The sequence below is a fragment of the Mitsuaria sp. 7 genome, from assembly GCF_001653795.1.
Taxonomy (GTDB): domain Bacteria; phylum Pseudomonadota; class Gammaproteobacteria; order Burkholderiales; family Burkholderiaceae_C; genus Roseateles.
The window spans coordinates 4317311-4429196 of the sequence record NZ_CP011514.1; the positions used below are offsets into that span (position 1 = coordinate 4317311).

Below are 111886 nucleotides of genomic sequence, written 5' to 3' on the forward strand. Positions count from 1 at the left end.
TGTTCGAGCTGTTCTCGCAGCTGGACCGCTCGCACAGCCGCTCTCAGGGCGGACTCGGCATCGGGCTGAGCCTGTCGCAGACGCTCGCGCGACTGCATGGCGGGCAGTTGACCGCGACGAGCGACGGCCTGGGGCAAGGCAGCAGTTTCCAGCTGCGCCTGCCGGAGATCCCCGCGGTCGCCGCCGGCACGACGACGGTGTCGGACGACGACGCACCGCTGACCGCGCGGCTGCTGCTGGTGGACGACAACCGCGACGCCGCCGACACGACCGCGGAACTGCTGCGGCTGATGGGCGCGGAAGTGGCGGTCGCGTACGACGGGGCGTCGGCGCTGAAGGCCGTTCACGCGTTGCGGCCGGACGCGATCCTGCTGGACATCGGCATGCCCGACATGGACGGTCACGAGGTCGCGCGTCGACTGCGCGCGATGGGCGAGGACATCGGCCATCCGCGCCTGATCGCGCTCACCGGCTGGGGGCAGGAACAGGACCGGGAGAAGACGCGCGAGGCCGGCTTCGACGACCACATGGTCAAGCCGGTGGACCTGGACGTGCTGAAGGCGAGCCTGCTGGCCGCCCGGCGGCCGATGGCGGACCGGGCGGACCGGGCGGACGCCAAGGACGCCAAGGACGCCAAGGACTCAACGTACCGAACGGACGGGATCGACTGACCATGCTGCTGCGCATCCACCACGCCGCGATCATCTGCGCCGACTACGAGCGCTCGCGGCGCTTCTACACCGAGGTCCTGGGCCTGCGCGTGATCGCCGAGACCTACCGCGAGGCGCGGCGCTCCCACAAGCTGGACCTGGCGTTGCCGGACGGCTCGCAGATCGAGCTCTTCAGTTTTCCGGGCGCGCCACCGCGGCCCTCGTACCCGGAGGCGCAGGGACTGCGCCACCTGGCCTTCGAGGTCGACGACGTCGAGCAAGGCAAGCGGGAACTCGAGGCCAAAGGCGTCGTCGTCGAGCCGGTGCGCGTCGACGAGCTCACCGGCAAGCGCTTCACCTTCTTCGCGGATCCGGACGGACTGCCGCTGGAGCTCTACGAGCGCTGAAGGCAGCAGCACAGGCCGCAGAAACGACAAGGGCGCGCCCGGCTGGAGCGCGCCCTCTGAGACGGCGATGGGCGACGGCGAGGTGCCGCCGCGACGATCAGTTCAGGCGGTAGTTCAGACGCAGCCAGGTGATCGTGCCCTCGGGGCGGTTGCGCACCGAGAACTCCTTCATCACCTTGAAGTCGACGCCCCACTCGCCGCTCTCCGCCAGGTAGGCGATCAGCGGACCGGCCGACAGCGCCTGCACCTTGTTGGCGCCGGCATCGCCGCCGCGATCGGCGGTGAACTGCTTGAGCACGTAGCCCTGCACGCCGACCTTCCACTGGTCGTTGACGTTGTAGGTGCCGGACCAGTCCGCATGCAGGTACTGGCCGGAACGCACGCCGGTGTCGTCGTTGCGCGTGTTGATCGAGTACGTGGCGCGCAGGCCGACGGCGAAGCCGTTTTCCCACACCCGCGACGCGACCAGCAGCGGCTTGAAGGTCCAGTACTTGCCGGCACCCGGGTTCACCGGACGGCTCGCGTCGTACGAGCCCATCGGCGGATTGAACGCGACGCCGACCGCGACGCGCGACTCGTCCTGCTGCCAGTCGATGTAGGCGGCGAGTTCCGGATCGGCCATGCCGCTGCGCGTGCCCGACAGCGCGGCGCCGGCGGCGGACAGCTGCTGGTTGATCTGCGCCACGGCGGTGGACGGCAGACCGGCGGGGAGCACGGTGCTCAGCGTGAAGTCGTTGGTCTGCTTGACCAGCGGGAACGCGGCGGAGAAGCCCAGGCGGCCGTCCATCACGATCTTGTCGGTCACCCAGGTGATGCGCGGCACGAAGACGTCGGCCTTGATCGAGCCGTTGACCGTCAGCGGCAGCGCGCCGACGCCGGGGATGGTCAGCGCGCGCGAGGGCGTGTTGCCGTCGGCGTCGCGCAGCTTGTCGGCCTCGTAGTGCTGGTACCAGGTCTGAAGGTAGACCCCGGGGAACTGCGGCGTCGAGATCTCATAGGACGGCGCGCCGAGCAGCGCGCGGACCTGGCTGTTCTCGGTGGCGGACGCGGTGCCGGCGACGGCGTACAGCGTGACGAAGGCGGCGGCGAGCGCGGACGGGCGGGCGCGCAGAAGGTCGATGGACACGGGGATTCCCTCCGGGGAGTTCTGGATTTTCGAATCGGAGCGCATCGTGCCAGCGGAAGGGGCCGGGGCTTGTGCCATTCGTCACATCGGGCCTCGGATTAGAGGCACGGCCCCAGTTTGCGGGGCTGACGCGCCACACCCCGCCGCGCTTTAATCCGGTCCGCAACGCGCCACGCGATCGCCGTCACCATCGGCCCGAACTCGCGACGCCACGAGCCACGCCACTTCTTCGCCACCGCGTCCGGTCGGCTCGCGGCTCAATCCCACAACACGACGCGTCACTGCGAGGAGACTCCCCCATGCAACGTTCCCCCTTCACCCGCTCCGTCCGGAATGCCCTGTTCATCGGCCTCGCCGCGATGTCCTCGTTCGCCTTCGCGGCGGAGGTGGAAGTCGAGGGCTTCAAGTTCCAGGACACGGCGCTGCTGCACAACCAGACGCTGCAGCTGAACGGCGCCGCGACGTCGAGCATCCTGTCGACGCGCTCGACGGCGGTGGCCTTCTACCTGCCGAAGAAGCAGACGACGATGGAAGCCGCGGTCGCCGAGAAGGGCGCCAAGCGCATCACCTTCTACATGATGCGCGACGTGTCCTCGCGCGACCTGGCCAACGCGATGCTGGACCGGATCCGCCAGAACGCCGCCGAGGAATTCTCGAAGAACATCATCCAGACCTCGCAGCTGGGCGTCGTCTTCGGCAACCGCGCGAAGCTGCTCAAGGGCGACCTGGTCACGATCGACTACGACCCCGCGAAGCAGACGACGGAGTTCAGCGTCAACGGCGCGAAGGTCGGCGACACCATCCAGGGCGAGAGCTTCTTCCCGATGATGATGAAGGTGTGGATCGGCCCCAAGGTCCGCGGCAGCACGCGCGACGGGCTGCTGGGGATCGCGCCGGCGAAGTGATCGCCGTTCGCCGGCAAACGCCGGCAAACGCCGGGAAGGCGCGCCGGGTTGGCGCGCGGGCTCAGTGCTCGGCCGACGCGACGTAGAGCATCAGGCCGCGCTTGAGCAGCAGCGGCTCGACGCGCGCGAAGCCGGCCTCGACCAGCGCCACGCGCTGCTCCTCGATGCTCATGTAGAGCTGATCGTTCTTCATGCCGCCGTCGCCGGCGAAGTGGTCGCAGACGAGATAGCGACCGCCCGGCTTGAGCAGCCCCCGCACCTGCTCATGCAGCGCGCGCGTGTGGCGCTTGTGGCGCAACTCGTGGACCGCCTGGTTCGTGACCACATGGTCGAACTGGCCGAGGCCCTCAACCCAATCCGCTTCGCGGAAGCTTCTCTCGACGAAGCGCACGCGATGCGTCGCATCGCCGATGCGCTCGGCGGCAAGCTGATGCATCGCGGGTGAGAAGTCGAGCGCCACGTAGTCGATGCCGGGGAGCGCTTTCAAAAGGTGATCCGCCAGGAAACCCGGACCGGACCCCAGCTCCAGCACGCGATGCGCGTTGCCGGCATCGAGCGCGTCAGCGAACGCCGCGAAGAACTCGGTCCGCCACGGCCGTTTGACCATCGCCTCCTCGGCCCACTGGCGGGCGTCGGACATCTCGCGAAGGTCGATCGGGCTGGGGACGTCGAGCAGGGGCATGGGTGCTTTCGCAGTCGTGGGACGAAGCCACCGACTTTAGCCGCGCCCTCCCCACCTGCGCCGGGAGTCATGCCTGCGACGTCCTGGAGCCGCCGCACGCTCGCGTCAGTACTCCAGCTTCGGATACCAGCTCGTCCCGCGCCCGCCGGGGGTCAGGTCCAGCACGTTCCACAGCGGCGCGATCTCCGGCGCGCCGTGCGCGTCCTGGCCCGGGTCCTCGGTGCCGCCGCTCTCCGCGCTCCAGAAGTGGAAGACCTTGTCGCCGCGTCGCACCCACACGGTCAGCGCGGGGTACTCGAAACCCTTCTCATCGACCAGCTTGAAGGTCGTCGTGAACTGGTCGCCCACGAGCTGGAAAAAACGCAGGTTGCGCCATCCCCGTTCGCGCGCGAATGCCTGCTGCCGCGCCACCGGGGACCGTCCCAGCACCGCAACGGACACGCGCTGGTCGAGGTCACGCAGCGGAATGTCCAGCGAGCCGAGGAAGGACGTGCACATCGGGCACGGCCGCTCGCGCTGCGGGCCGTACATCCAGAAGTAGGTCACCAGCGTGTCGTGCCGGCCGAAGAGATCGGCGAGGCCGATCTCCTTGCCGTTCTCGTCCAGGAAGCGGTAGGGCTCGGCCTCACCGCCCAGCGGCAATGCGCGCCGCTGTTCCGCGACGCGCCAGAGATGACGCCGGAGTTCGATCTCCTCGGCGAGCAGCGCCTCGCGCGCGATGCGGTACTCGGGGCTCTCTCCCGGATAGGGCTTTCCGTTGGCCTTGGCCAAGACCTTCGCCTCTTTCAGCGAGGGCGTCGCGGGCGTGTCAGGCGCAGGGGCCGATGCCTGCGGGGATGTGGAGGATGGCTTCGCCATGGCGGAACTCCCATGCCGGCGGACAGCGACGGCTCAGGCGTTCAGTCTGATTCCCGCGACTTCGCGCGCGGGTAGGCGTTGACGTCGCAGCCGCGTAGGACGCGGCGAGAGTGCAAGCGCGGGCGCCTGGCGCGGCGCGGCTCGGCGCTCAGCGCCCCAGCTGCTTCAACGCCGCCTGCAGGCCGGTCACACCGCCGACGCGCTGGTCGTTGATGAAGACCTGCGGCATCTGGCGCACGGACGGGCCGCACTTCTCGTAGAAGGCCAGGCGCTCGGCCTCGTCGTCGATCAGGATCTCCTGATACTCGATCCCGCGGGCCTTGAGCAGACTCTTCGCCGTGTCGCATTGCGGGCAGGCGGACTTCGAATAGACGACGATCTTCAGTTCCATGGGGCACGAGTGTATTCGTGGCCCCCGGCGCCTGCCGACGAGGGGTCTCCCTGACTCTGGGGGATCGAGGGCCGCTTGCGCCGGCGCTTAAGCTCCGTCCCCATGGACGCCCTGATCACCGCCGCCGCCCGCTTCCTCGCCGCCGGGGATGCGTTGAGCGCGCTGCAGCGGGTGGCCCTGCGCGACGATGCGCCGGCGCTCGCGCTGCGCGGCATCGCGATGGCGCAGCTCGGCGAACACCCACGCGCCCGCGAGCTCCTGCGGCAGGCGGCCAAGGCCTTTGGTCCGAAGGAAGCCGTCGCGCGCGCACGCAGCATCGTGGCCGAGGCGGAGGTCGCGCTGGCGATGCGCGACCTCGGCGATCCGACGCGCCCGCTGCTGCAGGCCGCCGCGACGCTCGACGCCCACGACGACCGCGCGAACGCCTTGCAGGCCCGGCTGATCGCCGCGCGTCGCCTGATCCTGCTCGGTCGCCTCGATGAGGCGGCCGAGGCACTCCCCACGCAGGACGTTGACGACGCGCCGCCCATGCTCGGCGCGATGGTCGGCCTGGCTTCGGCGGAACTCGCGATGCGTGCGCTGCGAAGCGGCGATGCGCGGATCGCCATCGAGCGCGCGCTCGTCGCCGCACAACGCTCCGGCGTTGCGGCGCTGATGGCGGAAGCGAACGACCTGCGCGCCTCGCTCGATCACCCGGCGGCTCGTCGCGTCGACGGCGGACAGGTGCGTCCGCTGCGACTCGATGACGTCGAAGCCTTGCTCGCCTCGTCGCTGCTGGTGGTGGATGCGTGCCGGCGCGCGATCCGCGGCGCGGGGCTGCACGTCGACCTCGCGCGACGGCCCGTGCTGTTCGCACTCGCACGCGTGCTGGCCGAGTCCTGGCCCGGCGACGCGGACCGGGCGACGCTCATCCTCAGGGCCTTCCGGACCCGCTACGCCGATGAGACCCACCGCGCACGACTGCGCGTCGAGCTCGGCCGCCTCCGCGCGTTGATCGACCCCGTCGCGCGCATCGAGGCGACGCACAAGGGCTTCGCGCTGCGCGTCGCGGACGAGCACGCGGTCACGCTGCTCGTGCCGCCGATGGAAGGCGAGACCGCCTCGCTGCTGGCGCTGTTGGCGGACGGCGCGGCCTGGTCGACGTCGGCGCTGGCGATGGCGCTGGTCGCGAGCCAGCGCACGGTGCAGCGAGCCCTTGCGGAACTCGAAGCCGCAGGCCGGGTGCGCGCGATCGGTCAGGCGCGGGCGAAGCGCTGGCTGGCCCCGCCCATGACGGGAATCGCGACGATCTTGTTACTCCCCGCTCAGCCGCCTGCTGGATAGATTGAGGTCCATGCGGCGACGGTTTCGCCGTACAGGAGAACACGATGACGACGACGACGACGACTGCTTCCACCGATGCCGCCTGCGATCCTCATGCCGAGGCTTGCATGGCGTCCAACGCGCACCTGCCCGCGGCCCATGCGGCCGAGGTCGTCCGCGAGTTCGGCCCCTACCCTGGCGCGCCCGCCGTGCATGGCGTGAGCCACGATGGCGACCGCATCTGGGCCGCCACGGCACTGGGCCTGCTGGCGATCGATCCGGCCAGCGGCGAGGTGCAGCGCACCCTGCCCTGCGCAGCGGACGCCGGCACCGCCTTCGACGGCCGACACCTCTACCAGATCGCCGACTCGCAGATCCAGAAGATCGATCCGCAGAGCGGGCGCGTGGTCGGGACCATCCCCGCGCCGTCGGGTCAGGGCAGCGATTCGGGGCTGACCTGGGCGGAGGGGAGTCTGTGGGTCGGCCAGTACCGCGACCGCAAGATCGTGCAGATCGATCCCGAGACCGGCGCCGTGCGCCGGACCATCGAGTCCAACCGTTTCGTCACCGGCGTCACGTGGGTGGACGGCGAGCTCTGGCACGGCACCTGGGAAGGCGATGAGAGCGAGCTGCGCCGCGTCGACCCGACGGACGGTGCCGTGATCGAGCGCCTGGCGATGCCGGCGAATGTCGGCGTCAGCGGCCTGGAGTCGGACGGCGCGGGGCTCTTCTATTGCGGTGGCGGCGGCAGCGGCAAGGTGCGAGCAGTGCGGCGACCTGGGCGCGCTTGAGCGCCGCTGAAGCGCTTCAGCACTTCCACCGCCGCTGGCCCTCACCCCTTCCCTCTCCCGCAAGCGGGAGAGGGAGCAGGAAGGCAGTGGTTCTGCGAGGGGTCAGCGCGCCGATTTGCCCAGATCCATCACCCAGTACTTGCTGTAGGTGTTGGAGGCCGAAGCCGCGGGTCGGCAGGCGACGCCGACATCCACGAAGTTCGCCGACATGAGGTTGGCGCAATGGCCGGCGCTGTTGCGCCAGGAGTTCATCACCGACTCGACGGTCTGCTGTCCGGCGGCGATGTTCTCGCCGGCCGCAGCCCAGGTGTAGCCCGCGTTGGTGATGCGGGTGGAGAAGCTGCGTCCGTCCTGGCTGTCGTGGCTGAAGTAGTTCTTCGTCGCCATGTCCAGCGCGTGGCCGTCCGAGGCCGCTGTCAGCTTGTCGTTCCAGACCACCGGCGCCACGGCCGGGAAGTTCCCCGAGGTCCCGCAGCTCGCCCCCGACGCGCGCAGCGCGTTGATGCGGGTGAGCAGGTCCTGCTTGAAGTTGGGCAGGTCGCAGGTCCCGGCGACGAGAGGAGGATCCGTGGGCCCGGGGTTGGTGGGATTGGTCGGGTTGGTGGGCGTCGTGACCGGGTCGGGCGTGGACGCATCGCTGCCCCCGCCGCCGCACGCACCCAGACCCAACGCCAGAAGGGCGGCGACGATCATCGAAGTGGGGAACTGCCGGTGGGCCGGCTTGTTGGAAGGGACGTCCATCCCTCCTATCTTAGGAAACGTTTGGAAGGAATTCTGGAACCAAACGTTGCAAAGGTCAGCGGGCGAGAGCCCCACAGACCCGGGGTGTAGCCAATCTGCCTACACCGTAGCCAGATTGCCTACACCCTCTCTTCAGAGGAGCCGGGGCCGCCCACCCTCCCGGGTGGACGGCCCCACGTGCGCTCAGATCAGGTCGTAACGATCCAGGTTCATCACCCGGGTCCAGGCCTTGACGAAGTCGCCGACGAGCACCTTCTCGCCGTCCTTGGACGCGTAGACCTCGGCCAGCGCCCGCAGTTGCGAGTTCGACCCGAAGACCAGGTCCGCCGTCGTGGCGGTCCACTTCGCGGCGCCCGACGTACGGTCCCGGCCTTCGAGCACGCCCTCGTCGCTCGCCGACTTCTGCCACTTCGTCCGCATGTCCAGCAGGTTGACGAAGAAGTCGTTGCTCAGGGTCCCCGGCCGCGTCGTGAGCACGCCGTGCTTCGTGTGGCCGACGTTGGTGTCGAGCACCCGCAGGCCGCCGACCAGCGCCGTCAGTTCCGGCGCGCTCAGCGACAGCAGCTGGGCCTTGTCGATCAGCAACTCCGCCGTGTGCTTGACCAGATCCTTGCGGATGTAGTTCCGGAAGCCGTCGGCCGCGGGCTCCAGGTAGCCCATCGATTCGACGTCGGTCTGGTCCTGCGAGGCGTCGGTGCGTCCCGCCGTGAACGGCACGACGACGTCATGGCCGCCCTGCTTCGCCGCGGCCTCGATGCCGGCAGAACCGCCCAGCACGATCAGGTCGGCCAGCGAGATCTGCTTGCCGCCGGCCGCCGCGCCGTTGAACTCCTTGCGCACCGCTTCCAGCTTGCTCAGCACCTTCTCGAGCTCGCTGGGCTGGTTCACCGGCCATTCCTTCTGCGGCGCAAGGCGGATCCGCGCGCCGTTGGCGCCCCCGCGCTTGTCGCCGCTGCGGAAGGTCGAGGCCGAGGCCCAGGCCGTCGACACCAGCTGCTGCACGGTCAGACCGCTCGCCAGCAGCTTGGCCTTCAGCGCGGTGACGTCCTTGTCGTCGACCAGCGGATGATCGACCTTGGGTACCGGGTCTTGCCAGATCAGTTCTTCCTTGGGCACCAGCTTGCCGAGATAGCGCGACTGCGGCCCCATGTCGCGGTGCGTCAGCTTGTACCAGGCGCGTGCGAACGCATCGGCCAGCTCGGCCGGGTTGTCCTTGTAGCGGCGGGAGATCTTCTCGTAGGCCGGGTCCACGCGCAGCGCGAGGTCGGCCGTCGTCATCATCGGCGCGTGCTTGCGCGACTTGTCGTGCGCGTCGGGCACGGTGCCGGCGCCCGCGCCGCCCTTGGGCGTCCACTGGTGCGCGCCGGCGGGACTCTTGGTCAGCTCCCACTCGAAGCCGAACAGCGTCTCGAAGAAGCTGTTGTCCCACTTCGTCGGCGTCGGCGTCCAGGCGCCTTCGATGCCGCTGGTGATCGTGTAGACGCCCATGCCTTCGCCGAGCGCGTTCTTCCAGCCCAGGCCCTGGTCCTCGATGTCGCCGCCCTCGGGCATCGCGCCGACGTGGTGGGCTTCGCCCGCACCGTGCGCCTTGCCGAAGGTGTGACCGCCGGCGACCAGCGCGACGGTCTCCTCGTCGTTCATGGCCATGCGCTTGAAGGTCTCGCGGATGTCGCGCGCCGACGCGGCCGGATCGGGGTTGCCGTTCGGGCCTTCCGGGTTCACGTAGATGAGGCCCATCTGCACGGCGGCCAGCGGGTTCGCGAGGTCGCGATCGCCGGCGTAACGCTCGTCGCCGAGCCAGGTGGTCTCCGGTCCCCAGAAGACGTCGGTCTCGGGTTCCCAGACGTCGGCGCGGCCGCCGGCGAAGCCGAAGGTCTTGAAGCCCATCGATTCCAGCGCGACGTTGCCGGCCAGGATCATCAGGTCGGCCCAGGACAGCTTGCGGCCGTACTTCTGCTTGATCGGCCAGAGCAGGCGGCGGGCCTTGTCGAGGTTGCCGTTGTCGGGCCAGCTGTTGAGCGGCGCGAAGCGCTGCGCGCCGGTGCCGGCGCCGCCGCGGCCGTCCTGCACGCGGTAGGTGCCGGCGGAGTGCCAGGCCATGCGGATGAAGAACGGACCGTAGTGGCCGTAGTCGGCGGGCCACCAGTCCTGGGAGTCGGTCATCAGCGCGTTGAGGTCCTTGACGACGGCGTCGAGGTCGAGGGTCTGGAACTCATGCGCGTACTTGAAGTCCTCGCTCATCGGATTCGTCCGCGACGAATGCAGCGAGAGGATGGAGAGGTTGAGCTGTTCGGGCCACCAGTCCCGGTTGCCCTTGGTGCCGGCCACCGCGTGGTGGTGGGTTCCGCCCGAGAACGGGCACTTCGATTCGCCTGACATGTCTGCCTCCTGAGTTGAGCCTTGGGGGTTCAGTCCACTTGTCCGCCACAGCGGGTGAGCGCGGACGAGTCTAGAACTCGCTCAGTGGGAGCAGCAACAGTTCAGGTCAATCGGAGCGATAGTTTTTTTGACCGGGGAAGTCCGTTTGGATCAGGCCGCCATGGGGAGGGCACATTCCGGAGATCTCGCTGGCTCATCGTCCGCGCGTGCGCGGCGTCGCGCGGTTGAACGAAGTCCATCGACATGTTCCTGCAGGTTGGCGGAGACCGGTTGCCACATGGGATCGAGAATGAAGTCGATGCCCTCGCGCCGGGCCATCTTGGCGGCGGGGACAAAGTCGGCGTCGCCGGAGACGAGGACGATCTGGTCGACAAACCCGCGTAACGCCAGCGTCACGATGTCGACACCGATGTTCATGTCTACGCCCTTCTGACGAAGCTGGGGGACCACGTCGCTTTCCGTCAGATCGTCGGACTTCATCTTGCGCTTGAGCATGGCCTGGATGGCCTCCGGCTTGATCGTCCACGGACTGTCCGAAGCCAAGTGCCCCAACCGCAATGCCATCTTGCGCTTCGTCTTGAGACGCTCGTGCAGCTGCGTGCGAAACAGCGCCTCGGGACTTGTCGCGAAATTGATGCCTTTGCCCGAGATCGGGTTCTGAAGCCGCTTCATGAGCGGCGAACAGTCGTAGAAATAGATACGGAACAGATCCTTGAAGCGCTTTCCCGGCCCCCGACTCCGGTCAACGAGATGAGCGAGGGCCCACCTGAAAGCGCAGTCGGCCGCACGATCAGCGTCGAACGCGTGGTCCGGCTGCAGCGCGCGAAAACGCTTCACGAAGAAGGCGCCGTCGATGAGGATGGCCGTCGGCATGTGGATCTCCCAACTCCTGGAGAAATAACGCCCCAGGGGCACAGCCCATCCACGATCTATTAGGACAGGGGGCAGCCTGGGGCGAGGAAACGAAGTCTATCGGCGAGCGCTCGATGTGCGGACGATTTTCACGTGAACCGAAGGCCATTCAAGACAGCCTTCAGGGGTGTTGATCCGGGGTCCGGACCGGTGCCACAATCCGCGCCTTTCACCCCTTGGAGCCCTCCGTGGACAGTGCCCCCAGTCCCATCGCGACGCGAGCCGGAACGGCCGCCGCACGACTGACGCGCTGACCCGGCTCCGGCGGCGCGCCGCCGCGCCGCCCTTCTTCTCCTGTCGCATCGATCGCCTTTCCGAGGCAACCGTCGCCAAGACGCGACGACTCACCCGATCCGATCCAACGTGAACCGCGCCGTCATCACACCCCAACGGGTGTGACGGACAGTGCGCGCAGGAGTTCTTTCATGCCCTTCTTCCTGCTGGCCCTGCTGACCGGCCTGCTGCTGCCCTTCCACGCCTTCGCCGCCGGCGGACATCACGCCGTCGACGACGCCGCGATCGTCGACTCCGGTCAATGCAACCTCGAACTCTGGGCCGAGCGCGCCAACCTCGACCGGCGCCAGCTCCAGCACGCCGGTCTGGGCTGCAACCTGTCCGGCGTCGAAGTCGGCCTCAACGCCGATCGGGAGACCGCGCGGGGCGCGTCGTCGTTGCACATGCATGGCGTGCAACTCAAGTGGGCGACCGGGTTGCGCCCGCAACTGTCGATCGGCCTGGTCACGGCGCTGGGGTGGCAAGACCAGACCCCGCGCGCTCAACAATCGTTGCTGGTGCCGCTGACATGGACACCGCGCGAAGACCTGGCGATCCATCTCAACCTGGGGCGCACCTTGTTGAGACACGCCGACGATCGCACCCAGCGCGGTATCGCCGTCGAGTGGCAGATGACGCAGGACTGGCAAGGGTTGAGCGAATACTTCCACGACGGCCGGCGACCGCTGACGCGACTCGGCCTGCGCCGCACGCTGAGCGACCGGCTGACGCTGGACCTGAGCTTCGCGAAGACGACCGCCACGGCGCGCGCGCCCAAGGAAGGCTGGTGGACCATCGGTGCGAACTGGACCTTCGGCCAATGAGCCGGCGCGGGTCCGCGCGGCATTCATTCCGCGCATGAGTAAAGTCGCTGATCGAGTAAGGCCATTGGGCAGACTCTGCCCGTCGTCAATCGGGAGGACAAGAATGCCTCTTCCCTCCGCCGGACGCCCCCACCGGCAGGATTGACGACGAGAATCGCCCGGCTTGCCCGACCGCCTTCCGCGGCCGACGGCACTTTCAACCTTGGAGCCCACCATGTCTCTGCGCATCAACGACATCGCCCCGAACTTCACCGCCAAGACCACGCAGGGGGAGATCGACTTCCACCAGTGGATCGGCGACAGCTGGGCTGTCCTGTTCTCCCATCCGAAGGACTTCACGCCGGTGTGCACGACCGAACTGGGCTACATGGCCAAGATCGAGCCCGAATTCACCAAGCGCAACGCCAAGCTGATCGGCCTGTCGATCGACCCGGTCGAGAGCCACGCGAAGTGGGCCGCGGACATCGAGGAGACGCAAGGCTCGAAGGTGAACTACCCGATGATCGGCGACACCGACCTGGCCGTGGCCAAGCTCTACAACATGCTGCCGGCCGAGGAGCCGGGCACGTCGGACGGCCGCACGGCGGCGGCGAACGCGACGGTGCGTTCGGTGTTCATCGTCGGCCCGGACAAGAAGATCAAGCTGACGCTGACCTACCCGATGACCACGGGCCGCAACTTCGACGAGATCCTGCGCGTGCTGGACTCCATCCAGCTGACCGCCAAGCACCGCGTCGCGACGCCGGTGAACTGGAAGCACGGCGACGACGTGATCATCGCGGGCTCGGTGTCCGACGATGAAGCCAAGACGATCTATCCGGAAGGCTGGAAGGCTCCGAAGCCCTACCTGCGCATCGTCAGGCAGCCGAAGTGATGCCTGCGTGAGGCTGCTGGCCCTCACCCCCGCCCTCTCCCGCAAGCGGGAGAGGGAGTTCGACCGGCGCCTTTCTCACCGGTCCGACGCCAAGTCGAAATAGCCCGCGTCGTCCAGATCCTCCGCCAGCGTCGGATGTCTCGGCGCCCAGCCCAGCGCCTCGCGCGTGACGGTGCTCGTCGCCGCGAAGCTCAAGCCGGCAAACTTCGTGAACCAGCCGAAGTGCGCCGGCGCCTCCTCCTGCGACAGGCTCACGACCGGCACACCCAGCCGCTCGCCGATCGCCGTGGCGATGTCCTTGAACGGGATGTGCTCCTCCGCGATGGCGTGCCAGCGCGCACCGGCCCGCGGCGCTTCGATCGCCCGGCGGTACACCCCCGCCGCATCGCGCCGATGCACCGCGCTCCACCCGATCTGCCCGTCGCCGATGTAGGCCGACCTGCCCGTGCGCCGCGCGAGGTCGATGAGGATGGGCACGAAGCCATGGTCGCCCGCGCCGTGCACCGTCGGCGAGAGACGCACGGTCGCCGCGTTGATGCCGCGCGCGGCGAGCACCAGCGCCGTCGGCTCTGACGCGCGCGGATAGCCGTCGGACACCGGAAGGCACGGATCGCCTTCGTGACCTAGCCGGCCCGATACCGCCATCGCCAGCCCCGACGTCACCAGCAGTGGCCGCGTCGATCCGGTGAGCGCTTCGCCCAGCGCCTCGATGGCGATGCTGTCGCGGCGGCAGCTCTCGGCGAAGCGGGAGAAGTCGTGATCGAACGCAGTGTGGATGACGGCATCGGTCGACGCCGCGCCCGAGCGCAAGCTGTCCAGATCGTCGATCGTGCCGCGATGCACCTCGGCGCCGACCCGGACCAGCGCCTCTGCGGAGGCCTCCGACCGCGCCAGACCCAGCACCTGATGGCCGGCCTCGATCAATTCATCGACCACCGCCGACCCGACGAAGCCCGTGGCTCCAGTGACGAAAACGCGCATGAGAGAAACCCTCGGAAGTTGATGCCACGCATCGTCGACGCAGAATCCATCCCGGTGTAGTAGTGACCTTATCCAGGTATGGCGGCTAACAGGATGAACAACGTCTTCCCCCTTCCCTCCTTGCTTCCTCCTTCCGAGCTGTCCACCGAACGTCTCTCCGAGCCGTCCTCCGGGCGCCCCGTGGGGTCCGCGCCAATCGCGAAGGACAACCCGCTCGGCGCCTACCTGCGTGATCGCCGCGAGCGCCTCGACCCCGCGGCATTCGGCCTGCCGATGACGCGCCGGCGCACGCCCGGCCTGCGCCGCGAGGAAGTCGCGCAACGCGCCCACGTGAGCCCGACCTGGTACACGTGGCTGGAGCAGGGCCGCGGCGGTGCGCCGTCGGAGGTCGTGCTCGAACGCATCGCCACCGCGCTGCTGCTCACGGACGTCGAGCGCGAGCATCTCTTCCAGCTCGCCTTCGGGCGCGCGCCCGAGGTCCGCGCGCCGGAAGCCGTCGGCATCACGCCGCGGCTGCAGCGCGTGCTGGACGCGCTCACGCTGAGCCCGGCGATCGTGAAGACGACGCTGTGGGACGTCGTCGGGTGGAATCGCGCGGCGACCGCCGTGCTCACCGACTACAGCGCCTTGCCGCCTGAGAAGCGCAACATCGTGAAGCTGTTCTTCTCCAACCCGCGCGTGCGGGCGGCGCAGGACGACTGGGAAAGCGTCGCGCGCTTTGTCGTGGCCGCGTTCCGCGCGGACTCGGCGCGCGTCGCCGACACGGCCAAGGTCGAGGCGCTGGTGCGCGAGGTCAGCGCGCTCAGCCCCGAGTTCGAGACGTTCTGGCGCGAGCACGACGTGCAGGCCTTCGGCGAAGGCGTGAAGCGGCTGCGGCATCCGGTCGCCGGTCTGATCGCCTTCGAGTACTCGGCGTTCTCCGTCGACCAGCGGCCGGACCTGGGCATCGTGGTCTACCAACCGGCGACGCGCGACGACGAAGACAGCGTGCGCAGGTTGTTGGATCTCCAGGAGCTCGGCGCGACCTGAGGGCTCAGGTCAGGAAGAGCCCCCGCTCGTCCTCGAACACCCGCTGCAGATGATCCGCCACCGTGCGGATCGCCCGGTCCTTCCGGTCCTGACCGCGGATCAGCAGCCACATCTCGCGCGGATCGCGCACCGGCTCCAGCGCGCACGCGCGCAGCCCCGGCACCTGCCGTCCGATGTAAAGCGGCAGCACCGCGAGACCCGCGCCGGTCCTCGCCGCGATCGCTTGCGACATGTGGTTGTTGGCGCGGAACGCCACCCGCGCGCGCGGGAAGCGCTGCGCCAGCCACGACGCATCGGGCATGTCGGCGCTCTCCTCGTCGAAGCCGACGAACACCGGATCCGCACCAGCCTCGATGGCATCGCAGATCGCCGGCGTGCCGTAGAAGCCGAAGCCCATCGTGCCCAGCGGCTTCAAGATGAAGTCGCCGTCCTTCGGTCGCGTGAGGCGCACCGCGATGTCCGCCTTGTGCCGATCGAGGCTCACCGCCCGCAGGTCCGTCGCGAGGTCGACATCCAGCCCCGGATGCAGCACCGCCAGCCGCGCCATCCGATCGATCAGGAAGCCCTGCGCCAACGCGGGCGGCGCGTTCACCCGCACCAGGCCGCGCACCGCGCCGTCGCCGCCATCGCCCGCGCGCGCGAGGGACTGCGCCGCGGACTCCATGTCGCTCGCCGCCGCGAGCGCGCGCCGTCCCGCCGCCGTCAGCACATAGCCGTCGGGCCGGCGGTCGACGAGCTTCTCGCCGAGGCTGTCCTCCAAGGCCTGGATGCGCCGCGAGATCGTCGCGTGATTGACCGTCAGCGCCCGCGCCGCCGCCGACAGGCTGCCGTGCCGCCCGAGCGCGAGGAACACCCGCAGATCCTCCCAGTCGAGGCCCCCGCGGAACCCTGTGCGTTTTTGATCAGCCATTGAGACAGGATAGCGGCTACCGCCCGGGAGGGCCGGCTCCTAACCTTCTGTCCAACGCCGAACGGTCCCCGATCCGCGCGGCGCCCCGACCCACCCGGATCCTCCGGATCCCGCATGAACAGGAGCCTCTCCATGTCCACGACTTCCCACACGTCCGCCCGGAACGTCGCCATCGTCACTGGCGCTTCGCAAGGCATAGGCGCGGCGCTCGTCGCCGCGTATCGCGCACAGGGCTACGCCGTCGTCGCCAACTCGCGCCACATCCAGCAGGGCGAGGATGCCGACGTCGTCGCCGTGCCGGGCCACATCGGCGACCGCCTTGTCGCGCAACGCGTGGTGCAGACGGCGCTCGACCGATTCGGTCGCATCGACACTTTGATCAACAACGCCGGCATCTTCATCGCCAAGCCCTTCACCGAGTACACGCCGCAGGACTTCCAGGATGCGTTCGCGGTCAACGTCGCCGGCTTCTTCCACGTCACGCAGCTGGCGTTGCCGCAGATGCTGCAGCAGAAGAGCGGTCACGTCGTGACCATCACCACCACGCTGGTCGATCAGCCGATCGCCGCCGTGCCGACGGGTCTCGCCGGCCTGACCAAGGGCGGTCTGGACGCGGTGACGCGATCGCTCGCGATCGAGTACGCCAAGACCGGCGTGCGCGTGAACGCCGTGCGTCCCGGTGTGATCAAGACGCCGATGCATGCGCCGGAGACGCACGACTTCCTCGCCGCGCTGCATCCGATGGGCCGCATGGGCGAGATCGGCGACATCGTCGACGCCGTGCTGTACCTGGAACGCGCCGGCTTCGTGACCGGCGAGCTGCTCAACGTCGACGGCGGCCAGCACGCCGGCCGCTGAGCATCGTCCGTCCCGCGCAGACCAAGGAGCCACCATGCCGTACGTCAACATCAAGGTGACCCGCGAGGGCACCGCCCCCGGCGCCAGCGCCACCACGCCCGAGCAGAAGGCGGCCCTGATCCAAGGCGTCAGCGATCTGCTGTTCGAGGTGATGGGCAAGCCGCATCACATGACCTTCGTCGTCATCGACGAGGTCGAGCTGGAGAACTGGGGCGTCGGCGGCCTGCCGACGACGGAATTCCGCCGCCGACAGGCCGGGACGCCGGGCTAGGGAGGCCCTGGAGACCGGTTCCCTTCACGAGGAGGAACGTGCGGCGTCATCCGCCCTTGATCCTCACCGTGAACGTGAGCTTGTAGCTGCCGCCATCGCCGCTGTAACTCAGCGGCGAGATGGCGGTCTCGGTCGTCACCGACGGCACGACGAAGCTGTGCCAGCCGAGGTATTCGTCGTTGGATAGCGAGGCCTGCACGAAGGTCGAGAGCTTCGGCCCCACCACCGACCGCAGCTGCGCCGCGGTCAGGTTGGCCCAGCCGCTCTGGCCGTACTGGTTCCACACCGTCTGCATCATCACCTGCAGGAAACCGCCGCTGCCCAGGTCCGGATCCCAGTCCTCCTCGAGCAGCCACGCGAAGACGAAGGCGCCGCCCGCCTCGGCCTCGTCGACGATCTGCCGCGTGTTGACGACCCGGCCTTTCAGGAAGTGGTCGTCCCAATCGGGATCGCGCACGCGGATCAGCTTGCCGCCGGGCACGTTGCGATGCGCCATGAACACCAGCACGTAGGGCGAGTCGCCGCCGTCGCCTTCGCTCGTGTCGTCCACGCACTTGATCTGCGTCACCATCAGCTGGCGTGTGGGCATGGGGCACCTCCTGCGAATCTCGCATCGCGGCCACCGCCCGAGGTCGAGCCGTGAAGAAGCCGTGAGCCAGACTAGGCAGCACGCAGGGAACGGCCCATCCCTAGGACCTTGTCGTCCCCCTAGCTTCGCATCCCTAGGTTGGAGGGGTCACGGCACCCCCGTCACAGCACGGCATAGCGGCCGGGCTTGTGGTTCACCGCGATGAAGAGATTCATCACCACCGCGGCGAGCACCGAGTACGCCACCCGCTCCACGTCCACGACGGTGAGCGCGAGCAGCACGATCGCGCAGTCCATCGCCATCTGCACCTTGCCGGCGCGCCAGCCCTTGGCCTTCTGCAGGTAGAGCGACACGATGGTCGCGCCGCCGAGGCTGGCGCGATGCCGCGCCAGGAACAGGCAGCCCGAGCCCAGCAGCGCCCCGCCGAGGATCGCGGCGTAGGCCGGGTGGATGCGGTCGATGGCGAAGAGCTTGGGCGAGAACTCGGTCAGCACCGAGAGCAGCGCAATCGAGAGGAAGGTCTTGATCGTGAACTCGCGGCCCATGCGCGTCCACGCGAACCAGTAGAACGGCAGGTTGATCAGGAAGAACAGCTTGCCCAGGCTGACGCCCGTCGCGTAGTGCAGCACGAAGGCCGCGCCCGCCGTGCCCCCGGTCAGCAGCCCGACCTGCGCGAACAGGATCAGCGCCAGCGACACGAACAGCGTCCCGGTGAAGATCGCCTGCGCGTCCTCGAAGGCCGTGTGGGAGCGGATCGCCAGGTCGGCGAGCGGCGCCGTCACGTCTGGGGGAGCCGGCGGTGTGGTGTCGTCAGGTGTGGCGCTCATCCCGGGCACGAAGCAGAAAGCGTGCCCAGGAGTGTCTCACCGCAAGCCGCTCAACGGCCCTGTGCCTTCAACCGTGCATCCAGCCGTGGGAACACGCGCCGCGCGTTGCCTTCGTAGACCAGATGGCGTTCCTCGTCGTTGAGCTGAGGCGTGGCGGCGATGTAGCGCCTGGTGTCGTCGAAGTAGTGGCCGGTCTCGGGATCGATGCCGCGCACCGCGCCGATCATCTCGGACGCGAACAGCACGTTCTTCACCGGGATCACCTTGGTCAGCAGGTCGATGCCCGGCTGGTGATAGACGCAGGTGTCGAAGAAGAGGTTGTTGAGCAGATGCTCGTCGAGCAGCGGCTTCTTGAGCTCCTGCGCGAGGCCGCGGAAGCGGCCCCAGTGGTACGGCACCGCGCCGCCGCCGTGCGGGATCAGGAACTTCAGCGTCGGGAAGTCCTTGAAGAGGTCGCCGGTCAGGCATTGCATGAACGCGGTCGTGTCCGCGTTCAGGTAGTGCACGCCGGTGGTGTGGAAGCACGCGTTGCAGCTGGTGCTGACGTGGATCATCGCGGGGATGTCCAGCTCGACCATCTTCTCGTAGAGCGGGTACCAGTGGCGGTCGGTCAGCGGCGGGCTCGTCCAATGGCCGCCGGAGGGATCGGGGTTGAGGTTGATGCCGACGAAGCCGTAGTCCTTGACGCACTTCTCGAGCTCCGGGATGCAGCTCGCCGGATCGACGCCCGGGCTCTGCGGGAGCATGGCCGCGCCGACGAAGTGTTCGGGGAAGAGCTCGGCGACACGCGCGCAGAGCTCGTTGCAAATGGCGGCCCAGGTGGCCGAGGTCTGGAAGTCGCCGATGTGATGCGCCATGAAGCTGGCGCGCGGGCTGAAGATCGTGAGGTCGGAGCCGCGCTCCTTCATCTTCTTCAGCTGGTTGGTCTCGATCGACTCGCGGAGTTCGTCGTCGGAGATCTTCAGGTCGCCGGCCTTCGGGGCCTGCGACGGGTCCTTCAGACCGGCGATCTGCAGGTCGCGCCAGGCGCCGAGCGCGGCAGGAGCGGTGGTGTAGTGACCGTGGACGTCGATGATCATGGGGCTCTCTGGTTCGCTGGGAACGACCGTGGCATGGCGCTGCCCTGCCCGGGTCGACTCCGGCGGATTGTGGAGAGACGCGGCCCGTCGTCCAAGTTATGGCTTGGACTAGCTGCTATTCAGATCCGGCATGGCGCCGGACAGCGTCACTGGGCGCGACCGTGCGTGATGACGTAGGCCGCGCGGTGCAGGTGCGTCATGAAGTGCCGCACCGCCGGCTTCACGGCCGCGTCATTGCGCGCCATCGCGCCGAGCGTCAGGCGCAGCGGCGCTTCCTTCACCGGCACCACCTGCAGGAACTGCGCGGCGAAAGGATGCGCCGCGATCTGGCGCGGCAGCAGGCCGACGCAGTTGCCGCTTGCGATCACGGACAACAGGCCGAGCGTCGAATTGACGACCGCGCCTGCGGGCGGCGGCGGCAGGCCGTTCGTCTCGAACAGCGTGCGCGCCAGCCCCGTCGCTTCCGTCGCGCCGGTGTAGACCCACCGCGCCTCGGCCAGGTCGGCGAGGTTCTTCGACCGCGCCAGCGCATTGCCCTTGCGCACGACCACCACCATGTCGATCGGCATCAGCGATTCGACGGTGCACTCGCCGCGCGGCAGGTGATCGGGCAACGGCCCGAGCGCGATGTCGACCTCGCCCTTGCGCACGCGCGTCAGCTGCGCGATGTAGAGCTCCTCCACGATGCGCAGCTGGATGTCGGGGAACTCCGCGCCGAAGGTGCGCAGCGCCTCCGGCACCAGCAGCATCACTGCCAGCGGCACCGCGCCTATCGTCAACGAGCCCGTCATGCGGCCGCTCAGCTGCTGGATCTGCTCGCGGGCGTGGGAGAGCTCGCGGTCCGCCGCCAGCGCCCGTTCGTACAGGACCATGCCCTGCGCCGTCGCCAGCACGCCGGTCGTCGAGCGCAGCAGCAGCGTCGTGGCGAGCTCGCGCTCCAGCTCCCGGACCATCTTCGTCAACGCCGGCTGCGACACCCCGACGCGCCGCGCCGCCGATCGCAGGCTGCCTTCCTCCACCGCGGCGACGAGCGCCCGCAAGTTCGTGAGCTTCATGCGGGCGGATGATAACGAGCGGTTATCGCCCCCCGCGCCGTGCCATCTATCGGCGGCGCGGGGTGCTGCCTAGAGTCGCGCCGTTTTCCGGACAACACCCAAGAACGAGGAGACGATGCGATGACAAGACGAGGGATTTCCGCGACCACCACGGTCGCCATGGCCGCTGCCGGCGCGCTCTGCGCCTTGGCGCAGGCGCCGCTCCAGGCCCAGACGCAGAGCTCGACCAACGTGCAGATCTACGGACTGCTCGACGTGCCGGTCGAGTACCTGAACAACGTCGGCGCGGCCGGCGCGAGCCTGACCCGCATGCCGGGCCTGAGCGGCGGCTACGCGCCCTCGCGCCTGGGATTTCGTGGCTCGGAGGATCTGGGCGACGGACTCAAGGCCGTGTTCACGCTGGAGATGGGCATAGGCGCCGACAGCGGCACGCTCAACCAGGGCGGCCGCGCGTGGGGCCGGCAGGCCTACGTCGGACTGCAGGGCGGCTGGGGAACGATCAGCCTCGGGCGGCAGTACTCGATGCTGTTCTGGTCGCAGACCGATGCGGACATCCTCGGACCGGCGATGTTCGGTTCCGGCTCACTGGACAGCTACCTGCCGAATGCGCGCGTGGACAACGCGATCGCCTACCGCGGCCAGTTCAGCGGCTTCACCGTCGGCGCGACCTGGAGCCCCGGCCGCGACGCGGTCAACGCAGGACCGAGCCCGTCGGGAACCAACTGCGCGGGCGAGAACGCGGCCGACAAGAACGCGTGCCGGCAGTGGTCCGCGATGGTCAAGTACGACACGCCGGCGTGGGGCCTGTCCGCGGCGGTCGACGAGATCCGCGGCGGCGCCGGCGCCTTCGCGGGCCTGACCAGCAGCGCGATGAAGGACCGCCGCAGCACGGCGACGGGCTGGTTCAAGACCGGCGACTGGAAGTTCGCGGCGGGCCTGATCGCGCGCCGCAACGACGCCAGCCTCGCCACACCCAAGAGCAACCTCTGGTACGCCGGCGCGACCTGGTCGCTGAACCCGAGCTGGGGACTCGACGCGCAGGTGTTCAAGCTCGACTACAAGAACAGCGCCAACGAGGCGACCTTGTGGGCCGTGCGCGGGACCTACTTCCTGTCCAAGCGCACGTCGGTCTACGCGACGGCGGGCCGCATCGACAACGACGGCACGCTCGCACTCGGCGTCAGCAACGCGGCCGCAGCGGCGGGCAGCACGCCGGTGGCGGGCGGCTCGCAGACGGGCCTGGGCATGGGCATCCGCCACGCGTTCTGAGGAAACGTCTGCAACGCGGGCCTGGAGGGCCCGCATCGTGGCGAAGGCCCGATGCGTTAAAGTCCCGCGCCCATCGCCCGCAACGCTTCGCTCGACGCGAAGCGGGTTCAAGCGGGCCATCAAGGGTCGAAGGGAAGCAGTTGTGGATGTACAGGACACCGATGTCGTGATCATTGGCGCGGGCGCCGCGGGGCTGATGTGCGCCGCGCTCGCGGGCCAGCGCGGCCGCCGCGTGCTGCTGGTGGACCACGCCAACAAGGCCGGCAAGAAGATCCTCATGTCCGGCGGCGGCAACTGCAACTTCACCAACCTGTACACCGAGCCGGCCAACTTCCTTTCGGAGAACAAGCACTTCTGCAAGTCGGCGCTGGCGCGCTACACGCAGTGGGACTTCATCGCGTTGGTCAACAAGCATCAGATCCCGCACCACGAGAAGAAGCTCGGCCAGCTGTTCTGCGACAACAAGTCCATCGACATCCTGCGCATGCTGCTCGCCGAGTGCGCCGAGGTCGGCGTGACGCCGATGCTGGACACCACCGTCGAGACCATCGAGAAGACCGAGGTGGGCTACGTGCTCGCGACCACCGCGGGGCCGATGCGCTGCCAGTCGCTGGTAATCGCCACCGGCGGGCTGTCGATCCCGACGATGGGCGCGACGGGCTTCGGCTACCAGGTCGCGAAGCAGTTCGGCCACACGCTGCTGCCGACACGCGCCGGGCTGGTGCCGTTCACGATCACGGACCAGCTCAAGGACCTGTGCAACGAGCTGAGCGGGACCTCGGTCGACTGCGTCGTCAGCTGCAACGGCAAGAGCTTCCGCGAGAACATCCTGTTCACGCACCGCGGCCTGAGCGGACCGGCGATCCTGCAGATCTCGTCGTACTGGCTGCCCGGCCAGCCGGTGGAGATCAACCTGCTGCCCGACCTCGACGTGCCTGGCTGGCTGGCGCAGCAGCGCAACGACCGGCCCAATGCCGAGCTCAAGACGCTGCTGGCGGAGCTGTTCACGAAGAAGATGGCGACGCTGATCGGCGAGCAGTGGTTCGTGTCCAAACCGATCAAGCAGTACGCGCATGCGGAGCTGGAGCAGATCGCCGAGCGCCTGTCCGCGTGGCAGGTCGTGCCTGCCGGCACTGAGGGCTATCGGACGGCCGAGGTCACGCTGGGCGGCGTCGACACCAAGGAGGTGTCGTCCAAGACGATGGAGTCGTTGAAGTCGCCGGGGCTGTACTTCATCGGCGAGGTCCTCGACGTCACCGGCCACCTGGGGGGCTTCAACTTCCAGTGGGCGTGGGCCTCGGCGAACGCGGCGGCGCAGTTCGTCTGAGCGCTTCATTCGTCGACTGAGGCCAGAAAGACAGACGGCCCCCGAAGGGGCCGTCGCATTGCGAGGTTCTCTATCGCGGAAACCGCGAACTCCCATTCCAGCTGGGACCCGATGACTCGGGCGGCACTACCTTTCTCACCCCGCGCTCAATGTAGATCTTGAGCCTGGAACTTTAGGGGCCTGCGCGGTCTACCGCAATGACCTCCATAAGCACTGCTCTTGTAAGTCTCGCGGCCACATTCTCCAGTCACCCGCGGCGATCGATTCACACATTGAAGGTCGCGAACTCACGACGAACGCAGCAGGTTCTGCTTGACCTGCGAAACCCTTGATTACGCGCAAGATCGCAGGAGTTCTTCATCGGAAACATGACCGGCCCGTCATCACCAGGGCCGCCAAGTCATGTGCAGTTCAACGCTGGAGGGCGAGCCGCGCCCTGTTCGAGAAGATTCTCCCGTCACCGAGGTACCGATTGCCGATCACCTGGATGCAGTTCGTGCTCACCATCGGTTCAAGAATGTCGTACGAGGCGGAGAAGCATGGGATCTTTCGCACCTGGACCCATTCGCGTTCCGCATGGATCCGGGACTCGGATTCGACGTGACCGTCGTCGTCCTCTTCTCGTGTCACTGCTTCACGCGATCGATCTCCCGCGATGGACGACGTCGCCGGGAGATTCCCACCACGGAACTGTTCGACGACGGTCGCGAAGTGCGCGTGCTTTGCGAGCGCCGCTATGAGCTCTCGAAGCGGCATCTCCCGGAACTCATGCGAGAGCTACGCAAGCGGACGATCCGGATCGCTCGCGACAACCCGCAAAACTTCGTGACGACGACGTCCGTTGATGGGCCTGACGCGCACGGACAGCATTACGTCGTCTTCTTCGAGGTCACACGCGATCACAGGCAGAAGGGTCGACTGCTCTTGCAGGTCCAGTCCGCATATGCGGCTGACGTCTCTGAGCACCAGCCGTTCCATCTGCGTCGCCGAGTGGCGTTCCCCAATCTCTTGAAAGCCACCAGCCTCCGGCGGAAGATTTCCCGATAGCGGATCGAGGCACAAAGAGAGACGGCCACCAAAGGTGGCCGTCTCATACGGGGCTCTCTATCGCATTGCTGCGAACTACCAGTCCAGCTGGAACCCGATCACTCGGGTGGCTCTGCCCATCTCACCCCGCCTAGACAGAACTTGAGCTTCGCAGTTTATCGATCCCATCGCGTACCCGCAAGATTTCCGCATGACAACGATCAAGGTTCGCGTGTCGCCTTGTCACACAGCCCCGCGAAGATCTCCGGCTTTCACGCATCGAGGCACGACATGCGAACGAACGCCCTGCTGCTCGCCATCTGCGCGTTCGGCGCCACCTCCGCGAACGCGCAAGCCCCCGCCCCCGCAACACCCGGCACCTCGCTCAAGGCCGCCGCCTGCGTCGAGACCGACCGCATGATGGACTGGCGCGAGATCACCTGCACCCTCCCCGCCGGCGCGGCGCCCAAGCGCTTCAGCTTCCGCGCGATGTTCACCGGCGGGCATGACGACACCTCGGCCAGCATCGCGCCGGAACTGGACGGCCAGCCGTTCGCCTGCGGCGAGGGCAGCAAGCTCAGCCTGTTCGGCGAGGACGGCAACGTCAGCGTGTTCTGCCAGTTCGACCGGTCGGCGTTGCCCGCCGCGGGCGCCAAGCTGAAGGTGCTGATCAAGTGGAACCACGCCGAGTTCGCCGACTACGAGTTCAGCGGCGAGTAACAGCTTCCTGCTCGCCGGGGAGTGACGAATAGCCGGGTACCCTGCCTCCCGTTCCAATCGACGCATCGTCGACCAGGGAGAGCACATGACGAAGACGACCCGATCCGCCCGCGCGCTGCCCATCCGGCGCCGGACCTTGCTCGCTGCCGGCGTGGCCGGCTGGATGACCACCGCGCCGGTCCTCAATGCGGTCGCGGCGACCGCGAAGACCGGCTTCGGTGCCGCCGACTTCGACGCGTGGGCCGAGCGCACCGCCGCCGCGCGCATGAAGAGCTCCCCCGAGCATGCGACCCGCATGCAGTACTTCGAAGGCCCCGCGCAGGACCGGCTCGACGGCCAATGGGACGATCTCTCGCGGGCCTCGGCGCTCGCCGACATCGCCCGCGACCGCCAGGCGCTGACCGAGCTGGCCCGATTCCCGCGCGAGGCGCTCACGCCGACGCAGCGCACGTCCGCCGCGCTCATGGCGTGGGCGATGCAGCAGGAGGTGAGCGAGGCGCCCTTCCTCGATCACCACTACGTCTTCGAGCACATGGAGGGCGTGCACGTCGGCCCGATCACCTTCCTCGTGCAGGAACACCCGATGCGCCACGCGCGCGACGTGCGCAGCTACCTGACGCGGATGGCGGGCCTGGCCGCGCAGATGGATCAGGGCATCGTGCGCGCCCGCGCGGCACAGGCCAAGGGCGTGCTGATGCCGCGCTTCATCACCGCGACGACGATCGGGCAGATCGAACAGTTCGTGGCCGTGCCGCCTGTCGCCAATCCGCTGGTGATCTCGCTGACCGAGCGCATGGCGGGCCTGCCCGACATGAGCGATGCCGCCCGTCAGCGGGCTCGCGCGCAGGCCGCGGACATCGTCGCGAAGTCGATCGCGCCGGCGTGGAAACGCGGCCTGGCGCTGATGCGCGCGCAACTGCCGTTGACCAACGACGACGCCGGCGTCTGGCGTCTGCCCGACGGCGACAGGTTCTACGCCGCGCGCCTGCGTGCCAACACGACGACCGCGCTGACGCCGGCCGAGATCCACGCGATCGGCCTGAAGCAGGTCGCCCGCATCGAAGGCGAGATGGACGGCCTGCTGCGCCAGCTCGGCTACGCGGACGGCACGATCGAGCAGCGCTTCCGCAAGATGGACGCCGACCGCCAGCCCTCGGGCGCCGCACCGCAGGGCGAGCTGCTGGACCGCTACACCGCCTACCTGCGCGATGCCGAGGCCCGCGCCCGACTGATCTTCGACGTGATGCCGAAGGCGCCCGTCGAGGTGCGCCGCGAACCTGCGTTGACCGAGCCCACCGCCTCCGCGCACTACACGACGCCGGCGCCTGACGGCTCGCAGCCGGGGGTGTTCTGGGCGCCGCTCGCGGGGCCGACCTACGAGATCGCGGACATGCGCACGCTGGTCCACCACGAGGCGATCCCGGGTCACCACTTCCAGCTCGCGATCCAGATGGAGGCGAAGGACCTGCCCTACTTCCGCCGCCGCGCCGCGTTCATGGCGGGCTCGGCGTACGTGGAGGGCTGGGCGCTCTATTCGGAGCAGCTGGCCGTCGAGAACGGCTGGTACGACGGCGATCCGGTGGGCCACCTCGGGCAGCTGTATGGCGCGCTGTTCCGCGCGCGCCGGCTGGTCGTCGACACCGGCCTGCACGCGATGAAGTGGACCCGCCAGCAGGCGATCGACTACGGCATCACGCCGCAGGAGGTCGATCGCTACGTCACGTGGCCGGGCCAGGCCTGCGCCTACATGCTGGGCAGGCTGCGCATCGAGGCGCTGCGCGAGAAGGCTCGCCAGCAACTGGGCGAGCGCTTCGAGATCAAGCAGTTCCACAACGTCGTGCTGCTGACGGGGGACGTGCCGTTGACGGTGCTGGAGGAAGTGGTCGACGCGTGGGTCGACAGCCGCCGCGGCGCGGGCTCGGGATCGGCCACCGCCGCGTCCTGAGCGATCAGGTCCGCCCCGTCGCCATCGGGGCGTGGCGGGCCATCAGTTCCTCGATCCAGTCCATGAACACACGCAGCTTCGCGCTGACGTGGCGGTTGGGTGGATAGGCGAGGTACATCGGCATCGGATCCATCGCCCAGTCCGTGAGCAACGGGACGAGTTCGCCGCGCGCCGCGTGCGGATCGGCCATGTAGCGCGGCAGCCAGAGCACGCCCATCCCGGCCAGCCCCGCCGCGAGATAGGCGTTGCCGTCGTCGGCGGCCACGACGTAGCGGCCGCGCACCTCGACGGCCTCGTCGCCGCGCCGCATCTCGATCGACATCACCGTGCCCTTGCTGGCGCGCAGGAAGCCGACGATGCGGTGATGAGCGTCCTCGATCTCGCGCGGATGCGCGGGCGTTCCCGCGACCGCCAGATAGCCCGGCGACGCGAAGACGCCCAGCTGCAGATCCCCGACCCGCCGCGCGATCAGCGACGGGACCGTGACCTCGCCGCCGCGCAGCACGGCATCGACGTTGTCGCCGATCACGTCGACGATGCGGTCGCTGACGCCCATGTCGAGCTGGATCTCCGGATGTCGCGCGTGGAAGTCCGGCAGCGCCGGCATCAGCACCATGCGCGCGAACGGGCTCGGCACGTCGACGCGCAGCCGACCGCGCGGCGTGCTGGTCGCGTCCGACAGCGCGGTGTCCGCGTCATCGAGCTCGGCGAGCACGCGCACGACGCGCTCGTAGTACGCGGCGCCGTCGGGCGTCACGCGGACCTGTCGCGTCGTCCGATGCAGCAGCTTCACGCGCAGCCGCGCCTCCAGCTGCTGCACCAGCTGCGTCACCGTGGTCTTGCTCATGTGCAGCGTCTGGGCCGCCTTGGTGAAGCTGCCCGCCTCCACCACGCGGGCGAAGGCTTGCAGCGCGTCGAATCGGTCCATGTCGCCGGATGGGTTGGAATTGCCGGACAGTCATTGTGCGGCTTGCCGGAAGCGGGCCGATAGCGGGCCAGCATCCGGCTGGAGGGGGTGGCACTCGCCTTGCTCCCTTCGAAGGACACCATCAGCCGCCGGCTGACCCGCCCTCGAAAGGAGACTGCCATGACCACCCATTCCGCCCGCGTGATCTCCGAGACGATCGACGTCGATGCCGACGCGGTCTACGACTTCGCCTGTGCGCCTGAGCGGCTGCCGCTGTGGGCCTCGGGGCTCGCCACCGGCATCACGCAGGAGGCCGACGGCTGGTTCGCCGAGTCGCCGATGGGCCGCATCCGCGTGGACCTGGCGCCGCGCAACGCGTTCCGCGTGCTCGACCACGACGTCACGCTGCCCGACGGCCAGCGCTTCCACAACGCGATGCGCGTCACGCCGTCGGGCACCGGCTGCGTGGTGGCCTTCGTGCTCCTGCGCATGCCGGACGTGACCGACGAAGCGTTCGAGAACGACGCCGCGCATGTGGCGAGAGATCTGGGGACGCTCAAGGCGTTGGTGGAAAAGCAGAAGACTTGACGCGAGACCTGTTCGTCGACGTCGGTGCGTCCAGCACACCCTCCAGATATCGGCCGTAGTTCGTCTGGAGGTGCTCCAGCGAGGCGCCCTTGTCGACCTGATACGCGAGCTTCTCCTGGAAGAACTGAAGCCGCGCCCTGTTCTCGTCGATCATCTGCGCCCACGTCTTCAGGAACACAGAGACGTTGTCGTTCCTCATGATCTCGCCGTCGTCCCTGGCAAGACGGAACTTCGCGAAGGTGCCCAGCTCATCGCCGATCGCCCAGAACTGCCACTGCACGTCCACATTCCGGAAGCGTTCATCGGCCATCACGGAGGCGGCATAACGCTCGATCTGGGAGACCTCGTCGGCATCGATCTTCACGCGAGGCGCCTTCAGTTCGACGACCAGATGCGACAGGCTGTTGGCCCGATGCCGGCGGGACGCCTTCGACAGCATGAGGTCCACGATGCCCCGTTCCTGCGACACGTGCCTGACGGGCGTGTCGATCACGATGTCCTCGTCGAGCAGCTTCTTGTGCTTGCGCAGCACCTCCGTCAAGGATTGGTCATCGACCGACAAGGTGAACTGATCGCCGAACAGCCAAGTGTTCTGCGCCACCAAGCGATGGAGTTGGCTGCGTTCCTTCAGGCGCTTGCGCGGTTCGGGATCGAACAGAATTGCCTCCAGTCCTTTGAGAAACAGCAGCCGATCCGCGACGACGCGCGCGGAGTTGATGATCGCGGACAGGGACACGTCACGTAGAAGTTCGGCCAACTCGTCCTGCGTGTGTTTCGGCAGCCCGATCACTTCGGAGAGGATCCGCTGCAATTCATCCGGGCTCTTCTCGACGGCGTGCCGCAGCATGCGTAGCTGGAAGGCCTTGCTGGGCGACTTGGCGTCGTCGAAGTCCGGCAGATAACGTGCGACGTTGGCCGCGACGATATCGAACACCTGGCGCTCGACGACTTCCACTGGATTGCGCGGATCATCCTTGAATGGATAGACGTGCGCGGCCTTCCATCCATCGACATAGCTCCGCGCGTTCTCCGCCGCGCGTCGGCGGGACTTGTGTCCGGAGAATTTACTCTGGAAGTCGGACGAGAGTCCGATGGGGTACTGCTGTTTCGCCAAGGTCATCACCTCGCAAGGCCGCTGGATTGACGAACAGTCTAGGAGCGTCCAAGTCCCCTCGATTTCAGGGGAGATCGAGGGGGTTGCGGGATTGCCACGGCAACTTCTTGCGTAACCGTTGAGCCCTATTGAATTCTGTTGCCGATGTCCGGGCGATGCACTTTCGCGCGGGACGCGAAGAATCCATCCGCTTGGCGTCAACGGGACGCCGGCGGTAGATTCGTGCATCGAGTGCCCGGAGATCCGCCATGCGTCCCACCTTCGCCGCCGTCAAAGGGCTGATCCTTCTGTCGGTGTCTCCGCTCCTCCCCTTCGCCTCATTGCCGGTGCATGCCGAGGACGCCCAGCTTGAACGCCTGGGCTGGCTCGCCGGCTGCTGGGCTTCGGAGAAGGGCGAGCCCGGCTCCGTCGAACACTGGCTGCCGCTGGCCGGCGGCACGATGCTCGGCATCGGCCGCACGGTGAAGAACGGCCGCACCGTCGAGCACGAGTTCCTGCAGATCCGCCTGAACGCCGAAGGCCAGGTCGTCTACGTCGCGTTGCCGTCGCGGCAGAAGGAAGCCACTTTCGTCGCGACCTCGATCGGGGATCGCGCGGTCACCTTCGAGAACCCGGAACACGACTTCCCGCAACGCATCCTCTACAAGGCCGTCGGCGAGACCGGACTCGCCGCGCGCATCGAAGGACAACGCAACGGCACCACGCGAGGCATCGACTACCCGATGAAGCGCGTGGCGTGCGAGCCGGTCAGGACGCCATGAGTCGCCAGGAGGAGCCCCTCATGGACCGCTTCACCGGCGGCTGTCTCTGCGGCGATGTCCGCCTCGTCGCGACCGGCCGGCCCTACCGCGTCGGCCTCTGCCATTGCCTCGACTGCCGCAAGCATCACGGCGCGCTCTTTCACGCCTCCGCGATCTTTGCGCAGGACGCCGTCACCCTCTGGGGTGAGACCCACGAGTTCCGCGGCCGGCACTTCTGTCCCCGCTGCGGATCGTCCGTGTTCTCCCGGACCGGCGACGAGGTCGAGGTGCACCTCGGCGCGCTCGACGCGCCGGACCAGCTGATGCCGACCTATGAGCTCTGGACCGTCCGGCGCGAGGCCTGGCTGCCGCCCTTCCCGCTCAGCCGGCACTACGACCGCGACCGCGAGTCGGAAGGTCGATCGGACGAGCCCTGACCGGGACTCATGCGACGGCGTCGGGCACCACGCGACCGCCGAGTAAGCACCCCAGCACATCGCCGTCCGGCGCGCGATGGAATCGCACCCGGATCTCGGAGCCCTGCCCCATGGCGCGACCTTGAAGGATGAGGACCTCCGCATCGTCCACCGGCACGAGGCCGAGTGCCTTGAGCCCGAACAGCAACGCCGCCGCGGCGATGCCGGTGGCCGCGTCCTCCGGATAGCCCGAAGACTTCGGGAACTGCCGCGCATGGAAGCGGCGATCCGCCAGCGACTCGACGGCAAACGGGTAGAGCCCCGTCGAGCCGATCTCCTCGCACAGGGCCTCCATGCGGGAGAAGTCCGGCTGCAAGCCATCCAGAGCGGCCACTGAGCGCAGCGCCACGAGCGTCTTCACGCGACTGGTCGCCGCGTTCAGCACCGGATGCGGCAGCAGGTCGTCCGCGGAGACACGCAGCACGTCGGCGATCCGGCGCAACACGGCGGGATCGGTGATGGCTTCGACGCGTCCCACGGGCTGCGTGATCTCGATCCTCTCAGACGGCGATCCCATGTCGCGCACGAAGCCTTCCACCACGCCGCTGAGCGTCAGGATCCGCACGTGCGATGCGTTCCAGAGCCTCGCCTCCCGCAGGCACCACAGCGCCCCGACGGTCGCGTGGCCGCACATCTCCATCTCGTGGCGAGGCACGAAGAAGCGGAACCGGAAGTCGGCATTGGCGTCCGACTCCGCCGGCAACACGAAGCCGCTCTCGTGACCGGCCTCGGCGGCGACGGCGCGCATCTGTGCATCGCTCATGCCCTCGGCATCGAGCACGATAGGTGCCGGGTTGCCGCCGCTGCCATCCGCGGCGGCGAAGACCCGCACCCGGCGCGCCATGCCGCGCGCCACGCCTTCCGTCAACGACGGAAAATCCCTGCGCGCGCTCATTCCATCACCACGCCGGAGCTCTTCACGACGTTCGCCCAGTACGGCACCTGCTGGTTCAGCGTGGCGGCGAACTGTGCGGGCGTTCCCTCGGCGGGCGCCACGCCGCTGCTCAGGAGCGCGGCCACGGTGGCGCGGTTGGCGAGCACCTTGCGCAAGGCCTCGGAGAGCTTCTGCACCACCGCCGTCTGCGTGCCTGCCGGCGCCACGAGTCCGTACCAGAGCTGCGACTCGAAGCCGGCGAGGCCGGCCTCCTTGAAGGTCGGCACCTCCGGCAGCAGCGCGCTGCGCTGCGTCTGCGCGAGCGCCTTGATCCTTCCGCCGCGGATCTGCTGCACCAGCGTGGCCGGGTTGTCGAAGAGCAGATCGACCTGCCCGCCCATGAGCTCGGTCTGCGCGGGCGAGGCGCCCTTGTAGGGGATGTGGATGAGGTCGGTCCGCGTGGCCTGCTTGAACTGCTCGCCGATGAGATGGGAGAGCGAGCCCTGCCCGACCGAGGCGAAGGTCAGCTTGCCCGGTGCGCCCTTGGCATCGCGGATCAGTTCCGCGAGCGTTTTCGCGGGCAAGGTCGGACGCGCCACCAGCACGTACGGCGAGAAGCCGATCAGGCCGATGGGCGCGAAGCTGCGCAAGGGGTCGTAGCGCGCGCCCTTCACCACGGCGAGGGCGACCGCATGCGTGCTCGTCGTGGCCACGCCCAGCGTGTAGCCGTCGGGCGCGGCATGCGCGACGGCGGCGGAGCCGATCGTGCCGGCGGCGCCGGCCTTGTTGTCGATCAGCACCGTCTGGTGCAGCTCCTGCGACAGCGCCGGTGCGAGGCTGCGAATGAGGGCGTCCGTGCCGCCGCCGGCCGGGAACGGCACGACGATGGTGATCGGGCGGCTGGGGTAGGCCTCGGCGAGCGCCGAGGCCACCGGGGCGCACACGGCGGCCACGCCAAGCAGGAGGAAGAGGGAGCGCTTCATGACCAGTCCTTGAACGAGAGCGACAGGCATGAAGCATCGCGATCCCGCCACGGATGCGCGCCTCCGTTCGGGCCAAACGACTAGAACGATCGGGCCATCGCGATCGTCATGCTTCGTGCCGGCGGAACGTTCCGGGGCTCAGCGCCTCTTCGACTCAACGCCGGGACGGCGGACGACCGAACTTCGCCCGATACAGGCGGGCGAAGTAGGACGGCGTCTCGAACCCGACCAGCAGCGCCGCGTCCATCACGCTGGTCCGCGGGTCCTGCAGCAGCAGCTGTGCGCGTTCCAGGCGCTTGCCGTTGAGGAACTCGATCATGCTGTGACCGGTGCGCTCGCGGAACAGCCGCGTGAAGTGCCGGCGCGAGAGCAGGAACTGCGCGGCCACATCGTCCACCGTGAGCTGCTCCGCCATGTGCGCCTCGAGGTAGGCGACGATCTCGTAGATCAGCAACGCGTCCCGCCCGCGGTGCGCCGGCAGCGCGTTGGCCGTCGTCAAGGCGGTCGTGATGCACTCTGCCGCGATGAGCCGCTCGGTCGCCTGCATCCGGGGCGAATCGCGATGCGCGCCGTCGACGCCGGCCAGCTCCTCGCGCAGCCGCAGCATCTGCACGAGCGAGGGGCTCATGCGCCAGACACCGCACGCGGGCGGTGCGGGAGGCGCCGTGGTGGTGCCCTCGGGCTCGCCGACGCCGGCGACGCCATCGACGCCGACAAGGCCGACAAGGCGCTTGGCGCAGTCCTCGACGAACGCCCGATCGACGTACAGCGCCAGGTGTTGCTGCTGCGGCCGGGTCGCCGCCGTCGCGTGCTCCACGCCCGGCGCCACCAGCGCCATGCAGGCGGCGTTGATGCGGAAGGCGCTCTGCTCCTCGCGCACACGCACCACCATGCCGCCTGATCGCGGCATCAGCACCATGTACTCGTCGTGCGCATGGAACTCGGTCTCGTAGGACGGCGTGCGGCTGTCGACGATCCGGGCGGTGACCTTGGGCGCCAGGTGCCGGCGATGGGTGTGGAACATGGCCCGGCATTCTGTCCTTCGCACGGCCCCCTGCCCAGGCGGGCATCGCCAACAGGCATCACGAACAGGCATCGCCAACAGGTATCGCAAACATTCATGAAGCCGGACGGGGATCCGTGCTTCAATCAAGGACTGCCACTCGCGCTCCCGGCCCCCGAATGCTCATCGACCTGCCGCTCGAACCTGAGAGCGGAACGCTCGCAGAACAGTTTCTCCGCAGCACTTCCGTGCAAGGCCGCGCCTCCATCGATTACCAGCTCTACGTCCCCCCGGACGCCAGCGACGAACCGCGTCCGCTGCTGCTGATGCTGCACGGTTGCGGACAGGACCCCGACGACTTTGCCGTCGGCACCCGCATGAACGAGATGGCGCGTCGCGACGGCTGGCTGGTGCTCTACCCGGCGCAGTCGACGCAGGCCAATCCGCAGGGTTGCTGGAACTGGTTCAAGACCAACCACCAGGAACGCGGGCGCGGCGAGCCCGCGCTGATCGCCGCGCTGACGCGCGAGGTCATGGCCAGCCACAACGTCGACGCGAACCGCGTGTACGTCGCGGGTCTCTCGGCCGGCGGCGCGATGGCGGCCATCCTCGGGCGCGCCTATCCGGAGCTCTTCGCCGCGGTGGGCGTGCACTCGGGACTGCCGCACGGCGCCGTCGAGGACGCGAACGGTGCGATGGCGATGATGCGCGGCGGCCAGGACACGCGTCCGCCCGCCGAGGCCGCGCCCTCCGGCAAACCTCACCCCACGCCGACCATCGTCTTCCACGGCACCCGCGACATGACCGTGCACCCGCTCAACGGCGAGCACGTCTACGCGGACGCGACCCTCGGCGTCGAAGGCGCCCATCGCATCGAGAACGGCCGTGAGGGCACGCGGGCCTACACCCGCAAGCGGCATGTCACGCCGCAGGGTCGCGTGCAAGCCGAGCTCTGGCTGATCGAGGGCGGCGGACACGGCTGGTCCGGCGGCGACCGCAACGGCTCCTGCACCGACTGGCTGGGCCCCGATGCCAGCGAGCAGATGCTCTGTTTCTTCATGGCACACCCGCTGGGCGACAATCGTGCATGACCCGCACCGATCCCACCGGCGCCGCTGCCGCGGCACCTGCTGCCTCGCAGCCGCCGGCGGCGCCTAGCGCCACCTCCTTCGACACCCTGCCCCTGCCGCCCGCGATGCGGGCGAATCTGCAGCAGCTGGGCTACCTCTCGATGACGCCCATCCAGGCCGCCAGCCTGCCGCTCGCGCTGGCCGGCAAGGACCTGATCGCGCAGGCGAAGACGGGCAGCGGCAAGACCGCCGCGTTCTCGCTGCCGCTGCTGACCAACCTGAATCCGCGCCGCTTCGCCGTGCAGGCGCTGGTGCTCTGCCCGACGCGCGAGCTCGCCGAACAGGTGACGCAGGAGATCCGCCGCCTGGCGCGCGCCGAGGACAACATCAAGATCCTGACGCTGTGCGGCGGCGCGCCGATCCGCAACCAGCTCGCGAGCCTGTCCCACGGCGCGCACATCGTCGTCGGCACGCCGGGCCGGATCCTGGATCACCTGCAGCGCGAGACGCTGACGCTCGAAGCGCTGAACACGCTGGTGCTCGATGAAGCCGATCGCATGCTGGACATGGGCTTCGCCGACGACATCGCGCAGGTGATCGCGAACTGCCCGAAGACGCGCCAGACGCTGCTGTTCTCCGCCACCTATCCGGACGGCGTGAAGTCCATCGCGACGCGTTTCATGCGCGATCCCCAGGAGGTGACGCTCAAGGAGAAGCACGCCGCCGGCAAGATCCGCCAGCGCTTCTACGAGGTCAAGGAGAGCGAGCGCCTGCATGCCGTGGGCCTGCTGCTCAACCACTTCCGACCGGCCAGCACGCTGGCCTTCTGCAACACCAAGCAGCAGTGCCGCGACCTCGTCGCCGTGCTGCAGGCCGAAGGCATCGTCGCGCTGGAACTGCATGGCGACCTCGACCAGCGCGACCGCGACCAGGTGCTGGTGCAGTTCTCCAACCGCAGCTGCAGCGTGCTGGTGGCGACCGACGTCGCGGCGCGCGGTCTCGACATCGCACAGCTGGAAGCCGTCATCAACGTCGACATCACGCCGGACCCCGAGGTGCACGTGCATCGCGTCGGCCGTACCGGCCGCGCGGACGAAGAGGGCTGGGCGTTCAGCCTCGCCAGCCTCGATGAAATGGGGCGTGTCGGCCGCATCGACCAGATGCAGGGCAGCGTCACGCCGTGGCATCCGCTGACCGAGCTCACCACCGAACCCGGCTCCGAGCCGCTGCATCCACCGATGGTCACGCTGCAGATCCTCGGCGGCCGCAAGGAGAAGATCCGTCCGGGCGACGTGCTGGGCGCGCTGACCAAGGACCTCGGCTTCGAGAGCGCGCAGATCGGCAAGATCAACGTCAACGAGTTCTCGACCTACGTCGCCGTCGAGCGCGGCATCGCCGACCAGGCGCTGCGCAAGCTCAACGCCGGCAAGGTCAAGGGCAAGTCGGTCAAGGTGCGCCTGCTGTGAGCGCGCCTGACAGCTTCGCCGCGCTGGGCCTGTCGTCGCGCCTCGTGCGCGCCGCCGATGAACTCGGCTTCGAGATCCCCACGCCGATCCAGGCGGCCGCGATGCCGCCCATCATCGCGGGTCGCGACCTGCTGGGTTCCGCGGCGACGGGCTCCGGCAAGACGGCGGCCTTCGTCTTCCCGATGCTGCATGGCATCGATGCCCGCGTGCGGCCCGCGCTGCGTCGCACGCAGGCGCTGGTGCTGGTGCCCACGCGCGAGCTCGCCGCGCAGGTCGGCGAGACGGTGATCCAGGTCGGACGTTTCCTCGACGAGCCCTTGAAGGTCTCGGTGCTGTACGGCGGCGTGTCGATCAATCCGCAGATGATGGCGCTGCGCGGCGGCGCGGACATCGTCGTCGCGACGCCGGGCCGGCTGCTGGACATCGTCGAGAAGAACGCGCTGAAGCTCTCCGACGTCGAGTGCCTGGTGCTGGACGAGGCCGATCGCCTGCTCGACGCCGGCTTCGCCGACGAACTGGCGCGGGTGCTGGCGCTGCTGCCGAAGCGTCGGCAGAACCTGCTGTTCTCCGCCACCTTCCCGGCGGCGGTGCAGGCCCTCGCGGACCAGTTGCTGAACGACCCGGTGCGGATCGAGATCACCGGCGAGCCCGCCACGGAAGGCCAGATCGAGGAACACGCGGTCGAGGTCGACGTCGCGAAGCGGACGCCGCTGCTGCGCCACATGATCGAACAGGGCCAGTGGACGCGCGTGCTGGTCTTCGTCGCGACGCGCTACGCCTGCGACCACGTCGCGGACAAGCTGCGCCGCGGCGGCCTCGAAGCCGCGGCCTTCCACGGCGATGAGAGCCAGGGCGCACGCACGCGCACGCTGGCGGACTTCAAGGCGGGACGGATCCAGGTGCTTGTCGCGACCGACCTGGGAGCGCGCGGCATCGACATCGCGCGGCTGCCGGTGGTGGTGAACTACGACCTGCCGCGCGCCGCGGACGACTACACGCACCGCATCGGCCGCACGGCGCGCGCCGGCGCGAGCGGCCTCGCGGTGAGCTTCATCAGCGCGGCCACGGAGTCGCACTTCCGCCTGATCGAGAAGCGTCAGGGACGTCGCGTCGAACGCGAAAGGATCGCCGGCTTCGAGCCGACCGAAGTGGCTTCACCTGAAGCCGCGACCGGCGGCATCAAGGGCAGGCGCCCGAGCAAGAAGGACAAGCTGCGCGCGGCTGCCGCAGCGGGAAAGTGACGCTCAGGCGTAGGTGTTGACGTTGCGCCCGAGGCTGCCCTCGGTGGCCAGGGCGGGCGCCTGCGGCAGGGACGCGAGCAACGCGGCCGCGCCGGATTCCTGCACGTCCATGGCCTTGCGCAGCACCAGCATGCTGGCGGCATTGCCGACCGTGCCCGGCGTGCTGTTGGAGGCGCTGCTGACGGCGGCGGCGACGCTGGAGGAGTTGGCGATGTTCATGACTTCAATATCGGCGATCCCCGCGCAAGGTTGAGCACGGATCTCGTGAAACCACGGGGCTGATGGGGTGAGGCAAGTCCGCCGCCTCGCCGATTTGTGACGAGGCCCGTCCAGGGCCCCGCTTCCAGGCGCCTGACCACACGCCTTGTCACCAGGATCCGGGTTTACCCGCTGCGCCAGTTCGTTCGGATTTCGGAAAGTGGTATCCAAGCGGTGGCATCAAAGCGGGATTTTTCAAATACCAGTGCAGATCCACCGTCGACGCAATCCGTCGGCTGACCCCGGAGCTCCGGGGTCTCCGGCGGCTTTGGTGCGGGTTCGGGACCCGCTTCGGTCTCAACCTTGGATCCACTGCCATGACCGTCTCCGTCCGACGCCCTTCCTCCGGCACGTCCGCCCCGCTGCGACTGATCGTCGCACTCGGCGCCGCCGCCCTCACCTTCCAGGCGGTCGCGCAGACCGCCGCAGCCTGGAAGCCCGACGTCTACTACACGGCCGGCACGGTCGTGAGCTACAACGGCCAGCTCTACCGGGCCACGGTCAACCAGACCGACTACGCCAGCACCGGCTGGAACCCGACCAACGCCTCGCTGTGGACGCTGGTCGGTCCCGCGAGCGGCCCGGCGCCCTCGCCCGCCCCGTCGCCGGCTCCCACGCCGAGCCCGGCACCGAGTCCCGCACCAGCGCCCACACCCGCGCCGGCGCCAGCCCCTGCCCCGCAAGGCGCATGGAACGCAGCCACCGCCTACTCGGGCGGTGCGATCGTCAGCTACCAGGGCGTGATCTACCGCGCCAACTGGTGGACGCAAGGTGACAACCCCGCCGCGCAAAGCGGCCCCGTCGGTTCCGGCAAGCCGTGGACGGTCTATGGCGGCTCGACGCCACCCGCCCCGTCGCCGGCGCCCACGCCGTCGCCCGCTCCTTCGCCCGGACCGGCTCCCGCACCGGGCCCCGCGCCCACGCCCGCCCCGTCGCCCGGCCCGGCGCCGGCGCCCGGCAAGCACCAGTTGATCGGCTACTGGCACAACTTCACCAACCCGGCCGGCCCGACCTTCCCGATCAGCGAGGTCTCCGCCGACTACGACGTGATCGTCGTCGCCTTCGCGGACGACGCGGGCAACGGCAGCATCGCCTTCAACCTCGACCCGAGCGCCGGCGGCGAGGCCCGCTTCATCGCGGACGTCGCGGCCGCGCGGTCCAAGGGCAAGAAGGTCGTGCTGTCCTTCGGCGGCCAGAACGGCACCGTGACGCTCAACAACGCGACGCAGGTGACCAACTTCGTCAACAGCGTCGAGGCCATCATGAAGCGCTTCGGCTTCGACGGCATCGACATCGATCTGGAGAGCGGCGCCGGCGTCACCTCGGGCGCCCCGGTGCAGACCAACCTGGTCACCGCCGTGAAGCAGCTCAAGCAGCGCATCGGCAGCGGCTTCTATCTGTCGATGGCGCCGGAGCATCCGTACGTGCAGGGCGGCTTCGTCGCCTACAGCGGCATCTGGGGCGCCTACCTGCCGATCATCGACGGCCTGCGCGACGAGCTGAACGTGCTCCACGTCCAGTACTACAACAACGGCGCCGTCTACACGCCGTACGCGACGCAGGGCCTGGCCGAGGGCAGCGTCGACATGCTGGTCGCCACCAGCCGCATGCTGATCGAGGGCTTCACGACCAACAACAACACCGGGCCGTTCGTGTTCCGCGGACTGCGTCCGGACCAGGTCGCGTTCGGCTTGCCGTCGGGCCCGTCATCGGCCAACAGCGGCCAGGCGAGCGTCGCGACGATCACGGCGGCGCTCAACTGCCTGACGAAGCTGTCGCAATGCGGCGCGATCAAGCCGCCGCAGGCCTATCCGACGTTCCGCGGCGTGATGACGTGGTCGATCAACTGGGATCGCCACGATGGGAAGAGCTTCTCGACCGGCGTGAGGTCGTCGCTCAACACGCTGCCTTGAGCGACGTCGGGCGGGAGGCGTAGCCATTCGGCTGCAACGGCGGACTCGGCGGACACGACCACGTGCGCCGCCGATTCAAGTGCGGAGAGACGGGGCTGCGCCCCGTCCTCTTTCAACGCGCGTGCGGCAGTGGCAGCACGACGCCCGCCCGCTCCCGCTCCTCCGGCGTCGACGCATAGGGATGTGGCGCGGCACCGAGGTCGGCGAGCGCCCGTCGGATCAAGTCCTCGCTCATCGACGGGTCGAAGGGCGCGGTCGGGTCGACACACTCGCGCGGCACCAGCGGCTCGACGCTTTGCCAGTCGTAGGCGAAGTCGTCCTCCGCTTCCGGGCTCGCCGGGAACCAGCGCTCAAGCCGGTTCAGCACGGCATCGCGCCAGGCGACGTACGGCGCGTCCGGCGGAACCACCAATTGAGCGAGCGTCGAGAGCCAGGCGGCGTTCTCCGACGGCGAGGCGCCTTCGAAATGCAGCGCGTCGTTGATCAACGCCATCGTCAGGTGCAGAGGGCCTCGCACCGGACCGCTCCACTCGCGGTCGACGAACTCCACGTAAGGGCAGCAGGCGAAATGGACCGTGCCCAGCCAGGCGGCTTCGAGGTACTGCTTCGGCCGGGGGTCGGGATCGAGCGCCTCCAGTGTGAAGACGATCCATTCCCCGATCGCCACACCCATCGCGAGCTGCGCCCGCCGCGTCAGCGGCTGCAGACGGGCGGCAAGCGCCGCGTCGCCCGGTTCGTAGGCCTGCTTGACGTTCCAGTCGTCCCAGGGCCAGGGCAGGCGGGATCCCGTGGCGATCGGGTGGATGTAGTGGGGCCGGAGCAGCGCCATCGCGGGACCCCGGTCCTCAGGAGATCCGGTAAGGCGTGCCGCTGAACCCTTCCGACAGCATGTCCTCGGGACTGCGCAGGTAGGGGTTGTCCGCCGGCGCGAGTCCGGCGAGCAGGTCGGCGAAGCGCTGCGGCGCGCTGTCCTTCTGGAACTCGACGTCCGGATCGAGGGCCTCGCGCGGGACCGGCTCGCCCAGCTGCCCTTCCTCCTCCGGATAGAGGGCCGTCAGGCGCTTGACCACCGCCTTCAGCCAGGCGTCGAACGGGCCCTTCTCCGGCAGCACGTGACGCGCCAGGAAGTACAGGTACACGGCACGCGAGGTCACGGTGGGACCGGACTCGCCCTTGTAGCCGCGCAGGACGTTCGCGAGGATGTCCTTCGACGCGCGCAGCACGCCGTTGACCGGGCCCTTGCGGTCCTCGTGCTCGGACTGCGTCGGCGTGCGTCCGTAGCGGACATCCAGGTTGGACGCCCAGGCCGCCTCGATCATCCGCAGCGGCGCGTCGAAGTCGGTCTCCGGCCGCAGTCGCCAGAAGATCCATTCGGCGATGGCCGTCGCCACGGCGAGCCGCGCGCGCACGCTCATCGCATTGAGCTGCCCGGCCAGCTTGTCGTTCTCGCGCGTGAAGTCCGCGGCGCCGCGCCAGGCGTAGCCGACCGGCTTGTGCTGCACGTCGGCGCGCTGGACATGGGAAGGGATGGAAAGTGTCGACATGGAATTCCCGTCAGTTCAATAGCTTCCGCTGAGGTCGTTGTCGCACGGAGGCTGCTCCACCTTCGTGCACAGGACGATGTTCAATCCGCAGGCCGCCGCCGCGCACAGCACCCGGTGGCAATGGCCGCAAGGCACGTCCTGGACGCCCGCCTGCGAGTTCCAGTTGATCGACAGCGTCAAGGTGCCGCCGTTGACGCTGCCGGCCTGCAGCAGGCTCTCGACGATCCGCGGTTCGGTATGGCTGGTGTGGGGGTTGCGGATGTTGATGTCGTTGACGTACTCGAACTGGCGGTCGATCACCGCCTCGTCGCACAGGTTCGTCTCGGCCGCCTGCTTGGCCTTGCGCGGCTGGCCCTTCTGGTTGGTGATCGTGGTGTCGCGATCATAGGGAAGGCCGGGGCAGTAGCTCGGATCGTTGATGCCGGACAGCTTGCGGCTGCAGGACCAGACCGTGCGGGCATTGCCGGTGGGCGGCTGGTAGTTGCCGTGCGTGATCGTCGAGGCCTCCGACGAATGGCCGAGCGAGCTGCGCTTGGCGTCGTTCTTGCTCTGAAGGTCCTTGCACTCGTCGGTGGTCGGCGCCATCACCGAGATCGTGCCGGCCTTCACCGTCATCGATCCGGAGTTCTGCGGATCCGAGGCATGGTTGTGGGTCGTCAGGTCGAGGTGGCGCGTGAGGTTCTGGTTCTCGGCCTTCACGTCGAAGGACCACGCCGCGTGCTTGGTCGCGCCCTGGATCGTGTGGGTCACCACCCCCATGCCCTGCGCCTTCGTCGCGGCCTCGTCGCCGGTGCTCTTCTTGAAGGTCGACTTGTTCTTCTGGCCGACCTGCTTGCCGCCGATGTAGACGCCGCGCGTGCCCTCGTCCGTGTCGGCGTCGCTCGAGAAGTTGGGATACGGGATCGGGATCGGCCCCGCGGGCGGCGGAGGCGGCGTCAGGCAGACGTCCGGCATCGCGGCGTTGGACATGTTGCCGTCGGCCTTGCCGGAGACTTCCCGCCCGTTGGCGAAGACGTTGCTGCCCATTCACGCACCTCCTTCGTAGCGCGCCACGTAGGCGCCGCGTTCGCCGCTGTCCGTGCCCGCATGGCCCAGGCACTGGGGGCCGGGCGCCGCATCGCGGGCGCTGGCCCACCACTGGTGACCCAGCATGCAGGGCACGATCGCCGCGCCCACCTCGCCGATCCATTCGCCGGGATGCCAGACGTCGAAGAGCTCGCTGTGCCGGCGACGCATCACCCGACCGATGGCCAGCGCGGCTTCCTTGAACTTGTAATGCTCGCCGTTGAGGTCGGTGGTGCGGTACTGCGTGGCGTAGATGTCCGTCCCCGCACGCGCCAGCGCGCCTTCGATCGCCTTCTGAAGGCCGCGGCCGGTCAGCGGCTCGTCCGATTCGATGGTCCCGGACTCGCGGTCCGTGGCCCATCCGGTGATGCGCAGGTGCGGCCCGCGCGGCGCCTCGCGCGACAGCAGCACGGCCCCCGCGGCTTCCCCGGGGATGAAGCCGTTGGCGTTGGAGGGCGTGAGCACGCGACGATGCCCCATGAAGGCCTCGACGACCTCCTGGTGCAGGAAGCTGTCGACGCCCGCGACGATGCAGCGGCTGGCGAGCCCCCGCTCGAGGATCGCATCGGCCAGGTCGAAGGCGGCGATGCCCGAGACCTGCCCGAGGGGTACCAGGCGCGACTGGGGATGTCGGGCGAAGGCCAGTTCCTCGTGCACGTGGTCCAGCAACGCATCGTCCAGAGGCGCCAGCGGGCAGCGGCGGGAGGGCTCGGCGCATCCCAGCAGGATCGGGATCGTCGATCCGTCCTCGATGCCGCCCCGGTCCAGGCAGTCCTGGATGGCCGCCGCCGCGAGCGTCGCGAGCTTGCCCACGCCATGCCACCACTGCCGCAACGGCACGCGGCAGCAGGCGATGAACTCGCCGGATTCGGCGTCCCACAGCATGCCCTGGGCCGCGCCCGAGAGGCCTGCCAGCATCGCGGCGCCGGACGCCCCGGCGTTGAAGCCCAGCGCGGTGCACATGCCGTGCGCGGTCATCACGAGCGGCTTCATCGGATCTTCTTTCCGCCCGCGCGGGAACGCACCAGGTCGGCCAGCGACCGGTAGTGCGGCTTGCCGTTGCGCTGCGGCCGGGAGCGGATCGCGCTCGTGGTGTCCAGCACCAGGCCCTTCAGGTCGAAGACGCTGCGCGTCATCGGGATGCCGATCCGGCACGCCATCGTCAGGCGCCCGTGATCCGGCTCGATCAACACCGTGTCGACCGGCATCTCGAGGATGCGCTCCCGCCTGGCATGGAAGGTCGCCAGCACCGACAGCGACAGCGCCGGCAGAGGGAAACCGGCCAGGCCGCCCGGTGTCAGGTTCTTGAGCAGGACCGGCTCGCCGCCCCGCGGATAGGGCATCTGCTGGTCGGCGGCGGCCGCCTGGAAGTAGTCGTAGCTGAAGTCTTCCGGCCAGAACGGCGCGCGGGTCGACTGCCACTGGTCGTCGTAGGTCCCCGCGAAAGCGGCGCGCGGCGCGAAACTCCGTCCCACCGCGCCGAACGACATCGGCGCATAGCGGCCGTCCGGCGAAGCGATGGAGCGGTCCATCTCCTCGGTGTTCGGGAACGGCGTGCCGTCGACCAGCGCGGCGGCGGTGCGTCGGTGATAGCCGCGTCCCACGGGGTTGGCGGGATAGCAGGTGACGGGTGCGTCATCGTCGAAATCGTCCACGCCGCCGAAGGCGCAGTCGTAGGAGATCGGCATCACGGAGAACGGCTCGGCCGCGCTCGGCCCCTGCGTGAGCAGTCCCGCCTTCCAGACGCGGTCGCCGCAGACCTTGAAGGCCTTGGCGACCGGTCCCACCCGCAGCCCGACCGGCAGGCTGCGCACCTGCGTTCCGGCCGGCGCGTGGGCGCTGCCGTTGAGCAGCACGTCGCACCGGGGCTTGAAGGTCGCGAAGTCGGTCTCGCGCAGGACGGCGCTCAAGCCGGGCGCCCCGGTGAACTCGTCCGCCTTCACGAGCGGCTGCTGGTCGGCATGCACCTCGACCTGCCCAGTCGACGCGTCGAAGGCGTAGGTCGCCTTCGCCACCACCATCACCACCTCCCGTCCATCGCGGGCGAAGGCCAGCGTCCAGGAAGCCGGAAAACGGGTCTGGTTGATCAGTTGCATGACGGCAGCGCCCGTTGTTGCGACAGGCCGAAGGCGCGGACGTCGAAGAGCGGCGCGTCCTTCGCGTGAAGCGCCCATTCGAATGCCGCGGCGCGACGCTGCCGCTGATAGCCGACCCGCAGCGTCCGCGCGATCGACGCCGGCGCGATCGGCTCGCCGCACAGGTGACGGACGCCGTTGGCCATCGACGACGCCCGATCGCTCCACCAGGTCGCGACCCGCGCCGGATCGGGCATGGCGAGATGGCGGTCGGCGGGGTGGGGAGGGTTGCCCTCCGCCTCTTCCTCCTCGTCAGGCGCTTCGCGCGGCGCTGCGTCGAGGTCGAGGTCCAGGTATTCCAGGTCCGCGCCCGTGATCAGCGAGAAGGCCTCGCCCGCCAGCCGGCCGAGCACGGGATCCGCCATGCGGGCGATGAGCCACGGCACAGCCACCGGATCGCCCAGGATCCCTGCGCCCTGGATCACCAGCCGTTCGGTGCCGGGGTGGGCGCTCAGGCTGGAGAGGAAGTGGCGCCCCTTCGCCAGCTGCACGGCACGCAGCAGCACGGCCATGGCGAGCTCCGCGTCGGGGCCCGCCGCTTCCACGGTGGCCGCCAGGAGCGGCAGGGCGTCCTGCTCGCCCATGAGCGCCAGGCTCCAGGCGATCGGGAAGCGGGCCCGGACCGGCGCGCTCTCGAGGCGCGTCCTCAGCAGCGGCACCGCCTGCCGCAGTCGGCACTCGCCCAGGCCCCGTGCTCCCGCGCTCACGATCTCCGGATCGTCACTGGCCAGGGCGGCCATGAGGGCGCCTTCCGGATCACGACGATGGCAGGTGATCGCGCGCAACGCGACGCGGCGCAGGCGCGGGTTGTCCGCGTCCAGCAGACGCGCCAGGACGGGCGCGAGCGGTTCGGGGGGCAGCCAGGCCAATGCGGCGATCAAGGCGCGTTCGCCGTCTTTGACCGTGAGACCGGCTTCGCAGGCCTGCCGCATCCGATCCGCGCGGCGCGTCGCGAAGGCCAGCAGCGCCGCGGCGAAGACTTCCCCGGCATCGCCGGCGTCCAGGGCCTGTCGACAGGCGGCCCATCCCTCCTCGCCCGCCAACGCCAACCCCTCGCGATTGGCATCGACGCGACCATCCAAGGGCAGCAGATGGTCCAGCCGGTATCGGGGAGAGTCGACGGCCTGGTCGCGCAGCGTCCAGAGGAAGGCGCAGTCGACGGCATGCCGGTCCACCGTGGTCCGGTTGACGAGACGACAGACCTGCCCCGGCGCTTGCGCGGGCAGATGGCGGAGAAGAGCCATGGGAAGAAGGGCGCGGCGAGCTGATCAGTTCAAGTCGATCGAGCCGCCGAGGATGCGGTTGCGTCCTGAGGCCCGGCTCACCAGATCCACGCCGCGGATCTCGACCGTGCCGTCCTCGTGCAAGGTGATGCTCGACTTGCCGCAACGCAGGACCAGCTGGCGACGCGCCTCGACGACGACGCGGTCGCCGTCCACTTCCAGCTCGACCGGAGCCGGCGTCATCGTGGCGAGGCCACGAGGCGTGGCCTCCGCCAGCGCGCCGGGCTCGCCCGTCTCGGGCGCGAACGGCGCCACGGCCAATGCGTCCAGGTGATCTCTGCCACTCATGGTCCACCCCCTTTTGCAGGTTGCTTTTGCTCGAGGCGGGGGAACGGGGCGGCCGAGGCGCGACCCGTCCTGGCGTCGAGAAGACTCGGCACGGTAGGGGAGGCCCGCCGGTCCCAGCCAGTGAACAAAGTCACGAACGGGCATGTCCCGGTGACAAGACGTTCCAGGCCGATGGAGGCGTCATGCTCAGCCGGTCGTTCAGTCGGTCGATCCGTCCGCCGGCCGCGACCGTTGCGCCAGCAGACGCTTGCGCACCGCATAGATGTTGTTGCGCAGCGCGTAAAGCTCTTCGGCATAGGACAGCGGCACCGCGATGCGGTGGGTGACGCGGTCCAGTTCGTCCAGCTCATCGAGCAACGCCGCGCGCTCGCCTGTGCCGGTCTCGAGCCTGGCTTCCACCTCGCGCAGCCGCGCATACCAGCGGAACACGCGCGAGCGCACGCGGAAGGTGTAGAGCGGCGGCACCACGCGCGACAGCGGCAGCATCAGCACCAGCAGGCCGCCGACCACCAGCCACATGCGTTCCAGCAGATTGCCGGCCCAGAAAGGCAGGTAGCGCGCCCAGGCCGGCGGCGTGCCGTTGATCGCGCGGTCGCCCTCGGCGCTGACCGGCAGCTCGCTGGTGCGGGTGTTGGGGAAATCGCGCGCGCCGTTGAACCAGCCGGCCCCGCTGTGCTGGCCCAGCGCCGCCTGTGCGAACAGCTGGCGCAGCGCCGGGTGCGTCTGCTCGCGCGCCAGCAGCGCGGTGGTGGTGGCCAGCAGCGGCACGTCGTGCGGCGGCAGATCGGCCGCCAGGTCCACGACGCCGCGCGGCAGCGTCACGGTGGACAGGAAAGGCAGGTGGCGCGAATAGGCCTCGTTCTGTTCGAAGGCCATGAGCGCGATGGCCGGATCGCGCAGCAGCGCGCGGATCAGGCGGGACTGCGGCGCCGAGATCAGCACCGCGGCGTCCAGCCGACCCTCGCGCAGCGCCGCGCCGGCGTCGTCGGGCGCCAGATTGGACAGCTGCAGATCGGCCGGCTTCAGGTGGTTCAGCGCCAGCAGCTTCTCGACGATCTGCGGGACGCCGCTGCCGTCCTGGTCCACGTTGACCCGCAGGCCGCGCAACTGGGCCAGGCGCTGCAATTCACCGCCGGGCTGGCGGCGCGCGATGCCGAGATCGCGGCGGTGGAAGATCCAGATCGGCTCGTAGAACAGGCTGCCCAGCGAGACGATGCCGGCCTCGGTATCGGCCACCGGATCGGCCATGCCGCCGCGCACGAAACCCACATCGGCCGTGCCCGCACGCAGATGGGCCAGATCGTCCTGCGCGCCTTCGCTGGCGATCAGCGACACCTGGATGCGCTCGCGCGCCAGCACCTTCGCGTAGCCCTCGCCGAAGTTGGCATAGGCACTGCCGGCCGGACCGGTGGCCAGGCGCACCTGACGCGGCGGCTGAGGATCCAGCCACCAGTAGGCCGCGACCAGCAGACCGCCGCCCAGCAGCAGCAGCGGCCCCATCGAGACCAGCATGTCGCGCACGGTCTGCACCAGCAGGCGCAGGCTGCGGGTGGCATGCCATTGCTGGATCGGGGTCATGGCTTGCCGTCCTGGGAAGGCGAGGTCCGGGCCGCCGGCTCGGGGAACGTCACGGCAACACCTTCACCCTGATGTTCCTGAAGTGCGCCTCGCTCTCCGGATCGTGGCCCTGCAGCGCGAAGGTACCGCTGGCGATGTAGCGCTTCTCCAGGCCCTTCTTGCGGACGATGGGCGACTCTTCGGTGTAGTCGGCCGTCTTCTCGCTGTTGACGAAGGTGGTGACGTGTTTGCCTTCGACGCGCACGGTCAGCGTGAACCACTGGTGGTCCGGCGACACGACCTTCATGTAGTCCTGCACCCCCCACAGTCCGCCGGTGCGGCTCGGGTCGCTGTGCGAGTTGTTGACCTGCACCTCGTAGCCCAGCTCGGGCCAGCCGACCTCTTGCCACTTGGTATGGAAGTAGACGCCGGAGTTGGCCTTGGGGAAGGTCATCACCTCGACCTTCAGCTCGAAGTTCTTGAAGTCGTGCTGCTGCACCGGCCCCGTGTAGAACAGGTGCGAGCGCGGGCCGCGCACGACGATGGCGCCGTCCTTCACGCTGAAGGAGCCCGGCTGGTCGCTGGCGCGCCAGTGCTCCAGGCTCTTGCCGTCGAACAGCAGTTGCCAGCCGGCGGCGGTCTCTTCGGCGGTGAGCGTGTTGGGCATGTCGGCGGCGTGGGCAGTGGCGGACAGGGCAAGCGCGGCAGCAGCCGCAATCGAGGCAATCGAGGTGGGGGCAAGGCGCATCAGGCGACTCCAACGATCTGCAGGACCTTGAGGGGCGGGCCGTCGAAGGTGACGGAGGGAATGTTGCCGACGAAGCCGACGTCCTTCATGCCGTCGGGCGTGGTGTAGAAGCCGCCGGCGGTCAGGTCGCGGAAGCGCTTGAAGAAGCGCGCGGCGGTGGCGAACTCCGGCTTGGCGCGCTCGGTCCAGCAGATGTCGTCGGCGATCTGCGACTGCTGCGGGACGTCGAGCTGGTCGAAGCGCTTGCCGCCGAAACGCTTCGCGCTTTCGGCCTCCAGCCAGTCCAGGCCGCTCACGATGACGGGCTTGTCCTTCGTCTGGTTCGGATACGGCGCGCTGACCCATTCGTCGATGAAGCGGTGCACCTGCAGTTGCGCGGCGCTGGGCGACTGGTCGTCGGCCGGGATGATCAAGCCGCACAAGGCCTGCGCGGTGCGGTTCTGCGCGGCGTTGAAGGTCAGCGGCCACAGCTCGCCGCTCTTGTAGCTCTTCGTCAGCGTCGGGTCCGTGCCGTAGCCCTTGGGCTTGCCGCCCTTGCCGTTCTTCCTCGTGGCGGGCGTGGCACCGGCCGAGACGTCGACGCTGAGCGCCGCCGCGGCGGCCAGCATCCATTGCAGGGTCGTTCTGCGGTCCATGCTCAGAGCTCCTTCTTGCGGAAACGGTCGACGATGTGGTCGGCCTGGCGCCAGGCCAGCGCCATGATGGTCAGCGTGGGGTTCTTGTCGGCGTTGGAGGCAAAGGGCGCGCCGTCGGACAGGAACAGGTTGGGCACGTCCCAGGTCTGGCCCCAGCGGTTGGTGACCGAGGTCCTGGCGTCCGCGCCCATGATGGCGCCGCCCACCTCGTGGATGATGTAGCCGCCGGGCGCGATGGCCTTGCGGCCATCCAGCTCGGGCCCGCCGTCGAGCACCTTGCCGCCCATAGCCTCGACGATCGCGGCGAAGGTCTTCTGCATGTGCGCGGCCTGGCGGGTCTCGTGCTCGGACCACTGCCAGTGGAAGCGCAGCACGGGGATGCCGAAGCGGTCCTTCGTCGCCGGGTCGATCTCGCAGAACGACTGCTCGTTGGGGATCATCTCGCCGCGGCCGGCGAAGTAGACGAACGAGCCGAAGCTGCGTCGCACGTCCTGCTTGAACTTCGCGCCGTAGCTGCCCTGGGTCATCCACTCCAGGTTGGCGCCGGTGCTGGCGCCGGGCATGCGGCGGCCGGTGCCCAGCTCGATGTGATAACCGCGGGCGAAGCCCAGGCCCTGCTCGGCCCAGCGCGCGCCCTGCTTCCCGTACAGCCACCAGGGCGCGTACATGTGCGAGCCGCCGGCGCCGTCCTCGTTGTGCGGCGGCAGGTTCTCCAGCAACGGCACCTGGCCGGACAGATCGCTGCCGACGGTGTCCATCACGTACTTGCCGACCTTGCCGCTGCTGTTGGCCAGGCCTTGCGGATACGCGCTGGTCTTGCTGTTCAGCAGGATGCGCGCCGACTCGCAGGCGCTGGCCGACAGCACGATCGCCCGCGCCCTGGCCTCGACGTGCTTGCCGGTCTTGCGGTCGACGAAGCGCACGCCGCTGGCCTTGCCGTCCTTGGTCGTCACCTCGTAGACCATGGCATCGCACAGCACGTCGAGGTTGCCGCTGGCGAGCGCCGGCGGCAGATGGACCGCGGGGCTCTGGTAGGTCGCGCCGATGGAGCAGCCGCGCGAGCACGGCGTGGCCCAGAAGCAGGCGGCACGCTCGCGCATGGACTGCGCGACCAGCGCCTGCGCGCGCGGGTTGCCGGGATGCAGCAGCGCGGGGATGCGGGTGTCGTCGAGCTTGGCGGTCAGCACCGCGCGGTGGATGGGCACCACCGGGATGCCCAGCTTGCCGGCGCGCTGGGCGACCAGGCGTTCCCCCACCCGCGCGGCGGGGGCGGGCAGCAGGCAGCCCTCGGGCGAGTCGGGCGTGTTCTCCAGGCCCTCGTTGGTGCCGTAGATGCCCACGAGCATCTCGACCTTGTCGTAGTACGGCGCCAGATCTTGATAGTCGATGGGCCAGTCGAAACCAAGGCCGTCGCGGCTGTACGGCTTGAAGTCGTAGGGGCCGTTGCGCAGCGAGATGCGGCCCCAGTGGTTGGTCCGGCCGCCCAGCATGCGGGCGCGCCACCACTCGAAGCGCTGCTCCTCGTTGTCCGAGGCCTGCGTGTACGGCTCGCCCGGCACCTGCCAGCCGCCGTCCACCGTCGCGTCGTAGAAGCCGAAGGGCTTGTCCGGCGTGCCCGCGCCGCGCAGCGGGGCGTCGTGCGAGGCCTGGAACATCGGCGTCTCGGTGCGGAAGTCGTAGTACCGGCCGGCTTCCAGCATCAGCACCTTCACGCCTTCCAGCGCCAGCGTGTAGGCCGTCTGGCCGCCGCCGGCGCCCGAGCCGACGACGATGACGTCGTAGTCGCGCGCCAAGTCGCGCGTCGTCACAAAACCCATGCGCCCTCCTGAAAAGGTGGCGGGAGTTTGCCACCGCGGCGGGCGGCCTGTCCCCCAAACGATCGACGTGGCGCCCACGCCGTCATGTCCCGTTCACGCCCCGGATCTCGTTCAACAAGGAGGAACCAGGAGAACCCGCCATGCGCATCCCGACCTCGATCGTCCTTGCCGCCGCCGCTGCCCTCGCAGGCGTCGGCACCCCGGCGTCCGCCGCGCCCGTCGACCTGTCCTCCGGCACCGGTGGATTCATCGGCAAACCCGGCGCGGGCGGTTTTTCAGAGTCTTACACCTTCACCCTGGTCTCGCCGACCACGGTCAACATCCTGCTGGCGTCGGTGGTGAACGGCGACCATCACATCGACTTCTCGAGCATCGTGCTGAACGGCCCCTCCGGGCCGATCCGCGCCACCGAGTTCACACCTGACCCCTTCACCGGCCACGTCATCAGCAACGCGCTGCTGGCGCCGGGCAGCTACACGCTCACGGCCAGCGGCACGAACAGCGCGGCCCTGGCGACCTTCGTCGGCACCATCGCGCTCTCGGGCAGCGCCAGCGCCACGCCGTCCGGCAGCGGAGGGCCGCTGGACCTCAGCACGGGCAGCGCCGGCTTCTTCAGCACGCCCAACGCCGGCGCGTTCTCCAACACCTTCAACTTCTCCATCGGTACGCCGCAGGCGGTGAAGCTGATGCTGGCCACGGCCGTCGGCGGCGACCAGAACATCGACTTCACCAGCGTCCTGCTGCGGGGCCCGTTCGGCGACCTCATGGCGGCGGCGTTCACCCGCGATCCCTTTGAGACCTGGACGCTCGCCACCCCGCTGCTCACGCCCGGCAACTATTCCATCATCGCGTCCGGCATCAACAGCGACGCCATCGCCACCTATGCGGGCACCCTCGCCTTGTCGGCGATCGATCCGAACCCGCCTGCCAACGACGTGCCCGAGCCCGGCACCAGTGCCCTGGCCATGGCCGGTCTGGCTGCCGCGCTCGTGATGAGGCGGGAGGGTCCGCATCGCACGGGGACGGCCCGGCCCGGCGGCTTCCTCACCCGGCGGCGGCGTTTTTGATCGCGTCGTCCTGCTTCGTCAGCTGGGCGCGGATGAGCTGATCGCTCATCACATGGCGCGTCAGCGGATCGGCCAGGCCGCCGGAGAAGAAGTGCTCCGTCCCGACGACGGTCGCGCCCACGCCGCGCATCAGATGGCCGAGGTTGGGCACCACGTCCAGCTTCACGGAATAGACGTTGATGTGCTGCTCCGCATCGGCCACGTCGATGCCGAGCTTGGCGTAGTCGCGGAGCTGGGACTTGTTGAGCGGCGCCGACGACAGGCCGGTGACCGTCACCGGCGCGGCAAGCGAGTAGTTGGCGATGCCGGAGGAGGCGGCTTCCCCGCCGCCCTTCGAATGGCCCATCGTCGACACCGAGTAGTGGGCCAGGTGGCTGAACTCCGGCGTCTGCTGCAGCTCCTTGATGGCGCCGACGACGCGCTGCGCCTGATCGTGGCTCTTGGTCGGCAGGCCCAGCGCGGTCCGCGCGTTGGCGGTCCATTGGGGGATCGCCATCTCCGCATTGCCCAGCGCCAGCCGCAGCGGCGGTCCCGCCACCCGGCCCGCGGTCGTCCCGCCGAAGACGGCGGCGATGTCCTCGGTCTTGTGATTCACCAGCAGCGAGGCCACGTGGCCGCTGCTGTTGTCGACGAGGGTGCCGGCCGGGCGCTCGATCTGGCTCGACGGGAGGAGGCCCTTCTGGCCGGGGCGGCTGACCCGCTCCTCGGCGCTCCAGACCTTGTCGGCGACCGCGGACGCCAGGGCGTCGCTGGGCTGGTAGTTGCCCTTGGCGATGCGCTGGTACGGGAACATGCCGGCGTCCAGCTTCTCGCGCAGGTCCTCGTTGGCTTTGAGCCGCTGCTCGGGCTGGCTCGCGGTCTTGGACTCGAAGGTCGGCAGATCCGCGCCGCGCCGCAGGGGAAGTGCAACGTCCTTGGGCGAGGTCTCCGGGATCGCGGGCCGGATGCTCGGAAGCACGGCGCCCCGCGGGGCGACCGCGGACCGCGACCCTGCCGACGCCGGCGGACGCCGTTCGCGCAGGCCGCCGGCGGCGTTGTCCGCCGTCGTCGTCGAAGGGCGTAGCGAGCCGGACGACGAAGACTTGTCGACGGCCGACGACCAGCCATCGGCCCCGGGCGCGCCCGATCCGGAATTGGGGGAGTTGACTCTCATCGCCGCAAACTAACGAGCCGCGCGCGCCGGACGTCAGCGGATGCGAAGCGGCGTCTGCAAAGCAGAAGTCCGGGCGGGACTTCGTGGCGAGACCGATGCCGGATGGGGCTTGCATCAGGCGCCTGGAAGATGGCGGAGTTGCCCGGCGGCTTCCGGCGGGTCGACATGCCAGAATCAGAAAAAGATGCTTCTTTCATCGGCCCGGGGAGGGGACCATGAGCCGCGAATGCAACGACGAGGCCTACGCCGCATGGGAACTCGGCCACCTTCAAGAGGCTGCCGAACTGTTCATGGAGGCGGCGCGGATCGAGACGGCCGCCGCAGCCCTTCGCAGCCCGTATGCCACGCCCGACCGGACGATCACCAGTGAGGCGCGGGCAGCGTTCTGCTACTGGGATGCCGGCGACCTCGAGCAGGCGAGACCGCTGCTCCGCAAGGTCATCCAGACCGACTGGAAGAAGGCGCGCCTGTGGTCGGATCGGCATGACACGGAGAAGGCGTTCATGCGGCTCATCCTCGAAGCCGCCAGCCAAGGCAACGGCGCGCAGTTCGATGCGCTCTGGCTGGAAGCCTCGCAGCGCGGGCAGGACCTGGACTATCCCTTTCCCACCATCCTTCCGAACCAGAAGAAGCTGCTGCAGGCCGCGCTCCTCCTGGAAAGGTTTGACGCCGTCCGACAGGTTCTCCTACGCATCAATCCGGAGCACCTTCAGAACGACCATGAGCTTCAGCTGTTGAAGGCGATGGCCGAGCAGCGGGTGGAGGCGCGCGTCTCTGCCAGCGCCGCGCCGCGACGTCCGTCGCTGATCCGGCGACTGATCCGGCCCTTCGTTTCCGATCGGACATAGCGGCTGGGCCGCCTAATCTGGCCGCGCCATGAAGAACTTCTCCCCCAGCTCGAAGTAGTCGCCCGGGCCACCGCCTCGCAGGATGATCTTCGCCGCAGCGGTGTCGAAGATCCCGTCCTTCAACAGCGCCGGCGAGATGTGCATGAGCACGACCTGACCCAGGATCATCCAGGTGTCGACGGGCTCGTCGTCCATCGAGCTCAGCTGGATGAGCTGGGACACCTTGCACTCGAAAGCCACCGGGCTCTCTCCGACGCGCGGCGGCCCCACCTTGACCGAAGCAACCTCGGTCAGCTTCCCGAGCTCGAATTCATTGACGCCGTGAGGCACCCGCGCGCACGTGGCATTCATGGCCTCCGCCAGATCGCGCGTGGCGAGATTCCAGACGAACTCGCCGGTCTCCTCGATGTTCCGCAGCGAGTCCTTCCGACCGATGCTGGAGAAGCCGATGATGGGCGGCGTGTAGTTCAACGCGGTGAAGAAGCTGTACGGCGCCAGGTTCACGACGCCGGCCTTGCTCTTCGTGGACATCCAACCGATGGGTCGAGGTCCGACGATCGAGTTGAACGGGTTGTGGGGAAGGTTGGGCGCGGTGGGGTCGTAGGTGTGCATGCGGCAGGTCGATCGCGTTGGAATCGGCGTCGGACGTGGTTTGCCGATCAACCGGGACGCCGCAGTGCCAGAAGGCAACGGCACTGGGTCATCGCGTGCATCCCCATCGTCGAGACGTTCCGGCTCATGGCCAGTCCCTGGACGCCTCGAGTGGCGACGCGCCAGGAGCTTCGGGCCGCGTCAGGGGCTCGGGCGACGACGGTATGCCAGGCGAGCTTCAGATAGCCGCTCATCGTCAACAGGATGAGGCCGGCGCCGACGGCATCCGCCAGCATGATCAGCGCGCGCAGCTCAGGATTGGTCACGACCAGCAGCAACCCCAGCGCCGCGAGCGCGGCTCGGTGACTCTTGAACAGCTTCAGCAGTTTTTCCATGGCTCATTCTGGCAAGGGCGGCGTCACGAGTCCGTGAACACCGGGCGACATGCAATCAACGAGTCGGGAGTTCTGATTCGCAAGCGCCTACGTACCGCTCCGGCGCGACCGGAAAGCCCGCAGGCTGGTGCTCACGCGTTGCATCCGCGGGTGAAACCCCGTTGCGAATGAGCAGGATCAAGCGGTCTCGATTCACGGCCGCATTGATCGGCGCCTGCGGTTGCGCGCGAAAGTCGTCCATCGCTTTGGGCACTGGCGCCTGATACACGGCGGCACAGCCCGCGCCCTTGACCATGAACGCGCCGGTCCCCCACCGGACGACCGCACTGCCGCCGTCCGGAATCTCGCGACATTGGCTCGGTAGCCCGTCGCCACCACAAACGGTCAGCGCCACGCCGCTTGTGTTGTGAACGCGAATCTCCAGATATCGAGAACACGCGACCAGTCCGACGCAGGCGATGAACACAGGCAAGGCGAATCGTTGAACGGTGACGAGGCGTTTCCACACCTGTGGGGACATGACGCGCAACATGTCACAAGGCCGGCAACCGGATCTCCGTCAGCACCCACGACGCGAATCCGCGCCGCTGGAAGACCAGCCCGGTCCGGCGGTCCTCGGCCTGACCGGCGCGGCGGGCGTAGAGGATGAAGGTGTCGACGCCCTGACGTTCCGTCGTCCAGATGGGCTCGCGCTTCGATGGCGTCGCGCTGCCGTCGGTCTCGCCGCCCTCGTCGGAGGGCGCTTCATTCGGCGCCTTCGAGCGGGAATCGCGCCGCGGCATCAGCTTGCCCTCCTGCATGATCCGCATGACCGACTCGGGACGCACGAACGCGTCCACCAGGCGGTCGACCATCGCCGTCGCGAACAGCGAGCCCAGCGCCGCACCGGCCTTGGCGATGTCGCTGCCGGACTCGGAACGATCGTTCGTCCGGGCGCCGATGGCGCCGGACAACTGGCCCTTCAGGCTCTCGCGCAGCAGCGGATAGTCGACGCGTTCGTTGAACGCCGTCGCGTCGCCGGCCTTCGCGGCGTTCCGCATCTGATGGATCGCCAACCACGGCGACCAGTACCAGTAGGCGGCGAGCGCCAGGACCGCCGCGACGAGCGCGACCTTCGAGAACTTCCGGGCGGTGGGGGTCATTCCTTGCCTTGCATTGGATGCATCGACAGGGAGTGTAGAAAACTATCGGGTGGCGAGTAGCTGAACCAGATGATCGGCCACGACTTCCGGCTGCTCCTCCGGCAGATAGTGACCGCAATCGCGCAGCACGCCGCCCTGCAGCCGCTCTGCGCGTCCGCGCATCGCGTCGAACAGATCGGGCGCGCTGCCGAGATCGCCCCCGAGCGCAAGCACGGGCATCCGCAGCGGCGTGTCGGCCAGCGCGCGATTGGCCGCGGCATCCGCGATCGCGGCCCGGTAGTAGCCCAGCATGCCGCGCAGCCCGCCGGGCTGGCGATAGACACGCTCGTACTCGTCGACGTCGGCGCGCTCGAAGACCGCCGGCGCGTTGGCGGTCTTGCGGGCGAAGAACCACTCGATCAGCACGCGCTCCCGGTCCTTCAGCAAAGCCTCCGGGAGATCGGGCACCGTGTTGAACAGGAAGTGCCAGCGCTTCCAGTTGTCGGGGCCGAGCTCGAACCGCTCCGCCAGCGTGACGCCGGGAATGTTGGCGTCGAGCAGCGCCAGATGCGTCACCGCCTCGGGGTGGCGCGCCGCGTACGGATAGGCCATCCACGCGCCGATGTCGTGTCCCACGAGCGCGATGCGGTCCAGGCCCAGCGCCTCGAACAACGCGACCAGCCGATTGCCCGTCGTGACGGCGTCGTAGCCGCTGTCAGGCTTGTCGGAATCGCCCTGCCCCGGCAGGTCCACGGCGATCGCCCGATGCCCCGCAGCCGCCAGCAGCGGCATCACGCGTCGCCACGCGTAGCAGCTCTGGGGAAACCCGGCCAGGAGCACGATAGTCGGCGCGTCGCCTGCCTTGCCTGTTTCGACCAGATGCCAACGCAATCCCGCCGCGGAGACGAAGCGATGCCGCAATGCCATCTCAATGCTCACTGCCGAAGCCGAGCTTCACGTCCTGCGTCGTGATCAGCGTCGTCGCGATCATGACGCGGACGGCCTCGATCAGCGTCTCGCGCGCCATGCTCGGCGCGTTGCGATGGCGGACCGCCTGTTCCGGCAGGAAGGGCACGTGGATGAAGCCGCCGCGCAGACCAGGCCGGCGCGTCGCGATGTGATGCGACAGCGCGTAGAAGATCGCGTTGCAGTTGTAGGTCCCTGCGGACTCGGAGACGGAGGCGGGAATCCCCGCCGCATGGAGCGCGGCCACCAGCGCCTTGATCGGCAGGGTCGAGAAGTACGCGGCGGGGCCGCCGGCCACGACGGGCTCATCCACTGGTTGCAAGCCGGCGTTGTCGGGAATGCGCGCGTCCACGATGTTGATGGCGACGCGCTCGATCGTGACGTCGGCCCGCCCGCCGGCCTGCCCGAGGCACAGCACCACGTCGGGTCTGATCTCCTCGATCGCGGCGACCAGCGCGCCGCCGACCTCGCCGATCACGCAGGGCAGTTGCCGTGCGACGAGTCGCGCCGATCCGAGGGTCTCGCCGTCGAGCGCCCTCACCGCCTCCCAGGAAGGATTGATGGTCTCGCCGTTGAAGGGATCGATGCCGGTCAGCAGGATGGTGGTCACGGTCGTCGCTCGTGAAGTGGTCGTGGCGACGATGCTAGGCAGCGCGACCCGATTCTCCGAATGGATTCACGGTATTCGTTATATTGGTTTGATGAATCTGGCCAGCGTCGATCTCAACCTGCTCGTGGCCTTCGAGGCCCTCTACGACACGCGCAGCGTCAGCCTCGCCGGGCAGCGGCTCCACCGCGCGCAGCCGTCGGTCAGCAATGCGTTGTCGCGGCTGCGGCACCTGTTCGGCGATGCGCTGTTCGTGCGCAGCGCGCAGGGCATGCTGCCCACCGCGCGCGCCGATGCGCTGCGGCCGATCGTCGGCGCGGCGCTGGCGCAGATCCGCGCGGCGCTGACCTCCGCGGGGGACTTCGATCCGGCGCAGGCCAGTGATCGCCGCTTCACGATCGCCGCGAGCGACTACGTGGACATCGTCCTGCTGCCCAGCCTGATGGCGCTCCTGCGATCACAGGCGCCTGGCCTGAGCCTGCGCTTCACGGCGCTGGACCGCGCCTCGATCTACGCGCAGCTGGACCAGGGCGAGGTCGACCTCGCGATCGGCGGGCATCTCGCGCCGCCCAAGCGCATGACGAGCGAGCATCTGTACGACGAGGACTTCGTCTGCGTCACCGACCGCTCGCGCGCGCCCAAGCGGCGGCGGACGATGTCGCTCGATGTCTACGTGGATCTGCCGCATGCGCTGTTCGTGCCGAGCGACGACGGCTCCACGCGCGGCGTGATCGATGCGGCGCTCAACCGGCTGGGACGCCGCCGGCGCGTCGTCGCCACCTTCGCCCACGTGGCCGCCCTGCCCCGCGTGGTGCAGGGAACGGACCTTGTCGCGACGCTGGCACGGCGGGTGGCGGAGCGGCTGGCACCGCCCGGCGTCGCCCTGCAGGAGTTGCCCGCCGAACTCGACGCCACCGCGTTCCCCATCCATCTGGTGTCGGGCTCCCGCACCCAGACCGACCCGGCAGGCCTCTGGCTCTGCGGGCTGGTCAAGGAGGCGGTGACGACGATGCTCGCCGATCAGTAATCGATCCCCACCCGGATCCCGAAGGTCCGCGGATCGTTCCAGTACCCGCGCACGAAGCCGCCGCCGTCCTGCGCGGAGTTCTTCGTCATCTTGTTGGTCGCGTTCAGCACGTAGATCTCCGCGTGCCAGTCCTTGGGCGCCTGCAGCCGCAGGCTCGCATCGACCTTCGCGAAGGCCTTCTGCCCGTCGGAGATGTGCGCGTTGTCCAGGTTGCGCAGCGTGAAGTACATCTTGTCCTGCCACTTCACGTTGACCCACGGCGTCAGCTCCCAGCCCTCGCCGAAGCGGAAGCTCTGCGAGAAGTTGACGCCGAAGCTGTACTTGGGCGACAGCGGCAGGTGGTTGCCGGTGATGTCGTAGATCTGGCGGCCGGCGTTCTCGCGGATCGGACCGGTGTAGGGGTCAGGACATGCCGGCGCGCCCATCTCGGCGCGCACGCCGCAGTTCCAGCTGTCGCTGAAGGACGGGTAGTCCTTCATCCGGCTGTTGATGTAGCTGAAGAAGGCCCCCAGCCGCGCACCCGCCCAGGGCTTGTAGTCGACCTCCAGCTCCAGGCCGGGGATGTCGACGACGCCGACGTTCACCGTCTGCCACTTGGTGACGATGTCGCAGGTCGGGTTCTCGTCCGGGCACGGACCCACCTGCTTGACCTTGGAGGCGAAGAAGTCGCCCGTGACCTGCATGTCCTTGTAGCGGCTGTAGAAGAAGGTCGCCGACAGGCTCAGGCGCTTGTCCAGCATCAGGCCCTTGTAGCCGAGCTCGAAGTTGGTGACCGTCTCCGGCTTGTACGGGAAGAAGGTGTACTGCGGACCCGCCGGGCCGTCGACGCATTCCTTGCCGCCGCAGCGGTCGTCCTTGTCGCCGAAGCCGCCGGCCTTGTAGCCGGTCGACAGCGAGGTGTAGACCATGTCCGCCGGCGTCAGCTGCTTGCGCAGGCCGAGGCGGTAGGTGAATTTCTTCCAGCTCTCGCCGTGGTCGTTGCCCGCGGGCTCGCCCCACAGGCCGTAGGCGCCGGGACCGGCGAAGGGGCCCATCTGCTCGGTCAGGTCGCGGCCGTTGTGCGGGCGGAAGCCCGGCGTGCCAGGCGTGCCCGGGTCGTAGAGGCCGTTGTAGTACGCCGGCGTCGAGCCGTCGAAGCTGCCGTAGACGCGGCCGCCCTTGTCGGTCTTCTTGTCGAAGCTGACGCGGCCGCCCACCGTCGCGGTCCAGGTCGGCAGGAAGGTCCAGTCGGCCTGCGCAAAGATGGCCTTGGCGTCGATCTGCCGATCGGGCTGAGCGTAGTACTGGCTGGTCGGGAAGCCGAAGGGCGCGGTGACCAGCTGCTCCTGCGCGTAGTCGATCGCGTTCTTCTCGTGCATCCAGAACAGGCCGGTGACCAGCTGCACGGTGTCGGTATGGTGCTTGAACTGCAGCTCGTGCACCTGCGACTTGTAGGTCGAGCCCAGCGTCAGCGAGGTCTCGTCGCGGATCGGCCAGGTGCCCCAGTCACCGTCCGGTCCGACCGGCACGGTCGCCGTGACCTGGCGCGACAGCGGGTAGTAGCCGCCGTCGTCGTCCGACTGCTGCGAGCGCTTCTGCGTCGCGTAGGCGAAACCGTACTCGATCGTGGAGCGATCGTTGAGCTTCCAGTTCAGGTTGGAGCGCACCGTGTCGATCGACATGTCCGTCTTGCCCGGCACGTTGACCTTCACGTCCCACTTGCCGCCGGGGCAGGCGAAGTCGGTGCCGGCGGCCATGTCGCAGTCCTTCATCGCGATCTCGCCGGCGCCCTTGTTCTGGAACTTCTCGTAGGCCACCAGCCATTCGAGGTCGCTCGACAGCTTCACGCGACCGGCGATGCGCGCGGCCCACTCGTCGCGGTTGTAGTAGTACTTGCTGCGCGGCACCTTGGCGTTGCGGCGCTGGTCCACGTCGGGGATGCCGTCGGCGACGAAGCCGTGCTCGGGCATGTTCACGTCGGTGAAGTCCTGCTGCTGGTTGATCCAGCCGTCGCGCTTGATCGTGCTGACCGTGGCGCGCAGCGCGATCGTGTCGTTGACCGCGATGTTCTGGATCACGTTCAGCTGGCGCTTGCGGTAGTTGCCGAGGTCCAGTTCCGCCGAGCCGTAGGTCGAGCCGAACTCGGGCTTGGCCGGGATGATGTTGATGCTGCCGCCGGTGGAGTTCCGGCCGAACAGCGTGCCCTGCGGGCCGCGCAGCACCTCGACCTGCTCGAGGTCGAACATCAGCGCCAACGCGCCTTGTGGCCGCGGCGAGTACAGGCCGCCCACGTGCAGGCCGACGGCCGGGTCGCCGACCTCGGTGAAGTTGGTCGAGCCCACGCCGCGGATGTTGATCTGCACGCCCGAATCCGCGCCCTGCGATATCTGCAGGTTCGGCACCTTGCCGGAGAGGCCGCGCACGTCGTGGATGCCTTCGCGGGTCAGCGCCTCCTGCGAGAGCGCCGTCACCGCCACCGGCGTCTGCAGCAGGCCGGAGCTCACGCGCGTCGCGTTGACGGTGATCACGGGGAGCTCGTTCTTCTCCTTGTCCGTGATCTCGCGCGCCTTGGCATCAGGCTTGGTGTCAGGTTTTGCCTCGGCCTTCGCCTCGGGCTGCGACACCGGCGCGGTCTGCGATTGCGCGAAGGCGGCGGTGGCCAGCAGGCTCACGGCGGCAGCCGTGGCGGTGCGAGCGAAAGCGGCTCGGAACACGGGACGGAAAGCGGCTCGATCGGGTCTCATCACTGGGATCTCCATGGGTCTGGCAGGCAGCCGCCGTCCCGGCGACGGGGCCGTGAACGTGGGCTGGAGGGGGAGGCGGTACGGAGCGCGGGTCAGGCCCCGGGACTGGGCTTGAACCGGGACAGCAGGCGGGACAGCGGAACGGTGTCGTTGGTCACGAGCGGCCGCGCCCAAGCACTCACGCTCAGGATGTAGAGGAGCGTGAGGAAGACAGTGGACATCGCGGCGCGCAGGCCGATGGCGTCCCCGAGCAGGCCGACCAGCAGCGGCACGACCGCGCCGCCGAGGATGCCGGTGCAGAGCACGCCGGAGAACGCGCCGTGGTGGTGGGGCACCGAGTTCAGGCCCAACGAGAACACCACCGAGAACATCACGGACAGGAAGAAGCCCGAGGCCGGGAAGGCGATCTGCGCGAGCGGCGCGGGGCCGAAGAGCGCGAGCGCCACGCTGCCGATGGCCAGCACGGTGAAGCCGGCGAGCACGACGCGCGAGTCGAGCAGCTTCAGCAGCCCGAGCCCGAGCAGGCAGCCCAGCGACATCAACCCCCAGAAGCCCGCGACCGCATCGGCGCCGTCGGTGGTGGCGGAGATGCCGTGGTAGGTCGAGAGGAACTGCGACATCCAGTTGGCCAGCGTCTGCTCGGTGCCGACGTAGGCCATGATGCCGAGGAAGAAGAGGCGGACATCGCGGCGCGCGAGCAGCTCGCGATAGGCGGCCCAACCCCCGGCGCGTTCATCGTCCTTGAGCTGGACCTCGGGCAGCGGCAGCGTCTGGTTGGCGAGGATCAGCGCGATGAAGCCCACGACGAAGATCCAGTAGAACGGCACCCATGCGAGACCCTGGCTGGCTTCGGGGCGCTCCATCAGCAGCTGGAAGGCCATCGGGCTGAGGAACGAGGCCAGGCCGAAGACCAGTTGCCCCATCACCGAGAAGAAGGCGAAGTGCGGCTCGCCGCCGGCGGTGCGCATCAGCGGGTTGATCACGACCTGCAGCAGGGCCATGCCCAGCCCGATCACGAACAGCCCGCCGACGGCCGTCAGGTAGCTCGGCCACAGCGCGATGGCGAGCGAGCCCGCCCCGTTCAGCACGAAGGCCGTGAGGATGGTGAAGCGCGAGCCCTTGCGTTCCACCAGCATGCCGCCGGGGATGGACACCAGCCCGTAGGCGAGGAAGAACGAGAACGGCAGGAAACCCGCCAGGCCCAGGCTCAGGTGGAAGTCCTGGATGATGATCGGCATCAGCGGCCCGATCAGGTTGGTGACGAAGGAGATCACGAACCAGATGACCAGGATGTAGCCGACGATCAGCGCGCGGTGCTTCATGGCGACTCCTCAGGCGGGAACCGTGGACGGAAGGCAGCCGGCGAACTCGCCGGCGCGGATGGTCTTGCGCGGGAAGCGCGACAGGATGGCCCCGGCGGTGCGGCAGCCCGCGGCCAGGCCCTCGACGAGGTCGCCGCCGCGGAGGCGCGCGGCGAGGTAGCCGGCGTTGAATGCGTCACCGGCGCCGATGGTGTCGAAGATGTCGGCGGGCTCGGTGATGCGCTCGACGCGACGTCCTGCTTCGATGCCGAGCGCGCCGCGGGCGCCGACTTTCACGATCAGGCTCGCGTCGGGCTTCAGCGCGCGGCCGATCAGCACCAGCGCGTCGTCGAGGTTCCCGGTGCCGGCGATGCTCTGCGCCTCGAGCTCATTGATGAGCAGGTGGTCGCAGTGCGGCAGCCAGCTCATCACCTCCTCCCGGTCCCAGCCTTCCGGCGGCCAGCCGGTGTCCAGCGCGACGCGGTAGCCGCGGCGCCCGGCCTCGGCCATCAGCGCCGCGTAGCGCGGACGCAGCTCGGTGAGCAGGAAGGGCGCGGTGAACAGCGCGATGGCCGGCGCGTCCGTCGGCAGCAGATGAGCGAGCACGTGATCGGCCGACACCCGCTGCAGGTGCCCGTGCGTGGTGAAGAAGTTGCGCTCGCCGCAGGTGTGCATCAGGCCGACCGAGACGGTGGTCTCGATGTCGCAGATCTCCAGGCTCGTGGCGATGCCGGCGAACTGCGCCGCCAGCCATTGACCGAAGTGGTCGTTGCCTACGGCGGAGATCAGGTGCGCGCGTTGTCCGATGTGGCGCGCGGCCAGCGCGGCGTTGGCGCCGGAGCCGCCGGGGCGCAGCTCGCTGCGCGGCATCAGGAGTTCGGTGCCGAGTTGCGGCCACTCGGTCAGGCTGCCCAGCACGAGGTCGACGCCGACGTCGCCGACGATGCTGAGCGGGGGATGTGAAAGAGGTCGTGCCGTGTCCATGGGCGCCGACTGTAGGAGCACTCAGAACACAGCGTCAATAATTAAATCCATTGGATTTAAGTAATCAAGGGATTCCCCCAGCCGGCTTTACCCTCACCTCGTCTTGCACGCCCCACGGTCCGATCGCTCTACCCCCGCTTAGGTATGGACGCGCGATGGCCCAGCAGTTCGGCCACGTCGGCCTCGCCGCGACGGTCCTGCTGCAGCGTCTCCAATCGAGGCGACAGCATCTCGTAGATCGGCAGTACGGCGGCGCCGAGGATGGAACTGTCGTCCTGCCGATCGGACAGCAGCAGGCGCGTCTCCGGCGTCGCGACGCCGCCGCGTACCGAGCGGTGCCACGGCTGCGCGAGGGCGACCAGATGCTCCACCAGCACCTTGGGCGCGGAGCCGCCGATGACGATCGAATGCGGGTCCAGCATGTTCTCGATCATGCAGACCGCGTCGCGCAGCCGGTCCGCGGCCTGGCGGCACCACTGGTGCAGCGCCTTGTCCTTCGGATCCTTCAGCCGCTTGGCGAGGTCCAGCGTCCAGACGTCGTGGTCGGACACCTTCAGCGCCTCCGCCAGCGAGTGCATGGACACGTAGCGCTCCAGGCAGCCGCGGTTGCCGCAGTAGCACGGCGTGCCGCCGGGCACGATGGGCACGTGGCCGATCTCGGTGGCGTTGCCGTTGGATCCGGGATAGGCCGCGCGGCCGATCACCAGCGCGCCTCCGAGGCCCAGCCCGAGGTGCAGATAGAAGAAGTTGTCCAGGTTGCGGGCGACGCCGAAGAGCGTTTCGCCCAGCGCGCCGGCAACGCTGTCGATGCGGTAGAAAACGGAGAGCCCCGTGACTTCGCCGAGCTCGTCCAGCACCGACAGGTCGTTCCATCCTTCGAGCGCCGTCGGGCCGACGAAGCTGATGTCGGTGTGCCCCAGCGGTCCCGGCAGCGCGACGCCGATGCCCCACAGCGGCTCGGTCGATTCACGGCGCAGCTGCGCGACGAGCTGCAGCATCGCGGCCAGCATCTGGCGGCGGTCGCTGGTGTCCATGTCGACCTCGCAGCGGCTGCGGATCTCGCCGACCAGGTTCACCAGCGCGGCCGACGCGCGGCCCGGCTCCAGGCTGATCCCGATGGCGTTGCCCGCCTGCGGGTTGAGCTCGAAGGCGATCGGCGGCTGGCCGCGCGACTTGTCCACCTTCTGCCGCCTCGACACGATCAGGCCGATGGCCTCCAGGTCGTTGGTGATGTTGGCCACCGTCTGGGGGCTCAGCGACACCATGTCCGCGATGTCCTTGCGGGAGGCCGCGCCGTGCTGGCGGATGAAGTCCAGCACCACGCGGCGGTTGTAGGGCGCGCTGGACTGTTGGGTGGCCCCTCGACTGGTCGTTCTCATGCTGGCGGATGGTCCTTCGGGTATCCCCCATTCTGACGCAGCTTCACGACGGCATCACGCGCCCGTCCGACAAATCAATTTACACATCCAATGGTTTTATTTATTGCGTAGTCGAAATGTTCCGCCTACATTCGCCGCCCATGGGCTGCAACGACCCACGCCCCCGAGCGCAGGACCGGCTTGGCGAGAGTGGTGGGCAGCGGCTCTCGGGAACCCATTCCCGTGGCGCAGGCCACGCCCCCCACCCCCGTGTTTTCCGGAGGCAACCCCCATGCAATCCCATTCCCCCAGCGTCCGCCGCATCGGCGTGCAAGCGGCGCTCACCGTCCTGGCGCTCGTCTGCGGTGCGTCCGTGGCCGTCGCGGCCGGCAAGCCCAAGGCCGGTGCGCAAGCCAGCGGCCAACCCAGCGTCTACGTCCAGGACGGCTGGGTCTACACCAACACCTTCACGGCGACCGGCCAGCCGCTGGTCACGGCGACCAAGGCCGCTGCGGCGGCCGGCGTCATCCCCGTCGGCGACTCGCGCGTCTACGGCAACGTCTTCGACAAGGGCCGCAAGCTGACCGTCAACCAGTGGCAGGCCGTGCTCAGCATGGACGCCTATCCGGAGAACGGCACCACCAACTATCAAGACCCGGAACCCTGGCGTTATTGCGAGGTCGACTACGAGGCCTCGGAAGGCATCTCCGACTACCGCGGCAACACCTTCGGCCCGGTCGGCGTGACGACGGTCGGCGACTTCCCGGACTACTTCAAGAACGCCTACGCGCCCTACGTGCTGGGCAAGACCGGTGCGACCAACACCGACATGAAGAACTGGGGCGTCCAGGTCACCGGCATCGCGGCGGCGGACATGAAGGCGGACGACTCGCGCCTGGACCCGTATCCGAACCTGTCCCGGTCCAACTCGAAGAAGCGGGCGGCGCTGACCAAGATCTGCCAGGCGCTGCAGTCGGACTTCGACAACCGCCAGGCGCAGTACGTGATGAGCCATTACGCGCACATCGACAGCGACAAGCTGCTGCCGGTGCTGGACGCGTTGAAGAAGATCGGCTTCACCAGCTTCAGCCAGTACAACCTGGTCGGCCTGGCCTTCCAGGTGCAGGTGAACACGGGCTCCATCGGCAGCGTCTCGGCGTTCAGCTCGGTGAAGTCGGCGGGCAACTGCGGCAGCATGTCCAACGAGACCTGCTTCGCCACCTACCTGACGGACCAGTACATCCGCTGGCTGAAGTCCTCCAGCCTGGGCGACGATGCGGGCAACTGCTGGCGCGCGAGCATGGCGCTGGACATCTACAAGCAGGACCCGACGATGGGCAACGTCGGCACGGTGACCAGCATCATCAACAGCAAGTACCCGAACAACTCGGGCAAGTGCCCGACCTCGGGCGTGAAGTGGTCCAAGAACATGGCCTGGAACTGATCGCATGAAGACCGACGCCACCGCACGCACGGTGCATTCCCCCCGACGCTCCGCGCTCGCGGTGGCCGCGGTCTTCGCGGTCACCGCGGTCCTCGCGACCGCACCGATGGCCTCGCGCGCGGCAGCGGACGAACGCAAGACGACGGTCTCCGTCACCTTGCCGACCGATCCGCTGCTCGTGCAACTGAATCAGGTCGCGCTGGAGCGGTCCGGGCCCAAGCGCGCGGTCGTCGAATCGACCGGCGCGGCACAGGCGGGTCGCTACCGCGTGCTCTCGGGCGACAGGACCGTCGCCGAGGGCGAGCTCAAGCCGCTGCCGGACTTCTCCGCCTGGGGCGCGGGCAAGCGCTACTTCGAGGCGGACTTCTCTTCAGTACAGACGGCGGGTGTCTACCGCGTCGAGGCGACGCTGGACGGCCGGCGCGTGCTGTCCGCGCCGGTGCGCGTGCGCGACCAGGCGCTGTTCGCGACCACCGCCGACAAGCTGCTCGACTACTTCCGCCGCAGCCGCCACACCGGCAAGGGCGACCGCCGCATCCGCATCTTCGAGACCGATCGCTTCGTCGATGTCCACGGCGGATGGAAGGACGCCGGCGGCGACACGGGCAAGTACCTGTCGCACCTCGGCTACGCGAATTTCTTCAACCCGCAGCAGACGTCGATGGCGGCCTGGGTGCTGGCCTACACGGCGGATGCGTCGGCGGACCTGTACCGTCGCGCGGGGCTGCTCAAGCGCGCCCAGGACGAAGCGTTCTGGGGCGCGGATTACCTGCATCGCATCCTCGATGCGGAGGGCTACTTCTACACGACGGTCTTCGACAAGTGGGGCGCGGAAGGCGCCGAGCGCATGGTCGTCGGCTACGAAGGCGACGACGGGCGCTACACCAAGCTGTACCGCTCTGCCTACCGTGCGGGCGGCGGCATGGCGATCGCCGCGCTGGCGCGGGCCTCGCTGCTGGCGAAGCAGTCGGGACGGCATGGCAGCGTCGACGGGAAGACCTACCTCGCCGATGCGATCAAGGGCTTCGACCATCTGCAGCAGTTCAACGCGCAGTACACCGCCAACGGTGTCGAGAACATCATCGACGACTACACCGCGCTGATGGCCGCGGTGGAGCTGTTCAACGCGACGAAGGAGTCGCGCTTCCTCGACGCGGCACGCACGCGGGCGGACAGCCTGATGCGGCGTCAGGCGGCTGATGGCAGATTCATCAGCGACGGCGGGACGCGTCCCTACTATCACGCGGTCGAAGCCGGCCTGCCGGCGCTGAGCCTGGGCCACTACCTCGACATCGAGACGGACGACGCCCGGCGCGGCCACGCGACCACGGTGATCAAGGCGGCGCTCCAGCACGAGGTCGACATCACGCGGCGTGTGTCCAACCCCTTCGGTTATGCGCGGCAGTCGTTCCAGCTCGCGAAGGACGGCAAGGCGGACGGCCCGGTGCTGGAAGGCTTCTTCATTCCGCACAAGAACGAAACCGGCTACTGGTGGCAGGGCGAGAGCGCCCGGCTGCTGTCGCTGAGCACCGCGATGGCGGTGGCGGGCCGCAAGGTCTCCCCTGCCCTGCCCGCCGACTGGGCCGCGTTCGCACAGGACCAGGTCGACTGGACCCTGGGCAAGAACCCGTACGGCATCTCGATGCTCTACGGTTTCGGCAAGCGCAACCCGCCCACGGTGGCGTCGAGCGCGGGCGACATGTTTGCCGGCGGCATCTCCAACGGCATCACCGGCGCGGTCGGCAGCGACGCGGGCGAAGGCATCGCCTTCGGTCCAGGTCCGGACGACGAGCAATGGCGATGGGTGGAGCAGTGGATCCCGCATTCGACATGGATGCTGCTGGCGGCGACGTCGATGGCAAGGTCCCGATAGACGCCTGACCACCGGCACGGCGCGGCACCGGGTCCTATCATGGACGCCCTTTGCCTACAGACGCCGCACGAGTGACAACGCCCCTCTCTGCGAAAGACAGCGACGCTCGCGGCGGTCATGGCGACCGCCCCGCATTGATGCTCGACGAGATGGTCGCCTTCTGGCACGTCGTCGAGCACGGCGGCTTCTCTCAGGCCGCACGGGCGCTGGGAGTGGAACCATCGTCGATGAGCCGCAGCGTGGCGCGGCTGGAGCGCGCGCTGGAAGCCAAGCTGCTCATCCGCAGCCCGCGCTCGATGGCGCTCACCGAGCTCGGCGAGCAGGTGCTGCGCGAATGCGCGCTGATCCGCGATGCCGCCTCCAACGTGCATGCGCTGGCCGCGCGCTACGGCTCGCGCCCGTCCGGCGTGCTGCGCGTGTCGGCGCCGGTGGTGCTGGGACAGCTCTGGCTGGCTCCGAGGCTCGCGTCGTTCGCGGCGGCGTTTCCGGACGTCGACCTGCAGCTCTCGCTGAACGATCGCCCCATCGACATCGTCACCGAGCGCGTCGACGTCGCGCTGCGCATCACGGCGCAACCGCCGCAGGACCTCGTCGCCCGCAAGCTGTTCGACACGCCCTACGTGCTGGTGGCCTCGCCCGCGTATCTGGCGGCGCATGGCGCACCGGAGCGGCCGGAGATGCTGACGAGGCACCGTTGCATCCACCTGGGCTTCGGCGCTTTCGACGCGAACTGGCCGTTGAAGCGCGGCGAGGAACGGATGGTCGTCGCCATCGCGCCCCGGCATGCGATCGGGAACAGCCTGGCGCTCGCCGCCGCGGCGGAGCACGGCGCGGGGATCGCGCTGCTGCCCTTGTTCTCCGCGCAGCCGGGGCTGGCCGCGGGCCGGCTGGTGCGCGTGCTCGAGGCGTGGACGCCCACGGGCACCTATGAGCGCGCCGCTTATCTGCTCTACGCCGCCGGTGCGCGCGTGCCGCCGAAGGTGCGGGCCTTCGTCGAGCACATGACGGCGGCGCGCTGAGCGTCCCGGCCGAAGGCCTTCTTCGCATCGTCGGACATCGCTTCGCATACGCACATCGGCCTGCGCGAGGCGATACAGACCTTACGCGTCGTCATCGCGCAGATTCGAACTGGGCACGCAGGATCGGACAGTGCTTGCACAGCGCTTGCGCGGCAGACTCGCCCCACGTCGAGGAGCGGCATCGACGACCGCATCGATGCCGCGCCCGCCGCCGCATCCCTCTCACCCACCTACGGAGATTCCCATGACGACAGTCTTTTCCGGATCTTCCAGATCGTTCTGGAAGCATGCCGCCTGGACGATGCTGGCTTCAAGCCTGGCCCTGCTGCCCGGCCTGTCATGGAGCGGCGGCGGCGGACCGGGTCGCTCGGGCGCGTTGACGCTCGGTGCGGAGAACGTGAACGACTCGCCGCTCAAGGCGTCGAACTATCGTCAGCTGATGCGGTTCGTGCCCCGCTCGGACCTGCAGATCGATCGGGTCTATTTCGGCTTCAAGCTCAAGGGCGCCCGGTGCTGGGACACCGGCGACGAGTATGGCGCCGGAGACGGCGGCACGATGCTCGTCCGGCTGGTCGACATCAACGCGTCCACCGGCCTGCCCGCGGCGGAGATCGCCTCGGAAACCGTCAACGGCTGCACCCGGCACAACCAGGCCAAGGCGGAGGTCCGCAACGAGACGCCGGTCCTCGCCTGGGCCGCGCTGCGCGCCTCGCTGAAGGCCGGGAAGATGTACGGCCTGATCATCAGCAACGTCCATCCGGACCCGGCGCGCAACTTCTTCTCCTTCAACGCCCCCATCGGCGACGCGACGCTGGCCGGCCCGCACGGTCGCAACGAGCTCGACAAGGATGCGACCGACGCCCTCTTGTCGCTCGATCCGCGCGAGCACGTGGCGTGGTCAGAGGACAGCGGCAAGACCTGGCGCTACGGCAAAGCCAACGGCCAGTACCCGTCCTACATGAACGACCACGATCAGGCGCATCCGGCGACGCGTCTGCCGCAGTACGGCTTCCGGTTGACCAACGGCAGCAACGTGCCCGCGCAGCCGTACTACGCCTACTCGCTCGATTGCACGAATTGCACCGTCGCCTACGGCAACCTGCGCGTGACGCGCAGTCTCACCGAGGCCGGCGGCTTCACGGCCGGCACCGCCGGCATCGGCACGCTGACCGTGAAGAACCTCAGCACGGGACAGGAGTCCAGCTGCACGCCCTACCAGGGCTACGGCTTCAACCAGTGCAGCCTGGCGCGCGCCGTCCCCGTGCAGCCGGGCCAGATCTACAGCATCACCGCGACGGGATCCGTCGAGCTGATGAAGATGGATTACTCCATGCGCCTGCTGTTCCCGCAGGTCGGGCATGAGAGCGCGGACTTCCCCGGCTATCAGCCCTCTCCCCGGGCGGGGACCAATCGCGAGGACGTGCCCAGCCTGTGGGCCGGTCCGCTGTCACCGCTGGTCGCGTCCGACGCGCCGCCCCCCGCGTGGTCGCGGCAGATCGAGGCGGAGAGCTTCACCGCCCAGCAGGGCGTGCAGACGGAGTCCTGCTCCGAAGGCGGCCTCGACGTCGGCCGCATCGACACCGGTGACTGGATGGCCTACGCGAAGGTCGCCTTCCCCACCAGCGGGACCTACCGCGTGGAGTACCGCGTGGCCAGCACCGGCGGCGGAACGCTGTCGCTGGACCTCAACGCCGGGACCCTCGTCCTGGGCTCGCTGGCCGTTCCCGCGACCGGCGGCGCGCAGACCTGGCGCACGGTGTCGCACACCGTGACCATCAACGCCGGCACCTACGACGTCGGTGTCTACGCCTCGAAGGGCGGGTGGAATCTGAACTGGCTGCGCTTCACGAAGCTCTAGCAGCAGGTTCGGGCTGCGCCTGCAGGGAACAGACAGTGCCAGCGCCGTTCTTGCGAGTGAGACTCGGTCTGCCGGAGGCGGAGCACCGTCCGCCGACCCTGCATTCCTTTTCCTCTGCAAAAACGAGAGCACGACATGAAAGTTCTTCTTGCGCTGGCCGTTTCCTGCTTGGCGCTCCAGATGGCCCCCCCGGCCAAAGCGGCCAACGTGGCCGACGGCCCCAAGAGCGACGACCCGCAGGTCAAGGCCAACCTCAAGCGCTTCGACCAGCTGGACTTCGACGCCTACAGCGAGCGCAAGGACATGGACCTGTTCCGCAAGCTGCACTGCCATGACGTGAAGGTCGTCTATCCGGATGGACGAACCACCCATGGGATCGACGCCCATGTGCATGACATCCACACCATCTTCTTCAACGGCACGCCGGACTCCAGGGTCACCGCCCACCCGGTCGCCATCGGCCAGGGCCACTGGACGGCCGTCACCGGGGTCATCGAGGCGACCTTCTCCGAACCGATGAAGATCCCCGGCGACAAGGACATCCCGCCGACGGGGAAGAAGGCCAAGGTGGCCATGGTGACGATGGCCAGGTGGCGGGACGGATGCATCGCCGAAGAACAGATCTTCTTCGACAACGCCACCTACATGAAGCAGTTGGGCCTCAGTCAATGAGGCCGTTCAGCCTCAGCCGACGAGGCGGCCTTCGGTGATGACTGCGCGGTAGGTGGCACCGCGGAACCGATGCTGCGCGGCAGCCTGATACGCGGGGCTGAAGTACCACGCGCGTGCCGCTTCGAGCGACGGGAACTGGAGCAGGACCACGCCCTCCATCGGCGCGCCTTCCACGACTTCATGCGCGTCGTAGGCGGCCAACACCTGGGCGTCATGTCCTTCGAAGGTCGCCCCGACGGCGGCGCCGTACTTCGACATCTCCTCGGCGTCCAGGGTCGCCTCCTTGATGAAGACGATGTAGGCGGGCTTGGTCGCGGCGGTGCTCATGCGGCCACCTCGAAACCGAGTCCGCGCAGGGCGACGACGGCGGCGTCGTGGTCCTGCTGCGCCGTTCCGCCCGAGATGCCGATGCCGCCGACGACCTTCCCGCCCGCGACGATGGGGACCCCGCCCCCCACCGCCATCACGCGGGGATGGTTCGCCAGGGGCGCGGTGGCGGGTTGGGCGACCACGTGGTTCCAGACGTCGGTGCTGAGACCGAAGGACGTGGCCGTGTAGGCCTTGTCGATGGCCACGCCGACGGTGAGGAAGGGCGCCGCGTCGGCGCGCTCGAACGCGCTCAGGTGTCCGCCGCCGTCGGTGATGGCGATGGCGGCCTGGAAGCCGATGTCATCGGCGGCCTTGCGCGCGGCGAGCAGGAGATCCTGGGCCTTGTCGCGGGAGATCGACGCCGTGGCGTGGGTGTGGGACGTGTGCTGGGACATGGATCGGCTTTCGAGAAAATGGGGAGAAGCAGGGTCAATGTAGGTCTGGCTCCCACCCTTGAAAAGACGTAGTCGGACCGGTTCTCTTTCAAACGCAGATTGAAGATGCCGGAGCCCCGGAGCCCTCGCCGGGGGCGGCGGCGCTACCATTCGCCCATGGGCACGCAACAGCACTACATCGACGCGATCGGCCGGATGGCCGTGGTGCCGACCATCCTGGACGCCACCGCGCGCCTGACCGGGATGCGGTTCACCGCCGTCGCCCGCGTGACCGACACCTCCTGGACGGCCTGCGCCGTGCGAGACGAGATCGCCTTCGGGCTCAAGCCCGGCGACGAACTGGAACTCGTCACGACGATCTGCGACGAGATCCGCCAGCACGGACGCCCCATCATCTTCGGCAGCGCCAGCGCCGACGAGTACTTCCGCAACCACCCGACGCCCCGGCAGTACGGCTTCGAGAGCTACGTCTCGATCCCGATCTTCCGCGCCGACGGCTCGTTCTTCGGCACCCTGTGTGCGATAGACCCTCTGCCCGCCAAGCTGGACGACCCCCTGCTGCTGCAGACGCTGGAGCTGTTCGCCAAGCTCATCGGCACGCAGCTCGATGCCCAGGACCTGGATGCCCAGCGACTGGCCGCGCTCGCGGCGGCCGCCGATGCGCGCGAACTGCTCGAATGGGAGAACCAGCGCATCACCGCGCTGCTCAATGAGCGCGAACAGGTGGAGCGCGTCATCACGCGCGAACTCAACGACACGCGGCGCCTGCGCGACGTGGCCGCCCGTCTCATCGGCACCGACGGCGGCTCGACGCTGTTCGGCGAGATCCTCGAAGCGGCCATCGAGATCCTGGGCGGCAACGCCGGCACGATCCAGCTGCTGGACGAGCAGACGCACTGCCTGACCTTCCTCGCCTCCCGCGGCTTCAGCCCGGAGGTCACGGCGCACTTCGCCGTCGTCGACGCGGCCTCGGGCTCCCCGTGCGGCCGGGCGCTGGCCGCCGGTCAGCGGACTTTCATGCGCTTCGACGACCCCGACGATCCCGACCTGGACGGCTCCAACCGCCTGCATCTGGACGACGGCGTGCGCTTCGCCCAATCCACACCGCTGATCAGCCGGTCCGGCCGCCCGATCGGGATGTTCTCCGTCCATTGGGCCGAGCCGCCCGAGCTCAGCGAACGCGAGCTCCGCTTCCTCGACCTGCTGGGTCGCCAGGCCGCCGACCTGATCGAGCGCAACCAGGTGCAGGACACGCTGCTGGCGCGCGAGCGCGAACTGGAGGAGGAAGCCCGACGCAAGGATGAGTTCATCGCCGTGCTGGCCCATGAGCTGCGCAATCCGCTGGCTCCGATCCGCAGCGGCATCGAGGTGCTCAAGCGCGCCAACGGCGACATCAAGCTGATCGAGCGCGTCCGGCCGATGATGGAGCGGCAGATCGGCCAGGTCGTCCACCTCATCGACGACCTGCTGGACGTCTCGCGGATCCGGTCCGGCAAGGTGGAACTGAAACGCGAATGGGTGAGCCTGCAATCGCTCGTCGAGAGCGCGCTGGAGGCGCACCGCGGCCAGGTCGCGACCGGGGGCATCGAGCTCGTGGTCGCACTCGACGACCCGGAACGGCAGCTCGACGTCGATCCGACGCGGCTGTCGCAGGTCATCTCCAACGTGCTCCACAACGCGGTGAAGTTCACCCCGATGGGCGGCCGCATCACGATCCGCTCCACCGTCGAGCCCGCCGCTTCAGGAGAAGGCGCGGAGCAGGTGCTGCGCATCACCGACTCCGGCGTCGGCATCGCCGCGGAGATGCTGCCCAACATCTTCGACCTGTTCACGCAGGCGCGGTCCGACAGCTCGCGACATGGCGGGATGGGGATCGGGCTGGCGCTGTCGCGCAGCCTCATGGCGCTGCACGGCGGCTCGATCGCAGCGACCAGCATAGGCGCGGGCCACGGCAGCGAATTCGTCATCCGGCTGCCCGTGGGCGTGCCCGCGGCGGCGCCCACCGCGCCTGATCGCGCGGAAGGGGACGCCGATCTGGCCGGACTCCGCGTGCTGGTGGTCGACGACAACCAGGACGCCGCCGACGGCGTCGCGATGCTGCTGACGATGTGCGGCGGCGAAGTCCGCGTGGCCTACGACGCCACGCGCATCGTGGACGACGTGCGCACGTTCGAGCCCGGCCTGGTGCTGCTGGACATCGGCCTGCCCGGCATCGACGGCTACCAGGCCTGCCGCAACGTGCGCGAGGAGATCGGCGCCGACGTGCACATCGTGGCCCTGACCGGATGGGGGCAGGAAGAAGACCAGCGCCGCGCGACGGCCGCGGGCTTCAACGCGCATCTCACGAAGCCCGTGGATCTGGCGAGCCTGGCGCGGATCGCGTCGACAGCGGCGCTCAAGACGGATCGATCGATGGGCAGCGCCACCTGACCGACGAGAGGACGGACTGGAAAACGGACTGGAAGACGGGCTAGAAGTCGGCGCCCGTCTTCGCATTGCGCGCGCGGATCGCCTCTTCCGTCCGCGGCACCAGCGTCTCCAGGCCCGTCCGCACGGCCTGGGCCTGCACCTCGTCGATGAACGGCCGGAGCGCCTCGTCATAACGACGGAACGCCTCGACGTGATCGCCGCCGGCAGTCCGCATCGCCTCGCCCAGCGCCGCCGCGCCATCGATGGCCAGCGACCCGCCCATGCCGGCCGCCGGTGACGCGCAGTACGCGGCGTCCCCCACCAGCACGACCCGACCCCGCGACCACGCCGGCATGCGGATCTGGCACAGCTTGTCGAAGTAGAAGCTCGCCGAGGCCTCGATCTCCTTGAGCATCTCCGGCGTCCGCCAACCCACGCCGGCGAACTGCTCGGCGATGATCTCGCGCTGACGCGCCTCATCGCGATGGTCGACGGCGAGCTCGGTCTCGCTGACGAAACCGAGGATGACGTCGGTCTTGTCCTTGTAGGCGTTCAGCATGACCGCCTTGCCCGGCACGTTGAACAGCTGCGCGGTGTCGCGCCCGATGAGCAGCTTGTCCAGGATCGTGATCGAGAAATACTGTTCGAGGAAATGCGCGTACTGCGACTCCTCGCCGAACCAGAGCCTGCGCACGCCCGAGTGCATGCCGTCGCATCCGAGCACGAGATCGAACACGCGCGGCGCGCCGTGCCTGAATGCGACCTCGACGCCGCCGGCCGTCTCGGTCAGCCCGACGATGCTGTCCCCGAACACGAAGCGCGCGCGGCCCTGGGCGGCGTTGAACAGGATGTCGAGCAGCACGTTGCGCTCGATCTCGAACTCGTCCTCCGGCGGCGGCTCGTCCTCCTCGCGGACGACGATCGCCCGCTCGGTGCCGTCGTCGGCGTTCTTGAACTCCCATCGCCGCAGGTGCAGGCGATTCGCGCGGATCGCGTCCAGCACTCCCATGCGCCGGACGATGTCGACGGTGTTCCCGCGGATGTCGACCGCGGTGCCGCCCGTGCGCAGGCCCGGTCCGATCTCGACGACCGTCACGTCGTAGCCCAGCTCGCTCATCCAGTACGCGGACGACAGTCCCGCGAAACTCGCGCCCGAAATGAGCACCTTCTTTCCGTTCATCGACGTCATCCGTTGATCCCATCGCGCGGCAACACGGCGCGATCGACGGAAAGTTTGTACTCGGTATAACTTTTTCGCAAGTAATTTTTTACTCGATACAACTTTCTTCGTCACTGCGGGAGCGGAACGACCTGGCGACGCCCTGCCGACGATCGCGACGTGGTCGCATCGGCTAAGCTGCGCGCCCATGGGCGAGCTACGCGAGAGCAAGAAACGCGAGACCCGGCAACGGATCTCGGATGTGGCGACAGGACTGTTCTTCGAGCGCGGTTTCGACGCCGTGACGATCGACGAGATCGCACTGGGGGCGAACGTGTCGAAGATGACCGTCTTCAACTACTTTCCGCGCAAGGAAGACCTGCTGCTCGACCGCGAGGACGATCTGAAGCTGGCGCCCTTCCGGGAGGCGGTGCGCAACCGGCCGGACGGGCAATCGCCGGTCGACGCGATCCGGGCGCTGCTGCGCACGATGAGCAGCGAGAAGCACCCGCTCTGCTACATCGGCCCGCCGGCGCTGGACTGGTGGCGCGTCCTGGCGTCGAGCGCATCGCTGCAGGCGCGGCTGCGCGAGCTGTCGGACGAGGGCGCCGAGGCGCTCGCGATCGAGCTCGGCGGCGCCAAGCCCGACGGCCGGTCGCGACTGATGGCCGGGTTGATCGCGCTCACGCTGCGCACCGCACGCGAGGAGACGGTCCGGATGATGGCACGCGGTGTTTCGGCGAAGAAGGCGAACGCCGCCTTCCTGGTCCTGATGGAACAGGGGCTGACGGCCGTCGAGACGCTCGAGACACTTCCGCTCCAAGCCGATTGCTGATGATGCGCCCCACCGGATCCGCTGCCTCTTCTCCCCGCCTGATCTGCTTCAACAAGCCCTACGGCGTGCTCAGCCAGTTCACGCCTGAAGGTCGGTGGCGGGGACTGAAGGACTTCCTCCAGATGCCCGGTGTCCACGCTGCCGGGCGGTTGGACGGCGACAGCGAGGGCCTGTTGCTCCTCACCGATGACGGACAGCTCCAGGCCCGCATCGCCAGTCCGCGCTTCAAGATGGACAAGACCTATTGGGTGCAGGTGGAGGGGCTGCCCGACGAGCGCGCCCTGTCCGCGCTGCGCGACGGCGTCGAGCTCAACGACGGGAAGACGCTGCCCGCGCAGGCACGCTTGCTGACCGAGGCGCCGGCGCTCTGGGAGCGGGATCCGCCGATCCGCGTGCGCCAGTCCATCCCGACCTGCTGGATCGAGCTGGTGATCCGGGAAGGCCGCAACCGGCAGGTGCGGCGAATGACGGCGGCGGTCGGGCATCCCACCTTGCGGCTGGTGCGCGCCGCCGTCGGTCCCTACCGGCTGGACGGTCTCCTGCCGGGGGAGTGGCGGGAGTCACCGCTCAGCGCGGCGCTCACCGAAGCGCTCCAGCTCGCGGCAGCGCAGACGCTCAAGGCTTCGTCAACAGCTGCTGCACGCTCGAGAAGTCCAGGCCGCCGCGGCCCGCCCGGCCGTTGAGCGCATAGAGGTTGCGCGCGAGCTCGCCGAGCGGCACGGCCGCGCCGACCTGCAGCGCGGCTTCGACCGCCAGGCCGAGGTCCTTGAGCATCAGGTCGCTGCCGAAGCCGCCGGTGTAGCCGCGCGACGCGGGCGCTTCCGGCTTCACGCCGGGCCAGGGATTGCAGACCTCGGTGGCCCAGCTGCGGCCGGTGCTGACGGCCATCATCGCGGAAAGCGCCTGAGGATCCAGGCCGTGGGACACACCGAGCGCCAGCGCTTCGCCGGTCACCGCCATGATCACGCCGAGCGCCATGTTGTTGCACAGCTTGGCGACCTGGCCGGCGCCGGATGCACCCATGTGGAAGATGTTCCTGCCCATCGCGGACAGCACGGGGCGGGCGCGTTCCAGCGCCGCCGCCTCGCCGCCGACGATGAAGGTCAGCGTGCCCGCTGCGGCGCCTGCCGTGCCGCCGGACACCGGCGCATCGATCATCGCGAGCCCGCGTGCTTGCGCGGCCTCGGCCACGCGCTGCGCGCTCGCCGGGGCGATGGTGCTGCAGTCGATGACAAGCGCGCCCGCGGCGATGCGGGCGATGAGCCCGTCGTCGCCAAGGAACAGCGACTCGACGTGCTTGCTGGCCGGCAGCATCGAGATCACCACCGATGCGCCTTCCACGGCCGCTGCGGCCGAGGGCGCCACGGTGACGCCCACCGCGCGCGCCGCCGTCAGCGCGGCCTCGCTCAAGTCGAAGGCCGCGACCGCGTAGCCGCCCTTCACCAGATTGGCCGCCATCGGCCCACCCATGTGGCCGAGGCCGATGAAGGCGATGCGTTCAGCGGTCGTCGCTTGGCCGGTTGCGTTGCCCATGGTCCTGTCTCCTTGTCTTGACGGCATGCGCGGTGGGCGATGCCGTGTCGTCATGCAATGTGCTCGATGCGCCCTGCTGCGTTCAACTCAACGCAGATCCGCCAGCGGATGCTCGCCCGTGAAGCGCGGCGCGAGCAGCGCATCCAGATGCGCATCGCCGCCATCGTCCTGCGCGGCACCTTGCCAGCGCGGCGTCTTGTCCTTGTCGATCAACAGCGCCCGCACGCCTTCGGCGAAGTCCGGGAACACGCAGCAGCCGACCGAGGCCTGGTACTCCATCCGGAAGACCTCCGCCAGCGACGCATGCCGCAGGCGGCGCTGCAAGGCGATGGCGAGGACTGCCGACGTCGGCGAGCCTTTCTGGAAGGTCGCCCCCGCGGCCGCCAGCCACGAATCGTCCTCGCAGGCCAGCGAGCGCAGACGTGGCGCGATCGTGGCCAGCGTGTCGTGTGGTCCGATCAGCGCGTCGATGCGATCGCGATGCGGCGCGAGTTGGCCGGGCGCCAGTTCGGCGGAAGGCAGCGCACGCAGCAGGTCGTCGAGCCTTTCGGCATCCGCCGAGCGTTCGCCGTCCCATCGCGCATGCGCGATGGATTCGAGCAACGCGCCCTGGTCCTCGGCGCGCGCGGCGCGATCGGCCAGACCGGCCCAGAGCGCATCCGCCGCATTGAGCGGCGCGCCCGTGAGCGCGAGGAACAGCCCCGTGCGTCCCGGCAGCCGCGAGAGGAACCAGCTCCCGCCCACATCCGGATAGAGGCCCAGCGTGATCTCCGGCATCGCCAGCTTGCTGCGCGGCGTCACCACGCGGTGCGACGCCCCCGCCATCAGGCCGATGCCGCCGCCCATCACGATGCCGTGGCCCCAGACGAGCAGCGGCTTCGGGAAGCGATGGAGGGTGTGGTCGAGGCGGTACTCGCGTTCGAAGAAATCGGCGGCGTCGCGCGGCACCTTGCCGGCTCCGGCCGCGCGCATCGAGCGGTAGAGACCGACCACGTCACCGCCGGCGCAGAAGGCCTTCTCGCTGTTGCCGTCGAGGATCACGCCCGCCACCTGCGGATCGTCGGCCCACGCGTTGAACTGCGCCTGCAGCAGATCGACCATCGGCAGGGTCAGCGCGTTGAGGCTGGCCGGCGCGTTCAGCGTGGCATGGCCGAAGCGATGGCCCGACGCGGTCACGACGGTGCGGAACAGCACCGGTGCGTCGGCGTGTTCGCCTTGGCTCGTGTTCTGGGAAACGGTCATCGTGCCTCCTCAGGCGTTGCGCCACTGCGGGCTGCGCTTGCCCAGGAAGGCTTGCACGCCTTCGCGCTGGTCCTCGGTCTCGAAGAGTCCGATGAAGGCCTCGCGCTCTGCGGCCAACTGCGATTGCGGCGGCGCGGTGCGCGCGCCCTGGATCAATCGCTTGCAAGCGGTGACGCTGGTGGGGCTCTGCGCCTGCACGCGCTCGGCCCATTGCAGCGCCTTCGCCAGCGCGCCACCCTTGGGCACCAGTTCATCAGCGAGCCCGATGCGCAGAGCCGTCTCGGCATCGACGCGCTCGCCCAGCAGCACCATGCGCTTGGCCCAGCTTTCGCCGACGGTCCAACTCAGCCACTGCGTCCCGCCGGCACACGGCAGCAGGCCGACGGTCGCCTCGGGCAACGCCACCACCGCATGCGACTCCGCGATGCGCAGGTCGCAGGCCAGCGCGCACTCCAGGCCTCCGCCCATCGCATAGCCATTGATCGCTGCGACGCTGACGCCGCGGAAACCGGCGAGCGCTTCGAAGGCTTCGCCGAAGCGGCGGGCCATCGTCGCGGCGACGCCCTTGTCGCCATCGGCGAAGAGCTTCAGATCGGCGCCGGCGCTGAAGAACTTCTCGCCGTCGCCGGTGATGACCAGCGCGTAGATCTCGCGGTCGCGGTTGAGATCGCCGACCAGCCGCGTCAGCGCGGCCAGGCTGTCCGCCGTCCACGTGTGTGCGGGTGGATTCGTCAGCGTGACGATCGCAGTGTGGCCGCGGCGTTCCAGCCGCAGACCGGCGTAAACCGCCGTGGTGTCGTGGGTGTCAGTCATGAGGTCACAGATGTGAAGTTGTGGATGAGGTCGAGAGGTTGAAGGTCATCTGACTTCGACAGGCCGCTGGCCCTCACCCCTGCCCTCTCCCGCAAGCGGGAGAGGGAGCAAGAGGAGCCAGTGCTACGGGCAGAGCCGGTCGGACTCCCTCTCCCGCTTGCGGGAGAGGGTGGGGGTGAGGGCCAGCGGCCGCACGAAGTACTCATCACCGGATCGCCTCCGGCGCCTCGTCCAGCAACATCCGTCGCGCGACGATGACGCGCATGATTTCGTTGGTGCCTTCGAGGATCTGATGCACGCGCGCGTCGCGCAGATAGCGCTCCAGCGGGTACTCGCGGATGTAGCCGTAGCCGCCGTGGATCTGCAGCGCCTCGTTGCAGACGCTGAAGCCGATGTCCGTGGCCAAGCGCTTGGCCATCGCGCAATACACCTGCGCGTCGGGCGACTTCGCATCCAGCTTGGACGCGGCGAGCCGCACCATCTGCCGCGCCGACACCAGCTCGGTCGCCATGTCGGCGAGCTTGAACTGCAGCACCTGCATGTCGGCCAGCGCGCGGCCAAACTGGTGGCGCTCATGCATGTAGCGCTGGGCCGCGGCCAGCGCGCCCTGCGCGGCGCCGACCGAGCAGGTCGCGATGTTGATGCGTCCGCCGTCCAGCCCCTGCATCGCGATGCGGAAGCCCTGCCCTTCCTCGCCGAGCAGATGCGACGCCGGCACGCGCACGCCGTCGAAGGCGATGGCGCGCGTGGGCTGGCTGTTCCAGCCCATCTTCTCTTCCTTGCGGCCGTACTGGACGCCGGGCGAGTCGCCTTCAACGAGGAACGCGGAGATCCCATCCGCCCCCGCCCCGCCGGTGCGCGCCATCACGACCAGCACGTCCGTCGCACCGGCGCCGGAGATGAAGGCCTTGTTGCCATCGATCACGTACTCGTCGCCGTCGCGACGCGCGGTCGTGCGCAGCGAGGCGGCGTCCGACCCCGAGCCGGGCTCGGTCAGGCAGTACGACGCCAGCTTCGTTCCACTGCACAAGGCCGGACCGAATCGCCGGGCGATCTCCTCCGTCGCATACGTGCTCACCATCCACGCGGCCATGTTGTGGATGCTGAGGAACGCGGTGGTCGACGGGCAGGCCGTGGCAAGTTCCTCCAGCACGATGGTCGCGTCCAGCCGCGGCAGCCCGAGCCCGCCGCGCTCCGCCGGCGCATACAACCCGCAGAAGCCGAGCTCCCCCGCATGGCGCAGCGTGTCGCGCGGGAAGATCGACTGCGCGTCCCACTCCGCCGCGTGCGGCGCCATCTCGTCGCGGGCGAAGTCGCGCGCCGCCTGCTGGAAGGCGCGTTGCTGCTCGTCGAGCTCGAAGTCCATCAGGTCCTCACCGGTTCAGGAGTCGCGGCTCACTTGAGGCTGATCGTCGTGTTGACGCCGCCGGTGGAGGCGTCGTCGAACCAGCGCGCGGTGACGGTCTTCGTCTGCGTGTAGAAGAGGACGACCTGCTTGCCGTAGGGTCCGAGGTCGCCGAGCTTCGACGCGCGCGATCCGGTGAACGAGAACATCGGCACCGGCACCGGGATGGGCACGTTGATGCCGACCTGGCCGATGTCGATCTCGTCCTCGAATCGACGCGCGGCCGCGCCGGACTGCGTGAACAGCGCGGTGCCGTTGCCGTTCGGATTGGCGTTGATCATCGCGATCGCGTCGTCGAGCGTCGCAGCCTCAGCGACGCACAGGACCGGGCCGAAGACCTCCTGGTCGTAGATCGTCATGCCGGGCTTCACGCCGCTGAAGACCGTCGGGCCGACGAAGTTGCCTTCCTTCAACTGACCGCTGAGCGGCGGCAGCCGCCCGTCGAGGGCCAGCGTCGCGCCATCCTCGATGCCCAGAGCGATCAGGCGTTCCACGCGATCGCGCGCCGCGCAGGAGATCAGCGGACCGACGTCCGTCGTCGCCGAATCGCCGGCGCCCACGCTCAGTCCCTTGGCCTTGGCGATCAGGTCCGGCAGCCACTCGCGCGCGGCGCCGACAAGCACCGCGACCGACACCGCCATGCAACGCTGCCCCGCCGCACCGAAAGCGGCGCCGGCGAGCGCGTTGAGCGTCTGTTCCTTGTGCGCGTCCGGCAGCACGACGGCGTGGTTCTTCGCGCCCATCATGCATTGCACGCGCTTGCCGGACTTGACCGCGCGGTCGTGCACGAGCGTGCCCACGCGCGTCGAGCCGACGAAGGAGATGGCGCGGATGTCGGCGTGGTCGCACAGCGCGTTGACGACGTCCTCGCCGCCGTGCACGACGTTGAGCACGCCCTTCGGGATGCCGGCCTCCAGCGCCAGTTCCACGAGCCGCATCGTCACCATCGGATCCTGCTCCGACGGTTTGAGCACGAAGGTGTTGCCGCAGGCGATGGCCATCGGGAACATCCACAGCGGGATCATCGCTGGGAAGTTGAACGGCGTGATGCCGGCGCAGACGCCCAGCGGCTGCAGCAGGGTGTAGGTGTCGACGCCGCCGGCGACGTTGTGGGCGCGCTCGCCCATCTGCAGCGAGCCGATGTTGGCCGCGTGCTCCACGACCTCGAGCCCGCGGAACACGTCGCCTTCGGCATCGGCGAGGGTCTTGCCCTGCTCGGCGGTGAGCGTCGCGGCCAGCGACTTGATGTTGTCGCGGATCAGTTGCTGGTACTTCAGGAAGATGCGCGCGCGCTGCCCGATGGGCACCTTGCGCCAGGTCTTGAAGGCGTCCTGCGCGGCGGCGATGGCGGCCTCGACTTCATCGGGCGTGGCCATCGGCACGCGGGCCAGGCGTTGCTGCGTCGCGGGGTTGATCACGTCGCGCCACTCGGTGCTGCGCGACTGGACGAACTCGCCGTTGATCAACAACGGAATACGGGGCAACTCTTCGCGGCTCATGCACGGTCTCCAGCAGATCGATGCCATCGTGGCGACCGGTTTCGCGAACCATTCGCGACCCTTTTGGCGGCGCACTCGACGGTGGGTTGAATTTCACAGAGAATCTATCCACACACTTTGCAAGACGCCAGCGCCTCCTCTTGTGAAGCGGTGCCGCGGCAAAACACTCCACAAGAATTCTGTGAAATCAGCGAATCCTGTGAAACGCATGGCCTCTCCCACCGGCACCCCGGCCAGCTCGTCGCGCAAGCTGTTCATCGGACCGCGGATCCGTCGCCTGCGCGAGCAGCTGCAGTGGAACCAGGCCGAGCTGGCGAGCCGTCTCGGCCTGTCGCTGAGCTACGTGTCGCAGATCGAGACCAACCAGCGGCCGGTCACGGCGAGCGTGCTGATCAAGCTCGCCGAGGTCTTCGGCGGCGGCATCGGGCAGTTTTCGGAGGAGCAGGACCAGCAGCTGCTCGCCGATCTCGATGCGGCGCTGCGCGACCGCTCGCTGACGACGACGGTGATGGCTCCGGCGCAGGTCGCGCGGCTGGTGGAGCAGGCGCCGGAACTGGCGGAGTCCTACGTCGCGCTGCATCAGCGCTACCTGCGCCTGCAGGACGAGCACTCGCAGATGATCGACCGCTTCTACGGCGAGCAGGGCCGCGAGGCGGCGGGCGCGACGCCCTCGTTCCGCGGCGAGCCGCTGCCGCACGAGGCGGTGCGTGATCACCTGAACCGCCGCAACAACCACCTCGATGACCTGGACCTGCGCGGCGAGCAGTTGGCGGAGTCGCTCGGTCTGGTGCCGGGTCATCGCGCGCAGCCGCTGCGCGATCTGCTGCTGCAGCGCTACGGCATCAGGACCGAAGTGGGCGACGAGGCCGAGACGCGGGAAGAGACGTCCGACGCCTTCCTGCGGCACTACGACGCGCGCCGGCGGCTGCTGCGCATGCCGCGGTTCCTGAGCGACGCGCAGCAGGCGTTCCAGCTCGCGACGCAGTACGCGCTGATCGCCGAGGCCGATGCCATCGAGGCGGAACTCGGTGCCGGTGCCTTCGTCGATGAAGCGACGCGCGCGCTGGCCCGCCAAGGCTTCGCGCACTACTTCGCCGGCGCGACGCTGCTGCCGTATGGCGAGTTCCTGACGACGGCCCGCAACGCGCGCTACGACATCGAGCTGCTGCAGCAGCGCTTCCAGGTGAGCGTCGAGACGGTCTGCCATCGGCTCTCGACGCTGCAGCGCAACGGCAACCGCGGCGTGCCGTTCTACTTCGTCCGCGTGGACCAGGCGGGCAACATCTCCAAGCGGCAGAGCGCGACGAGTTTCCACTTCGCGCGACACGGCGGCGCATGCCCGCTGTGGCACGTGCACGAGGCCTTCGCGCAGCCGGGTCGCTTCCTCACGCAGATCGCGGAGATGCCCGACGGCAGCCGCTTCTTCGGCATCGCCCGCACGATCGAGCGGCACGGCGGTGGCGGCTACCTCGCGCGTCGCAAGCTCTTCGCGATCGGCTTGGGCTGCGACATCTCGCATGCGCGGGAGCTGGTGTACGCGGAAGGCCTGAGCTTCGACGAGAGCACCGTGTCCAAGCAGGCGATCCCCATCGGCCCCGGCTGCCGCGTGTGCCCGCGCGAGCACTGCGTCCAGCGCGCGTTCCCGCCCGCGGGCAAGGCGCTGGTGGCGGACAGCGACAGCGAGTCGCTGGTGTCGTATCGGTTCACGGGCTGAGAGCGATTCGACCGGCCACTTCACGCTGAGCACACCATCGGCCCCTACGCTGCGCCGATGTCTTGTCAAGCGCCGCCAATGATTCCTGTCGACGCCGCACGCAGGCGCCGTTCGTTCGTCCCTGTGGCGATCTTTGCCGTCGGCGTTTTCGCTCTGTCGTTCTACGAATTGGAGATCGATCCGCTCATCGGCTTCCTGCTCAAGCTGACGGTCTTCACCTGCGGGATCATGGCGCCTCGCCGCACTGCCATTGGTGCGTGGCGAGGCGAGGATCGATGGCGCTGCCGCGTCGCATGCACGGTCACGTTCCTGATATGGGCAGCCTGGATTTCCGGCGGCGTGAACGTCGTCGCCAGGCAGGCCTGGTTCTGGAAAGAACGGGCCTTCTTCGACCGGGCCGTCCGCGAAGCCGCAGACGGACGGGTGCCGTCATGCGTGGCGACGAAACGGTGCATCCATGAACCCGGGCGCGGCGCGGATCTCGCCTTCCCCATGGGCGGAATTCTGGACAACTGGTACGGCGTGGTCCACGCGCCTGCCTGGCAGGATCCTTCGTTCGATCGCGATCGGTCAAGCTTCGACGGTGATCTGGTGGGATGCGATCACCTGAACGGGCCGTACTTCATCTGCAGTTTCACGTAGCGTCGAAGATGCCAAGCGACTAGGCATGGCAACATCCCCGCATGCCCGCCTACGCTTGGTCCTGCCTGTCCTGCGGCCGCTCGAACGCGGCCGCCTGCGAGCGTTGCAGCGAATGCGCCTGCCCCGCTGCGCCACGCTCAAGCCAGATCGAAGACGCCCGGCGCCGGTACACGCAGCGCGGCGGTACGCTCGAGAACGATGCCAGGATGGCTGCGACCTGGGACCCTGACCCCTTCGGTCTGTTGATCAGGCTGTTTTTCGCCCTCCTGCTGGGCTGCTGGCCTCGGCGAAGAGGCGAAGGCTGACATCGCTCCTTGAACAGGCCGGGAAAGCGGGGATCCCTTCATCACTCAACGGGAAACTTTCCGATCGCCGGCGCCGGGACCCGTCTTCGCTGAGAGCGCCTAATGGGGTTCACAAGCAATGCTGGAGTGGACGATGAAGCGCAGTACCAAGCCCCACCCTGACAAGAGACAACGACCCGGCGACGACCGTGCGCTGTCCACCGCGGAGCGATCGGAGCTTCAACGACAAGGCGCGAAGGCCGCGGTGCGTGGCGACGGATCCTCCGGCAATCCGATGGACGAGGCGTCCAACCTGCCGACGAACACGGGCGAGTGCTCCGATTTGTGGAAGGAGCGCAAGGACGCGTGGCAAAGCGGCCACGAGGCCCAGACGAGGACGGACGACAAGGCAGCCGCACGCAGCGACACCGACCGCCCGAAGGACGAGCACTAGATCGCCAGCCACCTGACCCGGCAAGGCCGCTCCACGTTTGCTCGATATCGGCCCGGATTACCGGGCGACTTCCTGCGGTCACTCCTCGCTCATTGCCGCGAAGCGATGCCGCCGGCGAACGACGCCAAGCACGCCTGTCCTTTCGTCAGGCCCAATGAGTCAGGGCCTCGGACTTGCCTGCCTCCGTTGAGCCGGCTTCCCGGCACAACGAAAGCCCCTCATGAACAGCAGCACCTCGCCTGTCGGCACGCTCGTCAATGGTCCGGCCAAGCCCGAGAACGAAGACGACGATCCGGTCGGGGACAACAAGCCCGTGGAAGGAGCGCCGGGGGAAAAGATCCCGGAGGAAGAAATTCCCGAGGGCAGCGACGTGCGACCGCGCGATCCCCTCAACGGCCATCACTCGGATGAAGACGCACGGAGCCAGCCGGCCCGCCAGCCGTCGTCCGACAGCAAGCTGCCGCAATCCAGCCGGGGCTGACGCCGTCCAGGCGCCACCGGTCGAGACCTGACCCCTTGAATGAGGGGCCGCCCTGGGCGCGGCCCGGGAATCGCACGCGCGCACGTCAGAATCGCGCGCCGACGGTGACGCAGTTCACCCGGTTCCGAGTTCCAGGGAGAAGTTTTCATGAAGCGGTTGCGGTCGGGCCTGGCGGTCCTGAATCTGGTCGTGCTCACGGCGTGCGGCGGTGATGGCGGCGGCGGCGGCAGCCCGGCGGCAGCGCCGTCCGGCGGACAGCCCGCATCGACGCCGGTCAGCACCGTCCCCGACGCGCCGGCCCCCGGCGCCTCCACGCCAGCCGTTCCGGACCAGCCCGCGTCCACGCCCGTCAGCACCGATCCGACGGCACCGTCCCAGCCGGATCCGACCACGCCGCCGGTCACGCAGCCGCCCGTGACGCAACCTCCGGTGACGCAACCGCCCGTCACGCAGCCTCCGGTCACTCAACCGCCTGTCACGCAGCCCCCGGTGACCCAGCCGCCGGTCACGCAGCCGCCAGTGACTCAACCCCCGGTCACCCAGCCTCCGGTCACCACCTACGCGGTCGGCGGCACCGTCACCGGCCTCATCGGGCCCGGGCTGGTGCTGCGGCTCAACAACGCCGCCGACCTCGCGGTGGAAACGGATCGCGCCTTCTCGTTCTCCGCCGGATTGCCCTCGGGAACGGCCTACACCGTGACCGTGCAGCGCCAGCCGCCCAGGCAGAACTGCACCGTGCAGGCCGCGGGCAGCGGCACGCTCGCATCGGACGTCGCCTCGGTGCGCATCGCCTGCGCCCTGATCTCCCACCCGCCGATGCAACTCAACGTCAGCGGCACGGTGAACGGCCTGAAGGGCAGCGGACTCGTGCTGGCCCTGGGCAGCCAGCAGATCGCCGTGCCCGCCGGCGCCACCTCGTTCGCTTTCCCCACGCCCTGGAACACCGGTCAGACCCCCCGGGTGTCCGTGGTGAGTCACCCCACCTCGGCAGGGCAGCGCTGCCTCGCCACCTCCCCCGGCGCCAACAGCGGACCGGAAACCGCCAACATCACTTACATCGACTGCGTCGACACCGCCCCGCTGTCGACCACGCCGGGGCTGACCGTCGACCGCGCCAGCGTCGACTTCGTGGCCGAGGAGGGCGAGACTCCCGCGCCCCAGACCGTGCGCGGCACCGTGCAGGGCACCACGCCCGCGACCGTGACCGTCCAGGTCACCAACAGCGGCATGGCCTACGGCTACTACACCACGCTGTCGCCCCAGGCCGGCATGCTCGTGCTGTCACCGAAGTCGAGCCTGGATCTGGCGCCGGGCGTGTACCGCGACACGGTGACCGTGAAAGCCTGCGAGGACGCGGGCTGCACCCGCCAGATCACCGGCAGCCCCAGGACGGTCGACGTCACCTACACGATCAAGCCGAGGCAGACGCCGCGCGCGCTGCTTCCCGCCTTGCGCGGGGTCGCGTTCGCCGTCACGCCGAGCGGCTCCAGCACCACGCGCAGCATCGTCGTCCGGGAGAGCAGCGGCACGTCGGTCCCCTGGCAGGCGGTCAGCGATGCCGCCTGGCTGCTGGCCACGCCTTCGGGCGCGAGCAACGGGTCGCTGATCCTGACGGCGAACGCCGCGGGACTGACCGACGGGTTCCATGAAGCGACCGTCTCCCTGACGTCGACGACCCCGGGCGTGCGCGCGAGCGCGATCCGGGTCGGCCTCTACAAGAGCGGACAGGCGTCGGCCACCACGGTGTCGAATCAGCTGCCCAACGTCAACGACTACTCGCGCCCCGGCGTGCGCGTCGTCGACCCTGTCAGGCCCCTGATCTATTCCGCGGTGGGCGACACGATCGCCGCGCACCATCTGTACGGCGGCCAGCGCGCGGCGACCTTGACGCTGACGGGGATCGCCATCGCGGACCTGGCGGTCAGCGGCGACGGACGCCGGCTGTATGTGCTGGACGACAACAACACCGGCATCACCGTCATCGACGCGGCCACGCTCACCGTCGTGCGGCAGAACGCGCTGCAGGCCAACTACCGCCAAGGCAAGCGGATCGCCGCCGCGCACATCGCGGGCGAGGACCTTCTGGTGCTCACGGAAGCCGAGATGCCCATCGGGGAGACGATCCGGATGGCCGCACCGGTGCTCCGCGCGGAAACCGGCCTGATCCTGGGTGAGGTCCGCGAGATGTGGCGCGTCACGCCGGCCATGCTCCAGATGAGCGGCGACGGCCGGGTGCTGTACGCGGGCACGATCGGGACCAGCGGCTATCTGGCGGCGCGTCGCTTCGACCTGCGGGCCAACGGCAAGGGCATGTTCTTCGGCGTGACGACCGGCATCAGCCCGGAGCTGAACGTGTCGAGCCTGCAAGACCTGGCCGTGAACCAGGACGGCTCCCGCGTGGTGGTGAGCTATTCCACCCAGCCCGTGCCGTTCGTCTACCGGTTCGACGGCAGCGCCCTGGTGCAGGAGGCGGCGATCACGCCCTTCTCCAACAACAGCATGCCGAACTACCACACGGGCAGCGTCAAGTTCGACATCGCGGACCGCCTGTTCATGAACAACGCCAACCAGGATGTCCGCGTCTACCGCGCCGACGGCACGCTGCAGAACCAGTGGCTCAACGTGCCCTACGCGAGCGTCTGGACCACGCCCGCCGGCACGTTGCGCCTGTCTTCCGACGGACTCCGGATGATCGGCGGCAACGCACTCGCCGACGCGCCGTGAGGACGGACGCCGGCGGGCGGAGCGCGCATGCACAATCTCCCGCCAAATGCGTGGATTGCCCAGCCTCTTCCTTAGACGCGTCCAACGACTCCTGATCGCGGGGGCGCTGGCCCCGCTGCTGGCGCTCGCCGCGCCTGGCCCTGAGCTGGCGCCTCCCGCCGCTTCGGGGATTGCCGCGATCGCGCCCGTCGCGGCGCCCGACATCCTGACGCGCGCCGACGAGGACCTGCAGCGCGTCGATCGCGCGAAGCGCCTGCTCCAGGCGCCTGAGCCGTCCGAGCGACTGGCCCGGGACCTCGACGACATCGCGCGCCCCGTCAACGCCAAGCTCAACGCCGCCGCCGGCGGCGCGCTGCGCGCGCTGACGGTCATGCGCCTGGAGAGCCTGGCTCGGCATTGGGATTTCGACGAACGTCGCTTCGCCCGATGGGAGGAGCGGTCCGGCCGCGCGCTGTCACCGTATGCGGACACGGCGCTCCAACTGGCTCAACGCCGCGCGGCGTGGTCGGCGACGCGCGCGGCCGGGCTTCTCGACGGACTCCCTCCCGCGCTTTCGGCGCGCGTGGACACGATGCTCGCGCAGTTCGACGCCTCCGAGGAGGCGCTCGGTCTCGTGCTGGCGAAGCAGTTCGACCTGACGCAGCGCGCGAGCGAACTGAAGGCGCGCATCCAGTCCGGTCGCGACGAGGTCGATGCGGCCATCGACGAGATCGACCGCCAGCTGCTGCGCACCGACGTGCCGCCGCTGTGGAAGGACTTCAGACCTGGCACCGGCACGGCCGAGGCCGTTGCCGCGATGGAGCGCGGCTTCGAGATCGAGCGCCAGTTCGCGATCGACTACCACGCGGCGGACGGCGGCAACCAGCAGGCGCTGCGCCTGTTCCAGATCCTGCTGCTGCCGCTCATCCTGTGGCTGGCCGTGCGCAGCCGTCGCACGCCGGAAGAGGGCGCGCCCGGTCACGTGGCGCGCGCGCTGCGTCGCCCCGTCTCCTCGTGGCTGCTGCTGGCGATGCTGGGCGTGCTGGTGCTGGAGCCCGACGCGCCGCTGCTCGTCCAGGAGATCGCGCTGGTGCTGGCGCTCATCCCCGTGCTTCGGCTGCTGCCGTCGGGCACGGTCCGGGCGCTGGGCGTCTGGCCCTACGTCGCGGTGGCGCTCTACTTCGTCGACCGCCTGGGCGTGGCGATCCCCGTCGACATCGGGCTGTACCGGCTCTACGCGCTGGGCGTGAGCGCGCTGGCCATCGGACTCACCGTGTGGCTGCTGCGCAGCGCGCCGGGCGATCGGGCGAGCGGTGAGAGCCGCCTCCGGCAGACGGTGCGCCGGATCAGCTGGGTCGTGATCGCCGTGCTCGCGGTGTCGATCGTGTCCAACATCGGCGGGAACATCTCGCTGGCGGAGACCTTGACCAGCGCCGTGATCGACAGCGGCTACATGGCCGTGCTGCTCTACGCGGGCGTGGCGGCCGTGCGCGGCATCCTGCACGCGCTCGGACGACAGCCCGAGCTGGTGGAGCGCAAGCTGGTCCGCCAGCACGGGCCCACCTTGGAAGTGATGGTCACCCGGCTGCTGGTGCTCGCCGCATGGCTGGGGTGGCTCGTCTACAGCATGGACCGTTTCCGCGTGCTGCGGCCCTTGCGCGCCATCGGCACCGAGGTGCTGAATCTCGGCGTCGACGTGGGCGAGGTCTCGATCCACCTGGGCGACGTGCTGGTGTTCCTGCTGTCCACCTGGCTGGCCCTGTGGGTCGCCCGCGCGGTCCGTCGACTGCTGCGCGACGAGCTGCCCCACCACGCGGCCTTGCCGCGCGGCGTCGGCAACAGCATCGCCTCGTTGAGCTACTACGGCGTCCTGCTGCTCGGCCTGCTGGTGGCCTTGTCCGCGGCGGGCTTCAAGGTGAGCCAGCTCGCGCTGGTGTTCGGCGCGTTGAGCGTGGGCATCGGCTTCGGCCTGCAGGGCGTCGTCAACAACTTCGTCTCCGGCCTGGTGCTGATGTTCGAGCGTCCGATCCAGCCGGGCGACATGGTCGACGCCGCGGGCACCTCGGGCACCGTGCGCGAGATCGGCCTGCGCGCCACCATCCTGCGCACCTTCGACGGTGCCGACGTGGTCGTGCCCAACGGCCTGCTGCTGAGCGGGAACCTCACGAACTGGACGATGTTCGATCGCAGCCGTCGCATCGAGATCCCGGTGAACGTCGCGTACGGATCCGATCCGGCGCAGGTGTTGTCGGTGCTGGGCGCGGCGGCGCGCGAGACGCCCGGCGTGGCCGTGAGTCCGCCGCCCGTGGTGCTGATGAGCAGCTACGCGGACAGCGCGCTGAACTTCGTGGTGCGCGTGTGGACGCAGGACGTCGGCGGATGGACGGCCCTGCGCGGCGAACTGCTCGCCCGCATGCTCGCGGCGCTCGATCAGGCCGGCATCAGCATCCCGTATCCGCAGATGGACGTGCATCTGCGGAGCACGACGGAAAGCGTTGGCACCGCGGGCAAGATCACCGGTGCTGCAGAGACGGGCTGACGTCTCCCATCCGGGCGAAGCCCCCCTGCCCCGCCGGTGGTATGTTCCGCGCTCCGCACCTCCGGCCCCTGACATGCAAGCACCCGGTCCTCGTCTGCTTCGATCCATCGTCCGTGCCGGACTCGCGTTGCTGCTGCCGCTCTTCGGCGCAGGATCCGCGATCGCCGCGGAGGCGCCGACGCCCGACCGCCTCACGCTCACCGAGCTGCTGAAGCACCCGCCGCTGGACCAGCTCCACCACACCTCATGGGGCGCGCGGGAAGGCCTGTTCGGCCCGGTCTACAGCCTGGCGCAGACCACCGACGGCTACCTCTGGCTGGGCACCGACCGCGGCCTGCTGCGCTTCGACGGCGTCCGCTTCGAGACCTTTGAATCACTCGCCGGCGAGACGCTGCCCGAACGGTCCGTGCTCTCGCTCCACGCCACCCCGGACAACGGCTTGTGGATCGGCTTCATGCGAGGCGGCCTCGCCCAGGTCCGCAACGGTCACGTCCTGCTGCGGGAACCCGCGCGCCCCGGCGGTTTCGAAGGCGCCACACGCGGCTTCGCGCAGGAGAAGGACGGCACCGTGTGGGTGGCCAGCACGCGGGGACTGTTCAAGCGGACCGGCGACCGCTGGCAGCGCATGGGCAAGGCGGAGGGCTATCCCGAGCCCGCCCCGGATCTCCTCACCTGGAACGTGCATCTGGACGGCGACGCCAACCTCTGGGTCAACAACACCCAGGGCCTGCTGGTGAAGGCCGCCGGGACCGCCCGCTTCTCGCGCGTCGAGACACCGGGAAAGAACCCGAACTTCCTGTCGGTGGATCCACAGGGGCGCGTCTGGCTCGTGGCCCAGATGGAGCACAACCAGATGCGCTACTTCAGGGCACCGCGGCCGCAAGTGCCCGGGGAGTCCTTCGGCAACGGACACCCCGTCCACGCCAGCACCTACATGCCGATCTTCGACAGCGACGGCAACTTCTGGTCCGGCGCGCTCGACGGCGTGACGCGCGAGCGCTTCCCCGGCCTCGAGCCCGCAGCCGGCCTCAGTCTCCCCGCCGAAAACATCGCACCACCGCCCATTCCGCTGGTGCCCTTCGTTCCCGCAGCGGGCGCCTCGGCGCCCGGCGTGACGCAGACCTACGACTTCCATCTGCCAGCCCTTCAGCGGCTGACACCAAACCAGCGACTGAGCGGCGACCAGGTCCTGCGCCTCCTGCAGGACCGCGAGGGTTCGGTCTGGATCGCCACGAACGGCGGACTCGACCGCCTGCGACCGACGCGGGTTTCGCTCGTCCAGTTCCCGGCGGCCATGTCCGCGCTCGCGATGGCCGCCGGCCCGCAAGGCGATCTCTGGTTCACCTCGCGCAACGCCACCTTCCATCTGCAGGCGTCCGGCAGCGGCCCGGACCTGTCGCGCTACGCCATGCCCTATGGCTCCGTGAGCCGGGTGTTCGTCGACCATGCCGGCACGGTGTGGACCGGCGACAAGAACGGACTGTGGCGCCTGGGCCCGGACGGTCGCTTCGTCGACGAACGCCGCGAGGCGTTCCCCGACTGGAAGGGCATGCTGAAGGACATCGCCGAAGACCGCGCCGGAACGATCTGGGTCGCCACGCAGTTCATGGGCCTGCTGCGCCGCTTCAGCGACGGACGCTGGGAGCGGCTGTCCGGTACCAAGGGCTTCCCGCCGGGCTCCCTCGCGTCCAGCATCTCCGTCGACCAGCAAGGACGCGTCTGGATCGGCTACGTCGACGGCCAGGTCCTGCGCGTCGACGAAGGCGATCGGGTCACGCGCTTCGCCGACAAGGAGGGGCTGCGCGTCGGCGGCGTGCTGGCGATCACCGCGGGCCAGGGGCACGTGTGGATAGGCGGCGACCGGGGCGCGCAGCGACTGGACGACGAGGGCCACTTCCTCGAGCTGAAGGGCCGCTCGCCGGATGCGCTCAACGGCGTGAGCGGCATCGTCGAAACTCCCGAGGGCGAGCTCTGGCTGAACGGCGCCGCCGGCATCACGCGCGTCGCGGCCACCGACCTGCAAAGAGCCATCACGGAGCCGGGCTTCCAGGTGCCGCTGACGCAGCTGGACACCCAGGACGGCTTGACCGGCCGGGCGGAGACCAACTGGCCGCTGCGCACCGCGCTGCAGACGCCGGACGGCCGGCTCTGGTTCGCGATGACCAACGGCGTGGTGACCGTGGACCCCGCCAGGCTGAAGCGCGCCGCCGCGCCCGCTGTGCTCGACGTCCAGCGGGTGCTGGTGAACGGTGCGCCGCTGACGCCGCAATCCGGTGGCCTGGTGCGGGCGGTCGCGGGGACGAAGGACCTGCAGGTCGACTACACCTCGCTCTCGCTGGCGATGCCCGAACGCGCGAACTTCAAGTACCGTCTTCGCGGTCTGGAGACGACCTGGCACGAGGCCGGCGCCCGCCGCCAGGCGTTCTATACGAACCTCGGTCCGGGCAACTACACCTTCGAAGTCCAAGGCACCAACGAGGACGGCGTCTGGAGCGCCGCGCCGGCCTCGTTCGCCATCGAGATCCCGCCCACCTTCCTGCAGTCGACCGGCTTCCGCGTGCTGTGCGCGCTGGCGGTGCTGATGGCCATCGCGCTCCTCGTGCGCATGCGCCTGCGGCAGATCGAAGCGCGGGCGCGCGAGCGCTACCGCGCGCGCCTCGACGAACGCACCCGCATCGCGCAGGACCTGCACGACACGCTGCTGCAGGGCTTCCAGGGATTGCTGCTGCGCTTCCAGCGCGTGGCGTGGGGCATCCCCGATGAATCCCCGGCGCGCGCGGAGATGGAGCGCGCGCTGGACCAGGCCGATGCGGTCGTCATCGAGGGTCGCAACCGCGTCACCGACCTGCGACTGCCGCCGCCGGACGTGGGCACGCTGGAGCAGACGCTCGAAGCGCTGGGCAAGGACCTCTCCGGCTTCCATGACGCGGCGTTCCGCTTCAGCGTCGACGGCACGCCGCGGCTGCTGGACGCGTGCGTGCATGCGGAGCTGGCGCTCGTGGGCCGCGAGGGGCTCTTCAACGCGTTCCAGCATGCGAAGGCGACGGGCATCGCGCTCACCATCGCGTACACCGATGCCACCTTCACGATGAAGATCGCCGACGACGGCGTCGGCGTGCCGACCGCGACGCAGGTCGACGGCCACAGCCCGGGTCACTGGGGGCTGAGCGGCATGCGCGAGCGCGTGACCCGCGTGGGCGGCAGTTTCGAACTGCGCAGCGCGCCGGGCGCCGGGACCGAGGTGCTGCTGGGCATCCCTGCCGCGCAGGCCTATCGTCGGCGCGACAAGCCGCAGCGCCTCCCGGCGCTTCAGCGATGGCTGCGCGACCTGCTGGGCCGCGCGCTGCCCACGCGAGCGCCGGGCTGACTCACTTCAGGAATTCGACGAGCGCGCCCATCGTGACGTCCGGGGACTCTTCCATGATCCAGTGGCCGGCGCCCTTCACGATGCGTCCGTCGACCGACTCCGCGACCAGACGTCCCTGCGCGATCAGGAACTCGCCCGAGGCCTTCTCGCCGGTGAGCACGAGCATCGGCATCTTCAGCTTCGTCTTCGACATCGCCTCGAAGTCCTTGGCGTCCTGCTCGAAGGCCTTGAAGTAGCCGAAGCCCGCGTGCATGCCGCCCGGCTGCCCGTACGCCGCGGCGTAGAACTTCCGATCGGCCTCGGGGATGGACCTGGTCTTGTCCGCGGCGAAGTCGTTCCAGAAGTGCTCGAAGTAGATGCGCTCGCGGCCCGCGACCAGCTTCTCCGGGACCTCGCCGTAGAAGTGGAAGTGCCACAGGTCGCGCAGCAGCCAGACCTTGGTCCAGTCGCCGACGCCCGGCAGGAAGGCGTCCAGCAGCGCGATCTTCTCGACCTCGTCCGGGTACTGCGCCGCGTACGCGTAGGCGACCATCAGGCCGATGTCGTGGCCGACGATCTTCACCTTCTTGTAGCCCAGCTGCTGCGTCAGCGCGTGGATGTCCTGGGCCAGCAGCTTCTTCTCGCCCGGGCGCTCGATCTTGCCGGAGCCGCCCGCGCCGCGCAGGTCGACGGCGATCACCGGTCCGTCCGTGGCCAGGCGCGGCATCAGCGGGCGCCACATCCGGCTGGTCTGCGCGTAGCCGTGCAGCAGCACGATGGGGGTGGCGTCGCCGGAGCCGGCCGTCAGGTAGTGCAGCTTCACGCCGTTCACGGTGGCGTCGCGTTCGACGATGGGGGCAGGTCTTGCCGTCGACGGCGCGGTCGACTGGGCCATGGCCGGCGAGGCCGCCATGAGAGCGCCGACGGCGCCGATCGCGGCGCCTCCCGCGAGGAGCAGCGCCGCGACGGTGCGGCGGGTGGGGGTCGTTGTCATGAGGAATTCCTTCAGGGCAAGGGGTTGCCGGGTGGCGTGGGACCTGCGCCCATTCGGCGAGGTGCCGGTGGATGTTCGCCAGCGTCGGCGTGCGCCGCCATGCCGGATAGGAGGCCCGCCGCCTGCCTCTTTCGTACAGGGTAGGCGGCCGGCGACGGGGCTTCCACGCGCTGTCACCTGGGCGCGGCAGCATCTCCCGAAGGAGAGATCCCGCCCCTCCCACGAACGGGCAGAGTCGTCGCGCGGAGGACCCGCAGAGAGGATCCGCGAAGAGGACACGCCATGACGACGACACCGCTGAAGAACGACCGGGCGATCCGCGTGATGACGGTGGACGACCACCCGATGCTGCGCGAGGGTCTGGCCGGCGCCATCGAACTGCAGCACGACATGCGCCTGGTGGCGGAGGCGCAGGACGGCGCGGAGGCCCTGGACGCCTTCCGGCGCTACCTGCCGGACGTGACGCTGATGGATGTGCGGATGCGAACGATGGACGGCCTCGCGGCGCTGAAGGCGATCCGCGCCGAGTTCCCCGCGGCGCGTGTCGTGATGCTCAGCAGCTTCGGCGCGCCTGCTCAACTGCTGGAGGCGGCGCAGGCCGGCGCGGCGGGGTATCTGCTGAAGGAGACGCTGCGCAAGGACCTGCTGGACACGATCCGGGCGGTGCACGCCGGCGGCCGGCGCTTTCCTTCCGAGCTCGCCATGCAGCTCGCCGAGCATGTGGCCGATCAGCACCTGACCGGTCGCGAGACGACCGTGCTGAAGCTGGTGGCCGAGGGCCGCTCGAACAAGCGCATCGGCGGCCAGCTGGACATCGCCGAGGGCACGGTGAAGGCGCACATGAAGAGCATCCTCGGCAAGCTCGCCGCGAGCGACCGCACGCATGCGGTCACGATCGCGGTGAGGCGCGGGATCATCGATCTGTGACCGGTCGCTCGACGTCGTCACTGGAGGACGCCGAGGACATATGACCTTCCGCGCGACAGCGTGGCGCAGAAGAAGATGCCCCGGATGAACTCACTCACCTCGACATCGACATCGACGGGTGTGCCCGGAACCGGCGCGCTCGATCCCTCGTCCGCTGCCAGGGCCTGGGCATTCGGCTGGGCGATTTCCCGCAGCACGCCGGCGCCGGTCGAACGTCCCGGCTGCTTCCAGATCCATGTCGGCAAGCCGGATCAGGTCACGCGCTATGTATTCCCGCACTTCGACGCCGAGGTGCTTCGAACACTCGTCGCCGCCGAGGCCGGCCCCGGCATCTGGCTGAAGGTCTGCGCGCCGTCGCAGGACGTGTCGCCCCTGCTCTCCAGCGACTGGACCGTTCATGACCCTGAGTTCCTGATGAGCGTCGAGCTCACAGGAAGCGCCGGCCCGGTCGTCGCCGGCTACCGCGTTGAGACCGGACGGGCGGGCGCCGTCGCGTGGGTCAGGATCCTCGATGAGTCTGGAGCGCTCGCGGCGAGCGGCCAGGCTGCCGTCGACGGCCGCTTCGCGACCTTCGACCAGATCGCCACCTCGGAGGCCCACCGAAGGAAGGGCCTGGGTCGACTCGTCATGACCGCGCTGTCCCGTGCCGCCCTCGATCTCGGCGCCACGCACGGTGTGCTGGTGGCCACCGAGGCCGGCGCCGCGCTGTATCAGGCGCTCGGCTGGGCGATGGTCTCGCCGGTCACGGCCGCGTCGTGTTCCGCCGCCGCTCCCGTAGCATGAACAGGTAGAGCCCTTCGACCTTCTCCCGCGCCCACGGCGTCTTGCGCAGGAACTTCAGGCTGGACTTGACGCTGGGCTCGAAGGCGAAGCAGCGCAGCGGGATGCGCTCGTCGAGGCCGTCCCAGCCGTACTCGGCGGCCAGCTCGGTCACGATGGTTTCCAGCGTCAGGCCGTGCAACGGGTTGCGGGGTTGCTCTTGCGGCGGCGGGGCGGACTCGGTCATGACTGGATTGTCGCCGGTCGCGAAGGCCGCCCGGCGTCGTCGAGGCGCGTGCGCCCGCGTGGTACCTTCATCGGCATGAGCACGAATTCCCCCGACGAAGAACGCCCCATCATCCAGGAGCCGCGCACGTGGCAGGACGAGCGCTGGACCGCGCAGGTCATCAAGAACGAAGACGACGAAGGCTGGGCGGTCGCCATGACCCTGATCGGCGAGTCCGAGCCCGCCCTGGTCGGCCCCTGGACCATGGGCCGCGACAAGAAGAACCCGAAGCCGCTGGACGCAGCCGCGTTCCACACGCTGGTGAAGACGGCCTCCGAGGTGCTGCGCCGGCACGAGCAGCAGTTGCACGCCCGGCTGCACAAGAGCGTCAAGCTGGACACGGACAACGGTCGCATCCAGGTGCTGCTCGACATCGTTCCCGATGAAGACAACCCGTACGCGACGCTGACCGCGCTGAACGACGATGGGGAGCAGCTCGCGCAGGTGCGCGTGGCGGCGGGCTTCAAGTTCAACGAGACCAGCGCCGCGGCCTGGGTGGAGAACGACTTCCTGAAGCCCTGATCAGGACGTCTCAGTCGAACTTGACCAGGTCCTTGAAGATCAGCTGACCCCACGTCTTCCCGCGCGCCTGCACGAGCAGGCCTCCTTCCGACAGCCCGCCGAGCTGGATCGGCGCGAAGCCGAGGGCCTGCGCCAACGCACCGATCTCCGTGGCGGCGGCGTCATCGTCGCTCGACAGGAACACGACTCTGCGGCCCCCCTTCACGGCCGGGTCCTGCTCGAGGACGGCGGCGACCAGATGGTTGAAGCCCTTGACCAGGCTCGCGCCCGTGAAGGCCTGTGCGACAGCCTGGGCCGATGGCAGTCCTCCGAGTGACTCCGGCGGCACGCCGTAGGCATTGGTCACATCGACGATGGTCTTCCCCTGCCAGGTCGGCAGGGCCTTCGCGACCTCAGGGTGCGACTCGAATCGCACGGCCAGGAAGATGACATCCGCCTTCACGGCGTCGGCCAGGGTCGTGGGAACGATGCCCGGTCCGATCGCCGCCGCGTCGGACGCGAAGCGTTCCGGATCGCGCGTGGTGGCAACGGACACTTCAATGCCGCTGCGGGCAAACGCCTTGGCCAGCGCCTGGCCGATGTGGCCGAAGCCGATGATTGCGTAGCTCATGGGTGCTCCTTCGTGGGGTCAGAGTTGTGCCAGGCCGCCGTCGACGGCGACTTCGCTGGCGGTCATGAAGCTGCTGTCCGACGACGCCAGGAAGGCAGCCGCCGCGGCGATCTCCGCGGGATCGGCCATGCGCTGGAGCGGCGTCATCGCGGCGAAGACCTTCTGCCCTTCTTCACCCAGGGCTTCCTTCGCCAGCTCGGTCGCGGTCGCTCCGGGCGAGAGCACGTTGACCCGGATGCCGGTGCCCTTGAGGTCCTCCGCCCAGGTCCGCGCGAGGTTGCGCACCGCCGCCTTGCTCGCGCTGTAGGCGCTCATGGCGGGCGCGCCCGTGGTGCCCGCGCTCGATCCGGTCAGGATGATGGACCCGCCCTCGCCCATCAACGGCAGCGCCTGCTGGACCGTGAAGATCGTGCCCTTCACGTTGGTGTCGAAGGTCTCGTCCAGGTGCTCGGCGGTGATCGTGCCGAGCGGGGCCATGCTGCCCGCCCCGGCATTGGCGAAGACGATGTCGAGGCTGCCGCGTTCGGCCTTCACCGCCGCGTAGAGCCGGTCGAGGTCGGCCTTATCGGAGACCGAGCCCTTCACCGCGCGGGCCTGTGGTCCGAGCTCGGCCACGGCGGCGTCGAGCGCCTCCTGCCGACGGCCGAAGAGGAAGACGACCGCGCCTTCCTCGATGAAACGCTTGGCCGCGGCGCGGCCGATGCCAGTGGCGCCGCCGGTGATCACGGCGGTCTTGCCAGTCAGTCGGGTCATGTCAGGGATCCTCAATGGAAGTTGCAAGGAAGCAGGGAACTGCTTGAAGACAACTATGAAGTCCTGATAACCTGAGGACAAGTATGCACCTTTTGGTAAGTACCAAAAAAATGACCACCCCTGATCACCCCCTCTGCGGCACCGGCGGTTTTTCCTGCGGGCTCGACGCCACGCTGCGCATCATCTCGGGCAAGTGGAAACCGCTGGTCCTGTTCTTCCTGCGGGACGGCCCCCGGCGCTACGGCGAGCTCAAGCGCCTGGTCGAGGGCGTCAGCGACAAGGTGCTGATCCAGCACCTGAAAGAACTGGAAGCGGACCAGGTGCTGGCCCGCACCGACTACAAGGAAGTGCCGCCGCGCGTGGACTACGCGCTGACCCCGCTGGGTCGCAGCCTGGCGGAGGCGATCGTCCCGCTGTGCACCTGGGGCACGCAGCACATGGCGGAAGTCGCGGACATCTTTGCCAAGCGGGAAGCCTAGCCTGGGGAAGAGGACGCCGCCTTTCGCCTCGTCTCGCCTCGTCTCCTCCGCGAGACCTCGCCCGGTGACGACGCTCAGATCGCCTGCCTCGAAGGACCCAAGCGTCGGCGCTCCAACTCATGACGTAAAATTGCGTTAATTCATTCATCCATGAAGGTTGTTCATCGATGCTGGAACGCAGTCATCTCACGATCGTTCAGGAAGTGGAGCGTCTGGGCTCGCTCACCGCAGCCGCCGGCGCGCTGCACCTGACGCAGTCGGCGCTGAGCCACACGATGCGCAAGCTGGAGCAGCAGCTCGGCACGGACGTGTGGCTGCGCGAGGGCCGCAGCCTGCGGCTGACGCAGGCGGGGCAGTACCTGCTGGCGGTCGCGAACCGCGTGCTGCCGCAGCTCGATCTGGCGGAGCAGCGCCTGCAGCAGTTCGCGCAGGGCGAGCGGGGCTCGCTGCGCATCGGCATGGAGTGCCATCCCTGCTACCAGTGGCTGCTGAAGGTCGTGTCGCCCTACCTGAGCGACTGGCCGGACGTGGACGTCGACGTGAAGCAGCGCTTCCAGTTCGGCGGCATCGGCGCGCTCTTCGGCTACGAGATCGACCTGCTGGTGACGCCCGATCCGCTGTTCAAGCCGGGGCTGCATTTCGAGCCGGTGTTCGACTACGAGCAGGTGCTCGTCGTGACGCAAGGCCACGCGCTGGCGGGCGCGAAGTTCATCGAGCCCAAACATCTGATCGAGGAGGTGCTGATCACCTACCCCGTGGCGATCGAGCGGCTGGACATCTACAACCAGTTCCTGCAGCCGGCGGGGATCTCGCCGAGGCGCCACAAGACCATCGAGACCACGGACATCATGATGCAGATGGTCGCGAGCGGACGCGGCGTGGCCGCGCTGCCGCGGTGGCTGGCCGAGGAATACGCGGCCCGCATGCCGCTGGTCGCCGTGCGCCTGGGCAAGCAGGGGATCGCGAAGCAGATCTACCTCGGCGCGCGCACGGCCGATATCGACATCGACTATCTGCAGGCGTTCGTGAAGCTGGCCAGGGAGTCGGGGGGGGCACTGCCCGCGACTAAGCTACCGAGGACTTCGTCAAACAGCGCGTCGCGCAAAAGCGCCAAGAAAATTGCGGGCTGATTTCTGGAGAGTTGAATGAACCAGTTGGCCTGCTGCTACGCCCTCGTTCGATTCATGCCGCACTCCGACGCGGAGGAGTTCGTGAACGTCGGCGTTGTCGTGGCGTGTCCGCAGACCGGCTTCTTCGACTTCCGGCTGAAAACTCAGAACACCAAACGTGTCACCGACTTCTTCGGGCTGTCCCCGAAGATCTATGTCGCCGCCGTACTCGTGATGAACGGCGAGCTGCATCGCGTCAAGGAGCAGCTTGAACATCAACCCGGCGGAGACGTCGCCACGCGGACACGCGCGCTGTTCGAAGGCGTCACGCATCCGCGAGAAGCACAGGTGAAGTTCAGCAAGGCGCGAGTAGCCTTGGCTGATTCGCCGGAGGCAGAGTTGGATCGCCTCTACAAGCACTACGTCGACCGGACTTTCGCCTCGGCAACGTGAGAACCGGCGGGCAACGCGCGCAGCATCTTGCGGGGCGCTGCCATGCCAGCCCCCTTCGCTCCTCCGGGCAGGAGCGCTAAGCGCTCCTGATCATCTCCGCCGCCCTCTCCCCCACCATGATGGCGGGCGCATTGAGGTTGCCCGAGGTGATCTGAGGGAAGACGGATGCATCCGCCACGCGCAGGTTGGCCACGCCGCGGACCCGCAGCGAGGGATCGACGACCGCGTTGCCGTCCGACCCCATGCGGCAGGTGCCGCAGCTGTGGTGGCAGGTCGCCACGGCCGAGCGCGCGAATGCCGCCAGGCTGTCGCGGTCGGACAGGGCGACGCCTTCCTTGGGTCGCAGGCGGCCCGTGAGGTCATCCGCGAACGGCGGCCGCCTCACGATGCCGTCCACCATGCCGATGGCATCGACGATCAGCGCCAGATCGCGTTCGTCGCCGAGCAGGTTGGGCTGGATCCGCGGCGCCACCGACGCCGAACGGTCGGAGAGCCACACGCGCCCCCGCGAGTACGGACGGCAGATCGACGGCGTCACGCTGTAGACCCATTGCTTGCCGGTGAAGGCGCCATCGACGATCTGCCCGAACGGGCCGGTGAAGAACAGCAGGTCCGGATCATCCAGACGCCCGTGGGAACTGCCGTAGGCGAAGACATGCGTGCCCGGAGATGTGGCCGGCCCGCCCCGCCGCAGCAGGAACTGCAAGCCGCTGCTCGGCAATCGGTACCACTTCCCCGCGTCGGAATACGTCGGGCGCGACACGGCGTATTCGACGTACAGGTCCGGATGGTCCTGCATGTTCATGCCGACCTCCGGCGAGTCCACCACCGGCACGATGCCGATTGAACGGAGCGCGTCCGCCGGGCCGATGCCCGAGCGCATCAGCAAGGCCGGGCTCTCGATGGCACCGGCGCAGACGATCACCTCGCGATTCGCCGCGACGCGCAGTTCGCTGCCGTCGTCGCGGCGCAGCTCCGCACCCACCGCGCGCCCGTCGACGAGGGTCAGGCGTTGCGCGCGTGTCCGCTCGAGGATGCGCAGTCCCGGCAACGGGCGGCGCAGGTAGGCGGTCTCCGTGCTCTGCCGCAGTCCGCCGCGCTGGTTGGTCTGCGTGATGGCAGCCGCCGCGCCCTGCGCCCGGTTGATGTCGGGGACGACGGGAAAGCCCGCCTTCCCGAAGGATTCGAGCAAGGCCAGCGACAACGGATGCGGCGAGCGGAATTCCTCCACCCACATGGGACCGCGCTGACCACGCTCGCTCGCGTCGAAGCCCAAGGCCTGCTCCGCCTTCATGAAGGCGGGACGAACGTCATCCCACGCCCATCCGGTGGCACCGAGCGCCGCCCAGCTGTCGAAATCCCGCGGCAGCCCGCGCGCCCAGATGAGCCCGTTGATGCTGCTGCTGCCGCCCAGCGAGCGTCCGCGCTTCCAGGTGTCGACGCGGCCGTACCGCGATGGATCGGGCTCGGTCGAATACAGCCACGCGTGGCGCGACCAGTCCTTGATGAAGGTCATCGCGCCGGGGAGCATCAGCAGCGGATGCCGGCCGCTGCCGCCGGCCTCGACAAGCAGGACGCTGACGTCGCGGTCCTCGGCCAGCCGCGACGCGACCACCGCGCCGGCCGAGCCGCCGCCGATGACGACGTAGTCCGCCGTCATCGCGGGAGTCGATTCGACCCGCGTCATGGCCGCCCCAGATCGACCGGGGTGATCACGAGGTCCCAGTGGCTGAGCAGCAGCTCGAAGCGATGCTGCTCCTCGCGCCGGAACGTCGCTTCGTCCGGGAACAGCCGCCGGACCAGCGCCGCGCCGTCGTAGTCATCGTGGGCGACCACGGCATTGCGCCTGGTGATGGTCACCCGCAGGTCCCAGCGTCCGTCCTCGGTGGCGTGATGGAACGGACTCTCCGCCTTGAGGCTCAGGATGCGCCCCTCGGCCATCTGCTGCCGGAGGATGGGCAGGTGGTTCTTCTTGAAGAGACGGATGAACTCACCGGCGCTTCCCCATCGGACCTTGTAGTAGGCCTCGACCACGAACGGCTGCACGTCGACGGCGATCGTCTGCCCTGCCGGCGCGAGGGTCGCCGTCGACACCCCGGACGAGGACAGCGAGGGCGGCGCGGACTGCGCGTATGCGGCCAGCCAGCTCGCGCCGAGCAGCATCGCCGCCGCGCCCTGGATCAGACGACGGCGCGCATCCGGCGCCCGTGTCATGCGGTGCGACTCAGTAGTCATAACGCAGCGTCACACCGACGGTCCGGGGGCGGATCGGATAGAACTCCGTGTACGTGGTGAAGTAGTCGACGCCGGCCGACAAGCCCCTCGAGTTGCCCGCGTTGTTGACGAACACGCCGAGCTCCACCGAGTTCCAGCTGAGGCTCGCCCGCAGGTCCACCGTCGTGTAGCTGGGCAGCACCATGTTGGAATCGATCTGCGCATTGCGCTTGCCGGTGTAGGCCACCAGCGCGGACACGCGGCCGTTGCTGTCGAACGGTCCGTCGAAGTAGGTCGTGGCGTCCAGCGATCCCTGCCACTTCGCGGTACCCGGCAGCCGCGTGCCGCTCGCGATCGGCGAGCCGCCGATGCTGATGCCGCCGGAGGTCGCCGCATCCGTGTACGCGACCGTGCCCTTGAGCGACAGCTTCGAGAACGGCCGCCAGGCCGCCGCCGCCTCCACGCCTTGCGACTTGGCCTTGCCGACGTTGCCGGTGACCAGGAAGCTGCGGTTGGTGGCGGGATCGACGTAGAGCTCGGACAGTTGCACGTCCTTCCAGTCGATGCGGAACACGCTGAGGTCGATGGACGCGGACTTGGTCGGGCTCCAACGCCAGCCGGCCTCGTAGTTCCACAGCGAGTCCGACTTGTACGGCAGGCCCTGCGCGCTGCTGCCCAGGTTGGAGATCCCGCCGAAGCGGTAGCCGCGCGACGCCAGCGCGTAGACCGACATCGATTCATCGATCACGTAGCGCAGCGAGGCCTTGGGCGTGGTCCCGCTCTCCGACGACGAGTACGGCGTGCTGGCCGTGTCCGCCGCGGTGGTGCCGGTGATGCGGTCGTAGGACAGCTTGGTCTTGTAGCGCCGCGCGCCGATGTCGGCGATGAGGCGGTCGGTGATCTTGATCTCGGCATCGGCGAACACCGCCCCTTCCGTCGCCTTGCCGTTGCGGCGGAAGCGCAGGTCGGCGACCTCACCGCGCGGCTCCTCGTAGACCTGCTGGTCGCGCTGGATGTCCGCATCCATCCAGAACGCGCCGACCAGCCAGTTCACCCGACCCGGCGTCAGCGGCGTCACGCGCAACTCCTGCGAGGTCGACTTCGAGTGGTAGTCCGTGTCGGAGGTCCACTTGTCGTTCAGCAGCGCCGGATCGAAGAAGTCGCGCGTGAAGTCCTCTCGCGCGCTGCGGGACTTGGTCTGTCGTCCTGTGAGCGAGGTAAGGCGGAAGTCGCCCAGATTCAGGTTGGCCTGCAGGGTCCCGAGATCGAAGGTCGAGGTGTAGGCCATCGGGAACGCGGTCTTGACGTCGAGGCTCTCATAGTTCTTGACGTAGCCGGCGCCCGTCGAATAGTCGAAGGGCGAGATGCCCGGACCGTCGGCCTGCTTGCTGCGCTGGCGCAGGTACATCGCCGTGATGTCGAAGTCCGGCGTGAGGGCGTAGGTGAACAGCACCCGCCCGCCGCTCACCCGGATCGTGTTGGCGTCCTTGCGGCCGGTGCCCAGGTTGTCGATGAAGCCGGGATCCTCGCGGGAGTTCACGACCACGCGCAGGCCGGCCTTGCCGTCGGCCAGCGGCAGGTTCGCCATGGCCGAGGTCGACCAGCCGGTGCCGCCGCTGGCCGTCGAGGAGAAGCCGGCGAGCACCGAGCCCTCCACCACGCGCTTGTTGGGCTTGGCCATGATGTAGCGGATCGCGCCGCCCAGCGACGACGAGCCATACAGCGCGCCCTGCGGACCGCGCAGGACCTCGACCCGCTCCAGGTCGAAGGGCGACAGGTCCGGCGTCGACACGAAGGCGAACGGGTCGGTGAAGGGCACGTCCTCGATGTAGATGCCGGTGGGCGACTGCGTGAAACCCTGCGCGGCGCCGTTGGAGTTGGTGCCGACGCCGCGGATCGAGATCAGCGAGCCGTCCGCGGTGCCCTTGTTGAACTGGACCCCGGGCGTGAGCTTCAGCAGGTCCTCGAGGTCGGCGCTGCCGTGCTTCTCGATGTCGGCGCCGCTGATCGCGGACACCGTGCCCGCCACGTCGCTCAGGGTCTGGCGGCGCTTGCTCGACGTGACCTCGACGCGGTCCAGCGTCTGCTTGTCCTTCTCCTTCTCCGCGGTCTCGGGCGCCGACTGCGCGCGCGCCGACGGCCCGGCCATCAGGCCTGCGATGACCATGGCGGCCGCGGCCGTTGGCAGAAGACCGAACCGGAAGGAACCGTGCTTGGCGAAAAGGCGAGAGCGGGTCATCTTGATCGACTCCAAAGGGAGAAGGGAGGAGGTGGCAGGCCCGTCAGGGCCCGGGGGATCGGAAACGAAACGGGACCGGGGTCAGGTCGTGCCTGGATCACGACGCGCCCGGGGTCATCACAGGCCTGGATTCATCACGTGTGTGGGTTCATGACGCGCCAGGCTCGAGGCGTGTCGCGTGATAGCGGGCTATCCGCCAGACGTCGCCGTCCCGTCGGAAGACCGCCGTCTCGAGGAAACGGAACGGCGTGTGCGTGCCATCCACGGCCATCCACAGCTCGTCGTTGAACACCGTGGTCCAGGCGACGTCCTGCTGGACCGCCGTGCGGAAGCCGTGGAGCGACGCGCGCTGGCGTCCGCTCGTCGCGCTGCGTTGGACGAAGGCCAGCAGCGCCGCCTTGTCCATGAGCCGGTCGTGCTCGACCATCAGGAAGTCCGGCGTCAGCCCCGCGTCGACGGCGGGCCAGTCGTGGGCTTCCAGCGCCTGGTGCCAGTCGACTAGCGCCGCTTCGACGGCCTGGATCGCGGACGCGGGAGGGGTGGGGGAATGCATGGACATCTCGGGGTGGCCTTGGCGTGGCTCAAGCCAGGCCCGGATCAGGGACGACGCGTCCCAGCCTGGCGTTGCGTTGCTGGATGACGGCGTGGCGCCGCGCGGTGATCGGGTAGGCCCAGATGATCAGCGCCGCCAGCATGAAGCAGGCGAAGGGCAGCGCGAAGGCGGAGATCTTCAAGCCCAGGATCGCGGTCGAGGCATAGACCGCCTGCTTGGCCTCGAAGCCGAACTGCGACACGACGAACAGCGAGAGCGACGTCCCGATGCCGAAGGTGGCCTTGCGGACGAAGGTCAGCACGGACACGTACTGCGCGGTGCGCGCGACGCCCGACTTCATCAGGTCGAAGTCGGCCAGGTCGCCCACCATCGCCTGCGGCAGCATGTCGATGACGATGTAGAACATCGTGTGGGCGAAGGAGCAGACCAGGTAGAGGAAGAGCAGATGCGGGATGCCGGGCTGCAGCGGCGCGAAGGCGAGGTAGCAGAGCGCGCAGCCGATCGCGGACCAAGCGAAGACGCGATGCTTCTCGAAGCGCTTGAGGAAGAACTCCGCGACGCCCACGCCGATCGTGGCGGCCACGCCCCACTGCAGCAGCACCATGCCGATGGCCGCGCCCAGCCCCAGGTAGGAGTCGAGCACCAGGAAGCCGACCGCCGCGCCCGTGGCATCGCCGAGCCCGGCCAGCGCGGACGCGATCAGGAAGCGGATGAACGCGCGGTTGGTCCGGATCGCCTTGAACGACGCGATCAGGCTGTGCCGCGTGGCATGCGCCGCCGTCACGCCGCGCGGCACGTAGATCACGCAGAGGAGGCTGATGAGCGGCAGCGTCGCCGCGACCATCCACGCCAGCACGCGCAGCGCGTCGAAGTTCATCTCCGTGGTGGGCAGGAACCACAGCAGCGGGATCAGCCCCAGCAGCGCACCGCTGGCCACGTTGAAGTACTGGCGGGCGACGGTGATGCGGGAGCGCTCGCGGTAGTCGGTCGTCAGGTCCACCGACCACGCGCCGTACGGGATCTCGTTGACGGTCCAGGCGAAGTAGGCGATGAAGAACCAGGTCGCGAAGTACATCGCGTCGGCATGGACCGGCGGCACGTAGAGCTGGAAGATGCACGCGACCGTCAGCATCGAGCCGACCAGGAACCAGGACTTGCGCCCGCCCCAGCGGTCCTGCGTGGCGTCGATGGCCCAGCCCACGCCGACGTCCAGCACGCCGTCGAAGACACGCACCAGCAGCAGGATCAGGGACATGGTCCCCAGCGAGATCGCGAAGTGCTCGGCGTACAGCGCCGGCAGGATGCTGAAGGCCGGCCCGCGCAGCAGGTACATCGGCAAGGTCGGCATGGCGAACAGCACCAGCAACGGCCAGGACAGTCTTTTCGGAGCGGAGGACAAGGTCATGGGAGCGGCGGGTTGAGGGCTGGCTGAAGCGTCGGGCTGGGGTTCGGCATCACGTGTCAGGACAAGGTCACCGAGGTGCGGATCCTGCCGGCGCGTTCCGCCTCGGCGGTCATCGCAATGGTCGTGCCATGCGGCGCGCGTATCGTCCACTCGACGACGGCGCGATCCGCCATGGGCTCGGGATCGGGCGACAGCGCCAGCAGCGACTTCCTCGGCGCGTGCCCTCGGAGCTGCGGACCTTCTATGCGCGGCTTGCCGACGAGGAGCGCGATGTCGGCATCGGCCCCGGTATCGATATCGGGCAGATGGATCTCGAACATCACGCCGCGGACGATCTTGTGGTCGAGCGCCAGCTGGGTCACCGACGTGGGGAGCCACCCGGTGTTGACCACCGCGAGGCGGATCTTCCAGACGTCGTGCGCCAGCGCCAGCGCCTGCGCTTCCGCGCGCAGCAGCTCCAGCCGCGGCAGACTCAGCGCGATGCGATCCATCCACGCGGGAAAGCGTTCGACCTCGGCCTCGCGCAACTCGGGCGGCGGATTGCGCCAGTAGTTGATCTGGTCCCAGCCGCCGATCTCGACCGCGCCCAGCTGCGGATGCTGGAACGGCTGCCAGTCGACATACGCCCGCCCGCCGCAGTGTTCATCGCTCCAGCGCAGCAGCTTCAGATCGTCCTCGACCGGATGCTCGCGGAACCAGTCGATCCACGGGTAGCCGGTGATGCCGGCCTGGCGATTCGGACTCCACAGCTCGACCGTCCAGTACAGGGCGCCGAGCTGCTCGTACAACCAGTCCTGCGTGCCGCCCACGACTTCCTTCGGGTGGTACTTGAAGTCGTGCCACACGCTCAGCGTCGGGTAGCCCGTGTGCTCAGTGCCGTGCGCGCTGAAGTGCTGGAAGCACCACAGGTCCTCGGGGATCATGTCCTGGTCGCTCATCATGCCCATGGGCCGCAGGATCACGCCGCTGAAGGTGTGATAACTGATGGCGGCGCCGATGTTGGGATGCGCGAGGACGAAGTCCACCATCGCCTTCACCTCCGGCTCGCTGGTCGGATAGTCGCCGGCGCCTTTCTGCGCGTGCTCCTGCCGCCAGAAGGACGGGAAGTTGCGGTTCAGGTCGAGCGCCTGCGCCGACGGCTTGATCTTGAGCGAGACGCCGTCGAAGCCGGCCACGGAGCCCTCGGGGAGGATGCGGAAATACTCGCCGCCGAATTCGCCCGACTCGCGCGGCACCATCAGGCGCGGCTCGTCCGCATGCTGCTTCCACGAGCCGTTCGGGTCGGGGATGCGCATGGACAGCACGCGGCCGTCGCCGTCGATGTCCTCGATCGTGAGGCCGTCCTGCGTCGCCTCCGCTCGCGGGTAGCCGCGGGTGCTGGAGCGCACGTGGCGCGGTCTGTCGGCCAAGGCCAGCTCGGCGCCATCGGGACTCAGGCGAGGACAGAGATAGATCGCGCGAGTGTCGAGCAGATGTGTCACCTTCGGATCGGCGCCGTGGCCGCTCACGAGGTGGTGCAGGTAGAACAGGACCGCCGTGCAAGAGGTCAACTCGATCGAATGGATGTTGCCGTCGGCCCAGAACGCGGGCTTGTCCCGCGCGTCGCCGGTGAGCGTGTTGGTGACGGTGACGACCCAGATGTCGCGGCCTTCGTGGCTCTTGCCGATGGACTCGAGGCTCACGAGATCCGGCGCCGCCTCGGCGTACGCGCGCAGCCACTGCGTCAGCTCATCGTGGCGAGGGAAGACGTCGAAGCGAGGCTGCGGCAATCCTCGTCGGGTGGAGGTGGCTGGCGTCGAGCGCGAGGCTGCCGATGCCGATGCCGATGCCGATGTGGGTGTCGAAGTCATCGCCTCACCCGAGCCGGTAGTGGACGCTCTTGGCCCGCGTGTAGGCCATCAGCCCGGCGGTGCCGCCTTCCGCGCCGAAGCCGGAGGCGCCCGCCGGCTCGACCGACGATCCGCTCACATGGCCGGGCCCGGGCGAGGCGACGGCGTTGACCGTGACCGGTCCTCCGCGCACGCGGCGGACGAGTCCGTGCGCGAGGGCGACGTCGCGCGTCCACAGCGTCGCGGACAAGCCGTAGCGGCTGTCGTTCGCGAGCTGCAGCGCCTGTTCGACGCCGTCGAAAGGAAGGATGCCGGCGACAGGTCCGAAGATCTCTTCCTGCATGAACACGTGCGCATGCGGCAGGTCGGCGATCAGGGTCGGGCGATAGTGGCAGCCCCCTGCGGCGGTGTCTCGCGCGCCACCGGCGACGATCGTGGCGCCGTCGCGTCGCGCCGCATCGACCATCGCGCCGACGCGCTCCAGCTGCACCCGGTTGGCCAAGGGTCCGAGGACCGTCGAGGGCTGCAGCGGATCGCCGCCGCGCTGGGATTCGACCAGCGCAGACAGGCGTTGCAGCAGCGGCGCATACAGCGCGCGCGTCACGAGGATCCGCGTCCCGGCCACGCACACCTGGCCGCAGTTCCAAACGAAGCCCTGGACCAGCGATTCGGCGACCGCGTCGAGATCGCCCAGATCGTCGAAGACCAGCTGCGGCGACTTGCCGCCGCACTCCAGCAGCAGGGCCTTGAGGTTGGACTGCCCGGCGTACTGCATCAGCACACGCCCGGTCGTCGTCGAGCCGGTGAAGCTCAGGCAGTCGACGTCGTTGTGCAGCGCGAGCAGGCGGCCGGTCTCGCGTCCCAGTCCGGGCAGCACGTTCAAGGCGCCGGCGGGCAGACCGGCGGCCATCGCCAGATCGCCCAGGCGCAGGCACGACAGGGACGCGATCTCCGAGGGCTTGAGCACCACCGAGTTGCCCATGCCCAGCGCCGGCACGATCTTGCCCAGCGCGACGTACAGCGGGAAGTTCCACGGCGTGATCGCCGCCACGACGCCGTGCGGCACGCGCAGGTTCAGCGCCAGCGTGTGGGCGGCGCTCGGCAGCACCTGCTCGCTGAGCTTGTCCAGCCGCTCGGCCGTGCTGCGCACGATCCGCGCGGCCAGCGCGACGTCGGGCAGCGCCGACGAGATGGGCATGCCCATCTCCAGCGAATCGAG

The 111886-nt window shown here is 68.7% G+C and carries 106 protein-coding genes (2 of these 106 cut by a window edge); 46 read left to right on the plus strand and 60 right to left on the minus strand.

Going from position 1 to position 111886, the window contains the following annotated elements; all coding sequences use genetic code 11:
* Together ABE85_RS18860 and ABE85_RS18865 are read left to right on the plus strand one after the other, a co-directional pair.
* Positions 1 to 671, plus strand: the 3' end of a protein-coding gene (locus ABE85_RS18860) for an ATP-binding protein (RefSeq protein ID WP_067278086.1). Its footprint begins 1948 nt before the window's first position; 671 of the gene's 2619 nt are visible here — the last part of the coding sequence; its start codon lies beyond the left edge, outside the window; it ends in the stop codon at positions 669 to 671.
* Between the two features lie 2 nt (positions 672 to 673).
* A complete protein-coding gene (locus ABE85_RS18865; protein WP_067278089.1) occupies positions 674 to 1057 on the plus strand; it encodes a VOC family protein in 384 nt (127 codons plus the stop codon).
* A gap of 97 nt (positions 1058 to 1154) precedes the next feature.
* On the opposite strand, the gene ABE85_RS18870 is transcribed toward ABE85_RS18865, so the two are convergent.
* Positions 1155 to 2183 carry a transporter gene (locus ABE85_RS18870; RefSeq protein WP_067278092.1) on the minus strand — a complete coding sequence of 343 codons (1029 nt, stop codon included), beginning with the start codon at positions 2181 to 2183 and terminating at the stop codon, positions 1155 to 1157.
* Positions 2184 to 2482: 299 nt separating this feature from the next.
* Between ABE85_RS18870 and ABE85_RS18875 the strand changes: the two genes are divergently transcribed.
* Positions 2483 to 3088: a chalcone isomerase family protein gene (locus tag ABE85_RS18875; RefSeq protein WP_067278096.1), complete on the plus strand. Its 606-nt coding sequence runs from the start codon at positions 2483 to 2485 to the stop codon at positions 3086 to 3088.
* Positions 3089 to 3149: 61 nt separating this feature from the next.
* Here the strand turns inward: ABE85_RS18875 and ABE85_RS18880 are convergent, their stop codons facing one another.
* The 3 genes from ABE85_RS18880 to ABE85_RS18890 all read right to left on the minus strand — a co-directional run bounded on the left by ABE85_RS18880 (position 3150) and on the right by ABE85_RS18890 (position 5019).
* Entirely contained in the window at positions 3150 to 3770 is a 621-nt protein-coding gene (locus ABE85_RS18880) for a class I SAM-dependent methyltransferase (RefSeq protein ID WP_067278100.1), read from the minus strand.
* A gap of 105 nt (positions 3771 to 3875) precedes the next feature.
* A complete protein-coding gene (locus ABE85_RS18885; RefSeq protein WP_082938746.1) occupies positions 3876 to 4628 on the minus strand; it encodes a DUF899 family protein in 753 nt (250 codons plus the stop codon).
* A 148-nt stretch (positions 4629 to 4776) separates the two neighbouring features.
* The gene (locus tag ABE85_RS18890; RefSeq protein ID WP_067278103.1) at positions 4777 to 5019 is read right to left on the minus strand and encodes a glutaredoxin; all 243 of its coding nucleotides are present in this window, start codon (positions 5017 to 5019) and stop codon (positions 4777 to 4779) included.
* Between the two features lie 102 nt (positions 5020 to 5121).
* Between ABE85_RS18890 and ABE85_RS18895 the strand changes: the two genes are divergently transcribed.
* The gene (locus tag ABE85_RS18895; RefSeq protein ID WP_067278106.1) at positions 5122 to 6342 is read left to right on the plus strand and encodes a DNA-binding protein; all 1221 of its coding nucleotides are present in this window, start codon (positions 5122 to 5124) and stop codon (positions 6340 to 6342) included.
* A 107-nt stretch (positions 6343 to 6449) separates the two neighbouring features.
* On the plus strand, positions 6450 to 7112 hold the full coding sequence (locus ABE85_RS18900; RefSeq protein WP_067283127.1) for a DUF5074 domain-containing protein: 663 nt from the start codon (positions 6450 to 6452) through the stop codon (positions 7110 to 7112).
* Between the two features lie 102 nt (positions 7113 to 7214).
* On the opposite strand, the gene ABE85_RS18905 is transcribed toward ABE85_RS18900, so the two are convergent.
* From ABE85_RS18905 to ABE85_RS18915, 3 genes are all read right to left on the minus strand, one after another.
* Positions 7215 to 7853, minus strand: a complete 639-nt coding sequence (locus ABE85_RS18905; protein WP_231993131.1) for a CAP domain-containing protein — start codon at positions 7851 to 7853, stop codon at positions 7215 to 7217.
* Between the two features lie 183 nt (positions 7854 to 8036).
* Positions 8037 to 10232, minus strand: a complete 2196-nt coding sequence (gene katG, locus ABE85_RS18910) for a catalase/peroxidase HPI (RefSeq protein ID WP_067278110.1) — start codon at positions 10230 to 10232, stop codon at positions 8037 to 8039.
* A gap of 150 nt (positions 10233 to 10382) precedes the next feature.
* Positions 10383 to 11105, minus strand: a complete 723-nt coding sequence (locus ABE85_RS18915; protein ID WP_067283132.1) for an NYN domain-containing protein — start codon at positions 11103 to 11105, stop codon at positions 10383 to 10385.
* Positions 11106 to 11569: 464 nt separating this feature from the next.
* Between ABE85_RS18915 and ABE85_RS18920 the strand changes: the two genes are divergently transcribed.
* Together ABE85_RS18920 and ABE85_RS18925 are read left to right on the plus strand one after the other, a co-directional pair.
* On the plus strand, positions 11570 to 12241 hold the full coding sequence (locus ABE85_RS18920) for a hypothetical protein (RefSeq protein ID WP_067278114.1): 672 nt from the start codon (positions 11570 to 11572) through the stop codon (positions 12239 to 12241).
* Between the two features lie 214 nt (positions 12242 to 12455).
* Complete coding sequence (locus ABE85_RS18925) at positions 12456 to 13115, plus strand: peroxiredoxin (RefSeq protein WP_067278117.1); 660 nt, start codon at positions 12456 to 12458, stop codon at positions 13113 to 13115.
* Between the two features lie 75 nt (positions 13116 to 13190).
* On the opposite strand, the gene ABE85_RS18930 is transcribed toward ABE85_RS18925, so the two are convergent.
* A complete protein-coding gene (locus ABE85_RS18930; protein WP_067278121.1) occupies positions 13191 to 14096 on the minus strand; it encodes an SDR family oxidoreductase in 906 nt (301 codons plus the stop codon).
* A gap of 180 nt (positions 14097 to 14276) precedes the next feature.
* On the opposite strand from ABE85_RS18930, the gene ABE85_RS18935 reads away from it, so the two are divergent.
* The gene (locus ABE85_RS18935) at positions 14277 to 15125 is read left to right on the plus strand and encodes a helix-turn-helix transcriptional regulator (RefSeq protein ID WP_067278124.1); all 849 of its coding nucleotides are present in this window, start codon (positions 14277 to 14279) and stop codon (positions 15123 to 15125) included.
* 4 nt (positions 15126 to 15129) lie between these two features.
* Here ABE85_RS18935 and ABE85_RS18940 read toward each other — a convergent pair whose 3' ends face one another.
* A complete protein-coding gene (locus ABE85_RS18940) occupies positions 15130 to 16035 on the minus strand; it encodes a LysR family transcriptional regulator (protein WP_067278127.1) in 906 nt (301 codons plus the stop codon).
* A gap of 132 nt (positions 16036 to 16167) precedes the next feature.
* Between ABE85_RS18940 and ABE85_RS18945 the strand changes: the two genes are divergently transcribed.
* Complete coding sequence (locus tag ABE85_RS18945; protein WP_067278129.1) at positions 16168 to 16893, plus strand: SDR family NAD(P)-dependent oxidoreductase; 726 nt, start codon at positions 16168 to 16170, stop codon at positions 16891 to 16893.
* 34 nt (positions 16894 to 16927) lie between these two features.
* Positions 16928 to 17164, plus strand: coding sequence for a 4-oxalocrotonate tautomerase family protein (locus ABE85_RS18950; protein ID WP_067278132.1), 237 nt, complete (start codon positions 16928 to 16930; stop codon positions 17162 to 17164).
* A gap of 46 nt (positions 17165 to 17210) precedes the next feature.
* Here the strand turns inward: ABE85_RS18950 and ABE85_RS18955 are convergent, their stop codons facing one another.
* From ABE85_RS18955 to ABE85_RS18970, 4 genes are all read right to left on the minus strand, one after another.
* Positions 17211 to 17753 (minus strand): hypothetical protein, encoded by a 543-nt coding sequence (locus ABE85_RS18955; protein WP_067278136.1) that lies wholly within the window; start codon positions 17751 to 17753, stop codon positions 17211 to 17213.
* Between the two features lie 161 nt (positions 17754 to 17914).
* On the minus strand, positions 17915 to 18580 hold the full coding sequence (locus ABE85_RS18960; protein WP_067278139.1) for a YitT family protein: 666 nt from the start codon (positions 18578 to 18580) through the stop codon (positions 17915 to 17917).
* A gap of 50 nt (positions 18581 to 18630) precedes the next feature.
* A complete protein-coding gene (locus ABE85_RS18965) occupies positions 18631 to 19659 on the minus strand; it encodes an amidohydrolase family protein (protein ID WP_067278142.1) in 1029 nt (342 codons plus the stop codon).
* Between the two features lie 146 nt (positions 19660 to 19805).
* Positions 19806 to 20714, minus strand: coding sequence for a LysR family transcriptional regulator (locus ABE85_RS18970; RefSeq protein WP_067278144.1), 909 nt, complete (start codon positions 20712 to 20714; stop codon positions 19806 to 19808).
* Between the two features lie 120 nt (positions 20715 to 20834).
* Between ABE85_RS18970 and ABE85_RS18975 the strand changes: the two genes are divergently transcribed.
* The 5 genes from ABE85_RS18975 (at position 20835) to ABE85_RS18995 (ending at position 27001) form a co-directional block, all read left to right on the plus strand.
* Positions 20835 to 21983, plus strand: a complete 1149-nt coding sequence (locus ABE85_RS18975; protein ID WP_409072553.1) for a porin — start codon at positions 20835 to 20837, stop codon at positions 21981 to 21983.
* 166 nt (positions 21984 to 22149) lie between these two features.
* Positions 22150 to 23310, plus strand: coding sequence for an NAD(P)/FAD-dependent oxidoreductase (locus ABE85_RS18980; RefSeq protein WP_231993132.1), 1161 nt, complete (start codon positions 22150 to 22152; stop codon positions 23308 to 23310).
* Between the two features lie 600 nt (positions 23311 to 23910).
* Entirely contained in the window at positions 23911 to 24357 is a 447-nt protein-coding gene (locus ABE85_RS27705) for a hypothetical protein (protein ID WP_157522626.1), read from the plus strand.
* A 270-nt stretch (positions 24358 to 24627) separates the two neighbouring features.
* The gene (locus ABE85_RS18990; RefSeq protein ID WP_067278151.1) at positions 24628 to 25056 is read left to right on the plus strand and encodes a hypothetical protein; all 429 of its coding nucleotides are present in this window, start codon (positions 24628 to 24630) and stop codon (positions 25054 to 25056) included.
* 85 nt (positions 25057 to 25141) lie between these two features.
* Positions 25142 to 27001 carry a DUF885 family protein gene (locus ABE85_RS18995; RefSeq protein ID WP_157522629.1) on the plus strand — a complete coding sequence of 620 codons (1860 nt, stop codon included), beginning with the start codon at positions 25142 to 25144 and terminating at the stop codon, positions 26999 to 27001.
* A 4-nt stretch (positions 27002 to 27005) separates the two neighbouring features.
* Here the strand turns inward: ABE85_RS18995 and ABE85_RS19000 are convergent, their stop codons facing one another.
* Positions 27006 to 27929, minus strand: coding sequence for a LysR family transcriptional regulator (locus ABE85_RS19000; RefSeq protein WP_067278154.1), 924 nt, complete (start codon positions 27927 to 27929; stop codon positions 27006 to 27008).
* Positions 27930 to 28088: 159 nt separating this feature from the next.
* Between ABE85_RS19000 and ABE85_RS19005 the strand changes: the two genes are divergently transcribed.
* Positions 28089 to 28496 (plus strand): polyketide cyclase, encoded by a 408-nt coding sequence (locus tag ABE85_RS19005; RefSeq protein ID WP_067278158.1) that lies wholly within the window; start codon positions 28089 to 28091, stop codon positions 28494 to 28496.
* On the opposite strand, the gene ABE85_RS19010 is transcribed toward ABE85_RS19005, so the two are convergent.
* A complete protein-coding gene (locus ABE85_RS19010) occupies positions 28465 to 29838 on the minus strand; it encodes a type I restriction enzyme HsdR N-terminal domain-containing protein (RefSeq protein WP_082938750.1) in 1374 nt (457 codons plus the stop codon). The two genes, ABE85_RS19005 and ABE85_RS19010, sit on opposite strands and share 32 nt — an antisense overlap.
* Before the next feature lie 20 nt (positions 29839 to 29858).
* Here ABE85_RS19010 and ABE85_RS19015 point away from each other — a divergent pair, with 20 nt between their 5' ends.
* On the plus strand, positions 29859 to 30371 hold the full coding sequence (locus ABE85_RS19015; RefSeq protein ID WP_082938751.1) for a DUF6265 family protein: 513 nt from the start codon (positions 29859 to 29861) through the stop codon (positions 30369 to 30371).
* Positions 30372 to 30391: 20 nt separating this feature from the next.
* On the plus strand, positions 30392 to 30787 hold the full coding sequence (locus tag ABE85_RS19020) for a GFA family protein (protein WP_067278165.1): 396 nt from the start codon (positions 30392 to 30394) through the stop codon (positions 30785 to 30787).
* Positions 30788 to 30794: 7 nt separating this feature from the next.
* Here the strand turns inward: ABE85_RS19020 and ABE85_RS19025 are convergent, their stop codons facing one another.
* From ABE85_RS19025 to ABE85_RS19035, 3 genes are all read right to left on the minus strand, one after another.
* Positions 30795 to 31721 (minus strand): PhzF family phenazine biosynthesis protein, encoded by a 927-nt coding sequence (locus ABE85_RS19025; RefSeq protein WP_231993133.1) that lies wholly within the window; start codon positions 31719 to 31721, stop codon positions 30795 to 30797.
* Positions 31718 to 32683, minus strand: a complete 966-nt coding sequence (locus ABE85_RS19030) for a tripartite tricarboxylate transporter substrate binding protein (protein ID WP_067278169.1) — start codon at positions 32681 to 32683, stop codon at positions 31718 to 31720. Before ABE85_RS19030 ends, ABE85_RS19025 begins: the two co-directional genes overlap by 4 nt.
* A gap of 154 nt (positions 32684 to 32837) precedes the next feature.
* Positions 32838 to 33707 carry an AraC family transcriptional regulator gene (locus ABE85_RS19035; RefSeq protein ID WP_067278173.1) on the minus strand — a complete coding sequence of 290 codons (870 nt, stop codon included), beginning with the start codon at positions 33705 to 33707 and terminating at the stop codon, positions 32838 to 32840.
* Positions 33708 to 33934: 227 nt separating this feature from the next.
* Here ABE85_RS19035 and ABE85_RS19040 point away from each other — a divergent pair, with 227 nt between their 5' ends.
* The 3 genes from ABE85_RS19040 to ABE85_RS19050 all read left to right on the plus strand — a co-directional run bounded on the left by ABE85_RS19040 (position 33935) and on the right by ABE85_RS19050 (position 37463).
* Positions 33935 to 34777, plus strand: coding sequence for a PHB depolymerase family esterase (locus ABE85_RS19040; protein ID WP_231993134.1), 843 nt, complete (start codon positions 33935 to 33937; stop codon positions 34775 to 34777).
* 104 nt (positions 34778 to 34881) lie between these two features.
* Positions 34882 to 36222, plus strand: a complete 1341-nt coding sequence (dbpA, locus tag ABE85_RS19045; RefSeq protein WP_067283145.1) for an ATP-dependent RNA helicase DbpA — start codon at positions 34882 to 34884, stop codon at positions 36220 to 36222.
* Positions 36219 to 37463, plus strand: coding sequence for a DEAD/DEAH box helicase (locus ABE85_RS19050; protein WP_067278180.1), 1245 nt, complete (start codon positions 36219 to 36221; stop codon positions 37461 to 37463). Before dbpA ends, ABE85_RS19050 begins: the two co-directional genes overlap by 4 nt.
* 3 nt (positions 37464 to 37466) lie before the next feature.
* Here ABE85_RS19050 and ABE85_RS19055 read toward each other — a convergent pair whose 3' ends face one another.
* A complete protein-coding gene (locus tag ABE85_RS19055) occupies positions 37467 to 37682 on the minus strand; it encodes a YjfB family protein (RefSeq protein WP_067278183.1) in 216 nt (71 codons plus the stop codon).
* 356 nt (positions 37683 to 38038) lie between these two features.
* Between ABE85_RS19055 and ABE85_RS28805 the strand changes: the two genes are divergently transcribed.
* On the plus strand, positions 38039 to 39634 hold the full coding sequence (locus ABE85_RS28805; RefSeq protein WP_082938754.1) for a carbohydrate-binding protein: 1596 nt from the start codon (positions 38039 to 38041) through the stop codon (positions 39632 to 39634).
* A gap of 112 nt (positions 39635 to 39746) precedes the next feature.
* Here the strand turns inward: ABE85_RS28805 and ABE85_RS19065 are convergent, their stop codons facing one another.
* The 11 genes from ABE85_RS19065 to ABE85_RS19115 form a co-directional block, all read right to left on the minus strand.
* Complete coding sequence (locus ABE85_RS19065; RefSeq protein ID WP_067278187.1) at positions 39747 to 40463, minus strand: hypothetical protein; 717 nt, start codon at positions 40461 to 40463, stop codon at positions 39747 to 39749.
* A 16-nt stretch (positions 40464 to 40479) separates the two neighbouring features.
* Entirely contained in the window at positions 40480 to 41178 is a 699-nt protein-coding gene (locus ABE85_RS19070) for a hypothetical protein (RefSeq protein ID WP_067278192.1), read from the minus strand.
* Between the two features lie 15 nt (positions 41179 to 41193).
* Positions 41194 to 42204 carry a PAAR-like domain-containing protein gene (locus tag ABE85_RS19075; RefSeq protein ID WP_067278194.1) on the minus strand — a complete coding sequence of 337 codons (1011 nt, stop codon included), beginning with the start codon at positions 42202 to 42204 and terminating at the stop codon, positions 41194 to 41196.
* On the minus strand, positions 42205 to 43236 hold the full coding sequence (locus tag ABE85_RS19080) for a beta-ketoacyl synthase N-terminal-like domain-containing protein (protein ID WP_067278198.1): 1032 nt from the start codon (positions 43234 to 43236) through the stop codon (positions 42205 to 42207).
* Positions 43233 to 44339, minus strand: coding sequence for a DUF2169 domain-containing protein (locus tag ABE85_RS19085; protein ID WP_067278201.1), 1107 nt, complete (start codon positions 44337 to 44339; stop codon positions 43233 to 43235). Before ABE85_RS19085 ends, ABE85_RS19080 begins: the two co-directional genes overlap by 4 nt.
* Entirely contained in the window at positions 44330 to 45622 is a 1293-nt protein-coding gene (locus ABE85_RS19090) for a TIGR02270 family protein (protein ID WP_082938756.1), read from the minus strand. Before ABE85_RS19090 ends, ABE85_RS19085 begins: the two co-directional genes overlap by 10 nt.
* Positions 45623 to 45646: 24 nt before the next feature.
* On the minus strand, positions 45647 to 45949 hold the full coding sequence (locus tag ABE85_RS19095; RefSeq protein ID WP_157522632.1) for a hypothetical protein: 303 nt from the start codon (positions 45947 to 45949) through the stop codon (positions 45647 to 45649).
* 198 nt (positions 45950 to 46147) lie between these two features.
* Positions 46148 to 47527 (minus strand): TAXI family TRAP transporter solute-binding subunit, encoded by a 1380-nt coding sequence (locus tag ABE85_RS19100; protein ID WP_067278212.1) that lies wholly within the window; start codon positions 47525 to 47527, stop codon positions 46148 to 46150.
* A gap of 49 nt (positions 47528 to 47576) precedes the next feature.
* Positions 47577 to 48254, minus strand: a complete 678-nt coding sequence (locus ABE85_RS19105) for a DUF1080 domain-containing protein (protein WP_082938757.1) — start codon at positions 48252 to 48254, stop codon at positions 47577 to 47579.
* Entirely contained in the window at positions 48254 to 48889 is a 636-nt protein-coding gene (locus ABE85_RS19110) for a gluconate 2-dehydrogenase subunit 3 family protein (RefSeq protein WP_067278216.1), read from the minus strand. The genes ABE85_RS19105 and ABE85_RS19110 overlap by 1 nt, the downstream gene beginning before the upstream one ends.
* Positions 48890 to 48891: 2 nt before the next feature.
* Positions 48892 to 50706, minus strand: coding sequence for a GMC family oxidoreductase (locus tag ABE85_RS19115; protein WP_067278219.1), 1815 nt, complete (start codon positions 50704 to 50706; stop codon positions 48892 to 48894).
* A 140-nt stretch (positions 50707 to 50846) separates the two neighbouring features.
* On the opposite strand from ABE85_RS19115, the gene ABE85_RS19120 reads away from it, so the two are divergent.
* Entirely contained in the window at positions 50847 to 51773 is a 927-nt protein-coding gene (locus ABE85_RS19120; protein ID WP_067278223.1) for an FxDxF family PEP-CTERM protein, read from the plus strand.
* Here ABE85_RS19120 and ABE85_RS19125 read toward each other — a convergent pair.
* Entirely contained in the window at positions 51751 to 52926 is a 1176-nt protein-coding gene (locus tag ABE85_RS19125; RefSeq protein ID WP_067278227.1) for a hypothetical protein, read from the minus strand. The two genes, ABE85_RS19120 and ABE85_RS19125, sit on opposite strands and share 23 nt — an antisense overlap.
* A 95-nt stretch (positions 52927 to 53021) precedes the next feature.
* Here ABE85_RS19125 and ABE85_RS19130 point away from each other — a divergent pair, with 95 nt between their 5' ends.
* Positions 53022 to 53774, plus strand: a complete 753-nt coding sequence (locus ABE85_RS19130; protein WP_157522634.1) for a hypothetical protein — start codon at positions 53022 to 53024, stop codon at positions 53772 to 53774.
* Positions 53775 to 53786: 12 nt separating this feature from the next.
* Here the strand turns inward: ABE85_RS19130 and ABE85_RS19135 are convergent, their stop codons facing one another.
* The 6 genes from ABE85_RS19135 to pcp are packed head-to-tail and all read right to left on the minus strand — an operon-like array spanning position 53787 to position 57457.
* Positions 53787 to 54386: a flavin reductase family protein gene (locus tag ABE85_RS19135; RefSeq protein WP_067278231.1), complete on the minus strand. Its 600-nt coding sequence runs from the start codon at positions 54384 to 54386 to the stop codon at positions 53787 to 53789.
* Between the two features lie 47 nt (positions 54387 to 54433).
* Complete coding sequence (locus tag ABE85_RS19140; protein ID WP_067278235.1) at positions 54434 to 54760, minus strand: hypothetical protein; 327 nt, start codon at positions 54758 to 54760, stop codon at positions 54434 to 54436.
* Positions 54761 to 54815: 55 nt separating this feature from the next.
* The gene (locus ABE85_RS19145) at positions 54816 to 55292 is read right to left on the minus strand and encodes a hypothetical protein (RefSeq protein WP_067278239.1); all 477 of its coding nucleotides are present in this window, start codon (positions 55290 to 55292) and stop codon (positions 54816 to 54818) included.
* 1 nt (position 55293) lies between these two features.
* Positions 55294 to 55902, minus strand: coding sequence for a DUF2939 domain-containing protein (locus tag ABE85_RS19150; RefSeq protein WP_067278242.1), 609 nt, complete (start codon positions 55900 to 55902; stop codon positions 55294 to 55296).
* Between the two features lie 42 nt (positions 55903 to 55944).
* Positions 55945 to 56808, minus strand: a complete 864-nt coding sequence (locus ABE85_RS19155) for an alpha/beta fold hydrolase (RefSeq protein WP_067278245.1) — start codon at positions 56806 to 56808, stop codon at positions 55945 to 55947.
* 1 nt (position 56809) lies between these two features.
* Positions 56810 to 57457 carry a pyroglutamyl-peptidase I gene (gene pcp / locus ABE85_RS19160; RefSeq protein WP_067278247.1) on the minus strand — a complete coding sequence of 216 codons (648 nt, stop codon included), beginning with the start codon at positions 57455 to 57457 and terminating at the stop codon, positions 56810 to 56812.
* Between the two features lie 91 nt (positions 57458 to 57548).
* Here pcp and ABE85_RS19165 point away from each other — a divergent pair, with 91 nt between their 5' ends.
* Positions 57549 to 58481 carry a LysR family transcriptional regulator gene (locus ABE85_RS19165; protein WP_067278249.1) on the plus strand — a complete coding sequence of 311 codons (933 nt, stop codon included), beginning with the start codon at positions 57549 to 57551 and terminating at the stop codon, positions 58479 to 58481.
* Here ABE85_RS19165 and ABE85_RS19170 read toward each other — a convergent pair.
* The 4 genes from ABE85_RS19170 to ABE85_RS19185 all read right to left on the minus strand — a co-directional run bounded on the left by ABE85_RS19170 (position 58475) and on the right by ABE85_RS19185 (position 64868).
* Positions 58475 to 61204 (minus strand): TonB-dependent receptor, encoded by a 2730-nt coding sequence (locus ABE85_RS19170; protein WP_067278251.1) that lies wholly within the window; start codon positions 61202 to 61204, stop codon positions 58475 to 58477. The genes ABE85_RS19165 and ABE85_RS19170 overlap by 7 nt on opposite strands.
* Positions 61205 to 61296: 92 nt before the next feature.
* The gene (locus tag ABE85_RS19175) at positions 61297 to 62526 is read right to left on the minus strand and encodes an MFS transporter (protein ID WP_067278253.1); all 1230 of its coding nucleotides are present in this window, start codon (positions 62524 to 62526) and stop codon (positions 61297 to 61299) included.
* A 9-nt stretch (positions 62527 to 62535) separates the two neighbouring features.
* Positions 62536 to 63489 (minus strand): carbohydrate kinase family protein, encoded by a 954-nt coding sequence (locus tag ABE85_RS19180; protein ID WP_067278256.1) that lies wholly within the window; start codon positions 63487 to 63489, stop codon positions 62536 to 62538.
* Positions 63490 to 63617: 128 nt separating this feature from the next.
* Complete coding sequence (locus tag ABE85_RS19185) at positions 63618 to 64868, minus strand: ROK family transcriptional regulator (protein WP_067278260.1); 1251 nt, start codon at positions 64866 to 64868, stop codon at positions 63618 to 63620.
* Positions 64869 to 65139: 271 nt separating this feature from the next.
* Here ABE85_RS19185 and ABE85_RS19190 point away from each other — a divergent pair, with 271 nt between their 5' ends.
* From ABE85_RS19190 to ABE85_RS19210, 5 genes are all read left to right on the plus strand, one after another.
* On the plus strand, positions 65140 to 66291 hold the full coding sequence (locus ABE85_RS19190) for a hypothetical protein (protein ID WP_067278263.1): 1152 nt from the start codon (positions 65140 to 65142) through the stop codon (positions 66289 to 66291).
* Positions 66292 to 66295: 4 nt separating this feature from the next.
* The gene (locus tag ABE85_RS19195) at positions 66296 to 68164 is read left to right on the plus strand and encodes a glycoside hydrolase family 9 protein (RefSeq protein WP_082938759.1); all 1869 of its coding nucleotides are present in this window, start codon (positions 66296 to 66298) and stop codon (positions 68162 to 68164) included.
* A gap of 71 nt (positions 68165 to 68235) precedes the next feature.
* A complete protein-coding gene (locus tag ABE85_RS19200) occupies positions 68236 to 69183 on the plus strand; it encodes a LysR family transcriptional regulator (RefSeq protein WP_231993135.1) in 948 nt (315 codons plus the stop codon).
* Positions 69184 to 69427: 244 nt separating this feature from the next.
* Complete coding sequence (locus ABE85_RS28810) at positions 69428 to 71041, plus strand: carbohydrate-binding protein (RefSeq protein ID WP_067278270.1); 1614 nt, start codon at positions 69428 to 69430, stop codon at positions 71039 to 71041.
* A gap of 135 nt (positions 71042 to 71176) precedes the next feature.
* Positions 71177 to 71713: an ester cyclase gene (locus ABE85_RS19210; RefSeq protein ID WP_082938760.1), complete on the plus strand. Its 537-nt coding sequence runs from the start codon at positions 71177 to 71179 to the stop codon at positions 71711 to 71713.
* A gap of 12 nt (positions 71714 to 71725) precedes the next feature.
* Here the strand turns inward: ABE85_RS19210 and ABE85_RS19215 are convergent, their stop codons facing one another.
* Together ABE85_RS19215 and ABE85_RS19220 are read right to left on the minus strand one after the other, a co-directional pair.
* Positions 71726 to 72040, minus strand: coding sequence for a DUF1330 domain-containing protein (locus tag ABE85_RS19215; RefSeq protein ID WP_067278277.1), 315 nt, complete (start codon positions 72038 to 72040; stop codon positions 71726 to 71728).
* Entirely contained in the window at positions 72037 to 72477 is a 441-nt protein-coding gene (locus ABE85_RS19220) for a heme-binding protein (RefSeq protein ID WP_067278282.1), read from the minus strand. Before ABE85_RS19220 ends, ABE85_RS19215 begins: the two co-directional genes overlap by 4 nt.
* A 156-nt stretch (positions 72478 to 72633) precedes the next feature.
* Here ABE85_RS19220 and ABE85_RS19225 point away from each other — a divergent pair, with 156 nt between their 5' ends.
* Positions 72634 to 74907 carry a GAF domain-containing protein gene (locus tag ABE85_RS19225; RefSeq protein WP_067278286.1) on the plus strand — a complete coding sequence of 758 codons (2274 nt, stop codon included), beginning with the start codon at positions 72634 to 72636 and terminating at the stop codon, positions 74905 to 74907.
* Positions 74908 to 74947: 40 nt separating this feature from the next.
* Here the strand turns inward: ABE85_RS19225 and ABE85_RS19230 are convergent, their stop codons facing one another.
* Positions 74948 to 76066, minus strand: a complete 1119-nt coding sequence (locus ABE85_RS19230) for an FAD-dependent monooxygenase (protein WP_157522643.1) — start codon at positions 76064 to 76066, stop codon at positions 74948 to 74950.
* 187 nt (positions 76067 to 76253) lie between these two features.
* Here ABE85_RS19230 and ABE85_RS19235 point away from each other — a divergent pair, with 187 nt between their 5' ends.
* Together ABE85_RS19235 and ABE85_RS19240 are read left to right on the plus strand one after the other, a co-directional pair.
* Positions 76254 to 76880: a TetR/AcrR family transcriptional regulator gene (locus ABE85_RS19235; protein ID WP_067278292.1), complete on the plus strand. Its 627-nt coding sequence runs from the start codon at positions 76254 to 76256 to the stop codon at positions 76878 to 76880.
* Positions 76880 to 77563, plus strand: coding sequence for a pseudouridine synthase (locus ABE85_RS19240; RefSeq protein WP_082938762.1), 684 nt, complete (start codon positions 76880 to 76882; stop codon positions 77561 to 77563). Before ABE85_RS19235 ends, ABE85_RS19240 begins: the two co-directional genes overlap by 1 nt.
* Here ABE85_RS19240 and mmsB read toward each other — a convergent pair.
* From mmsB to ABE85_RS19265, 5 genes are all read right to left on the minus strand, one after another.
* The gene (gene mmsB, locus ABE85_RS19245; RefSeq protein WP_067278295.1) at positions 77496 to 78413 is read right to left on the minus strand and encodes a 3-hydroxyisobutyrate dehydrogenase; all 918 of its coding nucleotides are present in this window, start codon (positions 78411 to 78413) and stop codon (positions 77496 to 77498) included. The genes ABE85_RS19240 and mmsB overlap by 68 nt on opposite strands.
* Positions 78414 to 78500: 87 nt before the next feature.
* Entirely contained in the window at positions 78501 to 79655 is a 1155-nt protein-coding gene (locus tag ABE85_RS19250; RefSeq protein WP_067278298.1) for an enoyl-CoA hydratase/isomerase family protein, read from the minus strand.
* A 9-nt stretch (positions 79656 to 79664) separates the two neighbouring features.
* Positions 79665 to 80468: an enoyl-CoA hydratase gene (locus tag ABE85_RS19255; RefSeq protein ID WP_067278301.1), complete on the minus strand. Its 804-nt coding sequence runs from the start codon at positions 80466 to 80468 to the stop codon at positions 79665 to 79667.
* A gap of 205 nt (positions 80469 to 80673) precedes the next feature.
* Positions 80674 to 81834: an acyl-CoA dehydrogenase family protein gene (locus ABE85_RS19260; protein ID WP_067278305.1), complete on the minus strand. Its 1161-nt coding sequence runs from the start codon at positions 81832 to 81834 to the stop codon at positions 80674 to 80676.
* 29 nt (positions 81835 to 81863) lie between these two features.
* Positions 81864 to 83372, minus strand: a complete 1509-nt coding sequence (locus ABE85_RS19265; RefSeq protein WP_067278308.1) for a CoA-acylating methylmalonate-semialdehyde dehydrogenase — start codon at positions 83370 to 83372, stop codon at positions 81864 to 81866.
* 208 nt (positions 83373 to 83580) lie between these two features.
* Here ABE85_RS19265 and ABE85_RS19270 point away from each other — a divergent pair, with 208 nt between their 5' ends.
* From ABE85_RS19270 to ABE85_RS19300, 7 genes are all read left to right on the plus strand, one after another.
* The gene (locus ABE85_RS19270; protein ID WP_067278311.1) at positions 83581 to 85086 is read left to right on the plus strand and encodes a short-chain fatty acyl-CoA regulator family protein; all 1506 of its coding nucleotides are present in this window, start codon (positions 83581 to 83583) and stop codon (positions 85084 to 85086) included.
* 78 nt (positions 85087 to 85164) lie between these two features.
* A complete protein-coding gene (locus tag ABE85_RS19275) occupies positions 85165 to 85728 on the plus strand; it encodes a hypothetical protein (protein WP_067278314.1) in 564 nt (187 codons plus the stop codon).
* 438 nt (positions 85729 to 86166) lie between these two features.
* Positions 86167 to 86466 (plus strand): CrpP-related protein, encoded by a 300-nt coding sequence (locus ABE85_RS19280; protein WP_157522646.1) that lies wholly within the window; start codon positions 86167 to 86169, stop codon positions 86464 to 86466.
* A gap of 220 nt (positions 86467 to 86686) precedes the next feature.
* A complete protein-coding gene (locus ABE85_RS19285) occupies positions 86687 to 86947 on the plus strand; it encodes a hypothetical protein (protein WP_067278322.1) in 261 nt (86 codons plus the stop codon).
* Between the two features lie 147 nt (positions 86948 to 87094).
* On the plus strand, positions 87095 to 89671 hold the full coding sequence (locus ABE85_RS27710) for a YncE family protein (RefSeq protein WP_067278325.1): 2577 nt from the start codon (positions 87095 to 87097) through the stop codon (positions 89669 to 89671).
* A 46-nt stretch (positions 89672 to 89717) separates the two neighbouring features.
* Positions 89718 to 92189, plus strand: coding sequence for a mechanosensitive ion channel family protein (locus tag ABE85_RS19295; protein WP_067278327.1), 2472 nt, complete (start codon positions 89718 to 89720; stop codon positions 92187 to 92189).
* A gap of 73 nt (positions 92190 to 92262) precedes the next feature.
* Entirely contained in the window at positions 92263 to 95556 is a 3294-nt protein-coding gene (locus ABE85_RS19300) for a sensor histidine kinase (protein WP_082938764.1), read from the plus strand.
* 1 nt (position 95557) lies between these two features.
* Here the strand turns inward: ABE85_RS19300 and ABE85_RS19305 are convergent, their stop codons facing one another.
* A complete protein-coding gene (locus tag ABE85_RS19305; protein WP_067278330.1) occupies positions 95558 to 96529 on the minus strand; it encodes an alpha/beta fold hydrolase in 972 nt (323 codons plus the stop codon).
* Positions 96530 to 96811: 282 nt separating this feature from the next.
* On the opposite strand from ABE85_RS19305, the gene ABE85_RS19310 reads away from it, so the two are divergent.
* Both ABE85_RS19310 and ABE85_RS19315 read left to right on the plus strand, forming a co-directional pair.
* A complete protein-coding gene (locus tag ABE85_RS19310; protein WP_067278332.1) occupies positions 96812 to 97456 on the plus strand; it encodes a response regulator transcription factor in 645 nt (214 codons plus the stop codon).
* A gap of 84 nt (positions 97457 to 97540) precedes the next feature.
* Positions 97541 to 98239 (plus strand): GNAT family N-acetyltransferase, encoded by a 699-nt coding sequence (locus tag ABE85_RS19315; protein ID WP_197507071.1) that lies wholly within the window; start codon positions 97541 to 97543, stop codon positions 98237 to 98239.
* On the opposite strand, the gene ABE85_RS19320 is transcribed toward ABE85_RS19315, so the two are convergent.
* Entirely contained in the window at positions 98199 to 98462 is a 264-nt protein-coding gene (locus tag ABE85_RS19320; RefSeq protein WP_067278335.1) for a VF530 family DNA-binding protein, read from the minus strand. The two genes, ABE85_RS19315 and ABE85_RS19320, sit on opposite strands and share 41 nt — an antisense overlap.
* Before the next feature lie 75 nt (positions 98463 to 98537).
* Between ABE85_RS19320 and ABE85_RS19325 the strand changes: the two genes are divergently transcribed.
* Positions 98538 to 99023 carry a hypothetical protein gene (locus ABE85_RS19325; protein ID WP_067278337.1) on the plus strand — a complete coding sequence of 162 codons (486 nt, stop codon included), beginning with the start codon at positions 98538 to 98540 and terminating at the stop codon, positions 99021 to 99023.
* 10 nt (positions 99024 to 99033) lie between these two features.
* Here the strand turns inward: ABE85_RS19325 and ABE85_RS19330 are convergent, their stop codons facing one another.
* Positions 99034 to 99633: an NADPH-dependent F420 reductase gene (locus tag ABE85_RS19330; protein WP_067278340.1), complete on the minus strand. Its 600-nt coding sequence runs from the start codon at positions 99631 to 99633 to the stop codon at positions 99034 to 99036.
* Between the two features lie 18 nt (positions 99634 to 99651).
* On the minus strand, positions 99652 to 100386 hold the full coding sequence (locus tag ABE85_RS19335; RefSeq protein WP_067278346.1) for an SDR family NAD(P)-dependent oxidoreductase: 735 nt from the start codon (positions 100384 to 100386) through the stop codon (positions 99652 to 99654).
* Between the two features lie 110 nt (positions 100387 to 100496).
* Here ABE85_RS19335 and ABE85_RS19340 point away from each other — a divergent pair, with 110 nt between their 5' ends.
* The 3 genes from ABE85_RS19340 to ABE85_RS19350 all read left to right on the plus strand — a co-directional run bounded on the left by ABE85_RS19340 (position 100497) and on the right by ABE85_RS19350 (position 102427).
* On the plus strand, positions 100497 to 100865 hold the full coding sequence (locus ABE85_RS19340) for a helix-turn-helix domain-containing protein (RefSeq protein WP_067278349.1): 369 nt from the start codon (positions 100497 to 100499) through the stop codon (positions 100863 to 100865).
* 167 nt (positions 100866 to 101032) lie between these two features.
* On the plus strand, positions 101033 to 101995 hold the full coding sequence (locus tag ABE85_RS19345; RefSeq protein WP_067278353.1) for a LysR substrate-binding domain-containing protein: 963 nt from the start codon (positions 101033 to 101035) through the stop codon (positions 101993 to 101995).
* Between the two features lie 15 nt (positions 101996 to 102010).
* Positions 102011 to 102427 carry a DUF3037 domain-containing protein gene (locus ABE85_RS19350; protein WP_067278357.1) on the plus strand — a complete coding sequence of 139 codons (417 nt, stop codon included), beginning with the start codon at positions 102011 to 102013 and terminating at the stop codon, positions 102425 to 102427.
* 76 nt (positions 102428 to 102503) lie between these two features.
* On the opposite strand, the gene ABE85_RS19355 is transcribed toward ABE85_RS19350, so the two are convergent.
* From ABE85_RS19355 to ABE85_RS19385, 7 genes are all read right to left on the minus strand, one after another.
* Positions 102504 to 104114: a GMC family oxidoreductase gene (locus tag ABE85_RS19355; RefSeq protein WP_082938766.1), complete on the minus strand. Its 1611-nt coding sequence runs from the start codon at positions 104112 to 104114 to the stop codon at positions 102504 to 102506.
* Positions 104111 to 104641, minus strand: a complete 531-nt coding sequence (locus tag ABE85_RS19360; protein WP_197507073.1) for a hypothetical protein — start codon at positions 104639 to 104641, stop codon at positions 104111 to 104113. The genes ABE85_RS19355 and ABE85_RS19360 overlap by 4 nt, the downstream gene beginning before the upstream one ends.
* Positions 104642 to 104651: 10 nt before the next feature.
* Entirely contained in the window at positions 104652 to 106880 is a 2229-nt protein-coding gene (locus ABE85_RS19365) for a TonB-dependent receptor (RefSeq protein ID WP_067278360.1), read from the minus strand.
* Between the two features lie 148 nt (positions 106881 to 107028).
* On the minus strand, positions 107029 to 107433 hold the full coding sequence (locus tag ABE85_RS19370; RefSeq protein ID WP_067278364.1) for a nuclear transport factor 2 family protein: 405 nt from the start codon (positions 107431 to 107433) through the stop codon (positions 107029 to 107031).
* A gap of 28 nt (positions 107434 to 107461) precedes the next feature.
* Positions 107462 to 108838, minus strand: a complete 1377-nt coding sequence (locus ABE85_RS19375; RefSeq protein WP_082938768.1) for an MFS transporter — start codon at positions 108836 to 108838, stop codon at positions 107462 to 107464.
* A 56-nt stretch (positions 108839 to 108894) separates the two neighbouring features.
* Positions 108895 to 110607 carry a M14 family metallopeptidase gene (locus tag ABE85_RS19380; RefSeq protein WP_067278370.1) on the minus strand — a complete coding sequence of 571 codons (1713 nt, stop codon included), beginning with the start codon at positions 110605 to 110607 and terminating at the stop codon, positions 108895 to 108897.
* Between the two features lie 85 nt (positions 110608 to 110692).
* Positions 110693 to 111886, minus strand: partial view of an aldehyde dehydrogenase family protein gene (locus ABE85_RS19385; RefSeq protein WP_067278373.1) — the 3' portion only. Its footprint extends 354 nt past the window's final position; only the last 1194 of its 1548 coding nucleotides appear in the window; the start codon falls outside the window, past its right edge; its stop codon occupies positions 110693 to 110695.

What these genes read in the sequence shown, in the direction of transcription:
- ABE85_RS18865 (WP_067278089.1), top strand. Translation starts at nt 674, where the DNA reads ATGCTGCTGCGCATCCACCACGCCGCGATCATCTGCGCCGACTACGAG.
- ABE85_RS18875 (WP_067278096.1), top strand. Translation starts at nt 2,483, where the DNA reads ATGCAACGTTCCCCCTTCACCCGCTCCGTCCGGAATGCCCTGTTCATC.
- ABE85_RS18880 (WP_067278100.1), bottom strand. Translation starts at nt 3,770, where the DNA reads ATGCCCCTGCTCGACGTCCCCAGCCCGATCGACCTTCGCGAGATGTCC.
- ABE85_RS18885 (WP_082938746.1), bottom strand. Translation starts at nt 4,628, where the DNA reads ATGGCGAAGCCATCCTCCACATCCCCGCAGGCATCGGCCCCTGCGCCT.
- ABE85_RS18890 (WP_067278103.1), bottom strand. Translation starts at nt 5,019, where the DNA reads ATGGAACTGAAGATCGTCGTCTATTCGAAGTCCGCCTGCCCGCAATGC.
- ABE85_RS18895 (WP_067278106.1), top strand. Translation starts at nt 5,122, where the DNA reads ATGGACGCCCTGATCACCGCCGCCGCCCGCTTCCTCGCCGCCGGGGAT.
- ABE85_RS18900 (WP_067283127.1), top strand. Translation starts at nt 6,450, where the DNA reads ATGGCGTCCAACGCGCACCTGCCCGCGGCCCATGCGGCCGAGGTCGTC.
- ABE85_RS18905 (WP_231993131.1), bottom strand. Translation starts at nt 7,853, where the DNA reads ATGGACGTCCCTTCCAACAAGCCGGCCCACCGGCAGTTCCCCACTTCG.
- katG (WP_067278110.1), bottom strand. Translation starts at nt 10,232, where the DNA reads ATGTCAGGCGAATCGAAGTGCCCGTTCTCGGGCGGAACCCACCACCAC.
- ABE85_RS18915 (WP_067283132.1), bottom strand. Translation starts at nt 11,105, where the DNA reads ATGCCGACGGCCATCCTCATCGACGGCGCCTTCTTCGTGAAGCGTTTT.
- ABE85_RS18920 (WP_067278114.1), top strand. Translation starts at nt 11,570, where the DNA reads ATGCCCTTCTTCCTGCTGGCCCTGCTGACCGGCCTGCTGCTGCCCTTC.
- ABE85_RS18925 (WP_067278117.1), top strand. Translation starts at nt 12,456, where the DNA reads ATGTCTCTGCGCATCAACGACATCGCCCCGAACTTCACCGCCAAGACC.
- ABE85_RS18930 (WP_067278121.1), bottom strand. Translation starts at nt 14,096, where the DNA reads ATGCGCGTTTTCGTCACTGGAGCCACGGGCTTCGTCGGGTCGGCGGTG.
- ABE85_RS18940 (WP_067278127.1), bottom strand. Translation starts at nt 16,035, where the DNA reads ATGGCTGATCAAAAACGCACAGGGTTCCGCGGGGGCCTCGACTGGGAG.
- ABE85_RS18945 (WP_067278129.1), top strand. Translation starts at nt 16,168, where the DNA reads ATGTCCACGACTTCCCACACGTCCGCCCGGAACGTCGCCATCGTCACT.
- ABE85_RS18950 (WP_067278132.1), top strand. Translation starts at nt 16,928, where the DNA reads ATGCCGTACGTCAACATCAAGGTGACCCGCGAGGGCACCGCCCCCGGC.
- ABE85_RS18955 (WP_067278136.1), bottom strand. Translation starts at nt 17,753, where the DNA reads ATGCCCACACGCCAGCTGATGGTGACGCAGATCAAGTGCGTGGACGAC.
- ABE85_RS18960 (WP_067278139.1), bottom strand. Translation starts at nt 18,580, where the DNA reads ATGAGCGCCACACCTGACGACACCACACCGCCGGCTCCCCCAGACGTG.
- ABE85_RS18965 (WP_067278142.1), bottom strand. Translation starts at nt 19,659, where the DNA reads ATGATCATCGACGTCCACGGTCACTACACCACCGCTCCTGCCGCGCTC.
- ABE85_RS18970 (WP_067278144.1), bottom strand. Translation starts at nt 20,714, where the DNA reads ATGAAGCTCACGAACTTGCGGGCGCTCGTCGCCGCGGTGGAGGAAGGC.
- ABE85_RS18975 (WP_409072553.1), top strand. Translation starts at nt 20,835, where the DNA reads ATGACAAGACGAGGGATTTCCGCGACCACCACGGTCGCCATGGCCGCT.
- ABE85_RS18990 (WP_067278151.1), top strand. Translation starts at nt 24,628, where the DNA reads ATGCGAACGAACGCCCTGCTGCTCGCCATCTGCGCGTTCGGCGCCACC.
- ABE85_RS18995 (WP_157522629.1), top strand. Translation starts at nt 25,142, where the DNA reads ATGACGAAGACGACCCGATCCGCCCGCGCGCTGCCCATCCGGCGCCGG.
- ABE85_RS19000 (WP_067278154.1), bottom strand. Translation starts at nt 27,929, where the DNA reads ATGGACCGATTCGACGCGCTGCAAGCCTTCGCCCGCGTGGTGGAGGCG.
- ABE85_RS19005 (WP_067278158.1), top strand. Translation starts at nt 28,089, where the DNA reads ATGACCACCCATTCCGCCCGCGTGATCTCCGAGACGATCGACGTCGAT.
- ABE85_RS19010 (WP_082938750.1), bottom strand. Translation starts at nt 29,838, where the DNA reads ATGCACGAATCTACCGCCGGCGTCCCGTTGACGCCAAGCGGATGGATT.
- ABE85_RS19015 (WP_082938751.1), top strand. Translation starts at nt 29,859, where the DNA reads ATGCGTCCCACCTTCGCCGCCGTCAAAGGGCTGATCCTTCTGTCGGTG.
- ABE85_RS19020 (WP_067278165.1), top strand. Translation starts at nt 30,392, where the DNA reads ATGGACCGCTTCACCGGCGGCTGTCTCTGCGGCGATGTCCGCCTCGTC.
- ABE85_RS19025 (WP_231993133.1), bottom strand. Translation starts at nt 31,721, where the DNA reads ATGAGCGCGCGCAGGGATTTTCCGTCGTTGACGGAAGGCGTGGCGCGC.
- ABE85_RS19030 (WP_067278169.1), bottom strand. Translation starts at nt 32,683, where the DNA reads ATGAAGCGCTCCCTCTTCCTCCTGCTTGGCGTGGCCGCCGTGTGCGCC.
- ABE85_RS19035 (WP_067278173.1), bottom strand. Translation starts at nt 33,707, where the DNA reads ATGTTCCACACCCATCGCCGGCACCTGGCGCCCAAGGTCACCGCCCGG.
- dbpA (WP_067283145.1), top strand. Translation starts at nt 34,882, where the DNA reads ATGCGGGCGAATCTGCAGCAGCTGGGCTACCTCTCGATGACGCCCATC.
- ABE85_RS19055 (WP_067278183.1), bottom strand. Translation starts at nt 37,682, where the DNA reads ATGAACATCGCCAACTCCTCCAGCGTCGCCGCCGCCGTCAGCAGCGCC.
- ABE85_RS28805 (WP_082938754.1), top strand. Translation starts at nt 38,039, where the DNA reads ATGACCGTCTCCGTCCGACGCCCTTCCTCCGGCACGTCCGCCCCGCTG.
- ABE85_RS19065 (WP_067278187.1), bottom strand. Translation starts at nt 40,463, where the DNA reads ATGGCGCTGCTCCGGCCCCACTACATCCACCCGATCGCCACGGGATCC.
- ABE85_RS19070 (WP_067278192.1), bottom strand. Translation starts at nt 41,178, where the DNA reads ATGTCGACACTTTCCATCCCTTCCCATGTCCAGCGCGCCGACGTGCAG.
- ABE85_RS19075 (WP_067278194.1), bottom strand. Translation starts at nt 42,204, where the DNA reads ATGGGCAGCAACGTCTTCGCCAACGGGCGGGAAGTCTCCGGCAAGGCC.
- ABE85_RS19080 (WP_067278198.1), bottom strand. Translation starts at nt 43,236, where the DNA reads ATGAAGCCGCTCGTGATGACCGCGCACGGCATGTGCACCGCGCTGGGC.
- ABE85_RS19085 (WP_067278201.1), bottom strand. Translation starts at nt 44,339, where the DNA reads ATGCAACTGATCAACCAGACCCGTTTTCCGGCTTCCTGGACGCTGGCC.
- ABE85_RS19090 (WP_082938756.1), bottom strand. Translation starts at nt 45,622, where the DNA reads ATGGCTCTTCTCCGCCATCTGCCCGCGCAAGCGCCGGGGCAGGTCTGT.
- ABE85_RS19095 (WP_157522632.1), bottom strand. Translation starts at nt 45,949, where the DNA reads ATGAGTGGCAGAGATCACCTGGACGCATTGGCCGTGGCGCCGTTCGCG.
- ABE85_RS19100 (WP_067278212.1), bottom strand. Translation starts at nt 47,527, where the DNA reads ATGACCCCGATCCAGCAATGGCATGCCACCCGCAGCCTGCGCCTGCTG.
- ABE85_RS19105 (WP_082938757.1), bottom strand. Translation starts at nt 48,254, where the DNA reads ATGCGCCTTGCCCCCACCTCGATTGCCTCGATTGCGGCTGCTGCCGCG.
- ABE85_RS19110 (WP_067278216.1), bottom strand. Translation starts at nt 48,889, where the DNA reads ATGGACCGCAGAACGACCCTGCAATGGATGCTGGCCGCCGCGGCGGCG.
- ABE85_RS19115 (WP_067278219.1), bottom strand. Translation starts at nt 50,706, where the DNA reads ATGGGTTTTGTGACGACGCGCGACTTGGCGCGCGACTACGACGTCATC.
- ABE85_RS19120 (WP_067278223.1), top strand. Translation starts at nt 50,847, where the DNA reads ATGCGCATCCCGACCTCGATCGTCCTTGCCGCCGCCGCTGCCCTCGCA.
- ABE85_RS19125 (WP_067278227.1), bottom strand. Translation starts at nt 52,926, where the DNA reads ATGAGAGTCAACTCCCCCAATTCCGGATCGGGCGCGCCCGGGGCCGAT.
- ABE85_RS19130 (WP_157522634.1), top strand. Translation starts at nt 53,022, where the DNA reads ATGCCGGATGGGGCTTGCATCAGGCGCCTGGAAGATGGCGGAGTTGCC.
- ABE85_RS19135 (WP_067278231.1), bottom strand. Translation starts at nt 54,386, where the DNA reads ATGCACACCTACGACCCCACCGCGCCCAACCTTCCCCACAACCCGTTC.
- ABE85_RS19140 (WP_067278235.1), bottom strand. Translation starts at nt 54,760, where the DNA reads ATGGAAAAACTGCTGAAGCTGTTCAAGAGTCACCGAGCCGCGCTCGCG.
- ABE85_RS19145 (WP_067278239.1), bottom strand. Translation starts at nt 55,292, where the DNA reads ATGTTGCGCGTCATGTCCCCACAGGTGTGGAAACGCCTCGTCACCGTT.
- ABE85_RS19150 (WP_067278242.1), bottom strand. Translation starts at nt 55,902, where the DNA reads ATGACCCCCACCGCCCGGAAGTTCTCGAAGGTCGCGCTCGTCGCGGCG.
- ABE85_RS19155 (WP_067278245.1), bottom strand. Translation starts at nt 56,808, where the DNA reads ATGGCATTGCGGCATCGCTTCGTCTCCGCGGCGGGATTGCGTTGGCAT.
- ABE85_RS19165 (WP_067278249.1), top strand. Translation starts at nt 57,549, where the DNA reads ATGAATCTGGCCAGCGTCGATCTCAACCTGCTCGTGGCCTTCGAGGCC.
- ABE85_RS19170 (WP_067278251.1), bottom strand. Translation starts at nt 61,204, where the DNA reads ATGAGACCCGATCGAGCCGCTTTCCGTCCCGTGTTCCGAGCCGCTTTC.
- ABE85_RS19175 (WP_067278253.1), bottom strand. Translation starts at nt 62,526, where the DNA reads ATGAAGCACCGCGCGCTGATCGTCGGCTACATCCTGGTCATCTGGTTC.
- ABE85_RS19180 (WP_067278256.1), bottom strand. Translation starts at nt 63,489, where the DNA reads ATGGACACGGCACGACCTCTTTCACATCCCCCGCTCAGCATCGTCGGC.
- ABE85_RS19185 (WP_067278260.1), bottom strand. Translation starts at nt 64,868, where the DNA reads ATGAGAACGACCAGTCGAGGGGCCACCCAACAGTCCAGCGCGCCCTAC.
- ABE85_RS19190 (WP_067278263.1), top strand. Translation starts at nt 65,140, where the DNA reads ATGCAATCCCATTCCCCCAGCGTCCGCCGCATCGGCGTGCAAGCGGCG.
- ABE85_RS19195 (WP_082938759.1), top strand. Translation starts at nt 66,296, where the DNA reads ATGAAGACCGACGCCACCGCACGCACGGTGCATTCCCCCCGACGCTCC.
- ABE85_RS28810 (WP_067278270.1), top strand. Translation starts at nt 69,428, where the DNA reads ATGACGACAGTCTTTTCCGGATCTTCCAGATCGTTCTGGAAGCATGCC.
- ABE85_RS19210 (WP_082938760.1), top strand. Translation starts at nt 71,177, where the DNA reads ATGAAAGTTCTTCTTGCGCTGGCCGTTTCCTGCTTGGCGCTCCAGATG.
- ABE85_RS19215 (WP_067278277.1), bottom strand. Translation starts at nt 72,040, where the DNA reads ATGAGCACCGCCGCGACCAAGCCCGCCTACATCGTCTTCATCAAGGAG.
- ABE85_RS19220 (WP_067278282.1), bottom strand. Translation starts at nt 72,477, where the DNA reads ATGTCCCAGCACACGTCCCACACCCACGCCACGGCGTCGATCTCCCGC.
- ABE85_RS19225 (WP_067278286.1), top strand. Translation starts at nt 72,634, where the DNA reads ATGGGCACGCAACAGCACTACATCGACGCGATCGGCCGGATGGCCGTG.
- ABE85_RS19230 (WP_157522643.1), bottom strand. Translation starts at nt 76,066, where the DNA reads ATGAACGGAAAGAAGGTGCTCATTTCGGGCGCGAGTTTCGCGGGACTG.
- ABE85_RS19235 (WP_067278292.1), top strand. Translation starts at nt 76,254, where the DNA reads ATGGGCGAGCTACGCGAGAGCAAGAAACGCGAGACCCGGCAACGGATC.
- ABE85_RS19240 (WP_082938762.1), top strand. Translation starts at nt 76,880, where the DNA reads ATGATGCGCCCCACCGGATCCGCTGCCTCTTCTCCCCGCCTGATCTGC.
- mmsB (WP_067278295.1), bottom strand. Translation starts at nt 78,413, where the DNA reads ATGGGCAACGCAACCGGCCAAGCGACGACCGCTGAACGCATCGCCTTC.
- ABE85_RS19250 (WP_067278298.1), bottom strand. Translation starts at nt 79,655, where the DNA reads ATGACCGTTTCCCAGAACACGAGCCAAGGCGAACACGCCGACGCACCG.
- ABE85_RS19255 (WP_067278301.1), bottom strand. Translation starts at nt 80,468, where the DNA reads ATGACTGACACCCACGACACCACGGCGGTTTACGCCGGTCTGCGGCTG.
- ABE85_RS19260 (WP_067278305.1), bottom strand. Translation starts at nt 81,834, where the DNA reads ATGGACTTCGAGCTCGACGAGCAGCAACGCGCCTTCCAGCAGGCGGCG.
- ABE85_RS19265 (WP_067278308.1), bottom strand. Translation starts at nt 83,372, where the DNA reads ATGAGCCGCGAAGAGTTGCCCCGTATTCCGTTGTTGATCAACGGCGAG.
- ABE85_RS19270 (WP_067278311.1), top strand. Translation starts at nt 83,581, where the DNA reads ATGGCCTCTCCCACCGGCACCCCGGCCAGCTCGTCGCGCAAGCTGTTC.
- ABE85_RS19275 (WP_067278314.1), top strand. Translation starts at nt 85,165, where the DNA reads ATGATTCCTGTCGACGCCGCACGCAGGCGCCGTTCGTTCGTCCCTGTG.
- ABE85_RS19280 (WP_157522646.1), top strand. Translation starts at nt 86,167, where the DNA reads ATGAAGCGCAGTACCAAGCCCCACCCTGACAAGAGACAACGACCCGGC.
- ABE85_RS19285 (WP_067278322.1), top strand. Translation starts at nt 86,687, where the DNA reads ATGAACAGCAGCACCTCGCCTGTCGGCACGCTCGTCAATGGTCCGGCC.
- ABE85_RS27710 (WP_067278325.1), top strand. Translation starts at nt 87,095, where the DNA reads ATGAAGCGGTTGCGGTCGGGCCTGGCGGTCCTGAATCTGGTCGTGCTC.
- ABE85_RS19295 (WP_067278327.1), top strand. Translation starts at nt 89,718, where the DNA reads ATGCGTGGATTGCCCAGCCTCTTCCTTAGACGCGTCCAACGACTCCTG.
- ABE85_RS19300 (WP_082938764.1), top strand. Translation starts at nt 92,263, where the DNA reads ATGCAAGCACCCGGTCCTCGTCTGCTTCGATCCATCGTCCGTGCCGGA.
- ABE85_RS19305 (WP_067278330.1), bottom strand. Translation starts at nt 96,529, where the DNA reads ATGACAACGACCCCCACCCGCCGCACCGTCGCGGCGCTGCTCCTCGCG.
- ABE85_RS19310 (WP_067278332.1), top strand. Translation starts at nt 96,812, where the DNA reads ATGACGACGACACCGCTGAAGAACGACCGGGCGATCCGCGTGATGACG.
- ABE85_RS19315 (WP_197507071.1), top strand. Translation starts at nt 97,541, where the DNA reads ATGAACTCACTCACCTCGACATCGACATCGACGGGTGTGCCCGGAACC.
- ABE85_RS19320 (WP_067278335.1), bottom strand. Translation starts at nt 98,462, where the DNA reads ATGACCGAGTCCGCCCCGCCGCCGCAAGAGCAACCCCGCAACCCGTTG.
- ABE85_RS19325 (WP_067278337.1), top strand. Translation starts at nt 98,538, where the DNA reads ATGAGCACGAATTCCCCCGACGAAGAACGCCCCATCATCCAGGAGCCG.
- ABE85_RS19330 (WP_067278340.1), bottom strand. Translation starts at nt 99,633, where the DNA reads ATGAGCTACGCAATCATCGGCTTCGGCCACATCGGCCAGGCGCTGGCC.
- ABE85_RS19335 (WP_067278346.1), bottom strand. Translation starts at nt 100,386, where the DNA reads ATGACCCGACTGACTGGCAAGACCGCCGTGATCACCGGCGGCGCCACT.
- ABE85_RS19340 (WP_067278349.1), top strand. Translation starts at nt 100,497, where the DNA reads ATGACCACCCCTGATCACCCCCTCTGCGGCACCGGCGGTTTTTCCTGC.
- ABE85_RS19345 (WP_067278353.1), top strand. Translation starts at nt 101,033, where the DNA reads ATGCTGGAACGCAGTCATCTCACGATCGTTCAGGAAGTGGAGCGTCTG.
- ABE85_RS19350 (WP_067278357.1), top strand. Translation starts at nt 102,011, where the DNA reads ATGAACCAGTTGGCCTGCTGCTACGCCCTCGTTCGATTCATGCCGCAC.
- ABE85_RS19355 (WP_082938766.1), bottom strand. Translation starts at nt 104,114, where the DNA reads ATGACGCGGGTCGAATCGACTCCCGCGATGACGGCGGACTACGTCGTC.
- ABE85_RS19360 (WP_197507073.1), bottom strand. Translation starts at nt 104,641, where the DNA reads ATGACACGGGCGCCGGATGCGCGCCGTCGTCTGATCCAGGGCGCGGCG.
- ABE85_RS19365 (WP_067278360.1), bottom strand. Translation starts at nt 106,880, where the DNA reads ATGACCCGCTCTCGCCTTTTCGCCAAGCACGGTTCCTTCCGGTTCGGT.
- ABE85_RS19370 (WP_067278364.1), bottom strand. Translation starts at nt 107,433, where the DNA reads ATGCATTCCCCCACCCCTCCCGCGTCCGCGATCCAGGCCGTCGAAGCG.
- ABE85_RS19375 (WP_082938768.1), bottom strand. Translation starts at nt 108,838, where the DNA reads ATGACCTTGTCCTCCGCTCCGAAAAGACTGTCCTGGCCGTTGCTGGTG.